The following is a 115343-nucleotide window of genomic DNA, read 5'->3' as shown; positions in this document are numbered from 1 at the left end:
TCAAAATTCAATGCAAATATTGCAAAAATAGAATCTTTAAAAATAAGTTTTTATGAAAAAGATATTATTCGTAGTGCGTATTATAATCACCTCAATAATATTCCTCTGACACAAGGGGCAAATAATCTATTAAAGAGACATTCTATAAGATTCTATAATGGTAATATTATCATATCCATACAACAAAATAAAATTGAGGAAAGAAAAAAGCGATATAAACGCAGTGATTTCACAAAAGATTCTTATAAACAAGTAGAAAATCAAAAAAATAATGTGGTATATAGTCGTGATTATGCGGCACAAAAAATTGCACCTACGAACCCCAAACATTCCCAAATACTCGCAAGTATTTTACATGATTCTCATACTCTGTATGCGGAAAGTATGGAATTGCTTCATCGATGTGAAAGTCTCTTAAATAAATGTTTCACGCAACATGAACTCTCATACAGCATGATTCAAAATATTATTGTAAAAGCTAATGAGGGATTACAAAATAGTATCAATGCACTCAATACTTTTTTAAATCCATTTTTAGAATTTTTTGATGGATTAGATTCAAATACTCAAGGAGAGATATTGCAACGCACTCAAGTATTTTTAGCAAAAATACAAACTTATAAAAATTTAAATGCAAAGCTTTGTCTTGAGCTTTCTTCCATTCAGGCGGGTCGTGTTTTAAAAAAAGAAAAGGATTTTACACAATATCTCCAAGCAACAATCAAAGAACTCAATGCTTATACAAACGATCCATAATCATTCAACAATAAAAGAGATTGTATAATGTAAAATATAAGAATATGGGCTTGAGTGATTATTGGAGTAAGATTTTAACTTTATATTGACGGAATTTTTATTGGTAAATTTGTAGCTACACATTTCCATGATTGCAATTTAAAATCGCAGTCAATGATACAATCTTATCCATTGTATATAAAAGCCCATCCTCTTACCATAAAGAATGGTGTGGAAGGATGGAATTTTGATTTTATTTTCTTAAGAGTTTAGACTATTTTACTTTATTCACAATTATAAACGATTTGATAGAAAGTCGTGGTGTTATAATGTAAAATCCAAGAGGACTTCACATTGTTTTTATATGGTAAAGTTATATGAACGCATAGAGTGATTAAGAATCATCAAACTCTATGCTATAAAAGTAGTCAGTTTCTAAAACTGCCAACCTATTCTTACATTGATATTATGGGTTTGGATTTGTCCACCAAATTTACCACCATAGACAACATTTAAAGAAGCATTTTGTCCAAATTTAGCACCTAACCAGTTTCGAGCAAACCAACCGCCCTATCGGTAATCTAGAAGTAGAAAAGCATGGCGTTGCAAAACCTATCCATGATTTATTTGCTTCTACCGCGATAGTTATGATTCCATTATTGCCAATATTTATACCATAGATATTCTACGCTGTGCGAAGATGTTGAGCACCTAATGATATTACATTATTACCATTATAATCCTGCAATTTTGAACCTCCACCAGCACCACTAATGAAGTTATTCAAATCATATCCTGTCCCTACTTCAAAACCAGCACAAAGATTAATCAAAAATGCATTGTTATCTGCTATTTGTATTGCACCATTTGCCTTAGTCCCTGTGATACCAAAAGCACCATCTGTGTCATAACTGGCTTTATCATTGATGGTAACTGCGTAGTTTTGCCCGAATTTTGCAATCGCACCTGCAGTGAACTCTAATGCACCAATAGTTCCACTATTGGCAATATTTACGGTTCCACCACTAACATCTACCTTGTTGATAGTCCCGCTATTGCTAATTGTATTACCATTTTTTGCTGTTACGGTATTGCTTATGTTGCCACTATTTGTAAGGTTTAATTTATCCCCACTGATTGTCCCATCATTATCGACTGTGGTATTTGAACCTGCTACCCCCCCCCCCCAGCTGTGATTTTACCTGCAATTTCTGAACTTGCTTTGTTATTGATTTCTAAAATACCACCTGCTTGTCCAGAACCTGAGAGATATTCTATTGAAAGCTTGATTTTTAACTTTTTTTAGTGTAGAATATCCTTTTTGCTTTTACTATAAACTGAGGATTATCACATGGAACAGACATTATCAATTATCAAGCCCGATGCAGTAAAAAAAAATGTTATTGGTAAAATTATTGCAAGATTTGAGGATAACGGCTTACGAATAGCGGCTACGAAAAAAGTGCAACTTTCCAAGAAAGAAGCTCAAGAATTTTATGCTGTGCATAAAGAGCGAGCTTTTTTTAATGATTTAGTAGAATTTATGATTAGCGGTCCTGTTGTTGTCATGGTTTTAGAAGGTAATAATGCAATAGCAAAAAATAGAGATCTTATGGGTGCCACAAATCCAAAAGAAGCAAAAGCTGGGACAATCCGTGCTGATTTTGCTGAAAGTATCGATGCAAATGCGGTGCATGGAAGCGATTCTAAAGAAAATGCAGCAATAGAAATCGCATTTTTCTTTGCAAAAAGTAAGATTCTATAAGTCATTTAGGGTATTTAAAATTGCGATTTTCTTCTTTATAAAAAATAGCTTAGTTAATTTGTTATTTTTGTCAAGGATAAAATGCAACTAAAACAAAAGTAAAGATTTGAAGTTTATATTATTATTTGTATCTTAATTATTGCAAGTAAGATGTTCTTTAATATTCTAGTTATTTGTATCTTAATTAAACTTTAAGGGCTAGAAAGTATGCAGATAGAATTTAGAAAGATAAATGAAAGGTCAAAATATATTGATATAGTTCATACGCAAGATTCTATGCAAATTTTAGAAAGTGAAGAAACAATAGGATTAAAAGGGGAACTAAAGAGAGTAGATTCTAAACTTGTGCAATTTCAGGGTAAATTGCATGGGAATCTTGAGCTTATCTGTGTTCGGAGTGGAAAGTCTTTTAGGGAAAGAATTGATTGTGATTTGGTTTTGTATTTTTCAGATGGTGTCTGGAAAACACAAAGCCAAACAAATAATTTAAATTTAGATGTAATTGAATTTTTCGAAGGCTTCATTGATTTTAATTTTATTCTTGAGAGTGAAGTTGAATCAATACGACTAGATTATAATATTCAAACCAATATAGAGGAGTAATTCATGGCAGTTCCTAAGCGACGAGTTAGTAAAACAAGAGCAGCAAAGAGACGCACACATTATAAGGTTTCATTGGCAAAACCGATTAAAGATAAAGATGGAAGTTGGAAGTTACCACATTTTATTAATAAATTTACACAAAATTATAGTTCCAATTAAAAATTATGCGAATTGCTGTAGATGCTATGGGTGCAGATAATGGAGTTACTCCTATTGTCTGTGGTGTGCTTGAATCATTAAAACAGAGAGAATTTAGTGTATTTTTGGTAGGAGATGAGAATCTTATTAAGCCATGTCTTGATTCACAATCTGCTTCTGCTACTATTTTGCAACGCATAGAAATCGTTCATACACAAGACTTTATAAAAATGACAGAAAGTGCTAGCACTGCAAATAAGCGTAAAGATACTTCTATTTATCAAGCCATTGGGTTTGTAAAAAATAGTGAAGCACAAGCATGCGTGAGTGCGGGACATAGTGGAGCAACAATGAGTCTTGCGACATTGCAAATCGGTCGTATAAATGGTGTTTCTCGCCCAGCAATTTGCACTTGTATGCCAACTATTACATCAAATCCAAGTGTTATTTTAGATGCGGGAGCAAATACTGATTGTAAACCAGAATATTTGGTTGATTTTGCTATTATGGGTTATCATTATGCAAGAAATGTTTTAGGATATTCTGCACCAAGAATTGGGCTTTTATCAAATGGTGAAGAAGATTCTAAAGGTAATGAGCTCACTAAACAAACTTTTCAGCTACTTAAGGAATATAGTTTCTTTAGGGGAAATGTTGAAGGGTCTGATATTTTTAATGGCTCTGTTGATGTGATTGTATGTGATGGTTTTATGGGAAATCTTGTATTAAAAGCGAGTGAGGGTGTAGCGAGTTCTATAAATACAATCTTAAAACAAGAGATTAAAAAATCTTTTCTAAGCATACTTGGTTCTTTACTCGCTAAATCTGCATTCAAATCTCTGAAATTAAAAATTGATTATGCTGAATATGGTGGAGCTCCATTGTTAGGTGTTAAAAAACCGGTTATTATTAGTCACGGAAAAAGCAACGCAAGGGCTATGGAATGTGCAATTTATCAAGCACTTGATGCATGTGATTCCAAAATATGTGAAACCATTACCGAAGTTTTTGCAGATTCTAAGATTTCAGCTACAAAAATATAAAATAATACATTATAATTAGAGATTCTAAAAAAGTAGTTATTCTCAATAATTTCATAAACTAATTTTTTGGGTGGGTTAAATTTATCAAAGGATAGTTCATGCCTCGTTATGCTTCTATTGTATCTCTTGCCTCGTATGTGCCAGATAGATGTGTTCCAAATAGTTTTTTTGCAGATTTTTTAGAAACAGATGATGAGTGGATTGTGCAGAGAACAGGTATTAAGACTCGCTATTTTGCAGACAAAAGTCAAAAAAGTAGTGATTTGGGCGTTGAGGCAGCGAAACTCGCAATACAAAAAGCCAATATTTCTTTAAAAGATATTGATTTAATTTTATGTGCAACACTAAGCCCAGATTTTTTTGGTATGCCATCAACTGCATGTATCATTGCCTCGAAATTGAACTTAGAGAATGTCCCAGCTTTTGATATTACTGCTGCTTGCACAGGATTTATTTATCTTTTGTCGGCTGCAAAAAGTTATATTGAAAGTGGTGCATATAATAATATTTTGGTAATTGGTGCAGAAAAGTCAAGTTCTATCCTTGACTTTTCTGATAGAGGCACTTGTATTTTGTTTGGCGATGGTGCTGGTGCATGTATCGTGAGTAGTAGCACAAAAGAGGGTATTAAAGATGTGCATATCTCATCAAATGGAAATTTTTCACATTTACTTTATACACCAAAACGCAATAATATTTTTACGCAAGATTCTATCGCAGAAAGTGTTCAAGATTTTATTGATAATGAATACATTGAGAATCAAGGTATGAAAATGAAAGGTAATGAGGTATTTAAAGTTGCTGTTCGCACTATTACCAAAGAAGCAAAAGATATATTGGCAAAAAATCATTTAAGCGTTGATGATATATCGTATTTTATCCCTCATCAGGCAAATATCCGCATTATTAATTCTGTTGCTAGTAGTCTAGAATTACCCCAAGAAAAACTGATTCTCACTGTGCATAAATATGGTAATACAAGTGCCGCAAGTATCCCAATGGCAATTAATGATGCATGCTGTGAAGGTAAAATTAAAAATCGTGATTTACTCTTGCTTGATTCGTTCGGGTCAGGATTTACTTGGGGTAGTGCATTGGTTTATGCCGATTTTGCATAATAAATAATAAATTCATTCTTTATGCAATAAACTTTTTTATAGTTCCAAATAAGTAGATAATGAGATTAGAATCAATTAACAAAGAAACTTCTTTAGATTTTATAAAGCATTCTCTCTTCATGCAAAAATATTGATAGTATTTTACTTAAAAGCTTCGAATAAATTTTTATAACACAATTTAATCCATAAAGTCCTTGCGTATAAATTTATAATAAAATATAAAATATCGAAGAAATTTCTGACTTTACTTATATATTTACAATAAACATAAGTTATTTTTCTTATTGAATTTAAAAAATTGTTCAACCCCTTGACTTGTTTTTTTTGTAAAATACGATTTTATTTCACTATTTAAAGGGGCAGTTATGTTATATTCCGTAAAAGTTATAAAAAATATAAAGTTTTGTATTGGTTTAGGGATTATTGCGATTTTATCAGCAGGTTGTGCAACGAATTTCCCTCCTTATGAAGCTACGCAAATGGATAAAGATACACGAGGTATTACTCTTGCACAGGCAGGCGAAAGAATATTTGGTTGTAAAGTTGAGGGTGATATTGAGGTTACAGAAACAGCAGTCAATAAATCTGGAACAACGCTTGATGAAATAAAGAAAGGTGCGGAAAATCAGCTCAAAAATGAGGCAATCCACACAACAAAAGCAGGCAATAAAGTTGTTTTAAAGATTATAGGCAAAAGTATGAAATGTAAAGATAAACCCTCATTTTTTGGGTTAATAGGTAAAAATAAACCACAATATGTTTGCACGACAGTTAATACTAAAAAAAACAGATATTGTCTCATATACACTTAAAGCAGAAGTATTAAGTTGTGGTGAAAAATAATCTTATTGCGATTCTATTTTTTGTCTCGTGTTCATAGATTATTTATGAGATTCTTTGAAAATAAAAGTAATTTGCTTGGCAACTTTTCTTAGTAAATTTTCTTACTATTCTATATTTTACAATATATAGAATAGCGTATATAAAATCAATGTATAACGAATGAAGAAAATTAATAATTTGTCATATCTCAATATATAAAAATCCTAAAACATAGATTCCAAAATAAATTCCTTATATCATTTTAAAATCCATATTATAGCAATTTTATAGATTCTAATTTTATTTCCATGCTATTTATTTTCCAACACAAAATTGTGAAAACAGAGAATCTAAAATATCTTCAACATTATATGGCTTTGTAATTTGTCCTAACGATTGCAAAGCTTGTGTCAGCTCAAAGCTAACTAACTCTATCTGAAAATGTTGTAATGAAATTATTGCATTTTGTAAATTATGCAATGCGGATTCTAAAAGTATGCGTTGTGTATTATTGGTAAGGATAAAAGTATTTTGGTCAATTTGCATTGTAAGAATATCCTGTATCTTGTTTTTGATTAATGAAGCATTTTGAATATCTTTTGTGTTAATAGAAATTGTGTTAAAATGTGTGAAGTCATGGGTGTTTTTCTTTATTAAATCATTTTTATTCAGCACAACAAGAATAAATTTATCTTTGAGAGAATCTTGTGATAGAAAATCTAATATATCAAAATCTTCTTTTTCCATAGGTTCTGAATTATCAAATACACATAAAAGGATTTCACTCTGTTTTGCATATTCAAAGCTTTGTTTAACCCCCTCTTGTTCAATAAAATCACCACTATCTCGGATACCAGCAGTATCAATAATTGTAATAAGATTTCCGCCAATATCAATTATTTCAGAAATCGCGTCTCTTGTCGTGCCAGCAAGATTACTCACAATAGCTCTTTGACGTAAAAGTAAAAGATTGAGCAATGAACTTTTACCGACATTTGGTTTGCCCAAGATACAGAGTTTAAGATTTTGTAATCGATTATAATGTTTTGTAGATTCTAAAATTGTAGAAAATCTTTGTATGATATTATCAAGCACTTGTAGTGATTTTTCTAAAATGTTTTCATCTAAGTCCTCTTCGCTATAATCTATATTAACCTCCATTTGTGCAATGATTTCTATAATTTGCAGTCGAATCTCATCAAGCATTTTGGAACATTCACCTGAAAGATTTCGAGCAAGAAGCTGTGTAAAATTTGCATTTGTATTATTAATTAGGGAAATAGTTGCATCAAGCTCTAATAAATCAAGTTTGCCATTTCTAAAAGCTCGCCTACTAAATTCTCCAGCATTTGCAAGACGTGCACCATAATATGTGCATACCCTTAAAATCTCTTGTGCAATGAGTTTTCCGCCATGACTTTGAATCTCAATAATATCCTCACCATTAAAACTCAAAGGTGCTTTAAAATAGATGATAATAGCTTTGTCAATCATTCTACCATATTCATCATAAATGTTACGAAGTGTAGCCTGTCTGGGCATGAGATTTATGTCATTACATAAAGATTGTGAAGTATGGATTTGCCCTTGCTGTTTTTTTAAAAGATTGGATACAATTCGCAAAGAATCCTTACCGCTTAAACGCACGATACTAATAGCACTTTTTGCTAATGCAGTTGAAATCGCAACAATAGTGTCCATAAAATTCCTGTGGTTGAGAGTTGTAGCATCTCATTATAATTTTCTTCGAATTATAAATTTTTAGTATTTTGGAGAATTACCAAAACCATGAACATTGCTACGATAGCTATTTTGATTTCCTAGAAAATCACTAATCGTAATATATTTCTCACCATCAGCAGTATCCCGAAATACAATATATTTGTTTGGTAATTCATCTCTTAGAATCTTTAAGGCAACATGTGTAAGGACACCATCAAGTGGTTTTGTTTGTGCTTTACCATTGAGTTTGGCAGATTCTATAATTGGCTCAAGATATACTCGTATCATTTCCTCTTGATTCTTTAAAAATTGTGCAATCTCAAGACGCACACCATATCCATAGCGAATATTTATCCAATTAAAAAGCAAATAACTTAAAGATTTATAGCGATAGCCTTTTTGCCCAATTAATAATGCGGCATCTAGTCCATCGATAAGGATTGATAATGTATGTGAATCATATGGCTTTACTTGCACTTTAGTAAGGTCGAGTGGAAGGAACTTCAGTAATTCAATGAGTTCCTCCTGCACTTCTTGAGAGGCTTCCTCTATATTTACATTGGGTGCTGGTGGTATAAAGCTTTGATATGTAGTATGATTATGACGATTGAGATGAGATTTTGTGTATTCAGAATCTTGCCATGGAATGTGTGAAGAATCATCATAGAAGCTGTTATCAAAATCACTTTTTACTTTATCATCTAAATCAGCTACTTCTTGTTTTTGTTGTGCATTCTGTATATCTTTATGTGCTAGATAAACAACTTTTTCTACATGGGAAGATTCGATCGTAATTGATTCTGTATAAGTCTCATTTTCATTAATTGTATAGTTGTTGCAATCTTTGGAATCTTGCGTAGATACATTATCAAGATGTATATTTGATGTTTCTGGAGATTCTTTGGAATCATGTAAATGGGTTTGTGCTTGTTGCGTTATTGCGTCGTTTTGTGTGCAATCACACGAAAAATCGCATAAAGATTTTTCGTGTGATTCGTTTGAGATAGTATGATTGTTGGAATCAAAACATGTTTCATGTATTTTTTGTTCGTGTTGTATATCTTTATTTTTTTTGCTTTCACTTGTATGTAGATTCTCATTAGTGTTTAAGTTTGAATATTTTTGTGTTGCAACAATAATTGCTTCTTTTTTACCAATACCAAGTATCCCATTACTTGGATTTTGCACGACTTCGTATTCAATCTGTGTAAGAGAGCAATTAAAATATTTTGAAGCCTCCAAAAGAGCGGAATCAAGAGTTTTTGCACTAAATTTTTTCATATTGTTTCCTTATTATATTTATACATTATTATTTATTATCATGATTGAGTATTATATCGCAATATATTCACTTTGTATCCTTACGAATCTGCTTTTTATGCTTATGAGATTCTATTTCTTTTTGTTTTTTCATATCAAGCATTCTATTAATAACAAGTTGTTGAATAATTGAAATTAAGTTGTTGATTGTCCAATATAAAATAAGTCCAGCAGGGAAAGTAATGAGGAAAAAAGTAAAAACAACAGGCAACCATTTAAATACCTTTGCTTGTAGGGGGTCTGTAAATGTGGTTGGGGTTAAAGATTGTTGTAAATACATAGATAGTCCCATAAGCACAGGCAACACAAAATATGGGTCCATAACACTTAAATCATGAATCCACCACATTAGTGGAGCATTTTTCAATTCAACGGCATTATAAAGCACACGGTAAATGGCAAAAAATACAGGAATTTGTAGGATTAAGGGTAGACATCCTCCAAGTGGATTTGCCCCATGTTTTTTATAAAGCTCCATCATAGAAGCTTGTAATTTTTGTGGATCTCCTTTGTGTTTCTCTTGCAGTTCTTTCATTTTTGGTGCAAGATCTTTGAGCTTTTGCATACCGACCATGCCCTTAAAGCTTAGTGGGAAAAGTATTATTCTAATAATGATTGTTAGGACAATAATAGCAACACCCCAATTCCCAATATGTGCATAAAGCCATTCTAATAAAGTAAAGATATATTTTGCAAAAAATGTGATTCTCCCATATTCCACTACACTTGTAAGATGCGGATTAATAGATTCTAAAACTTTATAATCTTTTGGTCCTATATATCCTTTGAATATCTCATTTTGTTCTTGCACATTAATAAATGGTCGAGGTAATCCTTTGCCAAATGCTCCAATGGTTACGGAACGAATAGGTTTATCGGGATTAAAAAGTAAGCTTGTGTAGTATCTATCTACGCTCGCAAGATAAAGTGCATCGCTGAAATTTTGTCCTTCTGCTTTTGCATCTCCATCTTCTATTTTCTCAATAGAACCACTTATATTTTGGAGCAATACCCCATGAAATACATAACTTTCTGAATCTGCATTAGGACGCATACCGTTACTGATTATGTAGTGTATTGGTCTATTTAACTTAATTTCTGCTTGATATGTCATATCGGGATTGATTGTAATGATTTTTTGGACAATAAGATCACCTAAATCTTGTGTAAGTGTGAGTATTTCAGGCTTGTCTTTAACAATAATATGTGTCTTATCTGCATGGAATTTTGTGTTATTCGCATGTTCGTTATATTGTTTATCTACAAAAATCATTTGTAATGGATATAATGGGACATTGTTTGCAAGAAGTGGGAGTCTTTCAAGTTTCTTATTTTCACCACTTACCATACCAAAAAGTCGCCCTAAATGTGTGAAAATACCTTCTTGATGTGGCTGTATGTATTTATCCTCTTTGAGATAGACTTGTGTAATCGAACCAAAAACATCAATGTCCATATCAAATGTATCAGATTGTATGGCAACAAGCACTTCTTTATTTTGAGGAATTGATGCAGGAATACCTTTCATCTCATCATTAACACTTGCTTGAGTATTTGTATTGCTAGATAATGTATTTAATGCACTATTTGGCACTTCTTCATTGGTATTTGCTTGTTGTGTTGTCTTTGTTTGTGGTTTATTTATATCGGGTTCAGGTGCAAAATATTTTGACCATACAACAATAACAACAAATGAGATAGCAACCGCCAATATCAATCTTAAATTACTTTGTTTATCCACTAATTGCCTTTATGATTTAAGTAAATTGAAATTATATAAAATTTTTGCAATTTAAGCAAATAAGAATCAGATTTTATAAACAAATATGTTACTTTTTTTGGTTCTTGAGGAATTGGTTTTGAAAAAAAATGAGATTGTTGAAAAGCATTTCGTCTTAATCTCTTTTGAGTTTTTACACTAAGATACATATATGGCAAATCAAAGCCTCCTTCAAAAAGGGGATTGCATGATAAGATTCTCAGTGTGATTTTTACACAGGCGATTAAAGGATTATCAAACTTCATAAGTATTAATCCGTATGTCGAGCAAGTAGGATAATATCTGCAAGATTGTGGAGTGAATGGTGAGATAAAAAGTTGGTAAAATCGTATCAATTTTATGAAGAGTATGCGAAGCATAAAAAGCCTTTTTCGGGTAAAATTTCTATTGTGGTTAATAAATATTCTATTATAATATTACAACCTTCTTTAGTATTTTAATTTCTTTCTAAATATATACATTTACATTTTATTTAAAAAACAAAAGTATCAATTCTATAAATACTTTAGAACATACTTTTAAATAACTAAGCAACAATTCTTTTTATTATAACTACTAAAAATTAGTAATAATACTATGTTATTGTTATAGGATAATTTATTATCAAATTATTTTGGATTTTTTATTATCTTATGTTTTAATTCTTTTTGTTTTATTGTAGCTTTTAGAAAAGATTCTTTTGAGATTCCATACACAATAGCAAAATGATAGCAAAGCTTTATTAGCATTTGAGACAGATGAGATATATTGGCATAAGGCATACAAATATATTTTGGAGAGTTTTTACCAAATTTAAATTTTTTGTTATAACAAGTTAGCACTTGGAGATGATTCCCATAAGTTTTAAAATATTCTACAAAAATATTAGAATCTTGCTGCGTTTGCAGGATATGAAAAATATTTTGCATATTCTTTTTTATCTCGTTTGTATAAATAAAGTCATGTTCGCATACAAGATGAAAATAAAAAATATGTGGATTACAACAAAAAAGAATAGTTTTTGTTTCTGATTTTAAAGAGAATCTTTTATCATAATCAATAAGAGATTCAAAGTATTTAAATCGCCCATTTTTAATGTTGTAGGAATATGTTAAAGAATGTTCGTGTGTAAAGAGGCTATTTTCTAATTCTTCCTTTATTTTTTTATGCCTTAAGGCATGAGAGTGTTTATTTGTATTTTTAAATGTATTTTGCGTATTAGTAATTATTTTAGAATTTTTAATAATATAATCTTGAGAAATTGTTTGCCAACTTTCCTGATATGATTCTAACACGCTAATAAGACTTTCTAGAAATGGTAAAAATATATAAGGTAATCCTATAAGATATGAAGCTGAATGCAGTGAGACGCGTGTTTCTAAGATATTGTAAGAAAGTATCTTGAATTTAACATTTGCTTGTTTTGGTATTATTCTAATAAAAGGATTATGAATAAAATCATACTTCCTATATTCCATGTCACGCACATAAAATGGGGAACAAATTTTTACTACATCGAGTCGCTCCAAATCCCTAATACTTGTAAGAAAGACTTGATGGACTAGAGGTTGCCTTAATTGTTCTGTGTAAGCTAGAAAAATGTCTGCTAGCATATCAGTAATTTTTTCTCCATCAATAATGCGAAAAGGGGTGTTAATACTTTTTGCTAACGCTATTTCCACCGGTGTAAGGAGGCAAAGAATACATTGTGATTCTAAAACTAAGTAGCGAACAAGACGCATAATACTTTGTGAGATATTTTCTACTTTTATCCAAGCAATTTCAGAATCTAAGATTCCCATTTCTATATCAAAAACAATACCATATGCTCCTTGTTGAATTGCCTGTTGTAAATCATCTGGATTTTGTAGAAAAAAAAGTGTTCCTTGTTTGACCTTAGAAATATTTGATGTAATACTTTCAAAAGAACTAATATATGGTGTATTTGTGAGGTTTCCAAATAAAATATCAAGCACTTTATCTAGTCTCATAAAGATTCCTTAGCTCGTGTTTTGTCTTGATTTTTTCTTTTAGAACTTTAAAATCAGCATTATTTTTTAGTGAGTATGAAATTATAAAGCTTTAAATCTACCTTCTGCATATTTCTTGTTTTGTTAGATAGGGTTGTAAAATTATTTTCTTTTGTAAAGTATAATACCATATTTTTATCAACATATCAGTGATACATCAATTTATGCTATGATTCTATCAATCATCTTGCACATAAATGGACTAAATTATCACTTTGGAATTTCAAATCATAATATTCCATATAAAATAGTTTTAGAACTTTAATTAAATGTAGAATCTTATATTTTTAATGTAACCTAATAAGGATTTACCTTGCAAAGTAAAATTGCATTTGGAATTATTTTTATACTTGTTATCACCGCAATTATTGTTCTTTATTATTCATATTTATTCACTATGCTCGTAGCTTTTTTGCTTTGTGTTAGCACATTTTTTCTCAAAACCTACACACAACGATTTGTAAAAAATAGTATTTTATCATCATGTATAGCAATTTTTATTATGATTGCTTTAGTGTTCATCCCACTTCTTTTTATTTTATATCGTGCATTTATTGGTATAAATATGCTTGATTGGAATGCCCTTAGAACATATTTCAATGAGACAAAAATGTGGCTGCAAAATATACTTTCACATTTGCCCTTTATACAAGAACATTTAGCGCCAATATTTAATCAAATCTCATTTAGTTCAATTTCAGGTAGCCTACTCAAAATTACAAGTATTATTGGTGGGAATAGTATGCATTTTATTATTGATGGATGTTTTATTATTATATTCCTTTTTGTCTTTTTTTGTTGGGGAGAGAATTTTTATAGCCATTTAAAAAAATTATTGCCATTTCATGAAACACAAATCAATGAAGTGGCAAAAGAAGTAAGCGGGACACTTCGCATTGTGTTTTTTTCAACATTTTTCAATGTCGTTTTACAGGGGGCAGCCTTTGGAATTGCCTCTTATATTTTACATTTTGATGGTATCTTGCTCGGAATTATATATGGAATTTGTTCAATGATTCCAATTGTGGGAGGTGCACTCATTTGGATACCTGTGTGTATTATATTATTTTTTCAAGATAGAATCCAAGAGGCAATTATTCTGGCACTTTATAGTGCGGGTTTCATTGGTTTTATTATCGATAACATTCTAAAGCCATGGTTAATTGGTATTATAAACCGAAGGATCTTAAGCACACCATTACAAATTAATGAACTCGCGATATTCTTTGCGATTTTAGCTGGATTAAGCACATTTGGGTTTTGGGGGATTATTATTGGACCTGCGATTACAGCATTATTTGTAGCTATATTGCGAGTATATGAAAGTGATTTTTTGCGTAAGGATTTCAAATAAAAATACTATTATTTATAGTTTATAAATTAACTATTATGTTTATATACGAGATATATGTTAAAAAATGATTATAATTTTTTGGAACAATTTTGATATAATATAAAAAATGTTAAATTTCTGTATCAATTGATTAAAAAAATTGATAAGAATATAGAATTTTTAAAAGTTTTTCTTGAAATATTTGTAGAAATAAACAATATCTATTAACATAAGGAATAATGTGCCAAATTCACAGAATAATTTCTTTATATTCCATTATCTTAGGCAAGCAACACAGAGTATGCGTTATAAAAAAATAATTTTCCTTACGCTCATTCCTGCAATTCTTGCTGTGTGTGTGTGGTGGATATTTTTTGTTTTATCGGTCCAAAATTTTCATTGGTTTTTACAACAATTCCCTAATATTTGGGTAGAATATGCATATTCTCATACAAGTTTTATGAGTCAAGTATCTTATTATTTGCTTTATTTATTTGCTATTTTTACAATGTTAATTTATGGTGTTATTCTTTCTGGTATATGTATGATATTTGCGAGTTGTTTTCTTTCTCCGTTTGTTGTAAATTTTGTGCATACGACTTACTTTTCACATGTGATAATCAATCCCCCCCCATTTATAGAATCTTGCAAACTCTCTAGCATCTTTTTTCTTAAAACACTAATAAGATTTCTTGTTTTTTCGTTTCTTTGTTATGGATTAAGTTTTATTGGGCTTGGATTGATTGGACTTATCCTTAGTGTATTTGTATATTTTCGTTTTTTTAGTTTAAATCTCAATTATGAAATTGTCCTAAGCATAATGAATGAGCAAGATTGTAAAAATTGTTTATCCTCCAATAAGATTCCATTATTTATTCTTAATATAATTATCTTTATCCCACTTTATGTGCCGATTTTGAACCTTTTTGTAATGACTTGGCAAATGCTTGTATTAAGCCATTATGTATTTGATTGGTATGCACAATATAAGTGTCATACGCATGATGATTATATCATAGAAGCTGAAGTGATTGAAATAGAGCCATCTTATGCGCCTTGATGTATTATTGCCTCAAAGATTTCCAAATATTTCACGACAAAAGGCAATTATGCTTATCAAGCAGGGGCAGATTCTCATAGATGGAAATGTTGTTACAAAACCTTCACAACATCTAAATGGTAATGAAGAAATAGCTATCAAGGAAGATTTTTTTATAAATTCAACAATCTTTTTTTCGCGTGGAGCATTAAAACTTAAGAGGTTTTTGGAAAATTATGAGAAAAATACTCAAAATCTCTTTATTCTTGCTGAAGAATACAAAGGTTTCTATGATTTAGAACAATATTTACAAGATATATTACAGCACTCAAAAATCTTACAATCTAAACACATACACCCTTTATATAAACAATATGAATGTCAAACATATAATATTAAGGTAATAAAGGAGTTTTTGCAAACAAAGATTCTAAAAAGCATAGTTCTTGATGTTGGTGCAAGTGCTGGTGGTTTTACACAAGTGCTATTGTCATTTGGTGCAAAGGTAGTTGTTGCCCAAGATGTTGGAAATTTACAATTAGATTCTTCATTGCGTCATCATAAGCAAATTATTTGTGTTGAAGATATAGATATTAGAGAATTTTCAAAAAATTTCCAATTATTTTTGCAGGAGTATAAAAAAAACACATTCTATATGACTCAAAAAGATTCTACATTACAGGGGCATTTAGAATCACAAATATACGCAGATTTTTATAAAGAGTCGTGGAAGAAATTACCACAGGAGATTCTGCAAAAAATTTCACATATCACGACACGAGAGTTCCTGTTAGATAATAAAAATACGAAAGGACAATTCTCTTTTTTTAATATTCTTACTTGTGATGTGAGTTTTATTTCTTTGCGACAAATTTTACCATGTCTATTGGGTTTAAGTAAGATTCTGATTTTACTTTTTAAACCACAATTTGAGGTTGGCAAGCATATAAAACGCAATAAAAAAGGTGTGTTACAAGATTCCAAAGCAATACAAAATACCCTTTACTCATTTATTGAGCTTTTGCAGAATCATTATGTAAAAGTAATTTTTATAGAAAAATCTCTCTTGAAAGGAAAAGAAGGTAATGAAGAGTTTTTTATCTTTTGCCAATTCTAAACTCCCATATCAAAGTATCGCTATTGGAAAGTTTGATGGTATGCATAGAGCACATATGAGACTTCTCAGCCTTGTTGGGAAAAATGGTTGTGCTTTAAGTATCACTTCGATAAAATCACCATTTGTAACACCACCAAATGAAAGAGAAAGGTATAGCGAGATACCATTTTATCGTTTGCGTTTTGAATATGTTCGTTCATGGGATTCTATGGATTTTTTAAAACTACTTGTTGATGTCTTGCCAAATTTACATACGATTGTTGTTGGATATGATTTTTGCTTTGGTAAAGATCGTATGAGTAGTGTCTCTGATATGAAAGATATGTTAGAATCTCTTGGTAAAAAAAACATTCAAGTGAAGGTTTTAGAATCGCAAAAATATAATGAAACCCCTATTCATACAAGTATTATTAAAGAATTAATAAAATATGGAGATATGGCAAGTGCAAATGCCATGCTTTGTAGATTTTATTCAATTAAGGGTCGAATTGTGCGAGGGCAAGGACTTGGCAAAAAGGAACTTTACCCAACAATTAATATCAAAAGTTCTTTGTATCTTATTCCAAAATATGGCGTATATGCGAGTTTTTTGCAACACAACAATAGGCTTTATAAAGGAGTGTCTTTTGTTGGAAATCGCATGAGTACAGATAATCGATTTTGCATTGAAACACATATTCTTGAAGATTTTATAGATTTATCATTTTATCAAGAATCTCAAACAAACCTGACATACAATAATCAACAATCAGATAGGACTATTTGCAGTGCGACAAGCCCCAGAAGAGATATTTATATTCGTATATTTTTTGTGGAAATGATACGCAATAATCGCAAATTTAATACCCTTCTTGCATTAAAAGAACAAATTCAATGTGATATAGGCAAAGCACAAAAAATTCTTGATAATTTTCCTGAAAATTATCAAGAATTTTGTAAGTAGTTTCAAAAAAGTTCTATAAAGATTCTGTAATAGAAAATTTTGAGAGTAAGTGCTATCATAAATATTATAAAAATATAGAATGAAATCATAAAAGTAAAATATAAGACATGAGAATTAAAATATTAAATTTAAAATGTTATATAACTTCAAATGTAGTATTTTATGTAATTTGAAAGTATATGCCTCTCTAGAGAGGCATTAACAAGAAGTAAAACACTATATTAATGTAAATCTCGCCAAATTTTAGACTTCCAAGTATATGCTAAAACAGAAAGGAGAACAAAGAAGCCCATAATCCACCATCCTAGTGAATCTCTTTCTGCTTTTTTACTATCACCAATAGTCTCAAGATAATTGACAACTTGTTTCTCCGCTTCTTTTGTTAAACCAACGCGTGGCATTGATTTTCCAAAAGGCATAACACCCATTTCACGTGCCATATTTGTATAATCATCGTTATTTTGCCATTCACTTTTTGTGGTATTTTCTGGTAGTTTTATTTTATAATATTCTGCATCACGAGAATCAATCTGTGCTATCATATCCTCTCTCTCTTCATCACTGATGTTAGTTGGTATGTTTGCCTTTTCCTCATCACGTTTATCTCTCACAAGTTTATTTATTACCGCTTTTTGAATGTCTATTAGTGGAACTTTCTGCGGATTATTAATAAATGCTGCTAATTCGTGTTGCCCCTTAGAGCGTATCATCATTGATAAATCCGGTGGAGTATTACCTAAATATGCTTTGATGAATTCTGGATGTGTATCAGCTTCTAAACCTACTTTTTCAAAGTTAGATTCAATAAGTGAGTTTTGTAAAAGTGATACAAGCCCATAACTTTCAATTGTTTTTGCATTAATCTCGTCATTTTTCTCATCAATTTCAGCTTCACTAAGATATTTTTTCTCATTTGCTTTTGCCATTGCTAGTAATGAGTTGATAAATTTATGCTCTTCATTATTAAGGCTTGATAAGAATGTTGCTTCTGCCTCTTCACCTTTTATATTTTTTGTTCGTTCAATCCAATTTGTTACCTCTTGATTATGCAATGCAAAAAATTTAGAATCATATTGATTTTTGTCATACACGGCAGCATGGCAACGACTACATGCTTCTACAAATACTTCCTTGTCATTGAGTTGTTTGGGTGCAATATCTTTAAGATATGCGACAACATTGGTAATTTCTTCATCACTCATTATTCCATTAAAGGCATTCATTGGATAACTTTCTTTTCCTTCGTTAGCCATTTCACATTTATTTGCATTCTCATCATCTAGACCTTCACAAGATACTGCAAACTTAGAATCTAAGAGTGTAGCACGCACAGGATCTTTAATAAAATGAGCTAAGAACTGAGAATCAAAAATTAATCCCGCATTCGATAAATCTGGAGGAACAACACCGCCTTCACCGGCGGGCTGAATGGTTTTTGGATTCCTTGCATTCAAGTCAGGAACATTTTGCGATGCTACAGTATGGCAAGAAGCACAATTATCTAAAAAAGCAGTTTTACCAGCTTCTTTATCAGCATTGCTGAAATCAAACTTACCAAATTTCTCTAAGTCTTTAAACTCATAATCACTTGTCGCAGTGGCAGGATGCATAGCATGATGAGCTAAAGGCTCAACACCATAATACATAACACCAATAATAAAGGCAACTATAACAAAAATTTTAATTTCTCTCATTTTGAACCTCCTTTATTATTTTCTGCCATTGTTACAAGAGGCAATACTACAAAGAGTAAGACAAGGAAACTTACAGAAGCCACTAAACCTATATATTTTGCATTTCCATCAGGTGGAAGTTTTCCATACACAGTAAGCACAATTAAGTCAATAATTAAAAGAATATAGAATATTAAGAAACCAGGTCGTTTATGTGCTGGTTTAACAACCTTACTTCTATCAAGCCATGGGAGAAGTAAAAATACAACTTGTGCAATACCAAAGAACACTAAACCAAGATTCGCACTAAAGAAAATACCGCGTAAGACTTCATAGCTCCACAAGAAATACCATTCAGGATAGATATGCGTAGGCGTTGCAAGTGCATTCGCTCTTTCAAAGTTGATTGGATCCATTGCAAAATCAAAATGATAGCAGACAAGTCCAAAAAAGAGAATCATGAAAAGTGAAATAATGAAAATATCTTTACATAAGAAATCTGGCCAAAATCGGATAACTTTTGCCTCTTTTTTATTTCCTGCCATATATTTTTGTGCTTCCGCTTCAAAATCGATTTCTTCACCTTCTTGGTTATTGACATGAGGCATTCTTAGCGTATAAAAATGCACTGCAATTGTTGCCAAAATCACAACTGGAAGCAAGAAAACATGCAACATAAAAAAACGAGTAAGTGTAGAATCTGCAACAATATAATTCCCGCGAACCCATTCTACAACATCAGCACCAATTAATGGAATTCCGCCAAAAAGATTTGTAATAACTGCCGCAGCCCAATAGCTCATTTGTCCCCATGGGAGCATATAACCACTGAAAGCTTCAGCAGAAAATACGACAAAGAGTATCATGCCTGTAATCCATATCATTTCTCTTCCATTTTTATAAGAACCATAATAAATTGCAACAAACATGTGAATATAAATGATTACAAATACCATACTTGCTGCGACGGCATGAATGTGTCGCCATAACCAACCAAATGCAACTTCTTGCATAATAGTATAATTTACTGAATCATAGGCAAGATTTGCATCAGGCTTATAATACATAAGTAAGAATATACCGCTTATCACTAACAGACCAAATAATGCTAAAAGCACAACACCCATAGCCCATAGCCAGTTAATGTTTTTAGGAATCCAATATTTTGTCATCATGACTTCAATAAGTTCGTTTGTAGCAAGTCTTTGATTAAACCAATCACCAAGACTTTTCGCTTCCTTAATGTGTGCCATACTTTCTCCTTTTATGCATTTGCTGAAGCCATCATTGCTTCATACTCTTTACCGCTTTCTCCTAAAATTAAGGTGGTTTCGCCCTTAATTGCAAAAGGAGGCATATCAAATGGACGCGGTGGAGGTGTTCCAGCAACATTCACGCCATTACTTGTAAATTGTCCACCATGACATGGGCAATGAAAAATCTCCTCATTTGCTTTCCAGTTTGGAATGCAACCTAAATGAGTGCAGATTTTAATTCCGATACTATAATGTGCATCACCTAATTTAAAATCGCGTGCAGGGAGAATCTTTTCTCCTACTTTCTTTTTCATAATATAAACAGGTTTTCCTCGCCATTGTGTATCACGTATTTCACCTTCTTGCATACCACCTACATCAACTGTTGTAAAACCAGCAGAAACAACACTGGGAAGAGGGTCCCAAGTTTTTTTCATGGCAACAAGTGCGGCAATAGCACCAACTCCAGCAACACCGCCAAGAGTCATGCCAAGGAAGTCTCGTCTTTTGACATCAGCCATCGCTATCTCCTTCAAAATTGCATTTTTGGTATTAAAAATTGATTCCCAAGTTTTAATAAACTTAAAGCTTTTAGATTCTAATCAAAAAAGACTTAAAAAAATATTAGTTTTCTACAATAAAGTTATTTTTTTGCTTGAAATTATGCAAAATGTAAAGATTCTGATAGAAATTCTTTCTAGAAAGAAACACAACAAGATTTTGAGTGCTTCAACTTAATTATATTTAACTCTTAAAAGAAACTATAAATATTTAAATATAAAAACTTCCAATACAATATAAAAGTTATTTACCTTGAATTAAACAAGATTCTATTAGTCAGAGTTGATATTTTTTTGATATACTTACGCAGTTTTTTATGTTGATTGTTTTACTTTTGCAATAAATTTTTTATTTAAATAATGGAGTATAGATATGAAATATGCTTTTATTTATCCTGGGCAAGGATCACAAACTCTTGGTATGGGCAAGGATTTTAGACAAAATTTTCCGATAGCAAGAGAGTTAAGTGAGCAAGCAAGTGAAGTCTTGCATTTTAATATGAATAATCTTTTAGATTCTGATGAAGATAAACTTAATCAAACGCAATATACTCAACCAGCAATATTTCTTGTCAGTGCTATGGCACATACTATTATGAAACAGGAATTTGGCATTCAAGCTACTTTAGCTTTCGGGCATTCTTTGGGTGAAGTAAGTGCATATTGTCTCAATGGTGGTGCAACTCTTGAAAATTCTATCTTGCTTACACACAAACGAGGACAATTTATGGCTGAAGCTTGTAAGAATAATGGAGGCGATTCGCAAGAAGTAGGTATGATGGTTTGCTTGGGATTAGCAACTGATATGTTGGAATCTATTTGCCAAACAGCACAACAAGAGGGATTAAAAACATGGGCAGCAAATTATAATCTTGATAACCAAATTGTGCTTGCAGGAGTAAAAAAAGACTTAGAAATCGTAGGTGAGAGATTAAAAAGTGCAGGGGCAAAGCGAATAATGCTTTTGAAAATGAATGTAGCAAGCCATTGTCCACTTTTAGAATCTTGTGTATCACGATTTTATGAACTTCTTGAAAAAAATATCAGTGATTCTGAACTTGAAATTATTTCAAATGCAAATGTAAATCTGTATAAAACAAAATCTGAAGCACTCAAAAACCTTACAGAGCAACTTACAAAACCAGTGCTTTACACAAAAAGTGTATTGAAAGCAAAAGAACTTGGCATTGAAACATTTATTGAGTTGGGCAATGGTAATATACTTGCTGGTTTAAATAATAAGATAACAGATATTCCAACTTTAAGTATCCATAATACAGAATCTTTAAAGCTTTTGGGATAACAATATATGGTAAAAATGCGGCAAAAAAACCTTCTCGTCTTCGATTTTGAAGAAGGTGAAAGCGAGGAAATTATTTCTTATATCAAACATAATATGGATTTTATAAGAAATCATTGTCTCGTATTTCATTTTAATATCGATTTAAATTTCGAAGGGTTTTTAAAGGAAAACGAAATTGATTTTTTTCAAGTTCACAATGAGCATATATTCCAACAACATAGGAATAAAAAGCATAACCCTAATCTTTCGCCACTTGAAGCAAAAGCACAAAGCCTTATTGAACCAAGACTCATTAATCAGAATCTACAAAAACTTATAGATTCTTTGCCACAAGATAAAAGTGCCTTGAACCAACAAAATTCAATACCAAAAAAAATTAAAATTACCTTTGATTCCGTAAATAGTGATAAGATTATTACCCAACCAATGGAATCTCAAGATGCACAAGATTTAAGCATACAATCAAATGAGAAAGATTCTCAATCTAGTGTTCTTGAGACAGATTCTACTTTCCAGGAAACTCAAACACAAAACTCTCTTTCACAAGATTTAAATAATCAACTAGTGCTACAATATGGAAATAATGTAACATATTCAAAAGCACTTCCATATCTCTTATTTCAACGAGCAATTCGTAGTGGTGAGGAGTTAAATCTCCATGCACATGCAACTTTTTTAAAGAGTATTAATGTGGGTGCAGTTATTAAAACTTCTGGAAATTTACAGATTTATGGAAAATGTGATGGAATTTTAGAATCTTTTGGCGATTATATTATTATCAAAGAATGTTGTGCAGGTAGAATTTCGTTGCAAGGTGTGAATTTGGAAAGAAAAATGCTTAAAGAGTTTGAACACAATACAAAATTAAAGATTCTTACTGTGGAAAATGGTATGATTCAGATAGCAGAATTATAGTTTTGAGGAGGAGAATATGCGACAACGCACAATAGCGAAGCGAGTTGAACTTGTTGGGATTGGTTTGCATAAAGGAGTGCCTGTAAAGATGATACTTGAGCCATTACCAAGCGATAGTGGAATTATTTTTTATCGCAGTGATAAAGGTGTGAGTATTCCTCTTAATATTGAGAATGTTGTAGATACTACAATGGCAACGGTAATTGGTAAAAATGGGGTAAGGATTTCAACGATTGAACATCTACTTTCAAGTATTCATGCGTATGGAATCGATAATTTACGCATTATTTTGGATAATGAAGAAATACCTATTATGGATGGGTCAAGTATTGGCTTTTGTATGCTTCTTGAGGAAGCCGGTATTAAGGAATTGGATAAGCCAAAAAAAGCCATTGTATTAAAAGATGTTGTTCAGATTGAAGAAAATGGTAAATTTGTTCGACTAGAACCCAATGACGACATTGTGTTTGATTTTACTATCGAGTTTCCTAATCAAGCTATTGGTAAACAAAATTATACATTTACATTTAACACACAACACTATAAAGAAGAAATCGCTAGGGCACGAACTTTTGGTTTTTTACAAGAAGTTAATCAACTTCGTGCAATGGGCTTAGGACTTGGCGGGAGTTTTGATAATTGCATCGTTTTAGATGAAAGTGGAATTTTAAATAAAGAAGGTTTGCGTTATAAAAACGAATTTGTCCGGCATAAAATCCTTGATGCTATCGGTGATATGTCTTTGCTTGGTATGCCTGTAATTGGAGGATACTTTTCTTTTGCCGGTAGTCATAAACTTAATCATTTTTTAACAAAAAAACTTTTAAACTCAACACATGCATATGAGGTTGTGGAATTAGGGCAAAAAGTATCAAATACAGAAAAAGCATTCAGTATGCAAAAAGTGCGTGTTTAATCATTACAAACTCCTTGAGGCAATACCTCTTGACATAATGCCACAACTTTTTGGAATCCTCACTTTGCTATTTTATTCCTTAAAAAAAGCAAAGTGAGAATCTTTATAGCCCAATGTAATTTTTACTATATTCTTTCCTTTTTTGGTTATTGTGTGCTAAACTCATTATTTTTTATGGATTAGGATTTATGCCTTATGTAAATTCACTAATATTATTTCGTAAGCTTGTTCCAAGTGTATGCTTCAATGCTTTACTGTATATTCAACTTTTGTTGTGTAGTGTGTTACCACTAAGAAAAAAGATTTGTATTTTTGAAAAATTTTCTAGAAATCATAGCAGAATTTTTAGAATCTTTGCTATTTTAATAGAATAATATTATATTCCTAGAATTTCCAAAATGTTCTGGGCTAAATTATTTACAAGGTGGTTATATTTGGTATATTGCCTGTATTAATTCTGCAATTATTAAAGAATAAAACTTTTATACATATAGATATTATTTATTTTTGAATTTGTATTATTTTTTATAGAATCAAAAATTATTACTACAACACTTTTATTTTCGAGATTTTTACTTCTGGTTGTATGATGTTTAAAATCTTCTATGCGTAGTGACACCCCCATTTTTGCATGCATGATACTTTCTGGTAATTAATATTATACCTTGCTTTGAATGCAACAAGCTTTTCAAGTAAGGAGTTATCATTGATATTATGGGATTTCTTGATATATTTTTTAAGCTTTGACCTGTGAAGTTGTTGAACTAATATTTTTCAGAGGTTCTACACCCAAATAAAGAGTATTTATCTCATCACGAGAAAGATTCCTGCCTAGTAACCCTATCTTTAAGTAAAATGCTGTATCAATAAGGTATTTATAGTGTTTATGGTCCTATTTCTGCCCCATTGAATTATGCTTTGTAGCTCACTTGGTGCAATATTATCTTGGTTTATCTTTGCCTTATTAACAACATTTTGTTTATTGGTGCTAATCATTTCAAGTGCAATATTAATATTTTTTGTTCTGCCAATGCTTGGATAATCTTTGCTTGTGTTAAGTATTGTTGCATATTATCATGCTCTTCACCAATGATAACAATGTCATATTGTATAATTTGCTTAATAAATTCATCAAAATTAAAAGTATCTTGTTTGTTTGCGATAACAAATGGTTTGATGTTTTTATTTTGTTACGGATTTGCACAACAAAATAAAAATTCCAATATGATAATAAGAGATAAAAATTTAAATATATGGATAAGAAATTTAAAATTAGAAGTGAACATTGACTTTATTTTTTTATAAAAAATAATAATTGTTATAATAGTATGTATGTATTTTATTCTCATTATATTTTGAAGTCAAGGTTATTTTACATTTTTTTCAGTTTTCATTTATGCAATGAAAAGCACTGAATAAAAATTTAATAAACTTTGAATTCTTACAGTAGAATCATGACGATTCTCTCTTTGGGAATCTTTTACTAGCTATGGTGTTATTTCCCATTTTTGAGTGTCTTTTGTTTGTATGTATTTACTTTGTAGATGGAAATTCAGGCTTTTTTCTTTAAGTATTGTTTCATAAATTCTTTCATACATTGAAGGGTAGGTTTGCTTTTTATACATTTTAGCATCAAGGTCAATGTGATGCTCCTCTTCTTGTGTAATTATAAAATCATAATATTGATAAGTTTCAAATAAAAAGTTTAACAGGGAGAATCCAAGAACACAAAATGCACCTAGAGCAAGAATTTTTATTTTTGTACGTAGTGTATAAAAATCTTTTGGGAAAAAACTTTGTTGCAGAGATTTTGCATAAAGGTGATTCAATGAAAGTATTTTAAGGCAAGATTCAAACGATATATGAAAACAAGATTCTATATTAACAAACTCATAACTATTATCATGATCTTTGCTCCAATTGCAATAGAAAATTTCACCTAACACATCAATGTAGCTAAAATAATCTTGTAGTGATTTTTCACGAGATTCAATCATACAAAAATCAATAGAGCCATATATATAATGACAAATAGCATGTGATTGTTGATCTTGAAAAATAATGGTATAATATGTAAGATTAGGATAGAAAAGAGGAAGAGAACAAAATATTTCGAAAGGATTCAAAAAATAAGTTTGGTTCTCCATGAAATGCTTCTGTAAAGTTTCTTTTGCAACACAAAAAATCTGAAATATAATATGTTCTTTTGTTATATTTTTTACAAAATATCTGTATTCACAATGTGGTGGAATTTGATTAAGCTGTTTTGCTTGAAGTATGCAAAGCAAATCTGTTGCATTGTGTGTTCGCAATCTATCTTTGTGAATAGAAATTTCCACAGATGTGATATAATCAGGAGGAAGAACACAAATTGTTCTTTGAAAAAATCTCCATTTAAAGATTTTAGAAAGTTGTTTCGCATAAGAATCTTGCATATAGAATTTTACTAAGTTGAGAGAATCTTTATTATAATAAGAATCTAAAATCACATCTTGGGATAAAGAAATTCCTTGATTAGAATCTGACGATAATTCGTATTTTCTCAAGTCTTTCTGTTGATTTTGTAAAGTAAGATTGGTATTTTCCCCAAATACTCTTGCAAAATGTTTCTCATCTATCTGTAAAGATTCTCTATTATTTTGTGATAAAGTATCGGTATATTGGTTATTTGTAGTTTTATGGGTGTTAAAAAGATTTCCTAAATCCAATGTATTTTGCTCTGTATTTTTTATATTGTTAGAGAAAAAAGGATTACTGGACTCTTCATGCGTTACCAATGATGAATTATTGGAATAATTTATATTATTAGAATCTTGTGGGTTATTATCATTTAATTGTTTGGTTTGCAATAATATGTTTTTGTTATTTTGGGAGTTATGAGTAGATTTTGAAAAATCTTTATAAATATAGATTCTATACCGGTCTAGTTTTTGTAAAAAATATCGCACATTGGATATTGCACGTAATAAAGTAGTATTCATATCCAAGTCCTAATAAAGTTGTTTATCAGATTGTAGAATAATTGTTAGTTGTGCAAATTGCACAATATATTAACTATCCGGTAGTCATTCTTACTATCTATTTTTGCAAAGACATCGGTATTATAACAAAAATAGACACGTAGAAGTATTTGAAATATTAAGAAAACTTAGGATATTTTTGAACACTAAATCCCCTAATTAGAACAATTTTCAAATGCCCCTCTTTATAAAAATTTTAAAGTTATTTTATACAAATGTCGTGCCACCATCAATAACGATTGTTTGCCCTGTAAGCCATCCACTTTGGGTATTATCACACAAGAAAAATGTCGCTCCAGCCAAATCCTTTGGTGTTCCCATTCGCTTTAAGGGGCTTTGTTTTTCAACCTTCGCTTTCACTTCATCATAATCTGGAAATGCTCTAAGTGCATCGGTATCGATTGGTCCACCACTTACAGCATTCACACGGATATTAAATTGACCTAAATCTTGTGCAGCATATTTTACTATTGTTTCAACAGCATTTTTAGAATTTCCATGCCCAGCGTAATTTGGCATATAAACGAGATTCCCTGTTGAACTTAATGTAACAATATTTCCACCACCCACTTTCTGCATTCGTTTTACTGCCTCTTGTGCTCCCACAACAAAAGCAAGCACGGTTGCTGTATAAATATTGTTTAATCCCTTTGGTTTGAGACGCATAAATGGTGCAAATCCTCCCACAACACTGCGTCCATAAATAATCGCATTGGAAATAAAAAAATCCACCCGTTCAAAGTCTTTGTCAATAGCCTCATATAGCCCGATATACTGCTCTGGTTCAAGCACATTAAGCGGATAAGCACGTGCTTTGATCTTGTAATTAGATTCTACATCCTGGATTATTTTTTGTGCTTCTTCTTCATTTTTGTTGTAAGTGAAAGCCACATTTACACCATTTTGTGCGAATTTATATAAAATTGCCTTGCCTATCCCTCGTGTTGCACCACTTATAACAAGTGTTTTACCTTTCATATATTCTGTTGTATTTGTCAAACTTGTATTCATTTTTTCACCTCATATTTTTCTAAAGTTTTTTCTAGCATTTCCATACATTCTTTGCTTGGCTCACATAATGGCAACCTATACTCTAGCGTTGGGATAAGTCCTTGTAGATACATAGCTGCCTTTATTGGAATAGGATTGCTCTGATAAAACAATGCTTCATTTATATCATAAAGTTTATTAGAAAGAGCTAAACTTTCAGTAAAATTTTGTTTCATTGCAAAATGGCAGAGATCTGCAATCTCTTGTGGGAAAAGATTACCGGTTACCGAAATCACACCTTGACCACCTAAGGATAATATGTTGAAATTTAACATATCATCACCACTCAGAATCTTTAAATTCGAATCGCCCCGAATCATCGCATATACGCGTTCCAATGAACCACTTGCTTCTTTAATCGCATAAATATTCTTGACTTCATGAAAGAGTTTTAATATTGTTGCAACTTCAAGTCCAACACCTGTTCGTGAAGGCACATTATAGAGCATAACTGGAATTTCAATAGATTCAGCAATAGCTTTATAATGTCGATATAAACCTTCTTGCGTTGGTTTATTGTAATAAGGAACAACAGAGAGTATGGCGTCTGCACCACACTTTTGTGCAAATTGAGCAAGCTCGATTGCCTCAATAGTATTATTGCTACCAGCTCCTGCTAGAACTTTCACTTTTGTGTTTTTACATGTCTGAACTGCAATTTCAATACATTCTTTATGTTCGTTATGACTCATTGTAGCACTTTCACCGGTTGTTCCTGCTGGAACACATGCGTCCATGCCATATTGTATTTGTCTTTTGATCAAATATTCATAACTTTGTGTATCAATTTTACCATTTTTAAATGGCGTGATTAATGCACTCATAGCACCTATTGGCATAAAGATCCTTTTGCTATAAAAGTCAAATTAGTATTATACTTAATTTTAGTTGATTCTTTGTTTTTTTATGGGAATCTTTTAGATAATTCATCAAACTTGAATTAAACAAGATTCTCGATTCATAATCAAAAAGAAAATCTGTAATACTAACTTGCGTATTTACTGATTTTTTACAATCGCATATTGTGCAATAATCATACCACAATACTCAACATGAATTTTTCCGTAATTTGCTTGAATAAGTTTTAATGCCGGTCGTGTTTCACTCTCTTTAGCATTGATTCCATAAAACTTTAATCGTAAATTTAATTCATGGTGTGGAATCTCAATGGAGGTTATACCTTGTGCATATAGTTGTTTTGCAATTTCTTTTGCACCATAGAATGAGTAGGCAAAATTTTTATTTTTTACAAAATAGTATGTGATTTTATTTCCAAATAAAATAATGTCCCCAAGCAATAAAAAGATAACAACAAGACATAAACGCAATACATAACGAGAACGAAATTGTGGTAAACGGCAACGAATATTAAAAAGCACTTTTTGCACAAAAAGAGGTAATCCAACACTTAGTTCAGGTAAAAAACTTTCAATGCGAATTTGTTGCCTTGTAGAAAGCAGGAAGATAAAGATAAAACCAATAAATGGAATAAGGTTAAGAAGTGTTGGTTTATTGTGAAAAGTATAATTATAAAGAATTGCTACATAATATACAAATAAAATAGGTGTAAAGAGAATTGCTAAAAGCCCAATAATATCAAGAAAATAAGAGTGTGGAACACCAGATATTGGTGTAAAAATTGACATATTAATACCAAAACAAATGACTGAAAATACAAGGGTTTTTGGTTTACGATGAAAAAGTGCGTAAAAGAAAAGAGCTAGACATAAAATCGCACCCCCAGAATCTAAGAATATAACGAATATTAGGGGTGCATATAGGATTCTATTAAAACGCAACTGATAGTATACAAGCATAAGGGAAACCAGTGTAATAATTTCTACATTTGAAACAATTAATGCCTCAAGATTTATGCCAGGTATCATCATAAATATTAAAACACATAATAATGCGTCATTTGGTTTTGTTAATACTAAAAGTCCAATATTATACATGACAATACAACTACATATATGGATAAATATAAAAGGCAATCGCAAACCATAATCATTGAGTAATGGGTCTTGAAAAAAGTAATTTATATATGTAACCCCAAGATTTGCAAGATGGTATGAGAATTTATTATTTTCAAAAAATTCTTCAGCTTCTTTGCTATAAATACTTATTTCACTAACCATAAAAAATAAAAGTAAAAAATCAAGCAGAAGTAAAATACAAAAAAATAAGTGTGTGCGAAAAAGAGGATTGTAAGATTCAAAGAAATTTTTAGATTTTATGTTTAAGATATGTGATACATTGACTGAAGAAGTATGGGAAGCATTTATTGTATCTGTAAGTGTGTTGTTAAGAGACATATAATATCCTAATTGTTTAAGCTCCATTTTAATTCATAAATCATAGTCATAATGAAATAAGTATAACAACATTATTTTGCAGTAAAGCATTTATTTAACAATAGCTTCATATTTCTCCAAAATAATATCTGGATTATAAGATAGTTTTGCTTTTCTTAATCCCTCAATCCCCAAATCTTCCTCGCGATTGGCATATTTGATTTGATTAAAGCAATGTTGTAAAAGTTGTTGATTGATTGCCTGATATGCTCCGCGATAAAGTATATTTGCTTTTTCAATATGAATAATGCAAAGATTATCCGAAATAACTTCACCAAAACTAAAAGCGATAATTTGGTTATTAAAACGCAATAATCCACCACGGAAATGTAGTGCATTATAATTTTCAAAAACACTTTTTATCCCATTACTTTCATTTACCAATCCATCATCGTTGGAATCTCTACTCCAAAGATTCCAAGTATCTTGTAGCTCTACTAAATTAGAATCCCCAATTTCTTCGAAACTAAATCCTTCATATTCTTCAAAAAATCGATTGAGATGATTTTTCTTTTTATGATATTTTCTTCCTGCAAGATCAATAAGATTTTGTGTTAAATAAATATAATCGCTTCTGTCTCGATTCATTTTAGATTCTATATTTTTTTCATCAAAAACATTCATAAGGATTTCTAAATTATGTTTCTCAAGAGAATGAAATTCTAATGGAAATCCAAGTGAATTGTAATATTTTTTTAAAAGTCGCAAACAAGAAAGTTTATCTCCTGTGCCAATAGGAAAAAAAATAAATGGTGTTTTTCCACTATATGTTGTTTCAATTACCAAACAATCACTAATAATCGCAAATCTAATTCTACGAGCCAGCCTCCATATAAAAAGATTTCCAAATGAAATATCAGAAATCATAAAATTATCTTGGTTTAAATAACGCACTATGATTGATCTATCTTCTAATCCAATCTCTTTAAAGACGATGTCGTTATATGTTAAATTCTGTGGATACTCTTCGTGATAATATTGATTTATCATTTTTTGCCTTTCTTTAATTTTTTGTTTTATCGTGATTATTTTATGATTACTTTCTATTCATTCTAGGTGCTAGTTTCTTAATTTTAGAGAATGTAAGAATAACATGATTTATATGCTGTAATCTTATTTGGATTCTATCATTTTTATCCTTTGGGGATTCTAAAAATTATACTTTAAGTATTTTATAATTAAGAATTTGAAATTTTTTAAGAAAGTTGTAAGCAGTGTGGATTCTAGTAAATCTAGGTAAATCTATGGTAAGCAAATAATGTTATGCGGATTTTACATGAGGTTAAAAAATAAAAAGTGAAACTTAAGCCCAGAGTAATCTTTAATATTATTAGGGTTTGAAACTTTAAGATTATTGAGAAACAGAGAGATTAAGGTTATCCTAAATTTATTATTTTGATTTTTTCAATCTATGAAATTTTGTGCAACCATTGTTCTAAAACATGAATTTGTCGTTTTACTTCTGCACTTGCACATCCACCAAGACTATTTCGCTTTTGCATAGAATTTTCTAAATCCAATACTTGAGTAAGATTCTCACCAGTGAGATTATCGAGCCTTATAGACTGTTCTTGTGTAGAATCTTGTTTTAGTTTTATAATCTCTTGTTGTAAAATTAATTCTAAATCGTTGGGGTTAATTTTACTAAGATCTTTGGATTGTGTTTCCGCATATCGGACACAAATACCTGTGATATGATGAGCTTGGCGAAAAGGAATGTTACATTCTTGCACTAAAAAATCTGCTAAATCCGTGGCGACTAAATGTCCTTTTTGGCACATTTTTAACATATTTTCTTTGTTAATCTGAAGCTCTTTGAGGCTTTGTGTTAGAATTTTTAGACTAATATATGCTGTTTGAATAGAATCAAATACTCCCTCTTTATCCTCTTGCATATCTTTATTATATGCTAAAGGCAGAGCTTTCATTGTGGTAAGTAATGCCATAAGATTGCCATACGCTCTCCCACTTTTTCCACGCAAAAGCTCTGCTACATCGGGATTTTTCTTTTGAGGCATAATCGAGCTTCCAGTTGAGAAACCATCTGAAAAACTGACAAATCCAAATTCATAACTACTCCACATAATGAGTTCTTCAGCTATTCGTGAAATATGAAGCATAACCATTGCAATATCATAAAGAATGTCAAGTGCGAAATCTCTCTGACTTACAGAATCCATTGCATTCAAACTTGCATGGGTAAAACCTAAACTCTTTGCAAGATTCTCCCTCTCATTTCCATAAGGAGTTCCAGCAAGAGCAGCACTTCCTAGCGGACAATCATTGCTTCTATGATAGCTTGCTTGTAGTCGTTCAATATCTCGCTTAAGTGCAACACACCATGCCACAAGATGATAGCCAAAGCTAATTGGTTGTGCATGTTGTAAATGTGTCATGCCAGGCATAAGTGTGTGTGTGTGTTCTTTTGCAATATGAAGAAGTGTTGCAATTAATTCACTTAAAAGACTTTGCAATGCAATATTATGCTTGCGACAATAAAGTTTAAAATCAAGTGCAACTTGATCATTGCGACTTCGTGCAGTATGTAGTCTTTTACCAGCATTTCCTATCTTTTGACTCAATGCAGATTCTATAGCCATATGTATATCTTCATCTTTTATATTAAAAAGAAATTTATTGTGTTCAATTTCTTCTCTAATTTCTGCTAATCCCTTTAATATAGAATCTAATTCTTGTATTTCTAAAAGTCCGATAGAATACAACATTTTTGCGTGCTCACAAGAACCTTGTATATCTTCTTCCCATAGATTTTTGTCAAAAGGCAAACTCGCATTGAATTCATCAAGCAAGACACTTGTATCATTACCGAATCTTCCAGCCCAAAGCTTTGCCATAGTATTCCTTTTTGTGTGCAATTGAGTTTTATATGCATTAATAAGCGTTTATCATATCAAAAGATTAGTAAAGATTTTGTTTACTGTTTGAGTAAAATCTGTAAAATAAGGATTCTTTAGCCTTAAATACTTAAATAAATCATGAATATAGTGATAACCAATCCTAAACAAAAAGTTATCAACGCATTTTTGCGTTTTTTCTTACAAAATGAAGTCATAACTAAGCCACTTAAATAGAATATCGCAAGAGAAAGTGCAAAGCCAACAGCAATAATATCAAAATAAAATTTCCCCTTGCCTTTGTGCATGAGTAATAAGATTCCATACAAACTACGATTAACCACACGAATTTTATACCCCTCTTTATCTTTCATAAGTGTAATACTATAAGCGATTGAACCCATGCTAAGATTCCCACGCATATTTTTTATATTTGTATTATCGGGTATGCGAATATTTCGTGTTACCAACTCATGCAATATAGTTTCTTTTTCCCGTCCTTTTTCAATAGATTCCACACGAAATTCAGTAATATTTGCCCCTGCTTCTTCGCGAATATCAAATAGATAAAGTGCACCTGTTAGTGCGTAAAGCAAAGCTACTGGAAGAAAAAATAGACTTAAATAAACATGCACTTTCATCCATATTTGTTTATTTTTAAAAAAATGCATTTATAGTCCTTTAACCATAATTATGTAATACAAAAACAAAATTTTTAAGTAAAAATTTCCTAAAATATGGTATCAAAAAATCAATTGTGCAATTGTATCATAATTTCTTAAGAATAACAATAACGAAATTTATTTGTTATTTTAAGATGGAATATGGTATCAAAAAATCATATTTTACCAACAAAAATTATAATACAAATATATTTTGTATTATAATGAAGAGGTGAATTGAAATTTGTAGTTAATATTTTTTTGAGAATCATAAGAAATTTATTGATTATAGAGAAAGAATATTGGAGATTATATATTGATTGTGGTAATAATATTATGTTATTTCTACAATAAGGTAAAAGTAATTTATCGGTATATAAAGAAATCTTATGGTTAAAACAAGAAAATATTGCTTTTATTTTTATGAGATTCTATCGATTTTGTCTTCTGGAAAGACATCTCTATCGGAATAAAACTCTTCTTCAACAATATAAATCTTTTCATCTTGCATAATACTCTCAATATCTACAATAAGATCATGTGGGATTTGAGAATCTAGAATTATAATAGGATTGACACTTTCCATGCCACAAAGCATATAGCGTAACCCTAACTCTTGCTCATAACTTGGTGGATTTGCATTTAATTCAGCTATACTTTTATGTTGTGTATTAAAGAAAAAATTAAACATTCTAATATCAAGGAAAATACTATCATCTTTTTTTGAATATCCAATTTGAAGTTGCATATTATTTTTGTATTCACATTCTTTCTGATATAGAAATCGCATTCTTTCTTGCCAATTTAAATTCTTTAAAATATATTGGAATGAAGTATAAAAATCTGTGATTTTTACTCGTATCCATATAATATTCCCACTTTTTGCATTCTTTTTCGGCATTGATCTTGCAATAATATAAGATGGAATAATCTCTCTTTTTTGTGTAACTTTAGCATGAAGCAATCGCCAAACAAGGTTCTTTCTCTGCGTGAGGATATATCCACGATCTATTTTTTCTAATTCATCTCGTTTTTGAAATTGCACATACCTTTCTTCAGTACTACCGGGCATAATTTGTTTTGTCATACTACTTAACATTTCAAGTGCAACTTTTTCTTGTTTATTCCTTTGTTTGTGCAATGCATATTGGCAACCACAATAATTTTGTCGATAAAGGTTATCTGTTTTTGCAAGTTCATTTTGCTTATTTACCCCACCATTTGCACGCACATTAATTTTTATAAATTCAAGGTTGTGCTGTTTGGCAATTTCATCACCTTGCATATAGAGTGTTTGTTGTTCTTTCATGGGACTGCTAAGTAAAGTTGTGCTAAATTTTGAAATAGACAATTCTTTTGCTTTTAGTGCGGTTTGCATGAGTCGTGTATCAAAACAAATGGAACAACGTTCGCCTTTTTCTGGTTCATCTTCATACCCTTTTGTATTCTGCAACCATGTATTAAGATTATAGTTGCCTTCAAGAAGTTCTATGTTTAATATTTTACAACTTCTGCGAACATCGTTTAAACGCAAATCATGTTCCTCTTTTGGATGTATATTTGGATTATAAAAAAATCCTATTAACTTTTCATGAGGATATGTTTTTTGCATTTCCCTTAAAAAATAATGGCTATCAACACTGCAACATATATGCACCAACATCTTTTTCTCCTAATAATAAAATTATTTTTTATAAACAAAAAATAAATAACTACCTATGCCAATCACTACTACCAATATTAAAAATATCAGTAAAATCAAATCTAATGTTTCCACAACTTTCCTTTACATTTTCTACAAAAATTAAAATAGCTGATATTGTGCTTCGGGAAAGATTTTTTCAATTTCAGAACGAATAGCACTATTTACATTAAGCTCACTTTCCAAAACAAAAACTTGCTTTGTATCATTATCGCGGAAACCGATTGCAAATTTTGTGTTACCACTATAACTCTTTGCAATTCTCGCCAAATCACTCATTTGCTCTTGATTGATAGCACTCTCAAAAAGCACACATAAACATGAATGTCTATCGTTCATATCTCCACGTAAATCAAGTGGTTCAACCCCATTAGATTCATTATATTCTTCATAGATATATTCCTCAATTTCATTTTGGAGGATATGAGAATCTACATCGCGATTATATTGATTAGGAATTACTTGAGATTGAACTTGTGATTGTTTGGTATTTTCAGATTCTCTTATTCTCTTCGAATCTCCCTTCAATCCTTTTTTGTCTTTTCGAATTTTGATTTCTACATTTTTACATTCATGTAATTGTAATATTTCAGAAATACGTACACCAATCTTATGACTCTCATTTTCTCTTCCATCTTCTGTCTCTGTAATGATTGTTTCTTTTTCTAATTTTCCTTTGATTCCAATAGGTTGACTTAAATTCATATCATCAAGTTTATTTAATTGTTGTTCAAAGAGTGTAACAGGTTGCTTCCCACTAAAATCCATAATTGTCATTGTGCCATACGCTTTATTATTTTTGCTCATTTTGCGTTGCACCTCATCAATTTTACCAATTAGCAAAATATCTGAACCATCTTTGAGGGTCTCTAAATCAGAAATTCTCACAACATTTTGAATAGCCAGAATCTCATCTTTAAAATCATCAAGAGGATGTCCGCTGAGATAAAATCCTAAGCTTTCATATTCAAATTGTAAAAGATCTTTATTTGCTAACTCCTCACTCTTTTTTAATTGTAAGACTGGATATAATGATTCTGTTCCAAATAATCCTCCATTAGAAATTGTCCTTTCTCTCGAGATATTACGCCCAACATCGCAAATCAAATCAAGGTTGTCAAGCATGGTTGAACGATTATAACCCAAACCATCAAGGCTACCACTTTTTACAAGAGGCTCTAAGATTCTTTTTGAAAGACGACTAAAATCTACTCTTGCGATAAAGTCTTCAAGGCTTTTATATTGTCCATCTTTTAATCTCACTTCAACAACACTTTGTAGTGGTCCTTCACCAGCACCCTTAATTGCTCCGAGTCCAAAGACGATTCTTTTTTCACCTCGTTCATTCATAAGTACAGAAAAATTACTTTGTGAGGAATTGACATGAGGTGGTAAAATCTCAATTCCCATAGCTTTGACCTCATCAATATATTTTACCACAGATTCTATCTTATGACTTTCACTTGTCAGCATTGCAGCCATAAACTCATGTTCAAAATAAGTTTTGAGATATGCAGTTTGAAAGGTCAAAATCCCATAAGCAGCAGAGTGCGATTTATTGAATCCATATTCTGCAAACTTTGCTATTTGGTCGAATAACTCTTCTGCCTTATGTCTATCAAATCCCTTATTTTGTGCACCATTAGCAAACTTTGCACGAGTTTCAATCATGATTTGTGCATCTTTCTTTCCCATAGCACGACGCACTAAATCAGCTTCACCGAGTGAAAAACCACCAATCACTTGCACAATTTGCATAACTTGCTCTTGATATACAATGACACCATAGGTATTTTTTAAAATTGGTTCTAACTCCTTAAAAGCATAAGTAACTTTCGCTCTCCCATGTTTTCTTTCAATGTAATCATCTGTCATACCACTGTCCATCGGTCCTGGTCGAAACAATGCTAAAAGAGCAATGGCATCATTAATACCGCTTGGTTGTAATTTACGATTAATCTCTTGCATACCATTAGATTCTAATTGGAATATCCCAAGTGTATTCCCTGTACGTAATGTGCGATATACCTTTTCATCATTCACATCAAGTATAGAAAGATTCACTTCAATATTATTTGTGTTTTTAATAATTTCAAGGGTGTCTTGAATAACAGTGAGAGTCTTTAATCCAAGAAAGTCAAACTTTATCAAATCTACTGCTTCAAGATATTTCATGGAATATTGCGTAACCATAGCACCCTGTGTTCGTTCGCTTACATAAAGCGGAACTTTATGCCATAATTCTCTTTCAGAATCTACAACGAGTGCAGCAGCATGTTTTCCTGTATTGCGATTAAGATTCTCTAATCTTAACGCCATTTCCCATACTTTTTTAGCAAGTGTGTCAGATTCTATTAATTCACGAATTTTTGGTTCTAAATCATACGCACCTTCCACTTTTTTGCCTTGTTTATTTGTGTAGGATTGTAGAGTAATTCCAAGTTTTGAAGGAATGAGTTTGGCAAACCTATCAGCATCTTTAATGGGCATACCATACACTCTTGCAACATCTCGTATCACGCCTCTTGCGAGCATTTTACCAAAAGTAATGACTTGGGCTACATTGTATTCACCATATTTTTCGCGCATATAATTGAACATCTCAGAACGTCTTCGTTGGCAAAAATCTGTATCAATATCAGGCATTGAGATTCTTTCTGGATTTAAGAATCTTTCAAAGAGTAAGTCATATTTAATTGGATCAAGATCTGTAATCTCTAAACAATACGCAACAAGACTTCCCGCAGCACTTCCTCTACCAGGTCCTACGGGGATTTTATTTTCTTTGGCATAACGAATGAAATCCCAAACAATCAACATGTAACCCGGAAATTTCATCTGCGTAATGACTTCAATCTCATATTTTAAACGCTTGTAATACGCTTGATGTTCGGTAGAATCTATATGCTTCAAACGTTTTTCTAAACCTTCATAACATTTGTGAGAAAAATATTCTGCTTCATCTTCAATTTCTAAATTTTCATTCTTTGCATATTCTTTTGTAAATTTAAAACTTGGTGGTGTTGGAGGATTTTTATCATCTTTTAAATCTATTATGAGATTGCATTTTTCTACAATTTCTTGCGTATTAAACACAGCCTCTGGAATGTCAGCAAAAAGATCAAGCATTTCTTGTGGACTTTTTATGTAAAATTCTGATACCGTGTGTTTTAGTCTCTTTGAATCATTAATGTCTGTACCCATTGCAATCATCATCGCAGCTTCTTGCATATTTGCATCTTCTTTTGTGCTATAATGGGCATCGTTTGTTGCAATTAGTTTAACTTTTGTTTGCAAACTTAGTTCAATAAGTGCATTATCGATGTAAAGCTGGTCATCAACACCATGTCGCATAATCTCAATATAAAAATCCTCTCCAAAAATATCTTGATATTCATAAATTGCTTCTTTTGCCCCCTCAAAGCCTTTTGCCCCAAGTGCAATTTTCTTCTCCCTTTTTTTATTTTCCATGTTTGGATTAAGATTAAGATTCCATGCGATTTCACCATTTAGACAAGCAGAAGAACACACAATGCCTTTGGAATATTCTCTTAGAATCTTCTTATTAATTCTTGATGTCCGATAGAATCCTTGTATAAAACTTTGGCTTGAGAGATACATCAAATTTTTATATCCCTCTTCATTTTTTGCATATAAACAAATATGAAACTTTGGACAATTTAGATCTTTTGCTCCCAAATCTTCCTTATTATGGATATATGCTTCTATCCCAATAATTGGTTTTATCCCCATTTGTTTCATTGTTTTATAAAACTCTACTGCACCAAACATATTCCCATGGTCTGTCATAGCAACACTTGTCATACCAAGTTCTTTTACTTTTTCTCCAAGTGTCTTAAGCTTATTTGCACCATCGAGCAAGGAATATTCTGTATGCAAATGCAAGTGTGTGTATGGAATCTTTTGTGTGTGTGTGTGTATAATTTGTGTCTCTAAATGAGTAAAACCCATAAAAATTCCTTTGGTAAAATTAAGGGGATACCCTTTATTTCCATTTTATTTAACTTTATTAAATTGTAATTCAATATTTATTGTTGAAACTTTGTTTCAAAACACTGCGTTAAACCTTGATATTTGCTTGATTATTAAAATATTTCTGAATCTTAAGAATAAAAGCATATTGCTAGATTATCTTGAAATAAAAATTTTAAGTGTTAATTGTTTGAATATTTTTTCTTTAATTTAATTTCATAATCTTACTATAAGTAAAGTAAAAATTATTTGAATCTGAGATTAAAGTTTGCTAAAAATAACGATAAAAATTATTTATTAAAACTAACAGGCACTTATTACATGATAAATCATAGAATATTCGCATTATTTATCTTTTATTTATGTTATAATGCTAAGGGATGAAAACAACCCCATATCTAATGTTTTCTTAAAATTCTTAATCTAACCTAAAATTACCAGCACAGATTCTTTATACTTTGGCTTTCTTTAATTAATATATTTTATTCTTATGCTAAGAGGTTTTATTGTATAAAATTACTTTAAAAATTAATAAGTTTCTTTTATCTATATACTTTTGGAGGAAAATTTTTAAATGTGTAAATTATTAGTTTAAAAATTCATATTTATTAAGAGGTTTTTGTGCGGGCATAACGAGCTTACCAAAATTGAGAGAAACTCCTAAAATAAGGCTTGAAGCTGGAACTCCAATATCTTTTGCTTTCAGTATATAATAGCGCAGAGTAGGGGAAATACTTAGGCTTTTAAATAGTCTTGCTTCTATGCGTGTTTCAATTAAGAACTGATAGTCAGGAGAGATTCTAGAAAATTGAGTATTATAAAGGTATTTTTTAAAACTCATTGCATACAGCCAACGAACATTCTTATTAATCTTATATTCTAATGATAGACCAATTTCTGTGCCAAAACCATTGAATTGCGTATTACTATTTAAATCGTGTTCGCCAAAGAAATCAAAATATAAACTTTTGAAATATTTGCCATCAAAAAGCTTACCTCCAATAAGGTAATTCATAATATGTCTTCTGCCAACACTTGGCGTTGGGTAGAATTCTGTTTGATATGATGCTTTAATGAATGGACCGACTTCAAATTCTTCAAAGCCCCAATCAAAATCCCACATTCTTTGTGTATAATCGGTTGAAAATAAAAGCTTGTCAAGATTTTTGTTTGTTAGCCAACTCTTATCTGTTTGCATAATTTGTGTAAAACCATATTCTGCAAGGATAATATTAAAAGCAACAAAACGGCGAGAGTAGTAATTTACATTCATTGTAAAATAAAATTGTAATGCGAGTTGAGAATTTCCTTTTAAATTGCTATCAGAAAAATTATTATAAAGTGTTTGGTTTGTAAGTGAGGATTGACTGAAGTTAAGTGCGATTCGTTTGAGATCTATTTCCCACCCATCTTTTTCGGCGTTAATATCAGTTTTTGCTTGTGTAAAACTGAAAGGAAGAGGAGCATTATATACAATGGAAATGTTGAGAGAGAATATAAAAAATATAATGGATAATCTCTTATAGACATTATACACAATTATTCCTCTCCTTTGAATTTTTATATTTTGTAAAATCATAGTTTTATTAATTTATTATAAGATTAATAATATATAAATTTTTACTCTTGTATTTGTATCATATCTTTTGGTAAAAATTCTACACCATCGCCATGTTCTAAGATTATGTCAGCAATTGCTTGACTTAGAATCTCATTAAGGTAAGTTGGGACACACTCAAAGCTAAAAAGTATCTCATGGTATTCAGATGGTAAATCAGAAACATGGTTATTTTTTAATGCGTTAGCTTCCGCGTGATTTGTTGTTTGTAATTCACTTACCATACTTACTTTGTTTATATTGTCGACATGATGAGAAGAATGTGTAACAGGTATTAGATTACTGGTATGTGATTTGATATTATCCAAATCTTTTTTAAATTTTTGTATCATGTTTTTTTGCATTTTCTCCCTTATTGAAACGAATATTATGATTTTATAGTATTTCTTTAAATATCTCAATAGCATTTAGTTGTAGATTTTATTCTTATTGTTTTTCTTAAAGAAAGATATTGTAATATAATTTTCATAACTTTTATTATACCACTTTCTATCAATTAACAGAATAAAGATGATAACTTATGAGAAAGTATTTTACTCTAAATAATAAAAATTGATTCAAGAAAATAATCAAGATTCTATAATTTTCCCTATCAAAATGTTGTCTTTATATTCTGTGATTTCAACATTATAATATCCAATATTTTCAAATTTACCATCATTAATGAGGATCTCTCCATCTATTTCTTTTGCCCACCGCTTATCTCTCGCACTATAAAAATATGGACTTATTTCACTTTTTCCCTCAATAATACACTCAAATCTTTGATGTATCATAGATTGAAAAAGTTTTTTTTGATTTTTTGCTACGATTTTCTTTATTGCTTGTATTCTCTTTGTTCGCTCTTTTTTTGGTAATTCTTCAAGTTCTCCAGCTTTTGTGCCTTCTTCTTTTGAATATTCAAAAACATTTAATCTATCAAATTGAAAAGATTCTAAAAATTCACACAATTCTTCAAAGTCTCTTGGTGTTTCAGTTGGATACCCAATAATAACACTACTTCTGATAAAATTATTGGGAATTTTCTTCATATATTCTAGGAGACTTCTGACATCTTTATAGCTCCTTTGCATATTTTTCAAGACATTTTTACTAATATGCTGGATTGGCATATCATAATAATTTTGAAAAATTCGTGATTGTGCTATGGCATCGAGTAGTTCAAAATCAGTAGAACTTGGATATAAATAGAGGATTCTAGCAGTTTTTATTGCACCTTGTGCCTCAATGGCATTAACGAGCTTTAAAAGCCCTCCTTCTATACCTTTATCTTTTAGAAAAGAGCTTGTATCCTGAGCAATAAAACTTATATCTTGATAACCTTGCTTTGCTAAATTATCAATTTCACGTAAGATAGAATCTATATTTCTACTTTGCAATTTTCCCTTAAAACTTGGTATTGCACAAAATGAACAAGACTGGTTGCAACCCTCGCTAATTTTAAGATATGCGTGAATATTTGAACCTGTAATAATGCGTTTATCATCTGTGTTTAAAAAAACATTTTCTCGTATAATACCTTGCTTTTGTCTAATCATAGAATCTATTTTATTGTAATCACTCACACCGGTGAGAATATCAATTTCTGGAATCATATCTTTAATTTCTTTTGCATAACGAGCGACAAGACAACCACTCGCAACAAGCAAAGCTCCTTTTTTACGCAGTTCTAGTGCTTCAAAAATATGCCCCAAACTTTCTTTTTTTGCTGCCTCGATGAATCCACAAGTATTAATGATGATTACATCTGCTTCCTTAATTTCTGGTGTGATAACATAATCTTGCAATTTCCCTAGCATAACTTCAGAATCTACAAGATTCTTAGAACAACCAAGAGAAATGACATGTAATTTCTTCATTTTTAACCTTTGAAATTTATTTGATAGAGTATAATTTTAGGATTTTGCATAGATTTTTTCTAGTTTGTAATTATAATATAGCTTTCTCAATTTGAACTCTTCCTTAAAAAAGATTCAAATTTTTCAAGCTATGTAATACTTGTTGTAAAATTATTAAGATGAGGTATTCAAACTTTACAAAGATAAATCATTCGTGGTCATGAAGTATCGCCATGTTGCCGGGCTTAGTCTTATAATTTCGCTTTAAAATATTGGGTTTATTTAATGCAAAAAGCAAACAAAATCCAAGACAAGCGAGATAAAACCAGCTAAATCCATGAAAGCCAAATTCATTCATTAAGATTCCCAGGATTAAGGGTGCAAATAATGAGCCAAGAGAATAACAAAAAAGCACAGAACGACCTAATTCCACACTTTTGCTACGATCTTTCAACATATCATTTGCTCGTGCTAATGCTAAAGCATAAAGACAAAATATTCCACCACCAAGCGGTATCGCCAAGGTACATTGTAAAAAAAGCGGTAATGGAAAGATAAGAAAACTAAGCATAGCACAAAAAGCAACTCCCGCACAAAGAATGATAGCAAACTTTCGTCCAAGTTTATCTGAAATAGAACCTATGCTACTTTGAGCAAGAAAGCCACCGCACATGGCACATGCAATAAAATATGACACACCTTTCGTATCAAACCCTTGTTTCAAAATAAAAACTGATGCCATAGCAAAAAAGCCATTTACAAGCATTCCGGCAATGAAACTTGTTACAAGTGCAAGAGGGGCAATATCAAAAATCTTTGGCAATGAAATTGGGGATTTTTGTGGCAATAATGGTTCTTTTATACGAATAAGATAAAGTGGTATAGTTGAGAACATAATGAGACAAGCACCAAGGATAAACACACTATTTTTTTCTAAATTAAAAGCAATAATAAGCACACCAATACCAGAAGCAAGATAATACACAACCTCATAAAAGCTTAATACACGCGAACGAACTGAATTTCTTGCTTTTTCATTCAACCAAGATTCTATAACCATAAGCACGCCATAATAACAAAATCCAAGCAATAAACGAAAAATAGACCACAAGTAAAGATTATCAAATAAGCTATGCAAAAGGCTGGCAATTGCAAAAAGTGCAGCAAAGATTCCAAATGAGCGAATGTGTCCTACGCGTGAGATGATTCTGTGTCCACTGATTGTTGCAATAAGTGCACCAATAAAAAAACATGAACTAATCGCACCAATAGCAATTTCATTCATGCCAGAACTTTTTAAAATAACCCCAACAGAACTTACAATAAGAGAATTTCCAATAAAGAGAAATGACATACCCAAAAAAAGAGCATTCATAGATTTGATTGTTCGTTTTGTGCTTGGCATAAAAATCCTTAAGGTAAATAAAGATTCTATAAAAAATTGATTTGATTTTACAATTAATTCTCAACAATATTAAATATATAGAATCCTCATGAAATTTTATTGTTACCAACAATAAAAATCTTACATAATCTGCATATTATTCAAGAGGCTTTATTGAAAAATATCTCTATGAATATTATAACATGTTTGATTTTTTTTAGATTTAATTTTGATAAAAATACTACATCACTTAAAGTTTTAAAGAATATTTTTTTACTCATAAAAAAATTTTTTAATAAAATTATTACAAATATGCTATGTTATAGGATTATTGGGAATATCTGTAAAAATGTGAATTTTTTACTTCTTACTTGAGGTCTTATTAATTTTTTTATCTTAAAATGTAGAAAGATTTTAGTTATAAGGAGCACACATGTTTCATGAATATCGTGAGGAGATTACAGAATTAAAGCAACACAATGCTCATTTTGAAAGAATTTTTGATGAACATAATGAGCTTGATCAAAAGATTAAAAATGCAGAAAATGGGATAGAGCATTTAAGTAATCAAGAAATAGAGGTTCTTAAAAAACAAAAGTTATTGCTTAAAGATGAGGTCTATCAAATGATACTTGAATATCGAAAAGAACATAAAAAATAATCCCCCTTTAACTCTGTTAATGATTTACAAACACAATAGAATCTTTGAAAGTCATGTTTGGATATCATTAAAGATTCTTCTAGAGTATTTTTTGCTTGTTACTTTTGGAATCGCAATTTAAATAGTCTCTATATATCTTACCCAAATCACTTCACTATATTTTGAGGGAATTTATGGCTTATATTACAATTAATAAAGAACATTTTGCACATAATTTGTGTGTTATTCAAGAACATCTCAAAATGATTAATCCACAAAAAAACATTCAAGTTGGTGCAGTTCTCAAGGATAATGGGTATGGGCATGGATTAGAAATCATGAGTAATCTTGCACAGCAAAATAATATTACTTCCGTATTCGTAAAAAATTATGAAGAAGCAATAAAAATCGCACATAAATTTGATTCTGTAACTTTTTTTTATGGTATTGCACATAAAAAAATAACAAATATTTATCCAACTATTCATAGTTTCAATGATATTTTTAATATGGAGCGAATCATTGGGGATTTGAGTGGTATGGGTGTAGAGTTAAAAGTCAATATTGGCATGAATCGCAATGGTATTGAACTAAGAGATTTAGAACAATATATTGAAATGATTTTGCAAAAAAATATGAGATTAATCGGGGTATTTTCTCACAATGGGTATGGTGATGAAATCGATGATGAATTTCAAAGAGAATGTGATCTACATGATATCCTGAAAGAAAAAGTGAGACAACTTTCAAGACAATTAGGTTTTCCGCTACCGAGATTCCATAGTTTAAGTTCTTCTTGCACTTTAAGGGCAAAATATAGTGATGATGATTTGGTTCGTATAGGAATTGCACTCTATGGATATTTGACAAATGAAATTGAAATAGAATCTGCAAAGAATCTCAAACCAATCCTCAAGCTCTACGCAAATAAAATTTCTACAAGAGTGCTTAATCCTGCCGAAAAAATAGGGTATGGTGGAAAAAGTATAATACATGAAAAAACCGCAATAAGCACTTATGATATTGGTTATGGAGATGGTATGTATCGTGTTAATGGTAGTAAAAAAGTGTTATTGCCAAATGGTAAAGAGATTCTTCCAAGAAGTTCTATGGATTGTTTTTCATGCTATGATACTGCTAATGAAATTTGTGTAATTGATGATGCTGCATATATCGCATCGCTTTTTGATACCATCCCTTATGAAGTTTTGACGCGTCTTTCACCATTTATAGAGAGACGCATTATATAGAATCTATAATGTGAATACAAAGAATATGGTAGGCAAATAACATGACTCTTAATGATTATGTAAAATTCTTTGAATTATGTGATAGTTTGCCACTTGAGATGAGAGAATTTCATAAACGATTGTGTCATTTTTTTCCACAATATAGTGAGCTTGACATTGATTGTTTTGTAGAGGTTTTAATTGGTAATAATGCCCCATTTTGTAGAATCCAAGAAAAACCACAACACAATCAGCAAGATAGTAATGCTCAATTATCCCTTATTGATATAACAACAAGAAGTCTTGATTTTAGAGATTGCAAATTATGTTTTGTTGATATAGAATCAACCTCATCAAGTGTGCAGAATGGACAAATTATAGAAATTGGTGCTTTAATAGCTCAAAACGGTAAAATCTTAGATACTTTTGATACGCTTATTTATAGTCCGTTTGTCCCAGAAGAAATCACAATGTTAACAGGCATAAACGCAACAATGCTTGTTGATGCACCAAAAGTACACGATGTCTTAGTTGATTTTCGTGCCTTTCTTAGTGATTGTATATTTGTTGCCCATAGTGTAGGTTTTGATTATAGTTTTATTTCAGAAAGTATGCAAGCTTATGATATGCCACCACTTTTAAATGCAAGACTCTGCACACTTGAATTAAGTAGAAAAGTGATTCTATCTTATAAACATGCTTTACCTTTTTTAAATGAAATGCTGGGTATTAATACGAGTATTAGTCATAGAGCTTTTGCTGATGCACTTACATCATTTGAGCTTTATAAGATTTGTGCTTTGTGTTTACCTGAAAAAGTGCAAAGCATACAAGATGTAATTGATTTTTCAAGAGGCAAGATGAATTATCCGAATCGATCTACAAGTAAGGCTTCTCTTACTAAACATAGCACAAAATATGCACTTACTCATAACCATATTGTAAATCTTTTTCAAAATAGTTGAAATGTCGTGAAGAGTGATATTTTACTTTTTTAGATTCTCAATATAGAGATCATAGACTAAGAGGTGAGTTCAGGACTTTAAGGAATGCCACACTAGACCAGATTTGTTTTTAATTTATAAAAAGAAAGAAAATTCAAAATAACCTTTTCATTTCATATCCTTTATAGAAGTTGCTTATTATATGTATTATCATCTTTTGTTTATTAAGATACTCATCAAATTTCTTTGTGATTTGTTGTAACATTATAAAATTACCATATATTAAGAAGGAGATATTATGCAACAACATGTTCATTTTGATTCAATCAAAATAATTGCTCTTGTAGGTTTTAGCCCTAAAAAAGAGAGGGATAGTTATAGGGTTGGCACTTATCTTTTGCATCATGGTTTTGAGGTTTTCCCTATTTATCCAAGAGAGGAAATGATTGCTAATAGGAGAGTTTATCGTGATTTAAGCGAATTATTTGCTATACATGGTAATAATGTTATTCTCGATTGTATTGTGATGTTTAGAAATTCAGATTCATGTTTAGAATCTGCCAATGAAATATTGCATTTACATGATATACAAGGAATAAAGTTGCCCAAAGTTTTTTGGATGCAAAGAGGCATATTTAATCAAGAGGCACGAATGATCCTTGAACGAAAGGGAATAATCGTTGTTGAAAATAGATGTATTATGGTCGAACATAGTAAATTCTTAAAATGCAAATAATTTTTATATAAAAACTTTAATATTGTGATATTTTGCAGGAAAGATTCTAAAACAGGTATCAAATTAGTGATTTTTAAGAAAGATAGAATCCTATTTGAAATTTCTCACTCTAGATTGAAATAGAAACGCTTTTATCACAAATATTTTTAAAACCTATATGATTATAGTCCGTATCTTCCATAAAGTTTATTTTCATCAATTTTTTATCATAGTATCTTTGATATTTTATTTTCTTGTCGGTGATTCTTCCCTAGGAGCATCATTTAACATAACTTGGATAGTTTTACCTGCATCTGTGTTAAGATTCCCTCTATCAATATTTTGCATTACTTTAGCACCTTTATTCAAAAGAGTTTTTACTAATGCAATATCACCATCTCCAGCTACTAATGTAAGAATGCTTATATTCTTATAATTTCGTAAATTGACATCAGCACCTTTTTTTAAAAACAACTCCAGAATTTCACCCTTGTCACAATAATAAATCCCTTGCTTTTCCCAAAACTCACTTTGGAAAGATTTTGGTGTGTTATATCTCTCATAAAAAGCCATTATAGGAATGATCGAATCTCCATCAAATTGTGCAACATGATTTGGATCTGCGCCATTATTTAATAATACCTCAATACTTTTGCAAGTATTTTTTGAGAGTCTTTCTCTTTGTAAAGCAACAGACATAGGAGTATTTCCTTCATTATTAACTTCTTCAGGATTTGCACCATAGATAAGAAGTAACTCCAATATATCAGGATTCTCTATTGCTAAAATTAAAGGGGTATTACCAAATCCATCCATAATATTAGGATTTACCCCATCTTTAAGTGCAGAAAATACACCATTAATATTATTATAACTTATTGCAGTCAAAAGGGCATTATTGGTCCCATATCCCGATAAATATGTATAGTTTTTTTTGGTTGTAACTGCTTTTGGAGTAACTTTTTTCTCAAACATATTTGGATCAATGCTTGAATGCTTACTTGCAAAATACTCAAAATTATTTTTTGGTTTTGCAATTTCGTCGCGAGAAATATTCATAGTAAACAAAACTTCGTCATACCCATTATAAATTTTATAAAGACGCAAGATATTTTCCAAACGAAAGATTCTTTCTTGAATATTTCTTTGTGTAATTTCAGAATCCAATCCAATACTTAGTGCATCAATATCCTTTGCAATTTTTTTTATAGCATTTTTATAATCATTAGGATTATCAATAATTACTCGTGCTTCTACCTTATCTTTAGCAATCTGTTTATAAGTTATTTTAGGGTTAATAAAACGAGAGTGCGCATTTAAAGAAACATCATGAAGTGTTTCTTCATAGAGTTGATTATTAATTTGAAGTTGCTTGGAATGAAGAGTTGATTTTATCTCAACAGAAATACTTTGAGCGAGTTCTTCAAGGGCATTTGTTTTTGCTTCTTGTTTTGTCGAGGCAATACTACTTGATTCTAAAATTTTTACTTCTTTAGCATATATCATTTGGTTACAAATTGTAAAGATAGGGAGGAGAAACCATGCTATAACTCTGAATCTCAAGTATTTTACAGACGAATTTAAAGAATAAAATATTCGTGATAGTTTAATAATTCGCATTTTTTCTCTTAATAAGTATATATTATATATTTTGGAAAGAATTTTGTTACCACATTTTCTGTATGATTTATTCATGTTTGTCCCTATTTCTAAATTTCTAAAAAATATATTGTAACAAATTATAAGTTTAATTTTATAAAAATGATAAATATGAGAGAATCTTTATTCTTATCTATGTTATTTTGAAGCTTCTATAATAATCTTAATATCAACAAATTCACCAAGTAATTGCTTTGGTGTTTTAGGTGAGATATGAAAATCAAATCGATTAATTTTTCCTTCAAGCACAATACCCAGAACATTTTCACCATAGCTCATATAACAACCACAATCAATATTGGAATCTTGTGTAAAAAGTGGATTATTAAGAATATTTTGCATAGGGGTTGTGGGTATTAATGGGTGCGTGTTTTCTTTTGTTGTCATACTAAGACTTGGATTACGCAAGGGACCAGCGATTGTAGTTTTGAATGATACTTCTTTTGTGATTCCATTCATTGTAAGCTTTGTGAATAAAATATCGTTTTTAAATGAAAAAGATTCTAATATCGCAACTTTTTCTTGAAAGAACTCATCATTTTGTAAATCTTCATCACGAGCTGGGTTAAAGGTATTTATACTTGAAATTTGTACGCTTCCGCGAAGTTTTAGAATTTTATTTTCACGAAAAAATAATTGTCCCTCAAAATCTTGGAACACTCCTATTGTGTCGGCAACGCTAAGATGTTTTATTCCAAATTGCACACTTGAGTGTGTTGTGTCAATGATATATTCATCATCGCTTGATATTTCTTTAGCAAGAAGTAACACCAATGAAAAGAAGAAAGTCATAAGTATTTTATATTTCATTCTATTTCCTTTTTTTTAAAATTAATATTAAAGAATCTCATAAGGGTTGAGTTTGCATTACACAATCACTATATTTCCACTGCCTGTAAGTAACTCTGCAAAAAAGATTCTGTTCTATAATATATCACTTATGAATTAAGAATCTTTATGATTAGATATTCTTATATAACCTCATTTTATATATAAATATTCTTATTATTGTATAAATATTTATTTAATTTTTTTTAAATGGTATTATTCTTCCATAGTCATGTTTTATAGTATGACAAGAATAAAAAATAATAATCAATTTATCAAGGAATCTATTTTGGAATCATTAAAGCAACTTGATTTAGAACATATTTGGCATCCATGCACACAAATGAAAGATCATGAAAATGTCCCACTTATCCCTATAAAATATGCTAAGGGTGCATATCTTTATGATTTTGATGATAAAAGCTATATTGATTGTGTAAGTAGCTGGTGGGTAAATCTCTTTGGGCATTGCAACGATTCTATTAATAATGCAATCATTACACAATTACAGAATCTTGAACATATCATCTTGGCAGGATTCACACATGAGCCAATTATTCGCCTCTCCAAAAGGCTTTGTGATATGTTGCCTCAAGAACTGCAAAAATGTTTTTATGCCGATAATGGGTCATCTGCGATTGAGGTGGCACTTAAGATGAGCTTTCATTATTTTTTCAACAAAGGAGAAAAACGAAAATTTTTTTTGTCACTTACAAATTCTTATCATGGAGAGACTTTTGGGGCATTGAGTGTTGGTAATGTAGATTTATATAAGAAAATTTACTCGCCTTTATTATTGCAGAACATGACTACTATTGTGCCATCTCTCTCTTTTGCACATAAGGATACAAATGCTTTCCTATCCCATGATTATTCACACGAATTGGAATCTCTTCAAAAAATCCTTAAAACTCACGGGAATCACATTATAGCTTTTATCTTAGAACCACTTGTGCAATGTGCGGGAAATATGAATATGTATCACCACGAATTTGTGCGTGAATCTTGCAGTCTTTGTAAAGAATACGGAATCCAAATTATTTTCGACGAAATAGCTGTTGGATTTGGACGCACAGGAAGTATGTTTGCCTTTGAACAATGTGGTATTATCCCAGATTATTTATGTCTCTCAAAAGGTATTAGTGGTGGGTATATGCCCTTATCTGTTGTTGTTACTACAAATGAAATCTATAATGCATTTTATGCACCATATAATCAAATACAAAAAGCATTCTTGCATTCGCATAGCTATACAGGAAACGCCCTAGCTTGTGCGAGTGCGAATGCAGTGCTTGATATTTTTGAAAAAGAAAATATTATTGCAAAAAATAAAATTCTTAGTGTGTTTATTCTGAAACAATTTGAAAGATTAAAAGAGAGTGATAAAGTTGCAAATATGAGACAGTGTGGTATGATTCTAGCATTTGATATTGTTCGAACAAAGCGGAAACGTGCTGGACTTTTTGTCTTTATGGAAGGTTTAAAAAAGGGATTATTGCTACGTCCATTGGGGAATACAATTTATTTTATGCCACCTTATATTATCACAGAAGAAGAAATATGTTTTGTGGTTAGAAATCTCCAAGAGATTCTAAAAATTGTATAAAGTTTTACATAAAGAATGTCTCTTCTTTGAAGTTAATAAAATTTTTTCTATAATATAACCCGGATTATTTGTTGCAAGATACTTTTATATTAAAAATTATCACTTATAGTTATTATTTTATAATAATATATCTAATATTGAAACTTTATATCTTAGTATATTTTACCCAAACTTTACAAAATATACCATTAGATTTTACAAAATGTTATTATGATTAGCATTGCGATATGCAAATTTTAATAAAAGGTTTTGTAATGGGAAAGTTAAAGAAAATTATTGTTGGTAGCGTAACGATAGCAACATTTTTATCACCTATCGCAGCAATAGAGGTTTATAATAATGAGGAGAAAAAGACAAAAGTAGATATATATGGTTCTATTCGAGCGTATGTTGGTATGGGGAGCAATTCTTATGTGGGTGATGTAAAGGGAATCTTTGGTCTACAAACAAATTCAAGGTTTGGTATAAGTGTTAAATATGGGAATCTTACTTCCACGATTGAATTTGGAGCACAAGAACCATCACTTTTTGGAAAAGGAAATGAGCAAATTGATGCGTTGGGTTTAAGACAGATTTGGGGTGCATATAGCTTTGGGAAAGCCGGGACACTCCTTGTAGGAAAAAAAGATTCGCCATCCGTGGGTAAGGGATTTTCATCAGACATTTTTGATAATGATAATGGAGCAACTGGTTTTGGTTCAATTCGTAATTCAAATCGAGTTATGCAAGTTGAATATTCTGTTGCGGGAACACAAATTGCACTTGTGCAAGATGAGTTACCGTTTGTCCGTGAGAAATACTCCTCAATTCCTCGTTTGGCTCTTGCTTATAGTTTGAAAAAAGATACTTTTGAGATGAAAGTGGGCGGTTCGTATAAATTTATCCAACCCGGAGATACAGGAACGGCAAATAGGTTTAGTGGTGCAGGAAATGCCTTTCATGTATTTTTAGGTGCAAAAGCAAATTTACTTGATAAGAAATTATTTCTTTCTGGAATTGTGCATACTGGTATAAATGCGGATATTTATGGAGAACAACGAACCAATGTAAATACAGGTGGTTTTACATTTGCGCACACAAGACTAGATAATCAAATTAATACATTGGCAATCGATAATCAAATTTTTCGTTCTGGTGCTTTGATTGAATTGGGATATAAGATTTCTTCTGATGTAATGGCAATTCTTGCGGTAGGCTATCAGGCAACCACATTTAGCAAAATTTCTCATGTTGCAATTCATGGTTATAGTGTAATGGGACAAGTGCCAATTAAGATTCAAAAACGTTTTATTATCACCCCACAAGTTTCATGGTATCAAACAACAGCAACTTCTCAAGATACCTCCATATTGGTGGGTGATGGACTCATGGCATTTGTGCAGCTTCGCTATGATTTTTAATCCTTTTTTATAATTTTAATCTTGCATAATACAATGACAAAAGATTCTTTTGTGAGAGTCTTAATGACACGCTATCAACAATGAGCATAAATTTAGCAAATTAAGAATAAGTCATTGACGATGACTTATTCTTTCGTAGAATAAAGAAGTTTTATAAAATTAGCATTTAAGATTCTTTAAAAAAACATTAAGATGCTTATATCTTTCTAGTCTTGCGATATTTTTCCCATTCATAGTAAAGACTTTGGCAAGATTGTGATTGATTCTGTGGGTAAAGAATTGTTCTATCATACTCAAGAAGCAGACAAAGCTTGGAATCTACGAATATTGGCAAGGCTCTATTTGGCTTTACATTTTCCTGTGATATATTTATTGTTTGAGAATCTTGTAATTCCTTTTTATTTTTTTTCTTTGAATTTTTCTTAGATTTTTGTTTTTTTTCATTTTTTATTGAAGGGTTGATATTTTGTTGTCGTAATGTTAATTGAGAATCTTGTCGTATTTTTCTAAGATTATCATGCAAATAATCAAGCCATGGTATAAAAATCTCCTGTATACAACGATTTGAATAGGGATAATTATTGCTTAAAGCTTTACATTGTTGGATTGATACTGGATTGGTTGGTTCAAAACGTTGAAAATTGTATTGAAGCTGGATATTTTTAAGATTATTTTGTGTATTAAAGATATTATTTGTAGCTTTGAGCATTTCTGTGGGGTAATTCTTAACCATCTTATCAAGCAAAAAAGTTGTTTGAAATTTTTCAAAATACTTAATATATAGAATCCTATAATAGAGAAACGAAGCTAAATCTTGAGGGATATGATAGTGTTTTAACCCTGTTATCTCTTGTGTTTTTTGAGATGTTTGAGCTTGTTTATTGTATTTATTAGTAAGTTCTACAAGTGAATTTGCTAATACAACCTCATTATAATACTGATAACTTTCATTTTCAAATGCTTTTATATTTTCTGAAACCCTTACCACAAAGTTTGCACTCTCAATGCTGGGAGTAAAGTCTATTGTGCTTTTGAAATCGCTCCATGAAGCAATAATCGCCTTTTGGTCTTGAATAAATAAATATTCCCTAAGAAGTTCTTGAGAAAATAGAGTAAAGCTTACAGATTGTGCCAATTTTGATTGATTGATAAATTTATTTTTATAAGCTATTTGGCTTAAATCAGCGAAATAAAGTTTTGCAAAATTTTCATAAGGTTTTGCTTGTATAGCATTTTTAGAATCTTTTAAAATTGTGCTAAAGTGTTTTTTATACCATGCATTACTTTCACTTTTGGAAGTAGCAAATGGAATATCTATTTTACCTGTTGTAATTTGCTCTTTCAGATTCTTTGGCACTTGAGTTTCTATTTTCTTTGTGCATGCAGTAAAAAAAAATATGCTTACAATAAACACTACAATACATTGAACATATTTGATGCTCATCTGTATTGTAGTGTTTGCTTGAAACATTTTTTTTATAACCATATTTGTGTCCTAAAAGATTCTATAATTTATAGAAACTCTTGAGAATCTGATTTATGTAATCTAATTCCCAATATCTTTTAATATTGTTTTATTTAAAATAACTCTATTTGGGATTCTAAATTTTTCATAAAAAATCTTAGATATTAAAGCAAAATTCACACCATATTATCGAAAATAAAGGAAGAAATATCAATATTTCTATATTTTTTAAAAAATTTAGTGCATAATAAAATGGCATTATATTTTTGAGAGAATCTCCCATTTTGATTTTAGATATTATTGCATTTATGTTAAAATACCAAAGTTTTTCCCCATTTTTATTCTTTTGAGCCTTAAGGTTTGTTATGTTAGATATCGCAGTGTATAGCATAATTATTTTATTAGCATTTTTTATATGGTATCTTTTTGTGCGATTTTTTTCTATTTCTTTGGAAAAGATACAATATTCTTTTGCAAGTTCTTCTCAAACACATACTCAAAATCATAGTCATAAAGTAAAAAGAATTTCATTTCTTATCAATTTTATTTTAATATGTTTTTGGGTATTTTTTGCTTCCTATATGTTTCGTTTCCTTATGCAATCAGAATCTCTTTTTATTAATCTTATTGCTTTTGATGATGATGCAAACCATTTTATAACAGATTTTTCTTCTTTTTATACTTTTTGCCTCATTCTTATAAGTTGTTTATTTGGTCATATATTAAGCACGCTCGATTATAGATTCTTGTGTGTACCAAATATTTTGCTTTTCTTGCTTTTTATTGCAAGTGGCACATTGTATTATTCTTTGTATGGTTTTAGTGGTTATGCGTTCATGATTTTAGGTGTTATATATAGTTTTTATTTTTGCCTCCATCTATTTAGTGTCAATGAGATTTTGGGGATAGGGGATATTTGGGTTTTAGCAAGTTTTACACTTCTCTTAGAATCTTTTTTTCAGGCACATTATGAAATTATTTTTGAAGCATTAATTATTTCTTGTGTCAGTGCAATTTTTTATAGTTTTTGGCTTTATTTAAAGCAAAAAAATCGTAATACACAAATAACACAGGAAAATGTCGCACAAACCCAGAAAATTAAGATTCCATTTATTCCATTCCTTCTGTTTGGGCTGGTTGTTGTGAGTTGTATTCATGCTGCTTAGACGATATATTTTAAAATCTATAAGTGAAATGTTTTTTCCATTCTTTTTTGTGTTATTTTTTATTTCTTCAATTATTTTATTATTAAATATTGCAGTATTAACAAATGGTGTAAAGTTAAGTGTAGGGGATTTGGCACGATTATATTATTATGGTATCCCAGCAAACACTTTTTTTGTCATCGCTTTAACTTTTTATAGTGCGTGTATTTTGGGACTGAGTAAATTATCATATGATTCTGAAATGTTGGTTTTTTTCTCTCTTGGAGTGAGTCCTCGTGATATTATTAAAATTCTTTTACCTTTATGTATTCTTGTGAGTTTCATACTACTTATGTTTTCTTTCGTCATGACACCTTCTCATAAAAATGCTTATAGAAATTTTATTGCACATAAGACTCAAGAAATTGATATTGATTTAAGACCTGGTGATTTTGGACAAAAAATTGGTGATTGGCTTATTTATATTGATAGCAAACAAGATCAAAATACTTATCTTGGACTTGTGTTGTATTCAGATAGTACTGATCAGATAAAAGAGAATTTTATCATTGCAAAAAAAGGTATAATCAGAAATGAACAAGGTGTTTTAGAGCTGATTTTATATGATGGCGAAGCATATTTTTATGATAAGGAACTTTTACAAAGAACCGAGTTTAAAGAAATGATTGTGCGGAATTTCTTGGACGAGAGTAACTTTAGTGTTCAAGATCTCTATGAGTATTGGTCGAGTGCATTTATGGGAGATTCCAAGCAACTCAAAAGACTATCACAATCATTTTGCACTTCATTATTTCCGCTTGTGAGTATTTTTTTTATGCTTGTTTTTGGTATTAAAAATCCGAGATTCCATAAAAACTATTCATATTTTTATGTATTAGGTAGCGGAAGTTTTTATCTGATTACGATGTATCTTTTTTCAATGAAATACCCATTTCTTAGTTTATTTTTACCATTAATATGGTTAATATGTGGTTGGTATTTTTATCATAAATATATTAAACGCTTTTATTGAGAAGTTGCATATGAATGTTGTTTGTATTATTGCATATGATGGATCAAAATTTTGTGGTTTTAGTAAGCAAAAAAAGGATTCTATAAAAATACGATATTTAGAAACAAAGATTCAAGATGACACTTCTATGGGATTACCATATACTACAAAACTAAAAATGTTTTCTCAAGAAAATGAACTATTAAGCGTCGCTGATTTTTTTGAATCTGCACTTAAAAGGATTGGAATCAATACACATATTATAGCAAGCGGACGCACAGATAAGGGTGTGCATGCCACCTATCAAGTTATAAATTTTCATACAGATTTAACTCTTCAACAAATGCCACTAGAGAAAATGAAGAATCTTTTGAATCAAAAACTTTCCCCAAGTGTCTTAGTGCGAAAAATTTTTTTAGAATCTAATTCTTTTCATGCACGATTTAGTGCAAAAGTGCGCACTTATCGTTATATTTTTACACAGGAGGATATATTGCCATTTTTTAATCCTTATATTGCAAAAGTTCAATATGGCAATCCCATATTGATTCAGCAAGCATTGGATTCTTTTCTTGGCATACATGATTTTTCACTCTTTAAAAAAAATGGTTCTGAAACAAAAAATTTTGTGCGTGAAATTTATAAAGCAACTCTTTTGGAAAAAAAACTTTATAACATTCCTTGTTGCATTATTCATATTAGTGCAAATGGTTTTTTAAGATCACAAGTGCGTATGATGATTCAAGCATGTTTGTATGTGAGTTTAGCAAAGATTTCTTTAGCTGATTTACAATGTCAAATTGATAATAATATGTTGTTGACAGATAAATCTTGTGTGCGTGAATTAGCTCCACAAGGAGGATTATATCTGTGTCGTGTAGTATATTAGTTAGAGAAAATCTATATTTTCTCTAAATATTTTACGACACAAGAGTTTTTCTGCTTAGATTCTCAACCTCTTGAATTTGAAAACTTGTCCCTAGAGTACAGATAATGAATCTTATATTAAAAAATTGATTGTTCTATCATTAATCTTGCTCCACAAAGCCCATCTAATTGTTCTCATTATATAGACAAATATAAAGTGTAAAAATACATAGTTTTACATTTATCTATCTACTTCGCCAAGTACAATATTGCTATTTCCAATCATTGTGATAACATCGGCAAGATAATGACCGGGCATAATTGCACACATACCTTGTAAATGATAAAAACTTGGTGCTTTTATCTTGACCCTATGAGGATAGGGATTACCAAGAGAACTGATAAAGTATCCTAATTCACCTTTTGGAGATTCTGTTGGTGCATAAACCTCTCCCTTTGGTGGACGCATACCCTGTGTTACAAGTACAAAGTGTTGCATAAGAGAATAGTTTTGTGTCATAATATCCTCTTTTGGTGCAGAAATATAACGCGGTGCATGTGCCATAAGCTGTGTGTCTGTATCATTGTAAAGTTGGATTGCTTGCAAAATGATATTGCATGATTGATAAACCTCTTCGGTATAAAGAATATATCGCCCATAGCAATCTCCACTATCTGTATAAGGGACGCTAAAGTCTATTTCATTATAGATTTCATATGGTTCTTCTTTACGAATATCATATTGCACACCAGAACCACGCAACATAATGCCACTTAATCCATATTCTTGAGCTTGCCGCTTTGTAATCGTCCCAACCCCCTCAAGACGCATTCTCCAAATTCTATTTTTATCAAGCAACCCTTTGATTAAATCTGTTGTTTGAATTACTTCTTGTAAACATTTTTGGATATTCTCAAACCAATTTTTAGGAATATCCAAAGGCACTCCACCAATACGGATGGAATTATGTGTTAAACGTGCCCCACAATAATCCTCAATCATATCAAGCACATATTCACGTCCCTTAAATGCGTATAGAAAGACACTCATCGCCCCAACATCAAGGGCATGTGTCGCCATGAATAGTAAATGAGAGGTAAGGCGGTTAAGCTCTAAAAGAATTGTTCGAATAACTTTTGCTCTGCGTGGCACTTCAATACCTAAAAGTGTTTCAATTCCATAAGCAAATGCGTGGTTATTACTACTTGCGGCAGTATAATCTGTGCGGTCTGTTGTTGGCATAAATTCATTATAAATCATATTTTCAGCAAGTTTTTCAACACCTCGATGTAAGTAACCAATATCAGCAATAGCTTTTGTAACAACTTCACCATCAAGCTCTAAAATAAGACGTAATTGCCCGTGTGCACTTGGGTGTTGAGGTCCAAGATTTAGCACCATTTTATCATCATTTTCTTCAAATAAAACATTTTCAAATTGTGTTTGTAACTTATTAAAATATTGTGGCATATTTCCTCTTTTTTAAGATTGTAAATTTATTATATATCCTATATGCGTTTATCCAATATTTTTGGATTACTTGTTGGAAACTTCTTTAAGATTGGCGGTTTATTTTCTTCTTGATAAGTGATTTTGTGTGTAGAATCGCTTGGTTTTTCTCCTTTTGCAACTTCTTTACCGATATGTGAAAAGTTAATACTATCTTCTCTGTCGATACGTGCACTATCGCGTTGTTCTGGACCTACGATTTCACGATATTCTCTACCAAAAATCTTATCGATTTCATACCATGCAGCAAACTCATCGCCTTTGAGTGGATATGATTTTAATAAAGGATAGCCAATCCAATCTATTGGCATCAACATGCGTTTAAGGAAAGGATGATTGTCAAACTTGATTCCAAACATATCGTAGCATTCACGTTCGCTCCAATTTGCACAAGGGAATATATCACACACACTTGGCATACTTTCATTTTCTTGTATTATACATTTTACACGCAACCTGCGACGATTTTTATGTTTTTGCTCATGTGAAATGAGTTGATAAAAAAGCTCAAAAGAATTATTTATAGCAAGGTTATCAATGGCACTCATTTCAGACATAATATTATATTGCATATCTTTTAGGATTTGTAATGTCTTTCTTAATGCTTCTTTTTTTACATAGAAAACAGCCTGTTCGATCTCAACATAGCTTTGGAGAATTTCTACCTTTTCTATAAGGTGCTTCTCTATGTTTTGGAACTCGCTTGTGTGTGTTGGGACTCTTTTTGTTGTGTCTGGTTGATAGAATCTATCAGTATGATAAGAATGTTTTTGTATATTTTGTTTTGGTTGGTTTTTTCGTATCATATTCTTCCTTTTTAGAACTTAAAGATAATAATTTTACTACAAAATTTTTATTTATTAAGGGCGGAACTCTTTTTATTGGGTTTGATATTTTAGTTAGAGTAATAGCACAACTATGCTAATATAATAAACTGCAAATATTTTACTTCAATCAAACTATCAAAAAAGTTACGCTTCCTTATCTATCAAAATCTTTCTATCTTTAAATTATCTTAGAATCTTACCTAAAATTTACACCAATCGTTTGGTAGTTACATTTTTCACTGCTTTTTGTGATCGAATCTTTTGTTGTAAAACCATCATAGCGTATTGTAGTGTTTCAGGTCTTGGTGCACAACCCGGTAGATAAATATCTACTGGGATAATCCTATCAACACCCTGGACTGTGGAATAAGTATTAAACATACCACCAGTATTTGCACAGCTCCCCATAGATACAACCCACTTTGGTTCAGGCATTTGATCATAAAGCCTCCGAGTAAATTCCGCATGTTTTTTTGTTAGTGTTCCAGCAATAATCATTACATCACTTTGTCTTGGGCTGGCTCGAAAAATAATACCAAACCTATCAAAATCAAATCGCGACCCACCCGTTGCCATCATTTCAATTGCACAGCAAGCAAGTCCATAGGTAAGTGGCCAAAGAGAATTACTGCGTCCCCAGTTTAGAATTTTGTCTATTGTGCTAAGTGCCACAGGCATACCATGCGCACTTAAATATTCTACTTGATGTCTTGCCATGTTAATGCTCCTCTTTTCCATGCAAATAAGAAACCAACGACTAACAAGCCAATAAAAGCAAACATTTCAAAAAAGCCCAATAAGCCAAGATTGCGATATTCCAAAGCCCATGGAATCATAAAAATAATTTCTACATCAAAAAGCACAAAAAGCACAGCGATAATATAAAATTGATGAGAGATTTTATTTGCTTGTTTAATAGGGATAGGACCACATTCATAAGGGGCATTTTTGAGTTTATCAGTTTTTTTGAGTGCTAATTTACGAGATATAAATCTCTGTAACCAAAAAGTAGCACTAAAAGCGATAAGTGAAATAGCAAACATAACAAATATGCCAAAATACGGGTGTATCGCCATTATTTCTGCGGAAGCATTCATTATTTTTCCTTCTAGTTATTTAGAATTATATAAGGATTCTATGTTTATTTTGATAAAGATAAATTAAAATATTCATATAATTCATATTTTATCATATAAATAGTTACAAAATGTTACTATTTATTCTGACAATAATGTAAAATCACCATGTTTGGCACATGAAATAATAAAGTCTTTTGCTAAACTAGTTGTGTTCAAGCAATAATTTTATGTATTCATGTTTTTATATGTAAAAGATTCCTATTTTTTAAAAAGATTCTGTGCTTCATAAGTTAGCAATTTATTATAATGACGCAATTCAAGCAAACGATTATATTTTGCATTTCTTTCCCCTCGTGCAGGGGCACCAGTTTTAATTTCTCCTGCATTTACCGCAACACTTAAATCCGCAATAAAAGTATCTTCACTCTCTCCGCTTCTATGACTAATGATTGTTTTGTATCCGTTTTTATGTGCAAGTCTTATTGCTTCAAGGGTTTGTGTAACTGTGCCAATTTGATTGGGTTTAATGAGAATTGCATTTGCAATTTTTTTATTGATTCCCTTTTGTAAAATCTTGGTGTTTGTTACAAATAAATCATCTCCAACAAGTTGAATCTTGTTGCCCAATTGTTCTGTTAAATACGCCCATCCATTCCAATCATCTTCGCTTAACCCATCTTCAATGGACACAATAGGATATTTAGCGGTAAGATTCTCGTAGTATTCTACTAATCCTTTAGAATCTAATTTTTTATTTTCGCCTTTAAGGTAATAGATTCCATCTTTATAAAATTCGCTACTTGCTACATCAAGTGCTATGCTGATTTCTTCACCCGGTTTATACCCCGCTTTTTCAATAGCTTTGAGGATATAAGTAATTGGTTCTTCATTATTCTTTAAATTTGGTGCAAATCCACCTTCATCACCAACTCCTGTGCTAAGATTATTTTCGTTCAGAATCTTTTTGAGCGTATGATATATCTCAACACTTGCTCTTAACGCTCTTTTAAAGCAATCAAAACCAAGTGGCATAATCATATATTCTTGGAAATCTACATTGTTATCTGCATGCGAACCACCATTAATAATATTTAACATTGGTGCAGGTAAATTTACACCATTAATTCCTCCTAGATATTGAAATAATGGGATATTAAGAGAATGTGCACTTGCTCTTGCAATAGCCATGGAAACACCAAGAGTTGCATTTGCACCAAGTTTGGCATAATTGTCTGTATTATCAATGTGTTGTAAGATGGAATCAATATGTGTTTGTCTGTGTGCATTAATGCCAATTAACTCGCGTGCTATGATTTCTGTTACATTAGCACAAGCCTTGAGAACACCTTTCCCTACGAATCGGGATTCATCTTTGTCGCGTAACTCTAATGCTTCGCGTTTTCCTGTGCTTGCACCGCTTGGCACAATAGCATTCCCACTATTGCCATCACTTAGTGTTGCTTTTACACAAATTGTAGGATTTCCTCGACTATCTAAAACCTCAAAAGCATCAAGTTCTTTAATTGTTATCATATAAATCCTTAAATATTTTTTAATATTGTTAAATTTAAACATTTTAGCAAAGAAAAATGAATCTTGTGTTATTTTTATAATTCTCTTTATTAGATTTTTTGAGTGTCTAGCCTTTTTGATATTTTTATAAGGAATAACAAAAAAAAGAAAACATAATAAGTCACTGAAAATAAAATTACTATAAATTAAAGTAATAATTTTGCTTAAATCATGCTAGAATATCTACTTTCAATTTTTGAATTTTATAAATCTTTGGAAGATTATAGAGCTTTACTTAGATTCTAAGATTATTTGAGGGTTTATAGTATTAAGAGAATTTTTATATCTTGAGTAATATTATGGTTGATTATGGCATTAAATACTGGTCAAATGATGATTTCATTATTGACAAGGGTGTGGTTAAAGTAAATTATAAATCTAAACCAGCACTTATTGATATTGTGAAGGAGGCAAGAGAAAAAGGCTATAAAGGTCCTTTACTCTTACGTTTTCCACATTTGATTGAGAATCAAATTACAAAATTATACACTGCTTTTGAAACTTCCATTAAAGAATACCAATATCAAGGAAAATTTAAGGCTGTTTTTCCATTAAAAGTTAATCAAATGCCAAATTTTGTTCTTCCACTTGTGCAAGTTAGTAAAGATAAACATTATGGTTTAGAAGCAGGAAGTAAATCTGAACTTATCATTGCGATGGCTTATACAAATAAACAAAGTCCCATCACAGTAAATGGATTCAAAGATAAGGAGATGATAAGTTTAGGATTTATCGCAGCAAATATGGGGCATGATATAACATTGACTATTGAAGGATTAAATGAACTCAAGACAATTATCGAAGTGGCAAAAGAAATGTGTGAACCATATCCAAACATTGGTTTAAGAATAAGGCTTCATAGCATTGGCACTGGGATTTGGGCAAAAAGTGGTGGCATTACTTCAAAATTTGGACTTACCTCAACAGAGCTTTTAGAAGCCATGAGAATGCTAGAAGAATCTCAGTTGTTGCATAAATTTACGATGATTCACTTTCATATTGGTAGTCAGATTAGCGATATTTCGCCACTTAAAAAAGCGATTCGAGAAGTTGGGAATATTTATGCAGAGTTACGCAAAATGGGTGCAAGTAATCTCAAAGCCGTTAATATTGGTGGTGGTCTTGCCGTTGAATATGCACAACATGAGGGTATGAATTGTAGAAATTACACACTCAATGAGTTTAGCGGAGATGTTGTTTTTAGCCTCAAAGAAATTGCAAAAAATAAAAATGAATTAGAGCCTGATATTTTTATAGAATCTGGTCGTTTTATTTCAGCTTCACATGCAGTATTGATTGCACCTGTTTTGGAGCTTTTTAGTCAAGAATATGATGAAGAAGCTTTAAGATTAAAAGAGCAAAATCCACAATTAGTTGAAGAATTGAATGATTTATATAATTCTATTACAGAGAAAAATGCGATTGAATATCTCCACGATAGCCTTGATCACATGGAATCTCTTTTGACACTTTTTGACTTAGGTTATATTGATTTACAGGATAGAAGCAATACTGAAATTCTTGTTCATTTGATTATCAAAAAAGTTATTCAACTCTTGAAATATAAAAACCACAACGATATTTTAAAGATTCAAAAAAGTGTGCAAGAAAGATATTTGTTAAATTGTAGTTTTTTTCAAAGTTTGCCTGATTATTGGGGATTGGAACAAATTTTTCCGGTTATGCCACTTGATAGATTGAATCGTCGTCCAACTCGTGCTGCAAGTCTTTGGGATATTACTTGTGATAGTGATGGCGAGATTTCATTTAATCCACAAATGCCTTTATTTCTTCATGATGTTGATGTTTCTAAAGAGGAATATTTTTTAGGATTTTTTCTTGTTGGTGCATATCAAGAAGTGCTTGGTATGCGGCATAATCTCTTTACACACCCAACAGAATTTAGTGTTGTGTTTGATGATGAGTTAAATAAGGATTATGAAATTGAGAATCTTTTGGAAGCACAAACTATTGTAGATGTCTTAGATGATTTAGATTATGATACTAAAGAGATTGAGCGAATTTTGAAACAACATATTGAAGAGAGTGATTTGGATATTGAAAACAAAAAAATAGTGTTAGGTAAACTTTATGTAATGCTGTCTGAAAATGGTTATTTACGAACAATTAGTGTGCAAGATTCTATAAAACAAGAAAATTCTTAGAAAATCTAATTTTGTTGAGGAAGATATGAAAAAATATGCTATTGCAATATTTATTAATAGTAAGCAAGTTTTTTATCATATTTATCATAATTTACGACTATGTAATTTTACATTAAAATATATATTTTTGTGCGGATTTTTTGTTTTCTTTAATTTGCAAGCACAGACTAACACAAATATTCCATTATCCGCATATCAATCATACGATATTCCTATTAAATCTACTTTTATTGATAGGCTTTTATGGAGGATATTTAATTACAAAAAATTTGCAATTCCTGAACCAAAATGCGATCTTTTATGGCAAGATGAAATTTGCACTGGAGATTTTATGTGTTATGCCTCAAAATGTTTTTATCAATCTATGCGAACGGAAACACTATATGCTTCCATACTTCATGATTCTATTGAACGATTAAGGGGCGATGGCACACCAAAATCCTATGAGATAATTGCACAACTCACAAAAATTCTTGAGTTTGGTTTGCCGTTTGATAATAAAAAACATGAGTTTAATTTTGTGAATTCAGATAGTGTAAAATGTCAGTATTGGTTATGGAAAAAAGATTCAGAAACACTTGAGTTGAATCTTACAGGTTGTGAAAAAGATAAAAAAAAGATTTATACTTTTATTGAGAAACAAGAAGAGATACCAGCAAAAAGAGGTGTTATTGAATTATATAATTATATTGCATACTAAAAGATTCTAAAGTTTTTAATTTAAAATAAAGAATCTGAAACTAAAAAGCCTTGCATGGTTCTTTATACCATACATATAAAAATTATACAGAGCTGTTTTATATCTCCCCAAAATTAATTAATTTTTGCTGTTTTGGTATATTTTTACTAAAAAGATGCCGTATTTTACTTAATTATCAATAAAGATTTGCTACATTTATATATCAATATATTGTAAAGTGGCTTTTTCAGTATTGGCTTACTTACAAGGAGAAGAAATGACAAATTTTTCTAAAATAGGTTTCATTATGGCAACTCTAGGTAGCTCCATCGGGCTTGGACATATTTGGAGATTTCCTACTATGGCTGGACAAAATGGCGGTGCAGCTTTTATCCTCCTTTTCTTAATTATTTCTGTTGCTATTGGTGTTTCCATGTTGATTGCCGAAATGTTGATTGGTAACAGAACAAGAACAAATGCACAAGATGCCTTTTATATTCTTGATGAGAGTAAGCATAAGAAATGGCATTTAGTTGGTTTAACAATTATTGGTGGTCCGTTGATTTTGACATTTTATTGTATAGTTTTAGGTTGGGTTGTATATTATCTTGCAATCATGAGCTTACATTTACCTGATAATATGACAGATTCTAAATTATTATTTGCACATTTAAAACAAAATTTTACTGCACAAATTATAAGTTTTGCTGTCGTGATTATCCTTACAGCGTATTTTGTTGCAAAGGGAGTAAAAAATGGTATTGAAAAACTGAATTTTGTGCTTATGCCACTACTATTTATCATTTTTATTGGATTATTAATTTATGCAATGACACTTGAACATTTTAGCGATTCATTTCATTTTATGTTTGCTCCTGATTTTAGTAAGATTACTGCTAAAACACTTATAGATTCTATGGGGCAGGTGTTTTTTTCCCTTTCTTTAGGTATAGGGATTGTTGTAACTTATGCGGCTTTTACTGACGAGAAACAGAATCTTTTTAATGCAGCCCTTTGGGTGCTAATACCCGGTATCATCATTTCAATTATTGCAGGACTAACAATATTTACTTTTGTGTTTGAATATGGGACAAAAGCCGATGTTGGAGAAGGTGAGGGTTTAGTGTTTATTACTTTACCTGTTATGTTTGGTAAGATGGGAACGCTTGGAAGTGTTATTTGTATGTTTTTTATGGTTGGTCTGGCTTTTGCTGGAATCTCTAGCACGATTTCGTTGCTTGAACCTTCTGTGAAGTGGCTTGAAGATAAAACAGGGAAAAATCGTGCTTTTCTTTCATGGGTTATGAGTGGAATAATCTTTATTGTTGGTTCAGTATTAATTCTTTCACTTGATGAGAATCATGATGAGTTAAGCTTCGGTGGAAAATCACTATTTGTTTGGGCAGATTGGATTAGTGCAAATATTCTGATGACTTTAGGTGGGATAATCACTGCACTTTTTGTGGGATTTGCTATTAAAACTAAACACCTTAGAGAATGGACAAAATCATATTTATCACCTTTAGAATTTACATTTTGGCTCTTTGCAATTAGAATCTTAGCACCATTAATGGTTGGTGCGATATTTATTTATCAGATTTATACGCTTATTTACCCACTTAAAACTGAGACAGCACAAATAGAAATAAATACACAAAAACAAGAATCAAGGCAAGATTATATTGTTAATTTTAAGCTGGTTTAATGAAACAATCCTTGTAAAATGTAGGTTTAGGAGATTAGATGACAACAAATTTTGCACTAGAAGGTTCTATTCAAGATCGAAAACTTAGTATCATTTGCACAGGAGTGGTGCAAGATTATGATGAGTTTAAAATTTTTAAAAATGATATGTTTGATATTGCACAAACTGATGAAATAGAACACCTAAAAGAAAAAGCATTTGATGAATTAGAGGTAAAATTTATAAATTCTTATCCTTTACCTACTTGTTTGATTGGTTTTTTTCTCAAGCTATCTGAGCGAGATCAAATTAAGGTAAATTTGATAACGAATGAAAATAAAATGTTAAGTTTTTTCATATCTGTTTTTTTAGATGAGAAATTAAATGTAAAATTGTTCTTGTAGTTGCTTTATTTTTGCTACTATAATAATAGAAAATATTTCATAAGGAGTTCTTATGCAACAATATTCAAGACGTATTCAAAGCTTGGGTGAGTCTGCGACCATTGCTGTTGCTACGCTTGCAAGAAAGCTAAAGGCGGATGGTAAAGATATTTTAAGCTTTAGTGCAGGAGAACCTGATTTTGATACACCACAGATTATTAAAGATGAAGCTATTCGTGCTCTTAATTGTGGCTTTACAAAATATACTTCTGTTGCAGGAGTTCCAGAGTTATTAGAAGCAGTTGCAAATAAGCTTAAAAGAGATAATAACCTTGATTATAATGCAAGTGAAATTATTGTTAGTAATGGTGCAAAGCAATCTTTGTTCAATACATTTCAAGCTCTTATTGATGAAGGTGATGAGGTGCTTATTCCTAGCCCATATTGGGTAACATATCCTGAACTTGTTACTTATTGTGGTGGTAAGCCAGTTTTTATCCCAACAAGTGAAGAGTATGAATTTAAAGCACGAAGCATAGATTTTGAGCGTGCCATATCACCAAGAACAAAAGCGATTGTGCTGACTAGCCCATCAAATCCAACAGGTATGATATATACGCGTGAAGAATTGGAATCTATTGCCCAGATTGCTCTAAATCATAACTTATGGATAATTAGCGATGAAATATATGAGAAACTTGTTTATGAAGGTAAATTTACAAGTATTGGTTCATTGAATGATAGGATATTGCAACGCACAATTACTATTAATGGATTAAGCAAGTCTGTGGCTATGACAGGTTGGCGTATGGGTTATGTTGCATGCAAAGATAAAACACTTATTAAATATATGAATAATTTGCAAAGTCAATGCACTTCAAATATCAATTCTATTACTCAAAAGGCTTCTATTCTTGCCCTGAATGGTGCTGCGGATGTTGATATTAACTATATGCGTGAAGCCTTTAAAGAACGTAGGGATATTGCATGTAACCTGATTGGTGAAATTCCGGGCATTAACATAAAAAAACCACATGGAGCTTTTTATCTTTTTATTAATATTCAAAATATTAGTGGATATAATGGGGACAGTATGAAATTGTGTAAGGCATTGTTAGAAAAAGTTGGTGTTGCTCTAGTGCCTGGTAGTGCATTTGGTATGGATGGTTTTGTTCGTATGAGTTTTGCGTGTGATTTGGAACAGCTTAAAGAAGGTTTTGTTCGCATTGCAAAATTTATAAAAGAATCTTGATTCTTGTAGTAAAACTAGCTTTATTCAAATTTATTTAAAGATTCAAAGAGTCGTAGAATTATTTTTTATTAGTGTATTAAGGTCTTATTAAAAATTTCACTGCAAAAAATACAGTAGAATAAAAGACAAAAATTCATGTATAATGTCGCGAAGTCGTTTTAAGAAAATAATACTGGGTAGACTTATTCTTATGTTTTGCTCCTATCTCATTGTATCAGATACATATTATGAAGATTCTCAGGCTGATATGTCGAATCATTTAATGTATTCTCTTAAGCAAGTTTATAGACACACACACAATATACTGCATATTGATTTTGCATGTTTTCGTTATCATAATACTGCTTTATTGAATTTTAATGAGACCAAAGCTTTACTTTCTTTTTTGCAAATATGTTATAAGTATGGCACAACTCCGATTATTAATCTTTCTTGTTATAAAATTGAGATTTTTTATGCACTTTTGATGCGAGGATTTTCACTTGGAATACACTTTAAAGAATCTGATATTTGCTTTCTAGAAAGTAATATTTGTAAAAAAATACGGCATGAAATAAATGTGGTGTGGAATTTTTTGACACAAAATAATCATGCCATGATTAAGGATTCTCTCTTGCAAAAAGAAAATATAATGTGTAATTATAAAATATTTTATGAGTATTACACAATGCTTTGCAACATGGATATTTTCAATGAAAAGTATAATAAACAGATATATCCTTTGAACAATATAAGCCTGAAACAAAGTTTTAAACAAGGCAAAATACCATTATTTTATAGTGCCCACTCGCTGAATGATCTCTATCAAGCATTTTCTGTGGGCATTGATTATGCTACCATTAGCCCAATTTATTATGATAAGGGAAATAAAGCTTTAGGAATTGATTTTATAGAATCTTTACCACCATCCCTTAAACATAAAACTTTTGGATTGGGAGGCGTTAATAATAAAAAGCGTATAGAAGAGATACAAAAAAGTGGGCTTAAAGGATTTGCCTCCATTAGCTTTTTCGCACAATTTCTTGAGAAAGAATAAAAATCTTTTTATTATAAGGAATTGTTCTTAATATAAATTATAAGTTTTTTCACTGAAATTGTTAAAAAGTTTTATCTTTGAAGCAAGATTCAATTATTTTAAAAATAAAAATTTACTTGTTTCCTCTCGAGGATAGGGTGATAACTTAAAATATTCATCGCCAATAGTAACTTTGTAATTTTGATTTGGGTCTGTTTTACAATAACTCAATACAATGCGTCCCGCCAATATTTTTTCAGAATCTGTCGCATTTTTATCAAGTAATGCTAAAGGACCTATTGCTTCTGGGATTATTTTATCCATTTTAGAGTGTGTTATATCAAGCTTTTTATTTTCTTCTTCATTGCGTGCAATCACGAGTTTTGCACCATTATCCAGCACCATATATCGCCCATTTTTAAAGAGAGCAATATCTTCAAAAACAACTTCTCTATGTGTCATCATATCTTTAATTTTTAATGTCACTGAAGTATCAGTCAGCAGACAACCACCACCCGGCTTTTCATGATATTTCCATCCATACTTTTTAAGCAAATCAAATTGGGTTTGCCTTCCTCTTCCACTTACTCCCAATAGATGTTCTCTATTTACCCAGCCCATTTTTTCTGGGAAGCTCTCTGGTAAGAGTTTTGCACTCATTGGACGCAACATCAATTCATCAAGGGTCCGTGGCTTTGTTATATCGTTTCCATCACGACTAAGGATAGAATCATATTTAGGATTTTCACCTATTTTTCTAATAAGACTTCGCACTTGATCAAGTGCATCTCGTCTTTGACTCTTTGGTCTTTGTCCCAAAACTTCTCCGCTTATTGCAAAATCTGCATTAAGTTCAAGCATTTTTGAGAATGCGTGAGAAAACATATTTGCATGACAATCGATACAAGGATTAAAAAATCGTCCATAGCCAAATTGGGGCTTAAAAAGTATATTATCAAAGAATTGTTTTGCTATATCAATTTGGATAAGTTCTGCACCAACCTGCTTAGCGGCATTGTGAAAGTATTCACTTTTATCTTTGTTGCTTCCAAAGCCAATATTAAAATTGAGTGCATATACTTTGATTCCTTGCTCATGAAGAAGTTGCATGGAAATCATAGAATCTAATCCACCACTAAATAAAGCAACAGCAGCTATTTGTTTAGATTTTTTAGCGGGATATTGTGAATCTTGTAGCTTGTATGTAGATGTGGCATTTATTTGTTGGGAATGTGTTGTTTGTTCTGACTCTAAAATGTTAGAATTCATATCACTTAAGGTTTTGTTTTGCATGACTGCTCCAAAAATAAGTTTATTGCAAAAAGAGAAATGGAATTATACAATATTTCTCTTTTTGTAAAGTATTTTTGAGGATATTAAAGTAAAATTTCTTTTGAAATAATTTTTAGAGTTCAAAATTGTTGTCTTTAGTTATGTCATTATAGAATCAAACGAATATAAAGTATTGCAATTCGCATTCTTTAAGAAAAATGAATCTTTATTGTTATTTTGTGATAAAATTATTTTATTATTAGATTAGTATAGGAATGCAGTGATGGTTATATTTAGGATTATGTTAGCTGTGTTCTTCTGTTTTTTGCTGGGGTGTAATAACTCTCAGCAAAAAACAGAAGAGGCACTTATACGAGATGCAAACACGGGTGTTCCAAATTTAGAACAAGAACAATGGCTCTTTAATACACAATATATCAAAACTATTGATGATTCAAGTTGGGAAAAAGTTATTCTAAGCGCATTGAATAACTACAAAGATTTTAAAATTGATTTTACTTTTATTTCAACAGGGAAGCCCCAAACATGTGGTTTATACGCAAAAGGAATTATGATTCATAGTATGATACAAGAAAAAGATACACAAAATAAGAAAAAATTTCTCCTGCGTCCAAATCTTATCCCCGAAACAACAATTATCTTTATTAAAGATAAAAATTCTCAAAAATCAAATACCATAACAATAGAAATCTCTAATATTGCAGCATTTATTGAATCTTGTGGTGTTGCACATCAATATGCAAATGGTGAATATGGTGTTGTGCAATAGTTGATATAAGTAATCCTGCAATTAAAATTATTCTATCCCCCTTCAATCTTTCGTGTAAGATTCTTTTAAAAAATTAAGCAATCTAAAGAAAAGGGAATTGTAATTTAAAATTTATATTACAGTGAAAATACAATAAATAATAGAATTCAAACTAATAGGGAAAAATGAACAGAAGTTATTCAAGTGAGGATTATCTTAGTAGTTTTATAGATTAATGTTGTTAATATGAACAACTTGATTAAAAAGTATTTTTCTCATAAAATTATACACTATTGCAGCGATAAAGCAAGGTTTAGTATTTCATCTGGGGTAATAAGCTTCATGCAATTGTGGTGTTGTAAGGGACATATCTTTTTTTTGCAAGGCACACAGGGCAAATGCTTTTGTACAGCAATAGTATTATCAATATAGTAGTACTCCTCTTGTTTTTTTATTGTGCAAATACTCCATGGACTACACCAAGCAAAAGGCATAGAACCAAAAATTATAACACTTGGAATCTTCAATGCTTTTGCAATATGAGTTGTTCCACTATCATTCCCAATATAGAGACTACATTCATAAAGTGAATTTATTAATTCTTGTAAGTTTGTTTTCCCGCTAAGATTCTCAATCGGAGATTCTAATGGGAGCATTTTCACTGCATTTTCATAAATAGTATTATTGTGTTTTAGTTCACTTTTTGCTCCATAGATTCTAACAGAATATCCTTTTTTTACAAAACTTATAATGATTTCAGTAAAATATTGTGGCAACCACATTTTTGAAATGCCATAACTCGCACCTGGACTAATTGCAACTATTTTTTTATCAAATGGTTTTTTCGTTGTAATTTGCGTGAAAAGCATAAGTTCTGGAGTTTGTGTGAAAAGCACATTTTGCACGAGACTTGCATTGGGATTATAATTTGGGTGTTTTTTTATTGAATCTATTGTTGTAGATTCTAAAATTTTTTTAAAAAAATCAGGTGGCAATACTGCTAATAGTAAATTAACATAGCTTAAAACTTGATGTTTGCAAACTGGGGAACGAGAACTAGAGAATTTTATAATATTGCTAAGTAAAAATTGCCTCAACCCAAGAAAATGTTTATCGCCATAACCCACAGAATATCTTGTAAAGATTTTAGAGAGTAAAAAAGCGGAAAAAAAGTTATTTTGTGTTGTTATTGCATAGTCAAATTGTAAAATATTTTGTTCTTTGAGGTAAAGATTAATATCGTATGCCAGTTTCTTGGTTGCCTTTAATCGCTTAAAAAATCCTCTTTGTTCTTTACTTTTATCAATAAATATTTTTATGATAAAATCATTAGTCGTAAAAATACTTGTGCTTAGGGCATTTCCTACCAAAACAAGTTTTGCTTGTGGATAAATAGTGTGTAAAAGGGAAATAGTCGGTGTGAGCATAACTGCATCTCCGAGCCAATTTGGTAACTTTACAAGCACATAATTCATTTTTACCTTTCATACCATTGTTGAGGCTCTTAGTATGTAAATACAAAAATCCATACTTATAATTATTGGAATCAAAACTATGGAATGTTATCAACACATAACCGCTCTCATCTCAATGATAAATTAAAGAACAATACAATTAAATATTCGAGCATAATCTACATATTAAGCATTATAGAAATAATCTCTTTTGTTTAAACTTTGTAAGGTTTTTTAATACAAGATTCTATTTTTTAATTTCTATACTAGGTGTTGCCTCTTTCGGTAAGACTTGTATGCCATCTTTAATATTATTTTTTGATTGTCCCAAGAACATGCCTTTGCGCTCGATTACCAACTCATCAGAAGTGATTGCACCTTCTAATCTACCATTGGCTAAAATCTCGATTGTCTTTGCCTCGACATTCCCTGTAACACGACCACTGATAATGACTTTTTGTGCATATACATCACCAATGATTAAACCTGTTTTTCCAACCATTACGGTATTTTTAGAATGAATAGTGCCCTCAAACTCGCCATCGGTATGAAAATGACAATCTGTTGTTATTTCCCCCTTGAATCTTGTATTTGCGGCGATGATTGTAGCTGCTCCTGTTTCCTTCCCATTAGGTTGTTTATTATCTCCAGCAAAGAAAGCCATGAGATTCTCCTTTCTTTTTCAAAAATTGAATTAAAATTTTGCATATCCCATTGAATAAAATTAATAGGATCAATGGGCTGTCCCAAGAATCTGATTTCGTAATGCAAATGGGGGCCCGTACTAGTTCCCGTAGAACCAGAAAGCGCCACCAGTTGACCTTTTTTCACAAACTCACCTCTCTGCACTTTAATATCATTTAAATGTGCATAATAAGTGCGAAATCCAAAAGCATGTGAAATTTTCACAAGCTTACCATAACCACCATTGCCACTATTGCTTGCCCAATCTATTACACCATCTGCAGTTGCATATACAGGCGTATTCATCGGAGTTGCCATATCTATCCCTGTATGAATATGATAGATTTTTAAAATAGGGTGATAACGTTTACCATAAGGTCCAGAAATACGCAATTCAATATCCAATGGTTTACCATTTGGGATAAATTTCATAATAAAAGACTTTTGTAATGCAGAAATTGAGGTAGTGTCCATTCTTTCCATCAAACTAAAATCATCACTCTCAAGCAATGTCTCTTCGCCTACATCATCTTTTTTAACACCAATAACACTTTCAATAGTTTCAAATTTATCGCCCACAAGTGCTATTTCCTCATCTTTTTCTTGCACTACTTTGTTAAGGTGTTGATTATGCTTTTGCATATCAGCAAACTCTTTTAATAAATAATTATTGCGGTTTTTCGTTTCTTCAATCTCCTTGTTAATGATGGTAATACTTGCATAAATAAATAATCCTAAGGTCAAAATAAATACAAGCACATAAGCACTTAATTGCTTAAAAATCATATCAACATTAATATATTTTGATCCATGCAGATCAGTTATCATAATAACCAAACGCCTATCAAACTTCATTATATGCTACTTATTTTTGAAAATTGACAATAGTCTTTTGAACTATTTTATCATTTATTGAAATATCATGTGTTGTGAGTTGATTTGTGGTAGTGGCATTAAAAGCTTGCTTTGATAGGGTATTGTTAGTATTTGAGTTAGAGATAAGATTTTCCACACCATTATATGCAAAATGCGTTGAAATATCATTCAGTTTCACAATATCATTTAATGCCCACATAAGACTCTTAATATCAATGTTTGTATTTTTCTTAGGGTCAAAAATAGATTTGAAATTATGTTTATCCCAATCAATGAAAGAAAGCGTATCTAAGCTTTCGCTTAAGAATCTTACTTCATAATAAAGGCTTGTGTGACTTTTACCCGGACTAGGCGTTGTATAGCCTATAATATCACCTCTGCTCACAAAGTCTCCCTTTTTTACATTTACCGCAGTAAGATTTGTGTAAGCAGTGCTAAATCCCAAAACATGAGATAATCGGACAAGATTACCATAACCATATCGTTGATTGTTTTCACGAGTAGATTCTACAATGCCATCAGCTGTGGCAAAAACAGGTTCACTTTTGCCTGTGTAATAATTATATCCCATATTTGCAACATTTTGTGTTGGATAATTCCCTGTATTTACAAGCACATATAATTCTTTCGATATTCCGCTGGTTTTTTGTTTCATTTCAAAGAGATTTACTGGATTTCCATTTGGAATAATTTGTAAAATAGTCGCTTTTTGTGTGGTGGCTAAATTTTGCAAGTCTATTTCTTGTAGTTTATTATTTTCACGATTAAAAGCATATAAACTCATCATTTTTTCTAAATCATTTATTTTATCACGCATAACTTGGAGTTCTTCGGACTTACTTTGTATGTCGTCTTGCAAAAATACATTTTGCTCATGCATACTCTGAAATTGTTTGTATGTTTCTTGTTTGGTAACCGTGATTTGATCGAGTTTCTCAATAAAAATCGACATTGCAAAATATCCCGCAATAATACTGCAAAACAAAAATAAAAAACCATATGCAATTACTCTCTGCATGACTTTTGCCATTGTGAATTGTCGTGAGCCATTTTCATCAACAATAGTAATCGTAAGAGTTTGCTTGATTTTTTGTATATCTTTCATTTTATTTCCCAAAAACTAAATTTATGATTTTGCAATATTCATTATATTATATATACGCAAGAAGCATTCCACAAGTGAAAAACTTCCAAAAACTAAATAGTATTGTTTTGATTGTAAAAAGGAATCCTTTGATTCTATCAAATTTTTATAAAACTCGTCAAGCCTTTTTCTCTTTTTTACGTAGCTTTTCTTATTTGTTGGATAAAAAAACTCATAAGGAATATTTAATTTTAATAGAATCTCTCGCATTTCTTTTGGATTTAAAATTCTTGGGTTGTTTACATTAAGAATAATAATTTTTGTAATGTTATGCTGAAAAATACTGAGTATTTTTTCAATTTCTTTTCCTCTATAACTATTATAAATAAGAATAAATTTTTCGTTTTTAAAACATTTTTTTGCTTCTTGTAGTATGGCTTCCGCTGCCATTTCATTGTGCCCAACATCAATAATAAGATTTTCTTGGATTTTCTCAAACCTACCTCTTAAATTTAATCTTGCACGAAGTAATGGAATCTGTAATGATTCTAAAAAAAGATTAGCAAATGCAAGATTTTCTTGTAAAAATACCGGAAGATTATATTGTTTTATATATTCTTGGACAACTTGTTTTTGTATGTTATTTTGAGAAAGGTATGTGATCTTATGTTGCTTTACGTCAGATTGTTTCTGAGAATCTTGAATGACATGTGATTGTGGTGAAAAAGATTCTGTATGTAAACAATTATTTGATAAAGACATAGAATCCATATTACTAAAAAGTTCAAGCACCAAATTTTCTTGAAAATGTGTCCAGATATTTCCCTGTGCCGCACGCAATTTTGTAAGAGCAATTTTCTCCAAAGAGTCTCCAAGCAAATCCTTGTGATCAATACCAATCCGAGTAAATAAAGTATCTTGATACTGAAGAACAGAAGTGCTATCATATTCTCCTCCAACACCCGCCTCCATAATAAGATACTCGCATTCTTGTGCTAACACGATAGCTAAAAATGTTGCATACTCGAAATAACTTGCCTCGCACATGAAATCAAATTGTTGCAAAAAGTTATGTGCTTGTTCTAATTGTTCTAAACTCACAATTGAATTATTTAAATGGAATCTTTCTCGAAATTCAAGTAAATGTGGGGAAGTAAAGTGTAATACACTATGATGAGATTCATAAAGGCTTTGTGCTATGAATCTACCTGTGCTTCCCTTGCCATTTGTGCCAATAATGTGGATATTATAGCTTGAGATGTTAATATGTGGTTGCAACTTTTTAAAAAGAATTGGCGCCCGTTTTGGATTGAAGTGTGCATACTCCATTGCTTTAGAATCCATATATTCATAAACCAAGTGTCCTCCTTCGGAACTACTTTAAATACAAGAGACTTTCTAACACAAATTCTTGTAGTGCTTGTGAATTGTGCAAAAACAAAAAATACATTCCCTAAATTCCACAATATTTTTTCTTAAAATTACCTTGCATAATATTATAACATTTGTTTTTTATATTTTCTCCCCTATGCGATTTGCATTCTTTAGACTAACTTTATAAATTGCATAATATTCTTTAATACATAGAAGATTCTCTTTACATTAACAATCTATTCCAATAAGAAAGAAAATTAAAACTTATACCCCAGTTGTGCGTAAGCACTTACCCCTGCAACTTGGTAGAAATCATAATAACGATAGTTTGTCATATTATAAAAGCTTACTGAAATATCAAGCCCATTATGAAAGCGATAACCTATTTTAAGATTAAGGCTAAATTGATCTTCATAATATCCATAAGTATTTCTAAGCGGAGTTGAATTTAAATCATTATTATAAAATGCTGGAACATAGAAAGCCCACAATGAACTATAGAATCCGCTTGGAGCATGAGACATGAAATTAAGCGAGAGGTTAAAGCTGTGCAATGGTGTTGCTGGAATCTGCTTACCTTCTGTTGTGGGTTTTGTAGGATTTTTGAGGACAATTGCACGCGTTAATGTATAGTTACCATCAAGTGTTAAACCCTCAAGAAACAATGGAATACTAAAAGCATACTCAATCCCTAAAATCCTACCTCTCCCTGCGTTGATAAATTTCCATGGATTATTTTCATCGCCACTGCCTTCACGATAAATCATATCCCTTAACTCAATTTGGAAATAATAAAGACTTGTTGTAAATTGCCCTTGCAATATTTTTGAATCTAGTGTATATTCTGTTCCTATATCAAAACTTAATGCACTCTCATGTTTAAGATTGGGGTTAATATCCCAATAGTTGCTAGCATGTGTAAATTGATATTTATCTCTCATTGTTGGCATGCGAAAGCCCGTGCCAATACTTGCTTTAAAAATTAAATTCTGTGTATTGGTTGAAAGTGGTTTATAGTTTATACCAAACTTTGGACTAAAAACAGATAAGCGGTTTTCCTCATTTGTAGTATTTTGTGATAATGCTTCTTGATTATAAAAATACCCATTAAAATTTTGCCAAAAATCATAACGCAATCCAATGTTGGTGCTAAGACTATCAAGCCATTGTGAATCTACATTAATATATGCTGAAGCCACAAGGGCGTCATTGCCAAAGTTACGATAAGAATCTGTGCGTGTATTTTTATCAAGCCAATTTGTCATATAGCGTTGATCTTGTGCATATTTATAATAACGAAATTGTAATGCTGCAGAGACACGATGATTATCAAAGTGATTGTCTTGATATATAATGTCTAAGTAATTACTACTTGAGTTTGTATCCTGTGTTTTCCCTGCACCACCATTGATTGTTCCGGGATTGTTAGCATTATCTCTATCAGCGTCTTGCCACCAGCTAAAAAGATTCATTGTTGAAAAGGCAATTTTAAGTGTAGAATCTTCAAAATCATGAATATAGTTAAGATTTCCAAGCAAATGCGAATAACTACCAATGCCACCAAGCCCAGAACCTATAAAATAGTTTTTATATGGTTTATCTGTAAGACAAATTAAATCGGTTGGATTGCCTTGAGAATCTTTTAAGAAGCTTGTATATCCACTAAAACGATAATAATGATTTGAGAAACTTAACATAGCAGAGATTGTATCGTTTTCACTTATATCATAACTTGTTTTTAGGCGAATATCATAGGTTTGTAATTTTCGTCTCCCACCTGTCCCAATAATAGTTTGTCCAGCATTATCAACATAATATCCGCTCAATCCACTATTTTGTGCGGTATTATCCCCATTTGCAAAATATGTAGGAAAGCCAGCCTCCATATCACCACGTGTATATCCCGCACTTAGTTTTACTTTAAATCGTTTATCAAAAAAAGCACTTCCAATGCTCCCATAGATTTTAAAAGTATTTTGATCTCCTTGTCCTTTTACTAGCTCATTACCATATCCTGTGATAAAGGTTGTTTCAAATTTATTTGGCATGGAGGTAATAAAATTGACTACACCTCCTATTGCTCCCGTGCCATAGAGACTAGCAAAGCTCCCTCTAGCGACCTCTACACGTTCTACATCATAGAGTGAAATTTGATTTAAGATTCTAGATTCACCTTCTAAATCACTTAGAATCACACCATCAAGCATAAGTAATGTACCATAATTGATTCCGCGTATTTTTACCTTTGGACGTGGATTAAAACTCACATCATTATCGATACGCACTCCTGGTAATCGTTTGATTGTATCAGTAATCTTAGTGTTTGGCATTGTCATGATACTCTTAGAATCTACTACACTCATATTTCCCGGAATTTTTGTAACATCACTTTGCAAGGTAGAACCTGTAGCGACAACTCCTTTAAGCTGATAGTGATTTTGTTGAATCTTTACTGAGGACTCTTTTTTATCTTGTTGAGAATCTCCAGTAATAATATCACGAGATTCTGATTGTGCAACAAGTAAAAAATTTTGGTTGTTTTTCGTTATGGTATCCAACTATTGTTTTTTGTGGTAAATGGAAAACAGAGTAAATTATCTTATTGTGTGGATTATATGTATTCTTTAGATTTACTGAGGAATCTTTTGCATGTATAATGCAAAAAAATCCAAAGAGGCAAGAAATGAAAAAACGCATAATAAATGACCTTTAAAAATATCAAATATTACTATATTTTAATTAGTAATATTAATAAAGGAATTCTAAGATAATTTTATTAATGTTACTAAACATATTTATCAATTTTATAAATTAAAATTTCAAAAGAATAGAGATTTATAGAAAATATATGCAATGCAAAAAGTAAGAATAAAATGTGCCACATATTGCAACAATTAAAAAAGAAAATCTTTTATATCAAAACAAGAAAAGTAAAAAATCATTAGTTGTGTAAAAGCAATGAATAATAATGTATAGTCTTCTTCTGAGAATGAATTTACATTTTTATACTTATCTTTGTCTATCGCTATTAATATTTAATACATTCCTGATTTTGGATTTAATGAGATTCTATTTATAAAATATAATGTAGAAATTTATCCAAATTTTCCCTCTATATAGTCTTTTGTTTTTTTATTTTTTGGGTTATTAAAGATTTTTTGCGTGTTATCAAGCTCTATCATCTCTCCAAGTAAAAAAAATGCTGTTCTATCAGAGATTCTATTTGCTTGTTGCATATTATGTGTAACAATAATAATCGTATATTCTTTTTTAAGTTTTGCAATAAGTTCTTCTATTTTAAGTGTTGATATTGGATCTAGTGCGCTTGTTGGTTCGTCCATGAGAATCACTTCTGGATTGACTGCGATTGTTCGTGCAATACAGAGTCTTTGTTGTTGCCCCCCACTTAATGCCAATGCCGATTGTTTTAACCTATCTTTTAAATCTTTCCACAATCCAACATCTTTTAACGACTCTTCCACAATACAATCTAGTCTTTCTTTGTTTTTGATACCATGTGTTTTTGGCCCAAAAACAATATTATCATAAATACTCATTGGGAATGGATTTGGTTTCTGAAATACCATACCAACTTTCTTTCGTAATAAATTGACATCATATTTTTTATAAATATTTTCTCCAAAGAATAAAATTTTTCCTTTGATAATACAATTCTCAATAAGGTCATTCATGCGATTAAGACTTTTAATAAAAGTGCTTTTACCACAACCACTAGGTCCTATAAAAGCTGTTACTTCCCCTTTTTCAATCTGCATATTAATATTTTTGAGTGCATGAAATCCACCATAAAAGAGATTCATATCTTTAATGTTAAAACAATACTTTCTATCCATAATTATTCCTTAATGAGTTTGTTGGCGATGAAATTTGAGGCGATATTGATACCTAGTACAAGCACAATAAGCACCATTGCGGTGCTATAAGCCTCATTAATATGTAATCCCTCGCTTGATATAGCATACATATGCACACTCAATGTTCGTCCAGAATCCATTAATCCAGCGACTTTTGCTACTGCACCAGATGTATATAAAAGGGCAGCAGATTCCCCAACAATTTTGCCAATACTTAAAATCACACCCGCAAGTATCCCCGATGCAGCAGCAGGTAATACAACAGAAAAGATTGTGCGGAGTTTCCCTGCACCAAGAGCAAAACTTGCTTCACGATAACTCATTGGTATAGACTTGAGTGCTTCTTGAGAACTGCGTAAAATGAGTGGGAGAATCATAATAGAAAGAGTAAGACTGCCTGCTAGAAAACTTGTTTTAAAACCAAAGTAAATAACGAAAGCCAAATATCCAAACAATCCATATACAATGCTAGGAATACCAACAAGCGTTTCAGCAGCGATTGCTATAAGAGCAATGATTCTGCTTTTTTTGTTGCTATACTCTGTAAGGAAAATTGCACCAAAGATTCCAATTGGCATAGCAATTATAAGGGAAAGAAATACCATATTAATTGTATTAATAACTGCTGGCATCATGGAGACATTTTGGCTTGTATATTCCCATGCGAAAAGGCTTGGGGTAAGATATTGTATTCCTTTAAAAAAGATAAAACCAATTAATAGAATAAAGATTCCGAGTGTGCTAAAAATAGAAAATCTTAAAGAGAGAGACAAGACTAAGGAAAGCAAGTCTTTTTTCATAAATATCCTTTAATAAATCTTTAAAAATATGCAATTCTTTTTGCGATATATTTAGACTTTACTTAATGGTAAGTGTAAAGAAAGGATGTAAAAAGTTCTCCCTATTCATGTAAAAAATATGTAAAAATAATATGTTAGAATTTTGTTGTCTCGATGCTAGATAGAAAAGTTTTTAGATAAGCTAGAAATAATAAATTTCTCTAATAGATTTTATTCAATTCTTAATATAAATGTGTTCACAAGATTTTGTAATATCTAAAAAGTGTAAAAATATTATGACATAATGCAGAATTTCTTATCAAGTGTAACAGATGAATACACGACAATCCCCCCAAAAGACGAAAGAATGAATGCCACGATGATAATCACAAGAGGCACAAACGCAAGGGTAAATGCGTTTTGCCAACGCAGAGGTTTAAAACGCATAGTAATTGCTGAAAATGCTTTAAATATGTTTATTGATTTCTTAGAATGGAAAGAAAGCGGAGGTAAATTGCCTCAGCATGATACCTCGAGTAAATAAAGTGTGTGTGCTAAACATATATCACTAGCAAGATATATGAGGGCGTTTCTTACCCTGCTGAAATTATACTATAAATTTATAAAGGTTTGTTATGTTTTATTCAAAAGTAGTTTTTATTGCATTGTGCTTGGGTTGTAATTTTCTGTTTGCAAAAATAAATTTAGACAAAGAGAGAGCAAAAACGATAACTTGGTATCAAGATAATTGCATAAAAGCTAAAAAGCAAAGTGATAATTTATGTAATGGCTTTAAATTCATGCTTAGTGCTGAAAAAGTCAAACAAGATTTAGAAAAAAAATATGGAAAAGACACAGAATCGCTTTATAATGATACTTCATATAACAATATCAAAAAATATGAAACTTATGCGTTGTTTTATGGTTCAAAATTAAATGGTAATGATTTAGCAGTAATTGATAATGCTGGATTAGAGTTTTTTGATATGGAAGATAAATTTATACAAGGAACTTCACTTTTTAATCTAGCAAGATTTTCATCTGTTTATCTTACTTTTCGTGTTGGATTTGGTCATGGTGGTGATTCTATGGATTGTGTGGCTGAGGCTAAAAATGAAAAGGAGTTTGATAAATGTTTGAGTAAGGATAGTGAGCCAGAGGCAGAAAATCAAAGAAATTAGTAAATCTTTTGCTTACTTTTTGTCATTACCATAGTATTATAAGGGCTATCAACATTAACTTTAACATCTACTTCAACTTTTTGCTTTTGTTGCACTTCTTTTTTCTGTCTTACAACCTCTCTAAGACTTATGCCTTGTGTAACCGCTTTTTCTAAGTCTTGCCTAGTTACATTTAATTCTTTTTCTAATGCCATTCTTCTCTGGCTATTTCTCATAATATCGTAAGCCTCATTGTATTCAAATTTAATACCTTTCTCATATTGTCTTTTAGCATTATGAAGAAAGTTTTGCACTTGATTATCTCTTATTGTTTTTTTATTTAATTCAATATTACGATGGATTTTATCGTGATTATTTTTATCCTCCCACCCAATCAATTTCCATGTGCTTAAATCTTGTATAAAATTACTTATCGTTAAAAAGAAATTTTGCAAGGAACGCATTAAATTAGGTATATCTGCTATAAAATCTCCTATCTTATCACTTGCCCCATCCGCAAAATTAGAAAACATATCATTCAAGCTTTTTAAAAAGTCTTTGAATCCTTTATCATTCATCAATCCTTTTAACCCTTTGCTTATACTATCAAACAAAGTGCCAAAACCACTGCTAAGAGAACTTGCTATTTTTGTAGCAAATATTTGGAAACTTGCTAACATTCGCTCCCACTTGCTCCCCATGTTAGCCATTTTGTCTAACCCTGCGTCTTTTGCACTAGAATATTGGTCATTAAAATTTCCTCTAAATTCTCTTAGGTTAATACTCATAGCTTGTTGCACTGACATACCCGCTATTTCTTGTAAGCTTTGTTCTGCTTGTGTGTATAAAGCTCCGCCTTGTTGGAAAGCTTTTTGTTTTTGTATAGCTTCTATAGTCTTTGCTATTTTCTCCATAGTGCTTAAGTTCTGCATACTTTGCCTATCTAAGCCTAAATTTACAAAATGTTCGTCTTTCCCCTCTAAATCATAAACAGATTGATTGAGTTTGCCTCCTGCTTCGTAAAATTGGTCGCCTCGCCCCATGATTTTCCCTGTGGATTGCATAGCGTGAGCTTCAGCCGCATTCTTATAACCTAAATCTTTACTAGCCTGTTTTTTCTCATTCTCTTTACTCCCCCACATGCCTAATCCTGCGACTGCGGCTAAACCCGCAAAGACTATCATTTTTGTTTTGTTATACACTGCGTCTAAGAGTGTCAAAAGTGTTTTTAAGCCTTTTTTAGCTACTTCGATACTTGCGTTCATAGGATTCATACGCACTTTTGCTAAAGACTTTTGAAGCTTACTCGCTTCTGGTTGCATTTGTCGTATTTTCTCTAAAGCCTTGTTAATGTTTTCCATTTGTTGCTCGAATACTACGCCCATAGTTTTCCTTTCAATTAAAATGCTCCATAAATCAATCGTAAATCTTTGATATACTCTATATTTTTGTTTAAGATGTAGTTATGTAACTTTTTGTAAATCTCTGTATCATGAAAGATTCTCTGTAAATATACTTCTATAAAACTTTCCCCACAATAGTAGGCTTTGTAGGTTTCTCTTAAGTTTTAATTTTACTGCACTTTTATAAAATGCTCATGCGTTATTTGCACTATGTAGAAAAAGTCATATTTTATTGGGAGGGATGGGTGTGGGGACTATAAATCATAACAAAAAATTACAAAGTTACTCTGTTTTAAATGACCCATAACTCATAATCTTATCATACCTACGAGCAATAAAATCTGGTGTAGCTCGTATTTGCTCTAATGAGTCAAGAAAATATGTTTTTAGTCTTTTTGCGGCTGCTTCCTTATCTCTATGTGCTCCACCTCGCGGTTCTTTAATAATATCATCAATAAGGTTTGCTTTTTTTAGTTCATTTGGGGTAATTTTCATAGCTTTTGTGGCAGCTTCAATTTTTGTGGGGTCATTCCATAATATTGCTGCACAACCCTCTGGCGATATAACACTAAAAATAGAATATTCCATCATCGCAAGTTTATCAGCAACGCCGATAGCTAATGCACCACCACTACCACCTTCTCCAATAACAATTGATATTGTTGGAACTTGTAGTGCCGAGAACTCCTCTAAGTTTTTTGCTATAGCTTCGCTCTGCCCTCTCTCTTCTGCACCGAGTCCAGGATATGCTCCAGCAGTATCAACAAGCATAAGAATAGGTATATTGAATCTTTCTGCAATCTTTGCAACACGCAAGGCTTTGCGATAACCTTCGGGATGTGGCATACCGAAATTTCTTAGAATCTTATTTTTTGTTCCCCTTCCTTTTTCTTCACCGATCACCATAACCTTTTCATTTCCAATTTTTCCTAAATAACATACAATTGCTTTGTCGTCACCAAAATGCCTATCACCAAAAATTTCATAAGAATCTTGCATAATAAGCTCAATATAATCGAGTGCATAAGGTCTATCAGGATGTCTTGCAAGCTGTAATTTCTGGTAATCATTTAAACGAGCATAAATTCTTTTAATTTCATCTTTTAATTCTTGCTTTTGAATTTCGACTGCTACTTCATCATTAGACAATAAAGCCGTATCAATGTCTTCTTGTAACGATTTCAATCGTTGTTCAAAATCCAAATATGTAGCCATTACTTACACTTTTTAAATATTACAACACCATTTGTTCCGCCGAAACCAAAAGAGTTACTCATAACACAATTGATTGTTGCTTCACGAGCGGTGTTTGGAATGTAGTCTAAATTACATTCTTGGTCGCTCTCTTCTTGATTAATGGTCGGAGGTAGGATACCACTTCTCATTGCCATCAACGAAATTACTGCTTCAATACTCCCAGCGGCTCCGAGACAATGTCCAAGTTGTCCTTTTGTTGAGCTTACTGGAGGCACATTACCGTTAAAGACTTTTTTTAATGCTTGTGTTTCAAATAAGTCATTATAATGTGTACTTGTTCCATGTGCATTAATATAATCAGGGCGAATGTTTGCCATTTGCAAAGCTTGTTTCATTGCACGATACGCACCTTCTCCTTCTGGAGCAGGGGTAGTAATATGATTTGCATCACTACTTTCACCAAATCCACATAGCTCACCATAAATTGTTGCACCACGAGCCTTCGCACTTTCATATTCTTCAAGCACCAACGCACCTGCTCCTTCACCCATAACAAAACCATCTCTTTTTTTATCAAATGGTCTTGATGCTTTTTGTGGGTTGTCATTATGAGAGGAACTAAGAGCTTTCATGGCAGCAAATCCACCAACCCCCACAGCACAAATAGAAGACTCTGCACCAACAACAAGCATTTTTTCAACACATCCAAGCATAATTGTTTTTGCAGCTTCAATAATGGCGTGTGTGCCAGCAGCACAAGCAGTAACACTCGAAAGATTTGGACCTTTGAGCTTATGTTGTATTGATACAAATCCTCCAAGCATATTAACAAGTGCTGAAGGAATAAAAAATGGACTAACTCTTCTTGGACCTCTTGTATAACAAGCAATTGAGTTGGATTGTATATTTTCTAACCCACCAATACCAGCTGCTGAACTGATTCCAAAATTCTCACCAACATCTGAAAAAACTTCTAAATTTTCATTTAAAAAGGATTCTTTAGAATCCTTTACACTATCTTGTAGAGCTTCCCTTGCTGCCAATAGTCCAAGCTGAATAAATCTGTGTGCTTTTTTTACTTCTCTTGGATCAAGAACTGATTCGGGATTAAAATCCATAATTTCGCCTGCAATTTGCACAGAGAAATCAGTAACATCAAAAGATTCTATTCTTTTAATGCCACTTTCTCCCTTTACTATTCTTTCAAACGAAATATCTTTATTTAGACCAAGTGCATTTACCATTCCAACACCTGTTACAACAACTCGCCGCAAGCACATGCTCCTCAAAAAAAGTTATATTAAATCAACATGAACAAAAACTTAACTACCTTTGGCAGTATTAATGTAATCTACAACATCTTGAACAGTTTTTATCTTTTCCGCATCTTCATCTGGAATTTTAATGTCAAACTTTTCTTCTAAAGACATAATAAATTCTACAACATCTAAACTATCAGCATTTAAATCTTTAGTGAAGTCTGATTCTGGTGTAATCTCATCTAGCTTTACTTTTAACTCACTTGCTACCAATAATTTTACTTGATCAAAAACTGCTGAACTCATAATGAAGCCTCCTAAAAAATATATCTATATCTTATATTATAACAAATAAACTATAAGAAAAACTAAAATTATATCAGAAATAATGTTAATAAAAACTTTCTTCTGCTTAATATTTAATAAAATATTTGAAGTTTCTTTACAAAATCTTTACAAATTTTTATTAAAAAGTTTTAATCTTTAATAAAGCAACAAGAGTTCAAAGTGTAGAAGATTATGAAATATTGGTATTATTTTATAACTCTTTAATATTATTTTTTAGTTTTATAAGCATAAGCTGATTGGTAAGCTAAAAATTTTTAGGAATGTGTAAAACTAATTTGTAATATATTTTAATTTTGATAATATTAGGTATAAACAGATAATAGGAATTTTCAACAAAATTTTAAGTTTCAGCATAAAATGTAAAAATAGAACAATGAGAGATTTATAAACAAGATTGTTAGCTATATGAAAATATAGATATAAGAATCTTGTTTATTTTTAGACATTATTTATGAGATTGTTTTCAATAAATTAATGACCGCAACCACATCCCCCACCTCCATGACCACCACAACAGCCACCACTTTCGTGATTAGAATCTTTATTGCTTCCGCATCCACAACCACTTCCACATCCCCCACGTAAACCAGCGACTAGTTCATCAGGAGTTGCTTCTCTTGCATCTAATACTTCCACCTTAAAATCCAATGTTTTTCCCGCAAGCGGATGATTATAATCAATTAAGACGCTGGTATCGTTAAAATCCGCAACAATTACTTGCACAGGCATACCATTTTCAGATTCTCCAAACACAGTCATACCTTTTTCTAATTCAATATGACTAAAATGAGATCTATCAACTTCTTGCATGAGTTCTGGGTTCCGGATTCCATAGCCTTGCTCCGGAGATACGCTAAAACTTAGAGAATCTCCAATACTTGCCTTTTGGATTTGTTGTTCTAAACCTTCAATCACTTGTGAACATCCTGTGATGAACTCTAAAGGCTGGTTGTCTTTACTTTTATCAATCAGTTCTTTTGTAAGTGCATCTATTACTTCATATTTAATTGATACAACATTATTATTTTCTATCATAATATTCTCCTAATTTTGGTTCAAAATATCTTGGGCTTTACGACCTTGCTCACTCGTTGGGAACAAGGCAACCAAGGTTGTTAAAAATTTGTTGTAATTTTTCTTATCACCCAAATATTTAAATGACCATGCAGTATGCCATAATAATATCGGCATATATTTTGCTTTACTATCCAAACTTGCACTTGTTTTGTAGTATGGTAATGCCTCGTTATATTCTTTTCGGGCATAATAAATTTCACCTACATAATAACTTGATTCTGCAATAGCGAATTTTTGATCAATTAAATATTCAAAATATGCTTTTGCATCATCAAGTTTTTTTTGTCGTAATAAATTTTTTGCTTCTTTAAGATTATCTGTATTGTTAGATGAAAAATTATATTGTTTTTTTGGATTTGGGTTTTCCATTTTAATTGTTTCAATAATTGGTTGATTTTGTATGCCTTGTATATTATTTTGTAAATCTAATGCTTGTTGACTTAATACTTGAATTTGTTTCAAAATCTCATCGTTTGCTTGCAAAAAAGCTTCTGAGAGTTTATCAATTTTTTGATTAATTTGCTCAATATTATTTGTATTTGCTTGAACTTGTGCTTGAAGTATTTTAACCAGATCAGTTTGTGTTTTGTAAGCATTCTGATATGAATCTACAATACCTTGCAGATTCTCAATTTTTTCTATTTGACCTCTTAGAATCAAAGTATCTTGCCTTGAAGTGGCACTCATACCCTCATATACAGTTTTTAATCCATCAACTGCTTGCTCAAGATTTGCAATTTTATTCTGAAAATCAGAAATAACAGAGCGTGTGAAATCTGCAATATCCTTTAAGTCACGCATATCTTTTTTCGTGGCCCCACTTTGAAGCTCAAAAGCTGATGGTTCGGCATACATAACAATAGAACACAATGTAATAGTCATAAGAAATCTAAAAATATTCAACATTCTTATACCTTTCTACTTTTTTTCAACAATCTCTGTCCGTCTATTTTGTGCATAACACTCTTGAGTTTTTTCATAACATACAGGATTGTGTGTGCCATACGAGATTGTCGAAAACATATTTCGCGGTAATCCTTGTAATATTAATGCTTCTCGGACAGAAATTGCTCGTTTTTGTCCTAGTGCCATATTATATTCATCGCTCCCAAACTCATCTGTATTTCCTTGCAGAACAATAGCTTGAATATTGTTTTGTCGAATATATTCCGCATTTGCTTGGATGTATGGTTTCATATTTTCACGAATATTGTATTTGTCAAAGTCAAAGTAAATTGCACTTAGCGAATCAAGGGCAAGTGTATCAGTGCCATTATTGTGTCTATTGCCAACTGTAAGATTGCTAAAATCATTTTGATTGCTCATATGATTAGAATCTGTGTTAAAATTTTTTTGTGTTGTTATATAAGGGTCGTCTGAAAGACTATTGCCATTGTTATTTTGTTCTATTGTTTGGTTATCTGTATGGGAAAGTGTATTATCTTTTCCATTGTTATTGCTATCGTTATTTAATCTGTGATTAATTTCTATATCCCCATAATTTCCATAGTCAAGTGGCATGAATGCACCTTCTGGCCCATAATTTCCACCATTACTATTGTTACTATTTCCGATTAAATCATTAAATGCAAAATGAGAATTTTGCATAAAATCTCCTTTGCCAGAATTGTTATCTAAAACAGCAGGAATATGTTGAACTTCTGTATATATCATAGATTTTGTGGTTGTAATATTTGGTTGAATATTTTTGTCCCCATAACAAACTATCACAAAAAATATTATTGCAATACCAGAAAACCACATACGCTGCATAAATATTCCTCCAAACCTATTGTTTCATATACATTTATAATATTTCCGATATTTAGATATGAATATTTTATTCATATAGATTCCATATACTCTAATATTTTTCTCGAAAGAAACTACATTGTTCATGATATACAAATATCTAAAAGATGATTAGGAGCAAAATAAGCGATTTTCGCTAATTCCTTGTATTATGAAAATTAGCATTATTCGTATAAACAACAACTATAATTTTTTATGGTCCGTATAAAAAATTATTTCTTCTCAACAATATCTGTTCTTCTGTTTTTCGCATAACATTCTGTTGTTCTTTCTTGACATACGGGTTTGTGTGTGCCATACGAGATTGTTGAAAACATATTTTTTGGTAATCCTTGCATAACGAGGGCATCTCGGACAGAAATTGCTCGTTTTTGTCCTAGTGCCATATTATATTCATCGCTCCCAAACTCATCTGTATTTCCTTGCAAGATAATAGATTTAATACCTTGATTCTTGATATATTCTGCATTTGCACGAATATAATCTTTCATATCATCACGAATTTCATATTTGTCAAAGTTAAAATAAATTGTTGTAAGAGAATCTACCGAAGCTACTGCTTCTGTTGCATCTTCTTCATTTGAATTATTGGCAGTATCGGCTTCATCGATAGTTTCCTCTATTGCTCCTGCTGTTGCATCTTCTTCATTTGAATTATTATCCATCCCTGTTGTATTACCATCCGAATCAATAGCATCGCCACTCATTGCCCCAACATCACTATTTGTTTGTCCATCTGGATATTCTTCTTGTTGTTCTGTTGCTGGATTCTGTGTTGTTTTTGTTGTATCTCCATCAGCCTTCACATTTTTTGTTCCACAACCTACTGCTAATAGCAATGCAAATAGTATGCTAGAAAGTTTCAGATATTTCATATAATCTCCTCGAACATAAATAATCATGTTATTCTATCAGAAAATTTCTCATTTTACCAATCAAAAGCCTGAATTTTTATATTTTTTAATGGAAAAAGAAAACTTTTATTGATAGAAAGGCGAATGATACCTATCGCATTTTCTCCTTTATCTTGTCTTAAATACATAATAGAATCTCCATCGCTTGAAAATTTTGGTATGCGGTTTGTTCCAATTTTACTCAGCCTCCTTGCATAATCGCTTTGTGATGAAACAAGATAGAGATTGAAAACATTTAGCCCAGTTTCCTCATCGCTTTCTCGGCTTGAATAAACAACATATTGTCCAAAGGTCGAAAGTGTGCTATTATTTTTTCCTTGAAAAACAAGTTGGGTAACATTTGCGTTTGGTTTGAGATCTTGTATAAAAACATTAGGATACCCAAGTCTATCTGATACAAAAGCAAAGCTTTTTTCATTATTCATAAAGTGTGCGTTCACATCGATACCTGAATAATTTGTAAGTTGTGTTGTTTTTTTTGTTTGTGTTTCATATAGAAAAACATCACTTAGTCCTACAGGTGCGAGAGACATGAGAAGTTTTGTTCCATCTTGTGAGACATCAGAGACGACTGCCATGCCTTGAGAAGAAATAATTCTTGTGTTTTCTCCATTATACATATTGTATTTATAAATTGTAGCTTCATCAGTAATTAGTGTATAATAAAATTCTGTCTGTTTTGAATTTGCCCATTTAGGAAAAACATTTAAACCATTACTAATAATAGTTTTTTGATAAGTATAAGTATAATCTGAAATAACAATGCTATTTTTGGCACTTCCAAGATAACTAGAAAAAATTACATAACGATTAATCCAACTAATATCTGCAGCTTTAATATACTCATTTAAATAAGTTGCCATAGCATGTGCAATAAAAGGATATTTTTCAACCTCATCTTGTGTGTATTCAAGAGATACTTGTTGATTGTTTGAAAAATCATAGAGAGTGAGAATGCCAGTAATGGTATCCCCTTGTTTTTTATGTGAAATTTGTGCAATAAAATTCATATTTTTATTTCTATAATCTTGTAATGCGAGATTATTTTGTAAGACATTCGTGCGTAAAGTATCATCATAATAAACATTAAAATGACCCATTACGCGTAAATCTTGCACAAGCATTTTATAAATCTTCATGGTATTTTCATTTCCATCAACACTTACAACTTGAATATTTGGAATATTATCAGTTTCTTTTGTAATCATAATGGTTTTATCTTCAGCCCAAAGCTTGTTACCACACATCATAAAAAAGAATAATGATAGTAGTATCATACGATAAAAAGCAGGAATAGCGATATGTTTTAGCATGGAGATTCCTTAATTCAAGAATAATAAAAATCGTAGTTGTATGTGGAATAATAGCATTTTAATTGTTAAGAACATTAAATTTATGATTATGTAATATTTATTTGTGTGTGTCCTATATTAAGTCTAGAAATAATATCTTAAAATCTACAACATTTCAATTTTTTGTATTTCATGAAGTTTTAAAGAAGCATATAAAACTAAATTTTAGGGAGTTTTTAGATACAATAATAGACAATAAATGAAAGAAGAGGATTAAGGGAGAGATTAATGGTTAATAAAATATATTGTGCAACACAAGATGGCTTAGATGCAAAGGTAGTTGAGGTTCAGGCAACTTTTACGCGGGGGTTACCAGCGTTTAATATTACAGGCTTGGCTTCAAGCTCTATTAAAGAATCCCAACATCGTGTTGCAAGTGCATTAACAAACCTTGGTATCGAATTTCCCCCATTAAAGCTTAATGTGAATCTCTCGCCTTCGGATTTACCAAAAAATGGCAGTCAATTTGATTTACCCATTGCACTATTGATTGCAGCAAGCAAAGAGAGTTTGAGCCTTGATAAATGGTTTGCCTTTGGAGAGGTTGGATTAGATGGATTCATTAAAAGTGTTCCATTAATTTACCCTATGCTTTTAGATATTGCACTCTATTATCCACAATCAAAGGTAATTTTACCTCATGAGGCGAAAGAACTTTTTAGTAAGATTCCCAATCTCCAAATGGCTTTTGCTTCTAATGTTTTAGAGGCGTTGGAGATTCTAAAGGGAGACATTCTACCAATACACGAAACGAAAGATTTTGCATTTCAATCGATTATAGTTAATAATCAAAAATATTATTTTGATGATGTATTTGAAAATGATTTTTATGAAGTCAAGAATCAAGAAAGGGCAATCCATGCAGCCTTGATTGCTGCATGTGGATTCCACAATATTCTTTTTGAAGGAAGTCCAGGCTGTGGTAAAAGTATGATTGCAAAACGGCTACAATATATTTTACCGCCCTTAAGTCTTACAGAGATGATAGAAAGTGTAAAATTGCAAGCCTTTAATGAACAATCGCTGCAATACCGCCCAAAAAGAAATTTTCGTGCACCTCACCAAAGTGCTTCTAAAGCTAGTATTTTAGGGAGTGCGTCGCAGTTTAAAATTAGTCCTGGAGAGGTTGCACTTGCACATAATGGAATGATTTTCTTTGATGAACTGCCTTATTTTAAAAAAGATATTTTAGAGGCATTACGAGAACCATTAGAAAACAACCAACTTGCAATTTCGCGTGTAAATGCAAAGATTATTTATGACACTTCATTCTTGTTTGTTGCGGCAATGAATCCCTGTCCTTGTGGGAATCTCCTCTCAAGTACAAAAGAATGTCGATGTAAAGATTCTGAAATTCGGTCTTATCGTAATCATCTTAGTGAGCCTTTTTTAGATAGAATCGATCTCTATATACAAATGCAGGAACAACCACAAGCAACAACCAAAAAAACACAAAAACTTGATTCTAAAACTATGCAACAAATTGTTTTTAAAGTGTTTGAAAGACAAATTCATCGTGGGCAAATCAATTCCAATGGAAGAATTATTTTTAATGGGAAACTCTCTGAAATGCAAGTAGAACAATATTGCATTCTTGATGAAACTTGTAAAAATCTCCTTGAACAAGCCAAGCAACGATTTAACCTAAGCTATCGTGGAGAACAAAAGGTTCGAAAAGTTGCACGCACATTGGCTGATATGGACGGCTGTGATATGATACAAAAGCAACATATCCTAGAAGCACTAAGTTATCGTCGGGTGTAGATTCTATATAGAAATACAACTTATAAAACAAAAAATTTAGAAAATCTTATTTTAGAATCCAAACATACATGATTGTTCATGTTTATTGTTGGGCGAACCGTATTTGCGATAATCACAGCGATTTGATATGTTCTAAAGCCCACTTGCTTCATTAAAAATATAAACTTTAATAATACATTGTAACAAATTGTAAAACTTTTTAAAAAGAAAATAGTAGTATATTTAATACTTTCTTTTTAAGAATACATTAAGTTTTAAGTTAGTATAATCTAAGTTAGTAGAGTTAAATATTTTTTACTTTACAAGGAGAAAAGTTCTATGAAAAGGCTTTTTAGTATTTTTGTGTTAGCTTTAACACTTGGTATGAGTTCATTATCAGCAAATGCTCAAGTAGCACAAGTGCAAACTTCACACACACAATTTCAACAATCTGATGCAGATTTCTTATTTGGTAAAGAGAATGTGAATGTTGCTATGCTTTCTCAAGGAGAAATGGAAGAGACTAAAGGTAAGTTTTTCATATCTTTTCTTATTGGCTTAGCAATAGGAGTAGCACTTGGTTTAGTTAGTTGGGGTATAGAGTGTGGCACAGGTGGTGCATGCGATGAAGGTAAGGTTGAATGGTCTGTGGATTTTTAATGAGGTAAATTCTTATGCTATTGAGAATCTATTTTTTTTTATTATTTATTTTGACCAATATCACTTATGCTTATCGTTGCTATGAAAGTCGTTGCGATGATTTACGCTTTGGTGTTGGGATGTATTATAGTAATTTTAATAGTATAAATACACCTAATTATAGCAATATTGGTGGTATTTTAACGGGTTATGCAGGAGGTTATTGGAGCAATAGGCTATATGCAGGTGTGGATTTATATGGTGGTTTGGGTAATTCTACTATACAAGGGAATTTTATTGGTAATGCAGATGTAATATCTAACAGACTGCATTTCTTTTATAATGCTACACTCCATATTGGTGTCAATGCGAATACAATGAAAAATCCTTTGTTTATCTCACTTGATATGCCTGCAGAACGGCAAGATTTTTATGGTAATAGAGAACAGAGACTGCGACATATATCAGTATATTTAGGTGGTAGCATACTTGGTAGATATGCTCTACGAGAGGATATAGATTTAGAATATCAAATAGGATATGCCCATACGATATTTACACGTTTTGCAAGCTTTTATTTTAATGATTTAGTTTTTTTTAATGGCTACCGCATTGATATGGGACTTGGTGTGATTATGCGTAGAGATTATGATGGTGTTTATGAGAAGAGGCGTAAAAAGCCAGATTTTTATGCAAAGATACGAGGTAGCTATTATCAAGCAGATCCATTAGAAAAAGGTGGTATTACATATCATATCATGGATAAAAGCTTTATGCTTATGTTTGAATTTGGTATAGGGCTTGATGCTACTTATTAACAAAGTAAAGGCAACAGAATCTGTGGTTTTTTATTTTTTTGTATTTTGTTGCAAAGCTGAAATTAAAAATGAATGTTTGTATATCATAGTTTAAATATAATATTGTAAAAATCTTAATTGTCAAAATTAGGATATATTAAAGTATAAAAATTATCTAATGATATATACTATTGTTTGATTTAGAAATTATTAACTGAAATCTTGTTATAATTATAGCCATAACTATATATTTTCAAAATTTAAGGAGACATAGTATGGCAAATTATATTGAGTTAAATAAATCAAATTTTCAAGAAGTTACACAGACGGGTGTTGCACTCGTAGATTTTTGGGCACCTTGGTGTGGTCCATGTAAAATGTTATCACCTGTAATCGATGAATTAGCAAAAGAATATGAAGGAAGTGCAAAAATCTGTAAAGTAAATACAGACGAAGAAGAGGAATTAAGCACAAGTTTTGGAATCCGTAGTATTCCTACAATCATATTTATGAAAGATGGTCAGCCTAAAGAGACATTAATTGGTGCACAATCAAAAGCTGTATTGCAAGAAAAGCTAAATGCTTTGTTGGGCTAAGAATATGATAGATTTAGCAATTATTGGTGGCGGTCCTGCTGGACTATCCGCTGGTTTGTATGCTACCAGAGGTGGCATTAAAAATGTTGTATTATTTGAAAAAGGTGCACCGGGTGGGCAAATCACAGGAAGTAGTGAAATTGAAAATTATCCCGGTGTAGCTGAAGTAAAATCTGGAATTGATTTTATGGAACCATGGCAGGAACAATGTTTTCGTTTTGGACTTAAGCATACGATGGCAGAAGTTATCCGAATTGAAAAGCATGGTGATGTATTCCGTATTGTTTTCGATGAAGGGAAGGGTGAAACAACACAAGAAGCAAAAGCTGTTATCATTGCAACGGGTGGTCGCCCTAAAAAATCTAATATTAAGGGTGAACAAGAATTTTGGGGCAAAGGTGTAAGCACTTGTGCGACTTGTGATGCGTTTTTCTATAAAAAGAAAGAGGTGGCTGTGCTTGGTGGTGGTGATACAGCGTTAGAAGAAGCAATATATCTTACAAAATTTGCTTCAAAGGTTCATCTTATTCATAGAAGAGATGGTTTTCGTGCTGCACCAATTACGGTTGAGCATGCAAAGGCAAACCCACAGATTAACTTTTTAGTTCCCTATGCTGTTGAAGAGATTTGTGGGGATAATGCGGGTGTTACTGGATTAAAAATAAAAAATCTTGAGACAAATGAAATATCAGAATTAAAAGTCCCTGTAATTTTTGAATTTGTTGGGTATGAAGTAAATAATCAAGTATTGCGACAAACAGATGATTCTTATCTCTGTGAAGTCGATAGATATGGTTCAGTAGTTGCAAACTTAAAAATGCATACAAGTGTAAAAGGCTTGTTTGTTGCAGGTGATATTCGTATTGATGCTCCAAAACAAGTCATTTGTGCAGCTGGCGATGGTGCACAAGCAGCACTTGAAGCAATATCATACTTGGAATCTACACATACAGTATAGGTCAAAAACTCTCAATCTTTTATTTGTAAATAAAAGATTGAGATATAAGCTTTTACAATCATCAAACACAGCTCTTAAGCTGTTGAGAATTTTATTTATAATTTTCTGCAATCCTTGTTATATCATTGTAAACCCCAAGCAACATAAGTCCAACGATAAAACTAAATCCCAAAACAACAAGCAAATTCGCAACATTTTGATGAATGGGTTTCTTAGTAATCCATTCGTAAGTTGTAAAAACAATTTGTCCCCCATCAAGTAGGGGTAAGGGCAAAAGATTTAGTATGCCAAGATTCACTGAAATTAAAGCGATAATAAGTAAAAAACTTGTAAAACTTGATTGATATGCCTTTGCACTTATTTCTGCAATGCCAATAACCCCACTGATATTATCAAACCCAATTACTCCAGCAATAAGTTTTTGAAGTCCATCATAAATCATCATAATTGCATTCTTTGTATAATCATAAGACAAAATTAAAGATTCTATAATATTTGGGTAATGAATTTTTGTAAGTGCGGTAATACCTAGCACTTTTTTATTTTCATAAATACTTATAGGGATTTTTATCTCCATTTTCTCGAAAGCATTTGCATTGCTTGTATCGCATTGATACATATGAGAATCATCAGCATATGTTAGTGTTTTATCACATGATGCTTTGAAAGATTCTAATTGTTTGGGACGTAAAAGTATTATTTTTGCAAATTCTTGCTTATGTCTTATATTTCCTATATCTTTATCTTGTAGGGAATCTTGATTTAAAATTTCTCCAATATTTTGAAATGTTTTTACTTCTAAATCATTTATACTGATAATTTTATCATAAGGTTGCAAAAGATTATAGGCAGCAAAATCTTTATTCACAGACCCAATGATAGAATCTTTATTTGCAACATGCACTCCCTGTGTGATAATAAGAATAAGATAAAGTAAAAAGGCTATAAGGAAATTAAAAAATGGACCAGCAAAAAGAATAATTATTCGTTGTAATGGGTGTTTGTCATTTAAGGAATCTCCAATGGATTGAGCATATATAAGATTCTCATTATGCATATCAATAACATTTTTTTTCAAATTTTGATAAGAATCTTGAGGTTGAATTTCTCCCTTGAGTTTTACATATCCACCAAGCGGGATAAGAGAGAGACGATACTCTGTATTATTGTGAGAGAATGAAAAAATCTTAGCTCCAAACCCAAGACTAAAAATTTCTACTCTCACGCCAAACATTCTAGCTACTAAAAAATGTCCTAATTCATGAAAAAAAATAAGAAAAGAAAGTGCAAGAATGGCAGAAATAATCCCCATTATTTTATTGCCTTATAATATTTAAAAGTATAATCAACTCCCGAATAAAGTGTAACAAATACTGCAATCCATAAAAAGAGAGTGCCACCAGGGAAAAAATCAGCAAGTAAGAAAGCAATTGCTAGAATCTGAAAACCTGTTTTATACTTTCCAAGTGAACTTGCAGCAATATTTTGGTGGAAATTGGCTGCAACAACACGAAGTCCTGTGATATAAAATTCGCGTGATAAAATAATAAAAACTGCCCAAGCACTTGCTCTTTCAAGCCACAAAAGCCCAATAAATGCTCCAAGAATAAGCATTTTATCAGCCAGAGGATCAAACACTTCTCCAAATGTGCTACCAAGATTGAATTGTCGAGCAATATAACCATCAAAGAAATCTGTAATTGAGGCTATACAAAAGATTAAACATGCACAATAATTACGCCATGAAATATCTACCCATTTGGGGATAATAGATTCCCAATAAAGTAAGACAATGAGTAATAAAATGGATAAAGCAATGCGCGAAAAAGTTAAAATATTGGGAATATTTTTCATATCAATCCTCATGATCGCTTATTTAGTGTAGCATTATAACAAAAAAGTATGGAAAGAATATGATATTTTAGCATTCTTTGTAGGTGATTATCTGGTTTTTTACAGAAGTGTTGATTTTAGTTCTATAAAAGTGAGATTACAACATAGAACTAAATAAGAAACGGATTTATATTCTTCAATAGTCGTAGGAGTTTATCTATTTATTGAAATCTTCAATTTTACAAAAAATTCTTGTGGGTTTAATTATAATATTGGTTATACATGGAAAACCAGAATATAACATATCATTCTTCATTTATATAGTGAAATATAAACAGGAATAATAATAGAAAAAATAGAGAAAAAGTTTTATAGTTGCTGTTTTAAGGTATTTTTTAGATATTATACTATAAAATGTTGCTTTTATAATGGAGAGGTTTTGTATGCTAGAGATTCTAATGATAGAAGATGATGTTGAATTAGCAGAAGTTTTAAGTGATTATCTGAAGGAGCATGATATTAATGTAACAAATTATGATGAGCCATATACAGGCATGTCAGCTTTAGCAACAAAGCATTTTGATTTATTGTTGCTTGATCTTACATTGCCTAATCTTGATGGTTTAGAAGTTTGTAAAAAAGTAGCAAAACAAAAAAATATACCAATTATTATATCATCAGCGAGAAGTGATATTAACGATAAGGTAAAAGCACTTGATAATGGTGCAGATGACTATATCCCTAAACCATATGATCCAAAAGAGTTGGTGGCACGTATTCAGTCTCTATTGCGTCGTTATTCACAAAAACTTGCTGAAGAAAAAACAGCCGACAAGTCAGTTATTTTTCGTATAGATAAAGATACAAGAGAAGTGTATTTTAAAGAAAAGAAGCTTGATCTTACGCGAGCTGAATATGAGATTCTTACTTTACTAATTAGTAAAAAAGGGCATGTTTTTAGTCGCGAAGCAATTGCAATTGAATCGGAATCAATAAATCCAGAGAGTTCCAATAAAAGTATTGATGTTATTATTGGTAGATTGCGTTCAAAAATTGAGGAAAATCCTAAAAATCCACAATATATTATTTCAGTACGCGGTGTTGGTTACAAACTTGAAGCTTGATTATATATAACGAGCATAAGGGTCATATAATAGCCTCATTTATTTGCTATGTTGTTGCTTTTGAACATTATCAATATGGTATGATTTTAGATTCTAAGCTTTGTATTTTATTAAAATGTATGTTGCATTTTCGTAAGGGTTAATATGGTAAGAATTTTATTTTTTTCTATATTTCTCTATACTTTTAATTATAATTTTATTTTTGCATTTGAAACAGCATGTATGCAAAATAGTCAAACATTTCCAATCACAATAAATTTTACAAATCCACACTCCCAATCTCTGGAACAAATACTGAATAAATCTAATTTACAAGTTATTCAAGAAGCTATTGGTATTGAATGGGATTTAAGTTTTTCTACACAGGAAGAAAATAAAATAACCACTTTACCTTTGTTGTATCACCAAACAAATAGTGAAGTGATTCAAAGAGATTTTCTCCTTATAGAAATGCAAAACCAATGTCAAAGCTATATTGCACCAACCAATACAATAGCCACGATTTATGGAAAGAAGTATTTTGAATTGCAAGAAAGAATGATGCAACAAGACAATATAAGCAATACATTGGTTTTAAGAGCAGATTTTGCATTAAATATAAATTGTGAGTTTAATGATGAGAATTGTAAAACCCGCATTATTGTGAATGATCAATTTTTTACTCTTGAATTGCAAAAATCTCTTGAAGATTCTTATGGAACACTCATATATTTTCTTACATTTTATGTGCCAAAAGATTCTCATATAAGTGCAAGAAGCTATGAAAATCAACCATTTTTATGGAGCTATGGTGCAAAATATTGTGATAATTCCAAGAGAGATTTGCAACAATGTAGCGATGAGGTTTTTTATCAAAAACAAAAGAAGCATAAGAGAATCTACATGCAAGAAATTAATGATACATTGCTTACAAGATTGCGTAAAGAATTATAGTAGCAGTATGAATAGATTGGATTTATGATTGGTAAAATGTCTTTGTCTGTATTCTAATATCATAGCAAACATTAGTTGAGGGATTACTTTAGATATTATAGAGATTTTATAAAAAGATTTTTTTACTTTTACATCAAACAATTTTCTATATTTTTTATTTTACCTCTTGACTGATAGTAAGTCTTATCGTGTATAATTCTATCATGATTTTATATGTTAAGGAGTTAACAATGTTATTAAAAAGTAATTTAGATGAGGCGCAAACAGGCAAGCGCATTAGTGCGAAAGGTTATGCCGTTGCAAACAAAGATGATACTTTCAAACCCTTTAGCTTCACGCGTCATGCACTTGGCGAGAATGACATACTCATTGAAATTCTATACGCTGGAATCTGCCATAGCGACATACATTCCGCACGGAGCGAATGGCATGAGGGCATTTATCCTATGGTGCCCGGACATGAAATAGCTGGTAAAGTTGTCGCGGTAGGAAGTAAAGTGAGCAAATTTCAAGTTGGCGACTACGCAGGAGTAGGCTGTATGGTGAATAGCTGTGGCGAATGTGCAGCGTGTAAGGCGAGCAATGAGCAATTCTGCGAAAATGGCAAAATGGTATTGACTTATGACTGCAAAGACTGCTTCCATAATGATGAGCCGACTTTTGGCGGATATAGTAATAATATCGTTGTGAGCGAGAAATTCGCTATCAAAGTCCCCAAAGACGCACCACTTGATAAAGTCGCTCCATTGCTTTGTGCGGGGATTACGACTTATTCGCCACTAAAATTTAGCAAAATCAAAAAGGGTGATAAAGTCGGTGTGGCTGGATTTGGCGGACTTGGCGTGATGGCGTTGAAATACGCGATAAAAATGGGTGCGGAAGTGAGTGTATTCGCGCGCAATGAGAATAAGAAGCAAGAGGCGTTGAGACTTGGTGCAAAGGCACTTTACACGACTGATAAGCTAGATTCTATCAAGGAGCGATTTGACTTTATCATCTCCACTATCCCTACACGATATGACCCGATGAGTTATATTAATCTCCTCAAAAATGGCGGGGAAATGGCGATTGTAGGGCTACCACCAAGTGGCGAGAGTATAGAAACTGATATGACAAGGCTTGTCTTTCAAGCAAATAAAAAAGTGTATGGGAGCTTGATTGGCGGGATTAAAGAGACGCAAGAAATGCTTGATTTCTCACTTGAACATAGAATCTATCCCGAGACAGAGATTATTCGCGCTGATGAAATCAATATGGCGTATGAAAATCTCACAAATGGCAAGGCAAAATTCCGCTATGTGATTGATATGGGGAGCTTAGAATCTTAAAAATTAAAGAGATATATTTATATTCTTTTGTTGTGGTATTCAATGAGGAAAACGTATAAAATTTTGAATGTATTATCAAAAATAACTGAATAGATTTAACATGGCACTTAATTGCATCAAATAAAGGCAATAGGATTATGGGGGCAAGAATACCCTATAACACAATAATTTTCTAGTGTTAAAAGATTATATCAAACAAGAAATAAGGGACTCTATTAAGATTAAGGTGGGTTTTTTAGAGACTAGATTCTAATCACACGAATTTTACTTGCTATAATAGCTGTCATTTTTAAGCCAATTTCTTGCAGTTTGTTTTAATTTATTAATATTATCACTTGCAAAAAATTCTATATCACTTTTTGTTGTGTTGTGTGTTTTTTGTAGAATCTTATTGTGATAATGCTGTTGTAAAAAGTTTGCAATTGCTTCTCCAGAATGAATAAAAAGTGTATCACTTCCAAAGAATCTTTGCAGAGATTCTAAAAGCAAAGGGAAATGTGTACAACCTAAAATTACTGCACTTGGTTTGAGTGTTGGCGGAAAATAATAACGGAAAGTAGCTTCAACAACTTCACCATCAAAGATATTTTCTTCTACCAAACTTACAAAAAGATTTGTGGGAATATTAACAACATTTGTATAACCTAATTCACGCAAACTTGTATCATAAACACCAGATTTTATGGTGGCTTCTGTTCCAAGCACTAATATTTGTTTTTCATAGCTAATATTACGTTGTCGTAATGCTTGCACACCAGATTCGATGACTCCAACGATAGGAATATGTGAACATTCACGCATTGCTTTGAGTGCGTGGGCTGAAGCAGTATTACATGCAACAATCAATAAATCTGGATTAAAATGTTTAAAAAATTCTAATGCTTCAAGCGAAAAACGAATAATTGTTTCTTGATCTTTATTTCCATAAGGGACACGGGCAGTATCGCCATAATAAATTATTTTCTCAAAGCCTATTTCCTCAATTAAGCTTTTTAACACGGTTAATCCACCAACACCACTATCAAAAATTCCTATTTTAGTAATTCTATTCATCAAATATCCAATCTTTTGTTGTTTTTATTTATTTTTTAGATCTATCTCAAAACAGAGATTTGTAATGAGATTTTCTATCTTGGGTTTGTAGGCCAAGCATCATTTTAGCTATGGCGATTTTTTATTCCACCACTATATTTATAGAATCTATTTTACTATTTCTCGTGAGAAAAATAGTAAAAGCCCTGCGAACACAACGCAAATTCCTGAGACTTTCTCCCACGAAATGGGTCTCACACTCAGACTAAAGGCACCCATATTATCAAGTAGCATACTCATAATCAGTTGTCCAAATAGCACAACCAAAAACATACTTGTAAGTCCTATTTTTGGGGAAAGAAATATCGTGCCAAATACAAAAAATGCACCCAAGACACCACCTAGAAATTTCCACCATGTTTGTGTTGTCAATGCCTTAAAAAGACTCGCATGAAACAATCCATTATAATAAGCAAGTATTGCAAGACATATTGTGCCAATAAAAAATGAAATGAGTGCCGCAATAATAGGTGAACTCTGCAAATCTCTCCCGAGTGCTGAATTTATTGGGGCTTGTAACGCCACTGCTAATCCCATAATCAAGGCTAATATATAATATATCATTTTTATCCCTCCTTAGATTCTGTAAGTAATTTTCTTCTGTTTTCATATTACATAAAGATAGATTGAGAAATGTTTTGCCTTTATATTTTATCATTAAGTTAGTAAGGAGATTCTCATTTTATATACAATATTAAATCCTTACTATAATATTTTTTAAATTCTAGGATTCCTTAATAATTTGTAAAGCACGCAATATACTAACACTTTCAAGTTGCATGCCCGAAGACATACTTTTTACGGTAAGTGTTTTGGTCCTAAATTCATCTTCGCCAATAATAATGCTAAATTCATGCCCTTTTGCATTTGCATATCCTAAAGATTTTTTCATCTTCACAGCATCCGGATATACTTCAACTTTAATTTTGCTTTGCCGTAAAGTTTCTGCAATCTTATGGGCAAAGACAAAATATTCTTTTTGCATTGCAATAATCAATACTCGTGCCATTGTGCCTTTTTGCTCAAGTAAGTCAAGCTCCAGTAAAGCAGCTATCAACCTATCAATTCCGATGCTTGCTCCAACGCCACTTAATCTCTCTGTGCTAAAGCTTTGTGTAAGATTATCATACCTACCACCACTACAAACACTTCCAATATTTTTGAGGCGATTGAGTGTTGTCTCATACACAATCCCTGTATAATACCCAAGTCCTCGAGCAATGGAAAAATTGATTCTAAAAATTGAAATATCAGTTTCCAATCCATCTAAAATATGTAACATAGATTCTAAATCATCTAACCCTTTTTTTAGTGTTTGATTATATGATTTCAAATAGCTTATTTCTTTAAAAAATTCACTATAATGTGCAGTTTGCTTCATTGTGATAATTGTGCAAATCTCATCAACTGCTTCTTTATTTATACAAAGTTCTTTTTCTAATTCATTTTTTACCGAATCTAATCCAATTTTGTCTAACTTATCAATAATGCGTAAGCCAGATTCAATTTTGTCTTGAATCTTGAAATATTCAAAAATGCCATTTAAAACATCTCGGTGATTTAACCAAATTGTAAATTCTTGTAAATTAAGTGCATGTAAGGAATTACAAATTACTTGCAAAGTTTCTGCATCACAACTCAAGGAATCGCTTCCAATAAAATCAAAATCACATTGGGTAAATTCTCTATATCGCCCTTTTTGCGCCCTTTCTCCTCGAAATACATTACCAATAACATAACGTTTAAAGGGCATTTCTAATTCATGTCTATGTTGTGAAATAAAACGTGCTAAGGGTACAGTTTGATCAAATCGTAAGGCAACATCGCGATTACCATGATCCTTAAAACGATAAAGTTCTTTTTGAATCTCGTCGCTACCTTGTTTTATCAATATATCAGCATATTCTATATGTGGCGTTTCAATTGGCATAAAGCCATAGCTTAAAAAAACTTCGCTTACTATGGACAGAATACTTGCTTTTGCATAAGCCTCTTTTGGTAATCTGTCTTTAAATCCACTTAAAGTGCGTGGTTCTATCAGTGTTTTACTCATATTATTTCCACCTTTAGCTATATTTGGATTTTTCTAATTCCGATAAAAGAAAAAGAATGCTTTTTAATAATTTACATTATGCAGAGATTCTCTATTTTTCTACATATTACAGAAATAAGCAAAATTATATAATAAACTCATAAAGATTTAGTTTTGTTGTTTTTAATAAACTAGAGTTTTATTTTCTTGCAAGAAAATGGAATATTGCAATAATCCATAAAACTTAGATAGAATTTTAATTTCATACTTACAGAATCTTTTTGTATTATTATAAATAAAGCATGTTATACTTAAATTCTTTCTTTTTGAAATCAAAGAAAATTCTGCAAAGATAATATATTAGGAAACAAGCAAGATGAACAAGTAGTAATAAAGTAGATAAAGATTCACAGATCTCTAATCTCATTTTTTAATGTTTAAGTATTTTTAGGATATTTCATGTCAAATGATGCAACTTTTCTTACTCCTGATATATTGCAACAATATGTATCAGAATCTACACTCCAAACTTTGCAAAATATCCGAACAATTGCAAAAGAAGCAAAGCTTTCTAGTAAGCATTTATATAAAGATTTTCAAGGTATTTTTGCACAAGGGAATCTTGATTTATTAAAGCAACCAAAAGTTGCCATTGTTGGTACACGTACACCCAATCAATATACGAAGTATTATAGCTCATACCTTGCCACAGAACTTGTATCTATGGGGTGTGTAATTGTAAGTGGTGGGGCAATTGGCGTAGATAGTGTGGCACATCAAAATAGTAAAGAAAAAAGTATTGTTGTGTTACCTTCAGGTGTTAATATGAATTATCCAAAAGAAAGTGCAAAGATTCTAGACTTTATTCGCACAAATGGACTTGTTTTAAGTGAGTATGAATATGATTTTATGCCACGAAAGCATAGCTTCTTAGAACGAAATCGCATTATTATCGCATTAAGCGATATAGTTATTATCCCGCAAGCCGATATACGAAGTGGTTCAAGCTCATCGGCAAATCTTAGTGTTGCATTGGGAAAACCTTTATTTGTCCTGCCACATAGATTAAATGAGAGTCTAGGCACACAGGAATTACTTGATAAAAATCATGCGAGATGTATTTATAATATAGAATCTTTTTTCCAAATAACTCGAGAATATTTTAAATTAGATTCTATGGAGATTGAGCATGATGAATTGATTGAGTTTGCAAAAAATCATGGGAGTTTTGATGTCGCATTAGAGAAATTTGGCGACAAAGTTTTGGAATACGAACTAGAAGGTAAAATAAAAAGAGTAGGGCATTATATTGTACTTTGTTCTTCTGGAATCATTTAAAATGTAAAAATTATAAAAAACTTTTGAATCACAAATAATTTTATAGGACAAACATAATACAATGAATAAACAAAACTATTATGGCAATCTTTGCACACAGATGTATGAGATATTGCACGAAAAAGCCCCGAGTGATGAGCTAGATTTTTATCTTTCTTATGCGAAGAAAAGCGATAAGATTCTAGAGCCATTGTGCGGGAGTGGGCGATTTCTTATTCCTTTTTTGCAAAGAGGATTTGATATTATGGGTATTGATAATTCGTGCGAAATGCTTGAGAGGTTGCGGCAAAAAGCTCCAAATGCCAATGTCATTCACGGCGAAATTATGCACCACACTTTTTATCATCAATTTGATTATATTTTTATCCCTTCAGGTTCGATTTCGCTTTTTACAGATATGAATCTCTGCAAACAGATTCTCTCTCATCTGAAGGGTTTGCTTACTTCGGGCGGGAGGCTTGTCTTTGCAGTAGATACGATTGCTTGTCAGTGTGAAGATGACATAGATTATAAGCCCTCACTTGCTGTAAAGACACAAGAAGGCTATGACTTGATAGCAAAAACCAAAAATTTTTATGATACAACAAGCAAGACACAATTTTCGCCCAGCGTGTATGAACTCTATGATGGTGCGACATTGCTTGAAAGTCAATATATGGACTTTCAAACACATCTCTATGAGCTTGGCGAAATGGAGCAATGCCTCAAAGAAATTGGATTTGACAAAGTTATGATATACTCCTCTTTTGCAAAAGAACAAGCTATCAATAATGAATGCGAAAATTTCATTTATGAATGTCGATTGTGAAAAACTCTTGACACTCATCTCAAGTCGCATTAGGATATGTTTGGCAAATATTTGAGAATCAAGGACTGAAATATGAAAAAACTAGCATTTATAGCATTGTGTGCGATGATAAGCGTGTATTTTATAGGCTGTGGGATAAATAAGGATTCTATCCCTACTCCATCAAGCGAGGATTATAGTCATCTCCCAGAGTGTAAAAATGATGAGGATAGAATTAATGGTTGCCTGTGGATATATAGTGATGAGAGTGAGAAATTTCGAACAGAAACTCCAATAAAAAATGGTGAAGCAAATGGTATAGTTAGGAGTTATCTTTATGGGCATACTCTATGTGAAAGTAAAGTCGTGGATTCTATCCCAGTGAGTGCAACTCTATGCTTTGATATGCGAGGAAATCCCAAAAATGGGGTCGTTAAAGAATACCATGAAAATGGAAATCTTGCCTATGAGGTGGAATTTAAAAATGGTAGGATACAAGGGGTAGAGAGAGCATATCATACAAATGGAAAGCTTAAAGCTAAAATCCCATACAAAAATAGCAAAAGAGATGGAGTAACAAAAATATATAATGAAAATGGGAATCTTAGATGGGAAACTCCATACAAAGATGGTAAAAAAGATGGGGTAGGGAAATGGTATTATGAGAATGGGAATCTTATGTGGGAAACTCCACACAAAGATGGTAAAAAAGATGGGGTAGAGAAATGGTATTATGAGAATGGGAATCTTTGGATAGAAACTCCATACAAAGATGGCATAAAAGATGGCAAAACGAAATGGTATCGCGAAGATGGCTCATTAGATTCTAGCACGCAAGATTCTAGTAATGCAGATTCTAGCCCTACTCCATCAAGCGAGGATTATAGCCATCTCCCAGAGTGCAAAAACAATGAGGATAAAATAAAAGGCTGTGTGGAGCGGAGCTATTATCAAAGCGGGAATCTTAAAGCAGAAACTCCATATAAAAATGATGGGATAGATGGGGTATTTAGATTGTATTGGGAAAATGGCAATCTTAATAGTGAGGCACTATATAGAAACAACAAGATAGTGGGTAAGATAAAGAGGTATCGCGAAGATGGCTCATTGCACTTCAGTCTCACTTTTGAAAACAATAAAATTGTCAGTGGTGTATGTAGTGATGGCAAAGAGATAGATTCTAATTATTTGCGTAGATTTGAAGAAAAAGGGCGTTTGGATATGACCAAGATTGATTGTGATTAAAGGATAATATCTATAAATACAAGGATTGAATGATGAAAAAAATAGCATTTATAATGATATTTGGTGCATTGAGTTTGCAATCTGTGGGTTATACAAGTGGCGTAGTAGTAGATTCTATAAAATCAAGCGGAGATTCTAGCCATTCGCCAGAGTGTAAAAATAATGAGGATAAGATAAAGGGTTGCATGGAGAGAGTCTATTATTCTAATGGGAATCTTTTGAGGGAAATTCCATACAAAGATGGCAAGATAGAGGGTATAAAGAAAGAGTATCATGAAAATGGGAATCTTTTGAGGGAAATTCCATACAAAGATGACAAGAGAGATGGTGTAGAGAAACGCTATGGCGAAGATGGCTCATTGCGTTTTAGTATTACTTTTGAGAATGGTAAGGCTATCAGTGGTAAATGTGGTAATGGCAAGACAATAGATTCTCAAAAACTCAGGGAGCTTTGGAGGCTGGATAAGAGCAGACTTGGCTGTGATTAGAGAGATGATTAAGCTAAATAATTAAGGATTTAAATATGAAAAAACTAGCATTTATAGCATTATATGCGATGATAAGCGTGTATTTTATAGGCTGTGGAGCAAATCTTCCCGAGTGTCAAAATGAAGAGGATAAGATAAAGGGTTGTATGGAGAGAGCCTATTATTTTGATGGGAATCTTAAGCGGGAAACTCCATACAAAAATGGCAAAGAAAATGGTATAGAGAAATGGTATTATGATAATGGGAATCTTAAGCGGGAAACTCCATACAAAAATGGCAAAGAAAATGGTATAGAGAAAGTATATTATGATAATGGGAATCTTGAGTGGGAAACTCCATACAAAGATGACAAGAGAGAGGGTATAGAGAAATTATATTATGAAAATGGGAATCTTTGGAGAGAAGATCCATACAAAGATGGCAAGATAGAGGGTATAGCGAAATTATATCGTGAAAATGGGGAACTTTCAATAGAAACTTCATATAAAGATGGCAAGAAAAATGGTATAGAGAAATACTATGATGAAAATGGCGAAAGAAAAGAGAGCTTGTATAAAGATGATGTATTTATCAGTGAAACACTTTATGATGAATTAGGGAAACTCAAAAATGGTATAGTGAAATGGTATTATGATAATGGGAATCTTTGGAGAGAAATTCCATACAAAAATGGTAAAAAAGATGGGGTAGAGAAATGGTATTATAAAAATGGGAATCTTGAGTGGGAAACTCCATACAAAGATGACAAGAGAGAGGGTATAGAGAAATACTATAACGAAGATGGCCCATTGTTTCTTAGTATCGTGTATGAAAATGGCAAGGCAATAAGTGGTAAAATTAGCGGTGGCAGGATATTGACCGATAAGGAACTCAAATATTATGAGAATCGGTAAGCTGTGCTATGCAGATAATTGATGGAATGATAAAAGGATAAGCAAATATGAAAAAGTTGGCATTTATAGCATTGTGTGCGATGATAAGCGTGTATTTTATAGGCTGTGGAGCAAATCTCCCCGAGTGTCAAAATGAAGAGGATAAGATAAAGGGTTGTATGAAGAGAGGCTATTATTATTCTAATGGGAAGCTTAGGTGGGAAGCTCCATATAAAGATGGCAAGATAGAGGGTATAGAGAAAGAGTATTATGAGAATGGGAATCTTCAGAAAGAAACTCCATACAAAAATGACGAAAAAAATGGTATAGAGAAAAGATATGATGAAAATGGGGAACTTTCAAGAGAAACTTCATATAAAGATGGCAAGAAAAATGGTATAGAGAAAGTATATTATGAAGATGGCGAAAGAAAAGAGAGCTTGTATAAAGATGATGTATTTATCAGTAAAACATTTTATGATAAATCAGGGAAACTCAAAAATGGTGTGTATAGCTATTATGATATGTATAACAAGTATGAAACTCCATATAAAGATGGCAAGATAGAGGGTATAGAGAAAATATATGATAAAAATGGGAATCTTTTGAGGGAAATTCCATACAAAGATAACAAGATAGAGGGTATAGGGAAATACTATGATGAAAATGGGAAACTTAAGTGGGAAGTTTCATATAAAGATGACAAGCAAAATGGTATAAAGAAATACTATGATGAAAATGGGAAACTTGAGTGGGAAGTTTCATATAAAGATGGCAAGAAAAATGGTATAGAGAAAGTATATTATGAAAATGGCGAAAGAAAAGAGAGCTTGTATAAAGATGATGTATTTATCAGTGCAACATTTTATGATAAATCAGGGAAACTCAAAAATGATGCACATAAAATATATCATGAAAATGGGGAACTTTCAATAGAAACTCCATATAAAGATGGCAAGAAAAATGGTATAGAGAAAGAGTATAGTACGCAAGGGAATCTTCGAACAGAAACTCCATACAAAAATAGCAAAAAAGATGGTATAGAGAAAAGCTATTATGAGAATAGGAATCTTTTGAGGGAAACTCCATACAAAGATGACAAGGCAGATGGTATAGAGAAAACATATCATATAAATGGCAAACTTTGGAGAAAAACTCCATACAAAGATGGCAAGATAGAGGGTATAGAGAAAGTATATTATGAGAATGGGAAGCTAGAGCTAGAAACTCCATACAAAAATGGCAAAAAAAATGGTATAGAGAAAGAGTATTATGAGAATGGCAAACTTTGGAGAGAAACTTCATATAAAAATGATAAAAAAGATGGTATAGAGAAAATATATTATTCTAATGGGAATCTTAAGTATGAAACTCCATACAAAGATGGCAAGATAGAGGGCATAAAGAAAGAGTATTATGAAAATGGGAATCTTTTGAGGGAAACTCCATACAAAGATGGCAAGGCAATAGATGACAGGATATTGACTGATGAGGAACTCAAAGATCATGAGAATCAGTAAGCTGTGCTATGCAGATAATTGATGGAATGATAAAAGGATAAGCAAATATGAAAAAACTAGCATTTATAGCATTGTGTGCGATGATAAGCGTGTATTTTGTGGGTTGTGGGATAAATGAGGATTCTATCCCTACTCCATCAAGCGAGGATTATAGTCATCTCCCAGAGTGTAAAAATGATGAGGATAGAATTAATGGTTGCCTATTGATAGCAAGTGATGAGAGTGGGAAATCTCGAACAGAAACTCCAATAAAAAATGGTGAAGCAAATGGTATAGGTAGGAGTTATCTTTATGGGCATACTCTATGTGAAAGTAAAGTCGTGGATTCTATCCCAGTGAGTGCAACTCTATGCTTTGATATGCAAGGAAATCCTAAAAATGGAGTGATGAAAGAATACTATGATAATGGGAATCTTGCCTATGAGGTGGAATCTAAAAATGGTAAGATACAAGGGGTAGAGAGAGCATATCATACAAATGGAAAGCTTAAAGCTAAAATCCCATACAAAAATAGCAAAAGAGATGGAGTAACAAAAATATATAATGAAAATGGGAATCTTAGATGGGAAACTCCATACAAAGATGGCAAAAAAGATGGGGTAGAGAAATGGTATTATGCAAATGGGAATCTTTGGATAGAAACTCCATATAAAGATGGCAAGAGAGAGGGTATAGAAAAAACATATTATGAAAATGGGAATCTTTGGAGAGAAATTCCATACAAAGATGGCAAGAGAGATGGGGTAGAGAAATTTTATCATGAAAATGGGAAACTTTGGAGAGAAACTCCATACAAAGATGACGAAAAAAATGGTATAGAGAAAGGATATGATGAAAATGGGAATCTTTTGAGGGAAACTCCATACAAAGATGACAAGGTAGATGGTATAGAGAAATCATATTATGAAAGTGGCAAACTTTGGATAGAAACTCCATACAAAGATGACGAGAAAAATGGTATAAAGAAAATATATGGTGAAAATGGGAATATTCTCAATGAGATTCCATTCAAAAATGGTAAATTTGATGGTATCGAGAGGCAATATTATGAGAATGGGAAGCTAGAGCTAGAAATGCCATACAAAGATGACGAGAAAAATGGTATAGCGAAAATATATCATATAAATGGCAAACTTTGGAGAAAAACTCCATACAAAGATGGCAAGATAGAGGGTATAAAGAAAGAGTATCATGAAAATGGGAATCTTTTGAGGGAAATTCCATACAAAGATGACAAGAGAGAGGGTATAGAGAAATACTATGGCGAAGATGGCTCATTGCGTTTTAGTATTACTTTTGAGAATGATAAGGCTATCAGTGGCACATGTGGCAATGGCAGAACAATAGGTTCTGAAAAATTGCGTGAGCATGAGGAATTTACAAGGTCCCGCACACTTGAACTTTATTGCGAAAAGCAATTAAATTAAAGGAGTAATATGAAAAAACTAGCATTTATAGCATTGTGTGCGATGATAAGCGTGTATTTTGTGGGTTGTGGAGCAAATCTCCCCGAATGTAAAAATAATGAGGATAAGATAAAGGGTTGTATGGAGAGAGCCTATTATTATAATGGGAATCTTATGTGGGAAATTCCATACAAAGATGACGAAAAAAATGGTATAGAGAAAGAGTATTATTTTAATGGGAATCTTATGTGGGAAACTCCATACAAAAATGGCAAGATAGAGGGTATAGAGAAAGAGTATTATGAAAATGGGAATCTTAGGAGAGAAATTCCATATAAAGATGACGAAAAAAATGGTATAGGGAAATGGTATGATGAAAATGGGAATCTTGAGCGGGAAACTCCATACAAAGATGGCAAGATAGAGGGTATAGAGAAAGGATATGATGAAAATGGGAATCTTCGGAGAGAAACTCCATACAAAGATGACGAAAAAAATGGTATAGAGAAAAGATATTATGAAAATGGGAATCTTTGGAGAGAAACTCCATACAAAGATGGCAAGATAGAGGGTATAGAGAAATTATATGGTAAAAATGGGAAACTTAAGTGGGAAATTCCATACAAAGATGACAAGAAAAATGGTATAACGAAAGAGCATTATGAAAATGGCGAAAGAAAAGAGAGCTTGTATAAAGATGATGCATTTATCAGTAGAACATTTTATGATAAATCAGGGAAACTCAAAAATGGTATAGTGAAATCATATTATGAAAGTCGCAAACTTTGGAGAGAAACTTCATACAAAGATGGCAAAAAAAATGGTATAGAGAAAGAGTATTATGATAATGGACGGCTTGAAGGTGAATTTCCATATAAAAATCACGAAGCAGATGGTATGTGGAAATGGTATCACAAAGATGGCTCATTGCGTTTTAGTATTACTTTTGAGAATGGTAAGGCTATCAGTGGCACATGTAGCAATGGCAAAGAGATAGATGCTCAAAAACTAAGCGAGTTTAATGGGCGGGATATAAGCGTGCTTGGGTGTGATTAGAGAGATGATTAAGCTAAATAATTAAGGATTTAAATATGAAAAAACTAGCATTTATAGCATTATATGCGATGATAAGCTTAAATGGGGCGGCTTTTGCAGATTCTACAAACATAGAATCTAATCTTCCCGAGTGCAAGACTAATGAGGATAGAATCAAAGGCTGTGCGGAACGAGAATATTATGCAAATGGCAATCTTTCTATTGAAATACCATTTAAAGATAGTATGTTGGAAGGCACAAAGAAAATATATGGCAAAAATGGGAATATTCTCAATGAGATTTCATTCAAAAATGGTAAATTTGATGGTATCGAGAGGCAATATTATGAGAATGGGAAGCTAGAGCTAGAAATACCACATAAAGATGGCGAGATACACGGCGTAGCTAAAACATATCACGAAAATGGGAGGCTTAGAGAAGAAATGCCACATAAGAATGATAGCTTAGATGGTGTAGTGAAATGGTATTATGATAATGGACGGCTTGAAGGTGAATTTCCATATAAAAATCACGAAGCAGATGGTATGTGGAAATGGTATCACAAAGATGGCTCATTGCGTTTTAGTATTACTTTTGAGAATGGTAAGGCTATCAGTGGCACATGT

The 115343-nt window shown here is 31.6% G+C and carries 102 protein-coding genes (1 of these 102 running past the window's edge); 49 read left to right on the top strand and 53 right to left on the bottom strand.

The genetic code is table 11. The features are described from left to right. On the top strand, window positions 1–756 hold the 3' portion of the coding sequence (locus CQA53_RS03080; protein ID WP_115542555.1) for a hypothetical protein. Its footprint begins 12 nt before the window's first position; the window shows 756 of its 768 coding nt (coding positions 13–768); the start codon falls outside the window, past its left edge; the stop codon is at window positions 754–756. Window positions 757–1420: 664 nt separating this feature from the next. Here CQA53_RS03080 and CQA53_RS12255 read toward each other — a convergent pair. Beyond that, window positions 1421–1567 (bottom strand): hypothetical protein, encoded by a 147-nt coding sequence (locus CQA53_RS12255; protein ID WP_181882335.1) that lies wholly within the window; start codon window positions 1565–1567, stop codon window positions 1421–1423. A gap of 519 nt (window positions 1568–2086) precedes the next feature. Here CQA53_RS12255 and ndk point away from each other — a divergent pair. From ndk to CQA53_RS03050, 6 genes are all read left to right on the top strand, one after another. Beyond that, window positions 2087–2500 carry a nucleoside-diphosphate kinase gene (gene ndk / locus CQA53_RS03075; protein ID WP_115542554.1) on the top strand — a complete coding sequence of 138 codons (414 nt, stop codon included), beginning with the start codon at window positions 2087–2089 and terminating at the stop codon, window positions 2498–2500. 276 nt (window positions 2501–2776) lie between these two features. Beyond that, on the top strand, window positions 2777–3103 hold the full coding sequence (locus CQA53_RS03070; RefSeq protein ID WP_181882340.1) for a hypothetical protein: 327 nt from the start codon (window positions 2777–2779) through the stop codon (window positions 3101–3103). Window positions 3104–3106: 3 nt separating this feature from the next. Beyond that, on the top strand, window positions 3107–3262 hold the full coding sequence (rpmF, locus tag CQA53_RS03065; RefSeq protein WP_115542552.1) for a 50S ribosomal protein L32: 156 nt from the start codon (window positions 3107–3109) through the stop codon (window positions 3260–3262). Between the two features lie 2 nt (window positions 3263–3264). After that, complete coding sequence (gene plsX, locus CQA53_RS03060) at window positions 3265–4284, top strand: phosphate acyltransferase PlsX (protein WP_115542551.1); 1020 nt, start codon at window positions 3265–3267, stop codon at window positions 4282–4284. Between the two features lie 98 nt (window positions 4285–4382). Continuing rightward, window positions 4383–5402 carry a beta-ketoacyl-ACP synthase III gene (locus tag CQA53_RS03055; protein WP_115542550.1) on the top strand — a complete coding sequence of 340 codons (1020 nt, stop codon included), beginning with the start codon at window positions 4383–4385 and terminating at the stop codon, window positions 5400–5402. Between the two features lie 365 nt (window positions 5403–5767). Continuing rightward, window positions 5768–6214, top strand: coding sequence for a hypothetical protein (locus tag CQA53_RS03050; protein ID WP_115542549.1), 447 nt, complete (start codon window positions 5768–5770; stop codon window positions 6212–6214). A 325-nt stretch (window positions 6215–6539) separates the two neighbouring features. On the opposite strand, the gene mnmE is transcribed toward CQA53_RS03050, so the two are convergent. From mnmE to CQA53_RS03025, 5 genes are all read right to left on the bottom strand, one after another. Then, window positions 6540–7925, bottom strand: a complete 1386-nt coding sequence (gene mnmE / locus CQA53_RS03045; RefSeq protein WP_115542548.1) for a tRNA uridine-5-carboxymethylaminomethyl(34) synthesis GTPase MnmE — start codon at window positions 7923–7925, stop codon at window positions 6540–6542. A 60-nt stretch (window positions 7926–7985) separates the two neighbouring features. Continuing rightward, window positions 7986–9227, bottom strand: coding sequence for a Jag N-terminal domain-containing protein (locus tag CQA53_RS03040; RefSeq protein ID WP_115542547.1), 1242 nt, complete (start codon window positions 9225–9227; stop codon window positions 7986–7988). Between the two features lie 67 nt (window positions 9228–9294). Then, window positions 9295–11007, bottom strand: a complete 1713-nt coding sequence (gene yidC / locus CQA53_RS03035; protein ID WP_115542546.1) for a membrane protein insertase YidC — start codon at window positions 11005–11007, stop codon at window positions 9295–9297. Further along, on the bottom strand, window positions 11007–11405 hold the full coding sequence (gene yidD / locus CQA53_RS13505) for a membrane protein insertion efficiency factor YidD (protein WP_115542545.1): 399 nt from the start codon (window positions 11403–11405) through the stop codon (window positions 11007–11009). Before yidD ends, yidC begins: the two co-directional genes overlap by 1 nt. Window positions 11406–11654: 249 nt before the next feature. Next, entirely contained in the window at window positions 11655–13016 is a 1362-nt protein-coding gene (locus tag CQA53_RS03025) for a hypothetical protein (protein ID WP_115542544.1), read from the bottom strand. Window positions 13017–13368: 352 nt separating this feature from the next. On the opposite strand from CQA53_RS03025, the gene CQA53_RS03020 reads away from it, so the two are divergent. From CQA53_RS03020 to CQA53_RS03005, 4 genes are all read left to right on the top strand, one after another. Then, complete coding sequence (locus CQA53_RS03020) at window positions 13369–14409, top strand: AI-2E family transporter (protein WP_115542543.1); 1041 nt, start codon at window positions 13369–13371, stop codon at window positions 14407–14409. Window positions 14410–14629: 220 nt separating this feature from the next. Further along, window positions 14630–15448, top strand: coding sequence for an EI24 domain-containing protein (locus tag CQA53_RS03015; protein ID WP_115542542.1), 819 nt, complete (start codon window positions 14630–14632; stop codon window positions 15446–15448). After that, window positions 15438–16544 (top strand): SAM-dependent methyltransferase, encoded by a 1107-nt coding sequence (locus CQA53_RS13690; protein ID WP_115542541.1) that lies wholly within the window; start codon window positions 15438–15440, stop codon window positions 16542–16544. Before CQA53_RS03015 ends, CQA53_RS13690 begins: the two co-directional genes overlap by 11 nt. Next, the gene (locus tag CQA53_RS03005; protein WP_115542540.1) at window positions 16513–17487 is read left to right on the top strand and encodes a riboflavin kinase; all 975 of its coding nucleotides are present in this window, start codon (window positions 16513–16515) and stop codon (window positions 17485–17487) included. The genes CQA53_RS13690 and CQA53_RS03005 overlap by 32 nt, the downstream gene beginning before the upstream one ends. A gap of 221 nt (window positions 17488–17708) precedes the next feature. On the opposite strand, the gene CQA53_RS03000 is transcribed toward CQA53_RS03005, so the two are convergent. From CQA53_RS03000 to CQA53_RS02990, 3 genes are read right to left on the bottom strand one after another with little or no spacing between them, the layout of a single operon-like run. Then, window positions 17709–19181: a c-type cytochrome gene (locus CQA53_RS03000; protein WP_115542539.1), complete on the bottom strand. Its 1473-nt coding sequence runs from the start codon at window positions 19179–19181 to the stop codon at window positions 17709–17711. Next, window positions 19178–20413, bottom strand: coding sequence for a cytochrome b (locus CQA53_RS02995; RefSeq protein WP_115542538.1), 1236 nt, complete (start codon window positions 20411–20413; stop codon window positions 19178–19180). Before CQA53_RS02995 ends, CQA53_RS03000 begins: the two co-directional genes overlap by 4 nt. Window positions 20414–20424: 11 nt before the next feature. Continuing rightward, window positions 20425–20937, bottom strand: coding sequence for a Rieske 2Fe-2S domain-containing protein (locus tag CQA53_RS02990; protein ID WP_115542537.1), 513 nt, complete (start codon window positions 20935–20937; stop codon window positions 20425–20427). 412 nt (window positions 20938–21349) lie between these two features. Here CQA53_RS02990 and fabD point away from each other — a divergent pair, with 412 nt between their 5' ends. From fabD to lpxC, 3 genes are read left to right on the top strand one after another with little or no spacing between them, the layout of a single operon-like run. After that, window positions 21350–22279 carry an ACP S-malonyltransferase gene (gene fabD / locus CQA53_RS02980; protein ID WP_115542535.1) on the top strand — a complete coding sequence of 310 codons (930 nt, stop codon included), beginning with the start codon at window positions 21350–21352 and terminating at the stop codon, window positions 22277–22279. Window positions 22280–22294: 15 nt separating this feature from the next. Further along, window positions 22295–23194, top strand: coding sequence for a hypothetical protein (locus tag CQA53_RS02975; protein ID WP_181882334.1), 900 nt, complete (start codon window positions 22295–22297; stop codon window positions 23192–23194). Window positions 23195–23210: 16 nt separating this feature from the next. Continuing rightward, window positions 23211–24110 carry a UDP-3-O-acyl-N-acetylglucosamine deacetylase gene (lpxC, locus tag CQA53_RS02970; protein ID WP_115542533.1) on the top strand — a complete coding sequence of 300 codons (900 nt, stop codon included), beginning with the start codon at window positions 23211–23213 and terminating at the stop codon, window positions 24108–24110. Between the two features lie 1487 nt (window positions 24111–25597). Here the strand turns inward: lpxC and CQA53_RS02960 are convergent. From CQA53_RS02960 to CQA53_RS02900, 13 genes are all read right to left on the bottom strand, one after another. Beyond that, the gene (locus CQA53_RS02960; RefSeq protein WP_115542532.1) at window positions 25598–27091 is read right to left on the bottom strand and encodes a hypothetical protein; all 1494 of its coding nucleotides are present in this window, start codon (window positions 27089–27091) and stop codon (window positions 25598–25600) included. Window positions 27092–27337: 246 nt separating this feature from the next. Next, the gene (locus CQA53_RS02955) at window positions 27338–28108 is read right to left on the bottom strand and encodes an enoyl-ACP reductase (RefSeq protein WP_181882339.1); all 771 of its coding nucleotides are present in this window, start codon (window positions 28106–28108) and stop codon (window positions 27338–27340) included. Window positions 28109–28137: 29 nt separating this feature from the next. Beyond that, a complete protein-coding gene (gene dapA / locus CQA53_RS02950; protein WP_115542530.1) occupies window positions 28138–29019 on the bottom strand; it encodes a 4-hydroxy-tetrahydrodipicolinate synthase in 882 nt (293 codons plus the stop codon). A gap of 159 nt (window positions 29020–29178) precedes the next feature. After that, window positions 29179–30495, bottom strand: coding sequence for a hypothetical protein (locus CQA53_RS02945; RefSeq protein WP_115542529.1), 1317 nt, complete (start codon window positions 30493–30495; stop codon window positions 29179–29181). Between the two features lie 90 nt (window positions 30496–30585). Beyond that, window positions 30586–31524 (bottom strand): DUF2156 domain-containing protein, encoded by a 939-nt coding sequence (locus CQA53_RS02940; RefSeq protein WP_115542528.1) that lies wholly within the window; start codon window positions 31522–31524, stop codon window positions 30586–30588. Window positions 31525–31943: 419 nt separating this feature from the next. Further along, on the bottom strand, window positions 31944–33389 hold the full coding sequence (argH, locus tag CQA53_RS02935; protein WP_115542527.1) for an argininosuccinate lyase: 1446 nt from the start codon (window positions 33387–33389) through the stop codon (window positions 31944–31946). A 122-nt stretch (window positions 33390–33511) separates the two neighbouring features. Further along, window positions 33512–34060 (bottom strand): PepSY-associated TM helix domain-containing protein, encoded by a 549-nt coding sequence (locus tag CQA53_RS02930; protein ID WP_115542526.1) that lies wholly within the window; start codon window positions 34058–34060, stop codon window positions 33512–33514. 412 nt (window positions 34061–34472) lie between these two features. Next, window positions 34473–35714, bottom strand: a complete 1242-nt coding sequence (locus CQA53_RS02925; protein WP_115542525.1) for an epoxyqueuosine reductase QueH — start codon at window positions 35712–35714, stop codon at window positions 34473–34475. A 141-nt stretch (window positions 35715–35855) separates the two neighbouring features. After that, window positions 35856–39725: a DNA polymerase III subunit alpha gene (dnaE, locus tag CQA53_RS02920; protein WP_115542524.1), complete on the bottom strand. Its 3870-nt coding sequence runs from the start codon at window positions 39723–39725 to the stop codon at window positions 35856–35858. Between the two features lie 607 nt (window positions 39726–40332). Then, window positions 40333–41283, bottom strand: coding sequence for a hypothetical protein (locus CQA53_RS02915; protein WP_245945604.1), 951 nt, complete (start codon window positions 41281–41283; stop codon window positions 40333–40335). An 83-nt stretch (window positions 41284–41366) separates the two neighbouring features. Then, window positions 41367–41708, bottom strand: a complete 342-nt coding sequence (locus CQA53_RS02910) for a hypothetical protein (protein ID WP_115542523.1) — start codon at window positions 41706–41708, stop codon at window positions 41367–41369. 225 nt (window positions 41709–41933) lie between these two features. Then, entirely contained in the window at window positions 41934–43223 is a 1290-nt protein-coding gene (rimO, locus tag CQA53_RS02905) for a 30S ribosomal protein S12 methylthiotransferase RimO (RefSeq protein ID WP_115542522.1), read from the bottom strand. 187 nt (window positions 43224–43410) lie between these two features. Further along, complete coding sequence (locus CQA53_RS02900) at window positions 43411–44607, bottom strand: MFS transporter (protein WP_245945602.1); 1197 nt, start codon at window positions 44605–44607, stop codon at window positions 43411–43413. A gap of 412 nt (window positions 44608–45019) precedes the next feature. Here CQA53_RS02900 and CQA53_RS02890 point away from each other — a divergent pair, with 412 nt between their 5' ends. The 4 genes from CQA53_RS02890 to CQA53_RS02875 all read left to right on the top strand — a co-directional run bounded on the left by CQA53_RS02890 (window position 45020) and on the right by CQA53_RS02875 (window position 48135). Beyond that, entirely contained in the window at window positions 45020–45247 is a 228-nt protein-coding gene (locus tag CQA53_RS02890) for a YdcH family protein (protein ID WP_115542520.1), read from the top strand. Window positions 45248–45420: 173 nt separating this feature from the next. Next, window positions 45421–46476: an alanine racemase gene (locus CQA53_RS02885; RefSeq protein ID WP_115542519.1), complete on the top strand. Its 1056-nt coding sequence runs from the start codon at window positions 45421–45423 to the stop codon at window positions 46474–46476. Window positions 46477–46517: 41 nt separating this feature from the next. Beyond that, window positions 46518–47420 carry a 3'-5' exonuclease gene (locus CQA53_RS02880; protein ID WP_115542518.1) on the top strand — a complete coding sequence of 301 codons (903 nt, stop codon included), beginning with the start codon at window positions 46518–46520 and terminating at the stop codon, window positions 47418–47420. A 277-nt stretch (window positions 47421–47697) separates the two neighbouring features. Next, window positions 47698–48135, top strand: coding sequence for a CoA-binding protein (locus tag CQA53_RS02875; protein ID WP_115542517.1), 438 nt, complete (start codon window positions 47698–47700; stop codon window positions 48133–48135). Between the two features lie 225 nt (window positions 48136–48360). Here CQA53_RS02875 and CQA53_RS02870 read toward each other — a convergent pair whose 3' ends face one another. Next, entirely contained in the window at window positions 48361–49734 is a 1374-nt protein-coding gene (locus CQA53_RS02870) for an ankyrin repeat domain-containing protein (protein ID WP_181882333.1), read from the bottom strand. Between the two features lie 177 nt (window positions 49735–49911). Further along, the gene (locus tag CQA53_RS02865) at window positions 49912–50583 is read right to left on the bottom strand and encodes a YceI family protein (RefSeq protein ID WP_245945601.1); all 672 of its coding nucleotides are present in this window, start codon (window positions 50581–50583) and stop codon (window positions 49912–49914) included. Window positions 50584–50845: 262 nt separating this feature from the next. Here CQA53_RS02865 and CQA53_RS02860 point away from each other — a divergent pair, with 262 nt between their 5' ends. Beyond that, complete coding sequence (locus CQA53_RS02860; protein WP_115542515.1) at window positions 50846–52207, top strand: adenosylmethionine--8-amino-7-oxononanoate transaminase; 1362 nt, start codon at window positions 50846–50848, stop codon at window positions 52205–52207. A 254-nt stretch (window positions 52208–52461) separates the two neighbouring features. Continuing rightward, window positions 52462–53607 carry a hypothetical protein gene (locus CQA53_RS02855; RefSeq protein WP_115542514.1) on the top strand — a complete coding sequence of 382 codons (1146 nt, stop codon included), beginning with the start codon at window positions 52462–52464 and terminating at the stop codon, window positions 53605–53607. Window positions 53608–53803: 196 nt separating this feature from the next. Here CQA53_RS02855 and CQA53_RS02850 read toward each other — a convergent pair whose 3' ends face one another. Next, a complete protein-coding gene (locus tag CQA53_RS02850) occupies window positions 53804–55093 on the bottom strand; it encodes a hypothetical protein (protein ID WP_115542513.1) in 1290 nt (429 codons plus the stop codon). Between the two features lie 344 nt (window positions 55094–55437). On the opposite strand from CQA53_RS02850, the gene CQA53_RS02845 reads away from it, so the two are divergent. The 3 genes from CQA53_RS02845 to CQA53_RS02835 are packed head-to-tail and all read left to right on the top strand — an operon-like array spanning window position 55438 to window position 58118. Then, complete coding sequence (locus tag CQA53_RS02845) at window positions 55438–56238, top strand: A24 family peptidase (RefSeq protein WP_115542512.1); 801 nt, start codon at window positions 55438–55440, stop codon at window positions 56236–56238. Next, the gene (locus CQA53_RS02840; RefSeq protein WP_115542511.1) at window positions 56228–57250 is read left to right on the top strand and encodes an LptF/LptG family permease; all 1023 of its coding nucleotides are present in this window, start codon (window positions 56228–56230) and stop codon (window positions 57248–57250) included. The genes CQA53_RS02845 and CQA53_RS02840 overlap by 11 nt, the downstream gene beginning before the upstream one ends. 10 nt (window positions 57251–57260) lie before the next feature. Continuing rightward, window positions 57261–58118, top strand: a complete 858-nt coding sequence (locus tag CQA53_RS02835; RefSeq protein ID WP_147289990.1) for a tRNA pseudouridine synthase A — start codon at window positions 57261–57263, stop codon at window positions 58116–58118. A 219-nt stretch (window positions 58119–58337) separates the two neighbouring features. On the opposite strand, the gene nuoD is transcribed toward CQA53_RS02835, so the two are convergent. The 5 genes from nuoD to eno all read right to left on the bottom strand — a co-directional run bounded on the left by nuoD (window position 58338) and on the right by eno (window position 63045). After that, the gene (gene nuoD, locus CQA53_RS02830) at window positions 58338–59567 is read right to left on the bottom strand and encodes an NADH dehydrogenase (quinone) subunit D (RefSeq protein ID WP_115542509.1); all 1230 of its coding nucleotides are present in this window, start codon (window positions 59565–59567) and stop codon (window positions 58338–58340) included. A gap of 38 nt (window positions 59568–59605) precedes the next feature. Further along, complete coding sequence (locus CQA53_RS02825) at window positions 59606–60412, bottom strand: NADH-quinone oxidoreductase subunit C (protein WP_115542508.1); 807 nt, start codon at window positions 60410–60412, stop codon at window positions 59606–59608. A 228-nt stretch (window positions 60413–60640) separates the two neighbouring features. Then, window positions 60641–61150 (bottom strand): NuoB/complex I 20 kDa subunit family protein, encoded by a 510-nt coding sequence (locus CQA53_RS02820; protein ID WP_115542507.1) that lies wholly within the window; start codon window positions 61148–61150, stop codon window positions 60641–60643. After that, a complete protein-coding gene (locus tag CQA53_RS02815) occupies window positions 61132–61530 on the bottom strand; it encodes an NAD(P)H-quinone oxidoreductase subunit 3 (RefSeq protein ID WP_115542506.1) in 399 nt (132 codons plus the stop codon). Before CQA53_RS02815 ends, CQA53_RS02820 begins: the two co-directional genes overlap by 19 nt. A gap of 240 nt (window positions 61531–61770) precedes the next feature. Continuing rightward, window positions 61771–63045 carry a phosphopyruvate hydratase gene (gene eno, locus CQA53_RS02810; protein ID WP_115542505.1) on the bottom strand — a complete coding sequence of 425 codons (1275 nt, stop codon included), beginning with the start codon at window positions 63043–63045 and terminating at the stop codon, window positions 61771–61773. A 338-nt stretch (window positions 63046–63383) separates the two neighbouring features. Here eno and speA point away from each other — a divergent pair, with 338 nt between their 5' ends. The 6 genes from speA (at window position 63384) to CQA53_RS02780 (ending at window position 70283) form a co-directional block, all read left to right on the top strand. Beyond that, window positions 63384–65249 carry an arginine decarboxylase gene (gene speA / locus CQA53_RS02805; RefSeq protein WP_115542504.1) on the top strand — a complete coding sequence of 622 codons (1866 nt, stop codon included), beginning with the start codon at window positions 63384–63386 and terminating at the stop codon, window positions 65247–65249. A 25-nt stretch (window positions 65250–65274) separates the two neighbouring features. Further along, a complete protein-coding gene (locus CQA53_RS02800; protein WP_115542503.1) occupies window positions 65275–65949 on the top strand; it encodes a hypothetical protein in 675 nt (224 codons plus the stop codon). Between the two features lie 256 nt (window positions 65950–66205). Continuing rightward, window positions 66206–67633 carry a sodium-dependent transporter gene (locus tag CQA53_RS02795; RefSeq protein ID WP_115542502.1) on the top strand — a complete coding sequence of 476 codons (1428 nt, stop codon included), beginning with the start codon at window positions 66206–66208 and terminating at the stop codon, window positions 67631–67633. Between the two features lie 38 nt (window positions 67634–67671). Beyond that, window positions 67672–68016, top strand: coding sequence for a hypothetical protein (locus tag CQA53_RS02790; RefSeq protein WP_115542501.1), 345 nt, complete (start codon window positions 67672–67674; stop codon window positions 68014–68016). Between the two features lie 52 nt (window positions 68017–68068). Next, complete coding sequence (locus tag CQA53_RS02785) at window positions 68069–69247, top strand: pyridoxal phosphate-dependent aminotransferase (RefSeq protein ID WP_115542500.1); 1179 nt, start codon at window positions 68069–68071, stop codon at window positions 69245–69247. A gap of 190 nt (window positions 69248–69437) precedes the next feature. Next, entirely contained in the window at window positions 69438–70283 is an 846-nt protein-coding gene (locus tag CQA53_RS02780) for a thiamine phosphate synthase (protein ID WP_181882332.1), read from the top strand. A gap of 93 nt (window positions 70284–70376) precedes the next feature. Here the strand turns inward: CQA53_RS02780 and CQA53_RS02775 are convergent, their stop codons facing one another. Beyond that, window positions 70377–71555, bottom strand: a complete 1179-nt coding sequence (locus tag CQA53_RS02775; protein WP_281271161.1) for a 7-cyano-7-deazaguanine synthase — start codon at window positions 71553–71555, stop codon at window positions 70377–70379. Window positions 71556–71817: 262 nt separating this feature from the next. Here CQA53_RS02775 and CQA53_RS02770 point away from each other — a divergent pair, with 262 nt between their 5' ends. After that, entirely contained in the window at window positions 71818–72324 is a 507-nt protein-coding gene (locus tag CQA53_RS02770) for a hypothetical protein (RefSeq protein WP_115542498.1), read from the top strand. 269 nt (window positions 72325–72593) lie between these two features. Here the strand turns inward: CQA53_RS02770 and CQA53_RS02765 are convergent, their stop codons facing one another. The 8 genes from CQA53_RS02765 to pstA form a co-directional block, all read right to left on the bottom strand. Then, a complete protein-coding gene (locus tag CQA53_RS02765) occupies window positions 72594–73778 on the bottom strand; it encodes a glycosyltransferase family 9 protein (protein WP_115542497.1) in 1185 nt (394 codons plus the stop codon). 226 nt (window positions 73779–74004) lie between these two features. Then, window positions 74005–74421, bottom strand: a complete 417-nt coding sequence (locus CQA53_RS02760; RefSeq protein WP_115542609.1) for a bactofilin family protein — start codon at window positions 74419–74421, stop codon at window positions 74005–74007. After that, the gene (locus tag CQA53_RS02755; RefSeq protein ID WP_115542496.1) at window positions 74325–75296 is read right to left on the bottom strand and encodes a M23 family metallopeptidase; all 972 of its coding nucleotides are present in this window, start codon (window positions 75294–75296) and stop codon (window positions 74325–74327) included. The genes CQA53_RS02760 and CQA53_RS02755 overlap by 97 nt, the downstream gene beginning before the upstream one ends. A gap of 10 nt (window positions 75297–75306) precedes the next feature. Beyond that, the gene (locus tag CQA53_RS02750) at window positions 75307–76422 is read right to left on the bottom strand and encodes a murein hydrolase activator EnvC family protein (protein ID WP_115542495.1); all 1116 of its coding nucleotides are present in this window, start codon (window positions 76420–76422) and stop codon (window positions 75307–75309) included. A 21-nt stretch (window positions 76423–76443) separates the two neighbouring features. Beyond that, window positions 76444–77760 (bottom strand): glutamate ligase domain-containing protein, encoded by a 1317-nt coding sequence (locus CQA53_RS02745; protein ID WP_245945599.1) that lies wholly within the window; start codon window positions 77758–77760, stop codon window positions 76444–76446. 272 nt (window positions 77761–78032) lie between these two features. Further along, window positions 78033–80333, bottom strand: a complete 2301-nt coding sequence (locus CQA53_RS02740) for a TonB-dependent receptor (RefSeq protein WP_115542494.1) — start codon at window positions 80331–80333, stop codon at window positions 78033–78035. 537 nt (window positions 80334–80870) lie between these two features. Beyond that, window positions 80871–81629 (bottom strand): phosphate ABC transporter ATP-binding protein PstB, encoded by a 759-nt coding sequence (gene pstB, locus CQA53_RS02735; protein ID WP_115542493.1) that lies wholly within the window; start codon window positions 81627–81629, stop codon window positions 80871–80873. A gap of 2 nt (window positions 81630–81631) precedes the next feature. Further along, on the bottom strand, window positions 81632–82450 hold the full coding sequence (gene pstA, locus CQA53_RS02730) for a phosphate ABC transporter permease PstA (protein WP_115542492.1): 819 nt from the start codon (window positions 82448–82450) through the stop codon (window positions 81632–81634). Between the two features lie 283 nt (window positions 82451–82733). Between pstA and CQA53_RS02725 the strand changes: the two genes are divergently transcribed. After that, complete coding sequence (locus CQA53_RS02725; protein WP_115542491.1) at window positions 82734–82973, top strand: hypothetical protein; 240 nt, start codon at window positions 82734–82736, stop codon at window positions 82971–82973. A 91-nt stretch (window positions 82974–83064) separates the two neighbouring features. Further along, a complete protein-coding gene (locus tag CQA53_RS02720; RefSeq protein ID WP_115542490.1) occupies window positions 83065–83610 on the top strand; it encodes a hypothetical protein in 546 nt (181 codons plus the stop codon). On the opposite strand, the gene CQA53_RS02715 is transcribed toward CQA53_RS02720, so the two are convergent. The 9 genes from CQA53_RS02715 to tolB all read right to left on the bottom strand — a co-directional run bounded on the left by CQA53_RS02715 (window position 83607) and on the right by tolB (window position 92912). Beyond that, window positions 83607–84974 (bottom strand): hypothetical protein, encoded by a 1368-nt coding sequence (locus CQA53_RS02715; protein WP_115542489.1) that lies wholly within the window; start codon window positions 84972–84974, stop codon window positions 83607–83609. The two genes, CQA53_RS02720 and CQA53_RS02715, sit on opposite strands and share 4 nt — an antisense overlap. Window positions 84975–85274: 300 nt before the next feature. Next, a complete protein-coding gene (gene accA / locus CQA53_RS02710) occupies window positions 85275–86207 on the bottom strand; it encodes an acetyl-CoA carboxylase carboxyl transferase subunit alpha (RefSeq protein WP_115542488.1) in 933 nt (310 codons plus the stop codon). Continuing rightward, window positions 86207–87463, bottom strand: coding sequence for a beta-ketoacyl-ACP synthase II (locus tag CQA53_RS02705; RefSeq protein WP_115542607.1), 1257 nt, complete (start codon window positions 87461–87463; stop codon window positions 86207–86209). Before CQA53_RS02705 ends, accA begins: the two co-directional genes overlap by 1 nt. A 48-nt stretch (window positions 87464–87511) precedes the next feature. Next, a complete protein-coding gene (gene acpP, locus CQA53_RS02700; protein WP_181882331.1) occupies window positions 87512–87754 on the bottom strand; it encodes an acyl carrier protein in 243 nt (80 codons plus the stop codon). A gap of 513 nt (window positions 87755–88267) precedes the next feature. Continuing rightward, entirely contained in the window at window positions 88268–88831 is a 564-nt protein-coding gene (locus CQA53_RS02695) for an FKBP-type peptidyl-prolyl cis-trans isomerase (protein WP_115542486.1), read from the bottom strand. 9 nt (window positions 88832–88840) lie between these two features. Next, window positions 88841–89779, bottom strand: a complete 939-nt coding sequence (locus tag CQA53_RS02690; protein WP_245945597.1) for a tetratricopeptide repeat protein — start codon at window positions 89777–89779, stop codon at window positions 88841–88843. 12 nt (window positions 89780–89791) lie between these two features. Next, the gene (locus tag CQA53_RS02685) at window positions 89792–90646 is read right to left on the bottom strand and encodes an OmpA family protein (protein WP_245945595.1); all 855 of its coding nucleotides are present in this window, start codon (window positions 90644–90646) and stop codon (window positions 89792–89794) included. Window positions 90647–90897: 251 nt separating this feature from the next. After that, the gene (locus CQA53_RS02680; protein WP_115542485.1) at window positions 90898–91560 is read right to left on the bottom strand and encodes an OmpA family protein; all 663 of its coding nucleotides are present in this window, start codon (window positions 91558–91560) and stop codon (window positions 90898–90900) included. Between the two features lie 53 nt (window positions 91561–91613). Continuing rightward, window positions 91614–92912 (bottom strand): Tol-Pal system protein TolB, encoded by a 1299-nt coding sequence (tolB, locus tag CQA53_RS02675; RefSeq protein WP_245945593.1) that lies wholly within the window; start codon window positions 92910–92912, stop codon window positions 91614–91616. 267 nt (window positions 92913–93179) lie between these two features. Between tolB and CQA53_RS02670 the strand changes: the two genes are divergently transcribed. The 5 genes from CQA53_RS02670 (at window position 93180) to trxB (ending at window position 97684) form a co-directional block, all read left to right on the top strand. After that, window positions 93180–94715: a YifB family Mg chelatase-like AAA ATPase gene (locus tag CQA53_RS02670; protein WP_115542484.1), complete on the top strand. Its 1536-nt coding sequence runs from the start codon at window positions 93180–93182 to the stop codon at window positions 94713–94715. Window positions 94716–95033: 318 nt separating this feature from the next. Then, window positions 95034–95354 (top strand): hypothetical protein, encoded by a 321-nt coding sequence (locus tag CQA53_RS02665; RefSeq protein ID WP_115542483.1) that lies wholly within the window; start codon window positions 95034–95036, stop codon window positions 95352–95354. A 14-nt stretch (window positions 95355–95368) separates the two neighbouring features. Beyond that, a complete protein-coding gene (locus CQA53_RS02660; RefSeq protein ID WP_115542482.1) occupies window positions 95369–96151 on the top strand; it encodes a hypothetical protein in 783 nt (260 codons plus the stop codon). Between the two features lie 254 nt (window positions 96152–96405). After that, the gene (gene trxA, locus CQA53_RS02655) at window positions 96406–96726 is read left to right on the top strand and encodes a thioredoxin (RefSeq protein ID WP_115542481.1); all 321 of its coding nucleotides are present in this window, start codon (window positions 96406–96408) and stop codon (window positions 96724–96726) included. 4 nt (window positions 96727–96730) lie between these two features. Next, entirely contained in the window at window positions 96731–97684 is a 954-nt protein-coding gene (trxB, locus tag CQA53_RS02650) for a thioredoxin-disulfide reductase (protein WP_115542603.1), read from the top strand. A gap of 91 nt (window positions 97685–97775) precedes the next feature. Here trxB and rseP read toward each other — a convergent pair whose 3' ends face one another. Further along, window positions 97776–98996: an RIP metalloprotease RseP gene (rseP, locus tag CQA53_RS02645; RefSeq protein WP_115542480.1), complete on the bottom strand. Its 1221-nt coding sequence runs from the start codon at window positions 98994–98996 to the stop codon at window positions 97776–97778. Then, entirely contained in the window at window positions 98996–99538 is a 543-nt protein-coding gene (gene pgsA, locus CQA53_RS02640) for a CDP-diacylglycerol--glycerol-3-phosphate 3-phosphatidyltransferase (RefSeq protein ID WP_115542479.1), read from the bottom strand. The genes rseP and pgsA overlap by 1 nt, the downstream gene beginning before the upstream one ends. Before the next feature lie 422 nt (window positions 99539–99960). Between pgsA and arsR the strand changes: the two genes are divergently transcribed. The 3 genes from arsR to CQA53_RS02625 all read left to right on the top strand — a co-directional run bounded on the left by arsR (window position 99961) and on the right by CQA53_RS02625 (window position 102902). Further along, complete coding sequence (gene arsR / locus CQA53_RS02635) at window positions 99961–100641, top strand: acid response regulator transcription factor ArsR (protein ID WP_115542478.1); 681 nt, start codon at window positions 99961–99963, stop codon at window positions 100639–100641. A 144-nt stretch (window positions 100642–100785) separates the two neighbouring features. Beyond that, complete coding sequence (locus CQA53_RS02630) at window positions 100786–101574, top strand: hypothetical protein (protein ID WP_115542477.1); 789 nt, start codon at window positions 100786–100788, stop codon at window positions 101572–101574. A gap of 230 nt (window positions 101575–101804) precedes the next feature. Next, window positions 101805–102902, top strand: coding sequence for an NAD(P)-dependent alcohol dehydrogenase (locus CQA53_RS02625; protein WP_115542476.1), 1098 nt, complete (start codon window positions 101805–101807; stop codon window positions 102900–102902). Window positions 102903–103166: 264 nt separating this feature from the next. Here the strand turns inward: CQA53_RS02625 and murI are convergent, their stop codons facing one another. The 3 genes from murI to hisS all read right to left on the bottom strand — a co-directional run bounded on the left by murI (window position 103167) and on the right by hisS (window position 106035). Continuing rightward, window positions 103167–103955, bottom strand: coding sequence for a glutamate racemase (murI, locus tag CQA53_RS02620; RefSeq protein ID WP_115542475.1), 789 nt, complete (start codon window positions 103953–103955; stop codon window positions 103167–103169). 147 nt (window positions 103956–104102) lie between these two features. Continuing rightward, the gene (locus CQA53_RS02615; RefSeq protein WP_115542474.1) at window positions 104103–104558 is read right to left on the bottom strand and encodes a DMT family transporter; all 456 of its coding nucleotides are present in this window, start codon (window positions 104556–104558) and stop codon (window positions 104103–104105) included. A 160-nt stretch (window positions 104559–104718) separates the two neighbouring features. Next, window positions 104719–106035, bottom strand: a complete 1317-nt coding sequence (gene hisS / locus CQA53_RS02610; RefSeq protein WP_181882337.1) for a histidine--tRNA ligase — start codon at window positions 106033–106035, stop codon at window positions 104719–104721. Window positions 106036–106485: 450 nt separating this feature from the next. Here hisS and CQA53_RS02605 point away from each other — a divergent pair, with 450 nt between their 5' ends. The 9 genes from CQA53_RS02605 to CQA53_RS02565 form a co-directional block, all read left to right on the top strand. Then, window positions 106486–107364, top strand: coding sequence for a DNA-processing protein DprA (locus CQA53_RS02605; protein WP_115542472.1), 879 nt, complete (start codon window positions 106486–106488; stop codon window positions 107362–107364). 61 nt (window positions 107365–107425) lie between these two features. After that, window positions 107426–108172: a class I SAM-dependent methyltransferase gene (locus tag CQA53_RS02600; RefSeq protein WP_115542471.1), complete on the top strand. Its 747-nt coding sequence runs from the start codon at window positions 107426–107428 to the stop codon at window positions 108170–108172. Window positions 108173–108244: 72 nt separating this feature from the next. Beyond that, entirely contained in the window at window positions 108245–109396 is a 1152-nt protein-coding gene (locus CQA53_RS02595; protein ID WP_115542470.1) for a toxin-antitoxin system YwqK family antitoxin, read from the top strand. 32 nt (window positions 109397–109428) lie between these two features. Beyond that, entirely contained in the window at window positions 109429–109884 is a 456-nt protein-coding gene (locus tag CQA53_RS02590) for a toxin-antitoxin system YwqK family antitoxin (RefSeq protein ID WP_181882330.1), read from the top strand. A gap of 35 nt (window positions 109885–109919) precedes the next feature. Continuing rightward, window positions 109920–110777, top strand: coding sequence for a toxin-antitoxin system YwqK family antitoxin (locus tag CQA53_RS02585; RefSeq protein ID WP_245945591.1), 858 nt, complete (start codon window positions 109920–109922; stop codon window positions 110775–110777). 47 nt (window positions 110778–110824) lie between these two features. Next, on the top strand, window positions 110825–112276 hold the full coding sequence (locus CQA53_RS02580) for a toxin-antitoxin system YwqK family antitoxin (RefSeq protein ID WP_115542468.1): 1452 nt from the start codon (window positions 110825–110827) through the stop codon (window positions 112274–112276). Window positions 112277–112323: 47 nt separating this feature from the next. After that, a complete protein-coding gene (locus tag CQA53_RS02575; RefSeq protein ID WP_115542467.1) occupies window positions 112324–113703 on the top strand; it encodes a toxin-antitoxin system YwqK family antitoxin in 1380 nt (459 codons plus the stop codon). 9 nt (window positions 113704–113712) lie between these two features. Further along, window positions 113713–114738 (top strand): toxin-antitoxin system YwqK family antitoxin, encoded by a 1026-nt coding sequence (locus CQA53_RS02570; protein WP_245945589.1) that lies wholly within the window; start codon window positions 113713–113715, stop codon window positions 114736–114738. A gap of 35 nt (window positions 114739–114773) precedes the next feature. Next, on the top strand, window positions 114774–115343 hold a 570-nt coding region (locus tag CQA53_RS02565; RefSeq protein ID WP_147289988.1), incomplete at its 3' end, for a toxin-antitoxin system YwqK family antitoxin.

The organism is Helicobacter didelphidarum (assembly GCF_003364195.1).
Classification (GTDB): Bacteria; Campylobacterota; Campylobacteria; order Campylobacterales; family Helicobacteraceae; genus Helicobacter_A; species Helicobacter_A didelphidarum.
This window is presented reverse-complemented; position numbering and strand designations above follow the sequence as displayed.

Coding starts and splice junctions, on each gene's coding strand:
- ndk (WP_115542554.1), top strand. CDS start 2,087: ATGGAACAGACATTATCAATTATCAAGCCCGATGCAGTAAAAAAAAAT.
- CQA53_RS03070 (WP_181882340.1), top strand. CDS start 2,777: ATGCAAATTTTAGAAAGTGAAGAAACAATAGGATTAAAAGGGGAACTA.
- rpmF (WP_115542552.1), top strand. CDS start 3,107: ATGGCAGTTCCTAAGCGACGAGTTAGTAAAACAAGAGCAGCAAAGAGA.
- CQA53_RS03055 (WP_115542550.1), top strand. CDS start 4,383: ATGCCTCGTTATGCTTCTATTGTATCTCTTGCCTCGTATGTGCCAGAT.
- CQA53_RS03050 (WP_115542549.1), top strand. CDS start 5,768: ATGTTATATTCCGTAAAAGTTATAAAAAATATAAAGTTTTGTATTGGT.
- mnmE (WP_115542548.1), bottom strand. CDS start 7,925: ATGGACACTATTGTTGCGATTTCAACTGCATTAGCAAAAAGTGCTATT.
- CQA53_RS03040 (WP_115542547.1), bottom strand. CDS start 9,227: ATGAAAAAATTTAGTGCAAAAACTCTTGATTCCGCTCTTTTGGAGGCT.
- yidD (WP_115542545.1), bottom strand. CDS start 11,405: ATGCTTCGCATACTCTTCATAAAATTGATACGATTTTACCAACTTTTT.
- CQA53_RS03025 (WP_115542544.1), bottom strand. CDS start 13,016: ATGAGACTAGATAAAGTGCTTGATATTTTATTTGGAAACCTCACAAAT.
- CQA53_RS13690 (WP_115542541.1), top strand. CDS start 15,438: ATGCGCCTTGATGTATTATTGCCTCAAAGATTTCCAAATATTTCACGA.
- CQA53_RS03005 (WP_115542540.1), top strand. CDS start 16,513: ATGAAGAGTTTTTTATCTTTTGCCAATTCTAAACTCCCATATCAAAGT.
- CQA53_RS03000 (WP_115542539.1), bottom strand. CDS start 19,181: ATGAGAGAAATTAAAATTTTTGTTATAGTTGCCTTTATTATTGGTGTT.
- CQA53_RS02995 (WP_115542538.1), bottom strand. CDS start 20,413: ATGGCACACATTAAGGAAGCGAAAAGTCTTGGTGATTGGTTTAATCAA.
- CQA53_RS02990 (WP_115542537.1), bottom strand. CDS start 20,937: ATGGCTGATGTCAAAAGACGAGACTTCCTTGGCATGACTCTTGGCGGT.
- fabD (WP_115542535.1), top strand. CDS start 21,350: ATGAAATATGCTTTTATTTATCCTGGGCAAGGATCACAAACTCTTGGT.
- CQA53_RS02975 (WP_181882334.1), top strand. CDS start 22,295: ATGCGGCAAAAAAACCTTCTCGTCTTCGATTTTGAAGAAGGTGAAAGC.
- lpxC (WP_115542533.1), top strand. CDS start 23,211: ATGCGACAACGCACAATAGCGAAGCGAGTTGAACTTGTTGGGATTGGT.
- CQA53_RS02960 (WP_115542532.1), bottom strand. CDS start 27,091: ATGAATACTACTTTATTACGTGCAATATCCAATGTGCGATATTTTTTA.
- CQA53_RS02955 (WP_181882339.1), bottom strand. CDS start 28,108: ATGAAAGGTAAAACACTTGTTATAAGTGGTGCAACACGAGGGATAGGC.
- dapA (WP_115542530.1), bottom strand. CDS start 29,019: ATGCCAATAGGTGCTATGAGTGCATTAATCACGCCATTTAAAAATGGT.
- CQA53_RS02945 (WP_115542529.1), bottom strand. CDS start 30,495: ATGTCTCTTAACAACACACTTACAGATACAATAAATGCTTCCCATACT.
- CQA53_RS02940 (WP_115542528.1), bottom strand. CDS start 31,524: ATGATAAATCAATATTATCACGAAGAGTATCCACAGAATTTAACATAT.
- argH (WP_115542527.1), bottom strand. CDS start 33,389: ATGGCAAAGCTTTGGGCTGGAAGATTCGGTAATGATACAAGTGTCTTG.
- CQA53_RS02930 (WP_115542526.1), bottom strand. CDS start 34,060: ATGCATTTTTTTAAAAATAAACAAATATGGATGAAAGTGCATGTTTAT.
- CQA53_RS02925 (WP_115542525.1), bottom strand. CDS start 35,714: ATGTTGGTGCATATATGTTGCAGTGTTGATAGCCATTATTTTTTAAGG.
- dnaE (WP_115542524.1), bottom strand. CDS start 39,725: ATGGGTTTTACTCATTTAGAGACACAAATTATACACACACACACACAA.
- CQA53_RS02910 (WP_115542523.1), bottom strand. CDS start 41,708: ATGCAAAAAAACATGATACAAAAATTTAAAAAAGATTTGGATAATATC.
- rimO (WP_115542522.1), bottom strand. CDS start 43,223: ATGAAGAAATTACATGTCATTTCTCTTGGTTGTTCTAAGAATCTTGTA.
- CQA53_RS02900 (WP_245945602.1), bottom strand. CDS start 44,607: ATGCCAAGCACAAAACGAACAATCAAATCTATGAATGCTCTTTTTTTG.
- CQA53_RS02890 (WP_115542520.1), top strand. CDS start 45,020: ATGTTTCATGAATATCGTGAGGAGATTACAGAATTAAAGCAACACAAT.
- CQA53_RS02885 (WP_115542519.1), top strand. CDS start 45,421: ATGGCTTATATTACAATTAATAAAGAACATTTTGCACATAATTTGTGT.
- CQA53_RS02880 (WP_115542518.1), top strand. CDS start 46,518: ATGACTCTTAATGATTATGTAAAATTCTTTGAATTATGTGATAGTTTG.
- CQA53_RS02875 (WP_115542517.1), top strand. CDS start 47,698: ATGCAACAACATGTTCATTTTGATTCAATCAAAATAATTGCTCTTGTA.
- CQA53_RS02870 (WP_181882333.1), bottom strand. CDS start 49,734: ATGCGAATTATTAAACTATCACGAATATTTTATTCTTTAAATTCGTCT.
- CQA53_RS02865 (WP_245945601.1), bottom strand. CDS start 50,583: ATGAAATATAAAATACTTATGACTTTCTTCTTTTCATTGGTGTTACTT.
- CQA53_RS02860 (WP_115542515.1), top strand. CDS start 50,846: ATGACAAGAATAAAAAATAATAATCAATTTATCAAGGAATCTATTTTG.
- CQA53_RS02855 (WP_115542514.1), top strand. CDS start 52,462: ATGGGAAAGTTAAAGAAAATTATTGTTGGTAGCGTAACGATAGCAACA.
- CQA53_RS02850 (WP_115542513.1), bottom strand. CDS start 55,093: ATGGTTATAAAAAAAATGTTTCAAGCAAACACTACAATACAGATGAGC.
- CQA53_RS02845 (WP_115542512.1), top strand. CDS start 55,438: ATGTTAGATATCGCAGTGTATAGCATAATTATTTTATTAGCATTTTTT.
- CQA53_RS02840 (WP_115542511.1), top strand. CDS start 56,228: ATGCTGCTTAGACGATATATTTTAAAATCTATAAGTGAAATGTTTTTT.
- CQA53_RS02835 (WP_147289990.1), top strand. CDS start 57,261: ATGAATGTTGTTTGTATTATTGCATATGATGGATCAAAATTTTGTGGT.
- nuoD (WP_115542509.1), bottom strand. CDS start 59,567: ATGCCACAATATTTTAATAAGTTACAAACACAATTTGAAAATGTTTTA.
- CQA53_RS02825 (WP_115542508.1), bottom strand. CDS start 60,412: ATGATACGAAAAAACCAACCAAAACAAAATATACAAAAACATTCTTAT.
- CQA53_RS02820 (WP_115542507.1), bottom strand. CDS start 61,150: ATGGCAAGACATCAAGTAGAATATTTAAGTGCGCATGGTATGCCTGTG.
- CQA53_RS02815 (WP_115542506.1), bottom strand. CDS start 61,530: ATGAATGCTTCCGCAGAAATAATGGCGATACACCCGTATTTTGGCATA.
- eno (WP_115542505.1), bottom strand. CDS start 63,045: ATGATAACAATTAAAGAACTTGATGCTTTTGAGGTTTTAGATAGTCGA.
- speA (WP_115542504.1), top strand. CDS start 63,384: ATGGTTGATTATGGCATTAAATACTGGTCAAATGATGATTTCATTATT.
- CQA53_RS02800 (WP_115542503.1), top strand. CDS start 65,275: ATGAAAAAATATGCTATTGCAATATTTATTAATAGTAAGCAAGTTTTT.
- CQA53_RS02795 (WP_115542502.1), top strand. CDS start 66,206: ATGACAAATTTTTCTAAAATAGGTTTCATTATGGCAACTCTAGGTAGC.
- CQA53_RS02790 (WP_115542501.1), top strand. CDS start 67,672: ATGACAACAAATTTTGCACTAGAAGGTTCTATTCAAGATCGAAAACTT.
- CQA53_RS02785 (WP_115542500.1), top strand. CDS start 68,069: ATGCAACAATATTCAAGACGTATTCAAAGCTTGGGTGAGTCTGCGACC.
- CQA53_RS02780 (WP_181882332.1), top strand. CDS start 69,438: ATGTTTTGCTCCTATCTCATTGTATCAGATACATATTATGAAGATTCT.
- CQA53_RS02775 (WP_281271161.1), bottom strand. CDS start 71,555: ATGCAAAACAAAACCTTAAGTGATATGAATTCTAACATTTTAGAGTCA.
- CQA53_RS02770 (WP_115542498.1), top strand. CDS start 71,818: ATGGTTATATTTAGGATTATGTTAGCTGTGTTCTTCTGTTTTTTGCTG.
- CQA53_RS02765 (WP_115542497.1), bottom strand. CDS start 73,778: ATGAATTATGTGCTTGTAAAGTTACCAAATTGGCTCGGAGATGCAGTT.
- CQA53_RS02760 (WP_115542609.1), bottom strand. CDS start 74,421: ATGGCTTTCTTTGCTGGAGATAATAAACAACCTAATGGGAAGGAAACA.
- CQA53_RS02755 (WP_115542496.1), bottom strand. CDS start 75,296: ATGAAGTTTGATAGGCGTTTGGTTATTATGATAACTGATCTGCATGGA.
- CQA53_RS02750 (WP_115542495.1), bottom strand. CDS start 76,422: ATGAAAGATATACAAAAAATCAAGCAAACTCTTACGATTACTATTGTT.
- pstB (WP_115542493.1), bottom strand. CDS start 81,629: ATGGATAGAAAGTATTGTTTTAACATTAAAGATATGAATCTCTTTTAT.
- pstA (WP_115542492.1), bottom strand. CDS start 82,450: ATGAAAAAAGACTTGCTTTCCTTAGTCTTGTCTCTCTCTTTAAGATTT.
- CQA53_RS02725 (WP_115542491.1), top strand. CDS start 82,734: ATGCAGAATTTCTTATCAAGTGTAACAGATGAATACACGACAATCCCC.
- CQA53_RS02720 (WP_115542490.1), top strand. CDS start 83,065: ATGTTTTATTCAAAAGTAGTTTTTATTGCATTGTGCTTGGGTTGTAAT.
- CQA53_RS02715 (WP_115542489.1), bottom strand. CDS start 84,974: ATGGGCGTAGTATTCGAGCAACAAATGGAAAACATTAACAAGGCTTTA.
- accA (WP_115542488.1), bottom strand. CDS start 86,207: ATGGCTACATATTTGGATTTTGAACAACGATTGAAATCGTTACAAGAA.
- acpP (WP_181882331.1), bottom strand. CDS start 87,754: ATGAGTTCAGCAGTTTTTGATCAAGTAAAATTATTGGTAGCAAGTGAG.
- CQA53_RS02695 (WP_115542486.1), bottom strand. CDS start 88,831: ATGATAGAAAATAATAATGTTGTATCAATTAAATATGAAGTAATAGAT.
- CQA53_RS02690 (WP_245945597.1), bottom strand. CDS start 89,779: ATGTTGAATATTTTTAGATTTCTTATGACTATTACATTGTGTTCTATT.
- CQA53_RS02685 (WP_245945595.1), bottom strand. CDS start 90,646: ATGCAGCGTATGTGGTTTTCTGGTATTGCAATAATATTTTTTGTGATA.
- CQA53_RS02680 (WP_115542485.1), bottom strand. CDS start 91,560: ATGAAATATCTGAAACTTTCTAGCATACTATTTGCATTGCTATTAGCA.
- tolB (WP_245945593.1), bottom strand. CDS start 92,912: ATGCTAAAACATATCGCTATTCCTGCTTTTTATCGTATGATACTACTA.
- CQA53_RS02670 (WP_115542484.1), top strand. CDS start 93,180: ATGGTTAATAAAATATATTGTGCAACACAAGATGGCTTAGATGCAAAG.
- CQA53_RS02665 (WP_115542483.1), top strand. CDS start 95,034: ATGAAAAGGCTTTTTAGTATTTTTGTGTTAGCTTTAACACTTGGTATG.
- CQA53_RS02660 (WP_115542482.1), top strand. CDS start 95,369: ATGCTATTGAGAATCTATTTTTTTTTATTATTTATTTTGACCAATATC.
- trxA (WP_115542481.1), top strand. CDS start 96,406: ATGGCAAATTATATTGAGTTAAATAAATCAAATTTTCAAGAAGTTACA.
- trxB (WP_115542603.1), top strand. CDS start 96,731: ATGATAGATTTAGCAATTATTGGTGGCGGTCCTGCTGGACTATCCGCT.
- rseP (WP_115542480.1), bottom strand. CDS start 98,996: ATGGGGATTATTTCTGCCATTCTTGCACTTTCTTTTCTTATTTTTTTT.
- pgsA (WP_115542479.1), bottom strand. CDS start 99,538: ATGAAAAATATTCCCAATATTTTAACTTTTTCGCGCATTGCTTTATCC.
- arsR (WP_115542478.1), top strand. CDS start 99,961: ATGCTAGAGATTCTAATGATAGAAGATGATGTTGAATTAGCAGAAGTT.
- CQA53_RS02630 (WP_115542477.1), top strand. CDS start 100,786: ATGGTAAGAATTTTATTTTTTTCTATATTTCTCTATACTTTTAATTAT.
- CQA53_RS02625 (WP_115542476.1), top strand. CDS start 101,805: ATGTTATTAAAAAGTAATTTAGATGAGGCGCAAACAGGCAAGCGCATT.
- murI (WP_115542475.1), bottom strand. CDS start 103,955: ATGAATAGAATTACTAAAATAGGAATTTTTGATAGTGGTGTTGGTGGA.
- CQA53_RS02615 (WP_115542474.1), bottom strand. CDS start 104,558: ATGATATATTATATATTAGCCTTGATTATGGGATTAGCAGTGGCGTTA.
- CQA53_RS02605 (WP_115542472.1), top strand. CDS start 106,486: ATGTCAAATGATGCAACTTTTCTTACTCCTGATATATTGCAACAATAT.
- CQA53_RS02600 (WP_115542471.1), top strand. CDS start 107,426: ATGAATAAACAAAACTATTATGGCAATCTTTGCACACAGATGTATGAG.
- CQA53_RS02595 (WP_115542470.1), top strand. CDS start 108,245: ATGAAAAAACTAGCATTTATAGCATTGTGTGCGATGATAAGCGTGTAT.
- CQA53_RS02590 (WP_181882330.1), top strand. CDS start 109,429: ATGAAAAAAATAGCATTTATAATGATATTTGGTGCATTGAGTTTGCAA.
- CQA53_RS02585 (WP_245945591.1), top strand. CDS start 109,920: ATGAAAAAACTAGCATTTATAGCATTATATGCGATGATAAGCGTGTAT.
- CQA53_RS02580 (WP_115542468.1), top strand. CDS start 110,825: ATGAAAAAGTTGGCATTTATAGCATTGTGTGCGATGATAAGCGTGTAT.
- CQA53_RS02575 (WP_115542467.1), top strand. CDS start 112,324: ATGAAAAAACTAGCATTTATAGCATTGTGTGCGATGATAAGCGTGTAT.
- CQA53_RS02570 (WP_245945589.1), top strand. CDS start 113,713: ATGAAAAAACTAGCATTTATAGCATTGTGTGCGATGATAAGCGTGTAT.